Genomic DNA, 92,436 nt, shown 5'->3' on the forward strand with positions numbered 1-92,436 from the left:
ATTTGGTCCTACCGGTGTTCGACCTCTTGAGGGTTTTAGACCAAAAAGGCCACAATAAGCACCTGGAATTCTAATTGATCCTCCCCCATCATTTGCACCCGCTATTGCGACTACTCCGGTAGCAACAGAAACCGCTGAACCACCACTAGAACCTCCCGGAGTATATTCTGAGTCCCAGGGATTTCTAGTTGGACCATAAAACTCGGGTTCTGTTATTCCCATTAAAGCGAACTCAGGAACATTCGTTTGTCCTAAAAATAATACCCCTGTATCTCTCATTCTTTTAACAAACGCAGTATCTTTACTTGCTTTATAATTTATAAAAGCCTTGGATCCAGAAGTAATTGGTTCCCCCGCTATTTCTTGAGTAATATCCTTTAGAAATATAGGTACTCCCGGAAATTGTCTAGTGTAATCAATATCCTTTATAGAATGTATTGCCTGTTCGTACATAACATTGATAACGGCATTAAGTTTTGGATTTATTTCCTCTAGTTTTTTGATAGAATCATCAAGAAGTTCTTTTGGATGGATTTCTTTTGTTTTGATCAACTCAGCCAAGCCTAAACCATCTAATTCTTCTAACCCTGTTAATCTTACTATGGTCATCATCCACCTTCGATTTAGTGTATTTATATTATATTCAACATTTTTCCTTATTTTCCTTTGTAAGAAATAATTACCCTACTGCCAATTGAATTTTTCAATTAAAAGATTACTAGTTAATGCGACAATTAATTGTGTTACTATATTATTATCATTTCAGGGGAGTTGAGCTAATGGAGAACCTATTACAAGGAGAAAATGTTCATAGATTTGAAGCGGCATATAACAGAATTCATAATAAATTGATAGATTTAGTCTATCCGACCAGAAGACACATACCATATGGTGAAGCATTGCATTCTGCAAAAAAACTCCATAACATTGTGAAGTACAACTATGACATCCTCCGCCAATTTGGACAGTTGCGAAACGCATTAGTTCATCGAAAAATAAGGAATGATTTTTATATAGCGGAACCACATAATGAGATAGTAGAAGAGATTGAAAAAATTTGTGAGTTGTTATATATTCCACCCTTGGCGCTTTCAATTGCATCTCAGCCTGTTACAACATACACAACAACTACACCTTTAAAAATAATATTGAACAAAATTAAGGATAAAGGATTTTCACAATTCCCAATTTATGATGAAAATGAATTTCAAGGCCTTTTAACTGAGGGTGGGATCGCTAATTGGCTTGCATGCAATATAATTAATAATTCCGTTTCATTAGACAACGTGACTGCGATTGATATACTAAAAAATGAAAAAAAGCATAATGTTAGATTCCTTAGTAAAGACTGTTCCATCTATGATTTAGAAGGTACGTTTGAAAAAAGCTTTGAAGAAAATTTAAAGTTGGAAGCGATAATCATTACCCACTCTGGGTCTACAAAACAGAAACCAATTGGAATAGTTACTTCATGGGATTTAGTGAAAATTGACCATACAACGCTATCAATAGCGAGTCATGTATAAAATGTTGAAACTTCCATTATGGATTGCTAGAAAGGAAAGAAGATAGAATGAGAGAAGTAATTCAACTGATAGCCGATCTTGTAAATGCATGTCACGATATTCTTATCGTTGTTTTCCAAACACTTGGACTAGAATTAAACGATAAAAAACTTCACTTCTGGATAATGGGAGTCATTGGATTTATTACATTTTTCGTTGTTTACTCGTTTTTCAAACTAATAGAAAAGATAAAAGGAAGTACAATTATTTTTTCATTTATCTATACTTTTACCTTAATGGTTGTTTTTGTATTCGCCATTGAAATACAACAGGCTATTACCAATAGGGGAAATATGGAGTTTGCTGATGCTGCTATTGGTTTGTGGGGATTTATTGTGTTTTTTGCTATCTATGGACTTATAGCATTACTTTTACACTATCTGAAACGACTGAATAGTAAATCGTAATTTTTGCTCATCAACATAAGTGTTGAATGCAGTCCATGTTTTCGACAATAAATTAGAATTATTGTCTGCTTTGAAAATTCTGTAAAAAGGCTAATAAACTTTAATAGACCTGTAAATAAATAAATTTTATTACAATAAAAACCCCGATTCCTAAATATAAAGGAATCAGGGGTTTTTGACTTAAACAGCTTCATAAGTTGGAAGTGTTGAGGTTCCCATCAAATATTTATCAACAGCGTGTGCTACTTCACGACCTTCGTTAATAGCCCAAACTATTAAGCTTTGACCTCTTCTTGAATCTCCAGCAGCAAACACACCTTCTACATTTGTAGAGAAGTCACCATATTCAGCTTCTGCTCTACGATTGGCAATATTCACGCCAAATTGCTTTAAGACAGGCTGCTCTGGCCCTTCAAATCCAATAGCAATTAAAACAAGTTGAGCAGGCCAAGCTTTTTCTGTACCTGGAATTTCTTCATATACAAACATACCGTTTTCATCTCTAGTCTTTTTCATTTCAACAGTATGCAACTCTTTTAGATTTCCATTGTCATCCGCTACAAATTTCTTTGTTTGAATTGAATATTGACGTATATCTTCACCAAATTTTGCCTTCGCTTCTTTATGCGCATAATCAAGACTAAATACTTGCGGATACTCAGGCCAAGCATTTTCAGCTGAACGAGCTAACGGTAACTGAGGGTGCTTACCAAATTGAACGATACTATTCGCCTCTTGTCGTAATGCAGTAGCAATACAGTCCGCGCCAGTATCTCCACCACCAATGACGATAACATCTTTCCCTTTTGCATCAATGTAGTTGCCATCTTCGAAGTTAGAATCTAGCAAACTCTTGGTAGTCGATGCTAAATAATTCATCGCAAAATCAACACCTTTAGATTTGCGACCTTCAATTACTAAGTCTCTTTGTTTTTGAGCTCCTGTACATAAAATAACAGAATCATATTTTTGCTTTAATTCCTCAGGAGTTATATCTTTTCCTACCTCAGTGTTTACTATAAACTCAACACCTTCTTGTTCTAAAAGGCGAATACGACGTTCTACAACATCTTTTTCAAGCTTCATATTAGGAATACCATACATTAGTAATCCACCAGCGCGATCATCGCGTTCAAATACTGTTACTAAATGACCTGCTTGATTTAATTGATCAGCGCTTGCTAAACCAGCCGGTCCAGAACCGACAATTGCAACTTTCTTACCTGTTCTTTGCTCTGGTATTCGTGGTGATATCCAACCATTTTCAAAGCCTTTATCGATAATTGCTTGTTCAATATCCTTGATGGCAACCGAAGGATCTGAAATAGCCACTGTACAAGAGCCTTCACAAGGTGCTGGACAAACACGTCCAGTAAATTCAGGGAAGTTATTCGTTTTCGTTAATCGTTCTAGCGCTTCTTTCCACTGGCCACGATAAACTAAATCATTCCACTCTGGAATTAAATTATATACTGGACATCCTGATGTCGCCCCACTAATTTCCATACCAATATGACAGAAAGGGGTGCCACAATCCATGCAGCGCGCTCCTTGTCTACTCATCACTTCATCAGAGAAAGGAGCAGAATATTCTTTCCAGTCTTTTAAGCGTTCTACAGGATCACGTTGTTCTGCTTCCTCGCGCTTAATTTCCATAAAACCCGTTGCTTTTCCCATATTCCTCTCTCCTTTCTACTGTTTTACTACTACCTTTTCATTCTTCTGTTCTGTTTCTACTTTGCCTTCATTTTTGGCCAGAAATGCACTCATTTTGGCTTCGTCATCGGATTGTCCTAAGTTTTTGAATGATTGAATTTCATCAAGCATTAATTGATAGTCTTTTGGAACAACCTTAACAAAATTTTCAATAGAAACATCCCAGTTGTCCAATATGGCTGCAGCTTTACTACTATTCGTATATTCAAACTGTTTTTGAATCATTTGTTTTATATCATTTATTTCTTGTGAGTCTGTTAAACTTTCAAAATCGACCATTTCCTTATTAGTTAGATATTTAAATTTATCTTTATCTTCCGCATATACATAAGCAATACCACCAGACATACCCGCAGCAAAGTTTTTACCTACTTCACCAAGTACGACTACACGACCACCAGTCATATATTCACAACCATGGTCACCAATACCTTCAACAACTACATCAATACCACTATTTCTAACAGCAAATCGTTCTCCAGCACATCCATTGATGTATGCTTCTCCACTTGTAGCACCGTAAAAAGCTACGTTACCGATAATAACATTTTTACTAGGGTAAATAGTTGATTCTTTAGGAGATGAGACAACTATTTTACCACCTGATAATCCTTTACCCGTATAATCATTGGCATCACCAGTTAACACCATGGACATACCTTTTGGAATAAAGGCACCAAAGCTTTGGCCGGCTGAACCATTAAATCTCAAGGTTATCGTATCTTCAGGTAACCCTTCTTCACCATATTTTTTAGAAATTTCACTACCTACAATCGTTCCTGTTACACGATTAATATTTCTAATTGAGTAAGATAGGTCTACTTTTTCTTGTGTTTCGATGGCGGAAGCTACTGCTGGTAATATCTTTGTAATATCAAGTGACTGGTCAATCTTATGATCCTGTGGTGTTCTGAAGGTTCGTGGTCCTTCTTGTTGATACAATAAAGTAGATAGATCTAAATCTTTTGCTTTCCAATGCGCTTTTGCTCTATCGCTTATACCTAAGACATCCGTGCGACCTACCATCTCATCAACAGTCTTAAATCCAAGCTGTGCCATAATTTCTCTCAACTCTTCTGCAACAAAACGCATGTAGTTAACTACATGATCTGGGTCACCAGTGAATTTCTTCCGAAGTTCAGGGTTTTGGGTTGCAACCCCGACTGGACAAGTATCTAAGTGACATACTCTCATCATTACACAACCAAGTACAACTAACGGAGCTGTTGCAAAACCAAATTCTTCGGCTCCCAATAATGCAGCCATCGCAACGTCTTTTCCAGTTAACAATTTACCGTCAGTCTCTAAAACTACTCGTTCACGTAAACCGTTTAGCATCAGCGTCTGATGTGCCTCTGCCAAGCCTAATTCCCAAGGAAGTCCTGTATGCTTAATACTAGTTTTAGGTGACGCTCCTGTCCCACCATCATAGCCGACAACGGATATAACGTCTGCACTACCCTTAGCAACACCAGATGCAATCGTACCTACACCTGCTTTAGCAACTAATTTAACGCTTATACGAGCATCTCGATTAGCATTCTTCAAATCATGGATTAATTGTGCTAAGTCCTCAATAGAGTAAATATCATGGTGAGGTGGTGGTGAAATTAAGTCCACACCAGGAGTTGAACCACGAACATTAGCTACCCATGGATAAACTTTTTTACCAGGTAATTGTCCACCCTCACCGGGTTTAGCACCTTGAGCCATTTTAATTTGTAATTCATTTGCATTTACAAGGTAATGACTTTTCACCCCAAAACGACCTGAGGCAATTTGTTTAATTGCGCTATTTCGGCTATCGCCATTCTCATCAACGATATAACGGTTTGGATTTTCTCCACCTTCTCCGCTATTACTCTTACCACCTAAGCGATTCATAGCAATTGCCAATGACTCATGTGCCTCTTGACTTAAAGAACCAAATGACATGGCACCTGTTTTAAACCTCTTAACAATCGTATCAACAGATTCAACCTCGTCAATAGAAATAGATTTATTAGATTTAAAAGAAAATAAGTTACGTAAGAATCCTAACCTCTCTTGATCAGCTGATTTTGAGAAATCCTTGAAAAGGTTATAATCACCGCGACGACAAGCCCATTGTAGGGTATGAATTGTTTTAGGATTAAACGCGTGATGTTCCCCAGTTTTTCTCCATTGGAAGTCACTTCCTGCTTCGAGGGTCTGATCTATAGACTTTTCATAACCTGAGTGATGACGTAAAGTGGTTTCTTTAGCAATTGTATCTAAACCGATGCCGTCAATTTGAGAAGCCGTCCCAGTGAAATATTCATTTATTACTTCTTTACTAATACCAACCGCCTCAAAAATTTGAGCTCCGCGGTAACTCTGGACTGTTGAAATACCCATTTTTGACATTACTTTAACTACACCTTCAGTAACACCATCAATGTATTTATTTATTGCCTCATCATAAGAAACAGTTAGATTTCCTTGTTCAATTTCATGTCTATACGTTTCAAACGCAAGATATGGCGTGATTGCACATGCACCATAACCTAGTAATGCAGCGAAGTGGTGTACTTCTCTTGTCTCACCAGTTTCAACTAGGAGACTAATTTTTGTTCTTTTACCATTACGAACAAGGTGCTGATGTAAACCACTAACAGCTAACAATACTGGAATAGCTTTGTTTTCTTCATCCATATCTCTGTCCGAAAGAATAAGCAGGTTTGCACCCTCATTGATTGCCTGGTCTGCTTCCTTAAACACTTGGTCTAAACCAGCTTTTAAATCATTAGTAAATAACGACTTGATTGTCTTACTTGTAAATCCACTATATTTATTTTCTTTAATTGCTTTAAGTTGTCGATTTGATAAAACAGGTGTTTCTAATTGAATTCGTTGACAGTTTTCGTTATTCGGGTGAAGCATATTACCTTCTGGTCCTAATAGTGTCATTGTTGATGTCACTATCTGCTCACGATAAGCATCTATAGGCGGATTTGTTACTTGTGCAAACAACTGTTTGAAATAATTAAAAAGTGTTTGTGGAAGATCAGATAATACTGCTAATGGTACATCACTACCCATTGCGCCGATTGGATCTTTTCCTTCAGTAACAATTGGTAAAAGATACTTGTGGATATCCTCATACGTATAACCAAATGCTTTTTGTCTGGTAAAAAGATTAGTAACCTCTTCTTCCGCATCTTGAGAATGGTCTTCAAGCTTTACTAATTTATCATCTAACCACTCTTTGTATGGTTCTGCAGTTGCAATTTCCCGCTTTATTTCCTCGTCTGAAATGATGCGACCTTCTTCTAGATCAACAAGAAGCATTTTTCCAGGACTTAAGCGATCTTTATATAATATATTTTCTTCCTCTACATCAATTACGCCTACTTCAGAGGAATAAATAATATAATCATCCTTAGTTACATAATACCTGGCAGGACGAAGACCATTTCGATCTAATATCGCTCCAATTTGCTTACCGTCTGTAAAAGTAATTGAAGTTGGGCCATCCCACTGTTCCATTAAACAGCTATGGTATTCGTAAAAAGCTTTTTTCTCTTTAGAAATGTGTGGATTCTTCTTCCAAGGTTCAGGAATTAACATCATAGCAGCATGAGCTGGTTTACGACCTGCTAATGTAAAGAATTCCAATGCATTATCTAAAACGGAAGAATCACTTCCATCGGGATTTAGTATCGGAAGAACTTTCGGTAAATCCTCACCAAAAGCTTCTGAGGCAAATTGTTGTTCACGAGCCTTCATCCAATTAACATTACCTCTCATTGTGTTGATTTCACCATTGTGGATGAGATAACGATTGGGATGGGCTCTCTCCCAACTCGGGAATGTATTTGTACTAAAACGAGAGTGTACTAGTGAGAATGCAGAGACAAAATCTTCATCTTGAAGATCAGAATAGAATTCATCTACTTGTTTAGGAGTTAATAAACCCTTGTAAACTATTGTTCTATTAGAAAGACTTGAAAAATAGAAACGCATACCTCGCTCATTAGCCCAGTTCTCTCCTTGCTTACGAATTATATATAATTTTCTCTCAAAAGCTAATTCGTCCTTTAATTCTGAGTTAGCTCCAATGAAAACTTGACGAACGATCGGACAGCTTTCTTGTGCTTTAGTTCCCAATGTATCAGTATTAACAGGAACAGTTCTCCAGCCTAAAAGCTTCTGTCCTTCTTTTTCAATTAATGTATTTAAATGATTTTCAATCTCATCTCTTTCCTTATCATCTTGAGAAAAGAAAACCATTCCTACCCCATATTGCCCTTTTTCTGGTAAATTTAACTCAGGGCTCACTTTACGAAAATAGCTGTCTGGTATTTGAACCATTAAGCCTGCTCCGTCTCCTGTATTTGGATCACTACCTTGGCCACCCCGATGATCTAATTGGCAAAGCATTTCTAACCCTTTTTTGACAATGTCATGTGTAGCCAATCCTTTGATATGAGCATATAGACCAATTCCACATGCATCATGTTCAAATTCAGGGTTGTATAGACCTTGTGCCTTAGGCATTTGATTGTAACTCATATTATGCGCCCCCGTTTATCCGTTTATCTAATCCTTTTAAGGTGTCTTATTTCTATTGTAGGTTTTATTATTCATCCAAACAATATATAATATAGATTAAAACCATCTCATTGCGAGATTGATAGAAGGTTGTGACTATATGGAATTAAGACAATTACGTTATTTTATGGAAGTTGCCGAGCGAGAACACGTTTCTGAAGCTGCAGCTAATCTTCATGTTGCACAGTCTGCTATCAGCAGACAAATTGCAAACTTAGAAGCTGAGCTTGGTGTCTCTTTATTTGAAAGAGAAGGAAGAAATATAAAACTCACACAAATCGGTAAAGTGTTTCTTACTCATACAAAAACAGCAATGAAAGCAATAGATCATGCAAAAAAACAGATAGATGAGCACTTAGATCCTGAACAAGGCTCAATAAAAATTGGGTTTCCTACTAGTCTAGCTAGTCATTTACTACCAACTGTCATATCGGAGTTCAAAGGATTATACCCTAACATTGCTTTTCAATTACGTCAGGGGTCTTACAACTTTTTGATTGAATCAGTAAAAAATCGCGAGATCGACATTGCATTTCTTGGTCCAGTTCCAACAGATATATCTGATATTAACACTCACATTTTGTTCACTGAAAGTCTATATGCATTGTTACCAGCTTCACATCCATTGGCAAATCAAAGTAGTATAAATCTTAGTGATTTAAAAAATGATGCTTTTATTCTATTTCCAAAACAATATATTCTTCATAAACTAGTCGTTGATGGATGTAAACGAGCCGGATTTTCACCTATGGTCTCTTCAGAGGGAGAAGACTTAGATGCGATTAAAGGGCTAGTTTCTGCAGGAATTGGAGTCACACTTTTACCAGAGAGCACTTTTTATGATGCAACCCCACGTTTCACTAAGAAAATAGCAATCGATTTACCACAAATCAGAAGATCAGTTGGTATCATTACCCCTAAAAACCGAGAATTAGCACCATCTGAAAAAGTTTTTTATCAGTTTGTTAAGGACTTTTTCGCCAGACTTCAGCAATTCCAGTAACAGAAACATGTACTCAAATTATAAGCCATACCTAAATACGAATTACCCAATAAAGAAAGCCTGATACTGTTGTGAATTTAGCTACAGAATCAGGCTTTCACTTAATTATGCAATCATCTTTTGGTATTTGTTTTTTTTGCACGCTGTTCCAATTGAGATTTTGGTCGTTGGTCAGCGTCATCCTCTGTTAGACCTTGAGGGTTAACACTAGTATTAACTCTGTTTTGACTTCTGTTATTTTTTTTCTCACTCATCACAAACACCTCCGACTTCTAGTGTTTTCAAGCAAGAAAGTTCTTATCCATATGAGGATAAAAATAATCTCATTTAACCTACCTTATTCATCCATCGCGAAATATTTTTTAGCTCAAGTTCTTCTAATTTCCGAGAAACTTTTTCGTTATTTATCCTCCAAATGGCATCTTCTACTGAACAAGATACTGGGACCTCGCAATGGATTTCAGCCAATTTCCGGGATAAATGAAGCATATCAATATTATCTTCAATTTTCTTTTTAATGCCTTTAGATAGTAACTCGATATTGTTCAATATCTCTTCAATAGACCCATATTCCTGTAAAAGTTTTAATGCGGTTTTCTCGCCAATTCCTTTTACACCAGGATAATTATCAGAAGGGTCCCCCATCAACCCTTTTAAATCAATCATTTGATTCGGGGAAATACCTCTTTGTTCAAAAAAAGTATTTTCTTCGTAAACATCATAATTTCCTTGTCCTTTTTTCATAATTGCTACCGAAACTCCTGGCTTAACTAGCTGTAAAATATCTTGGTCACCTGTAACAATTAAGACGTTATTTTCCTTACTATATTCATTTGCTAATGTACCAATACAATCATCAGCTTCAAAACCCTTTATCCCTACATTTGGAACTTCAAACGCTTCAACTACTTCTTTAATTAAATCAAATTGAGGTATCAATTCAACCGGAGGTTCACCACGGTTAGACTTGTACTCTTTATATAATTCTGAACGAAAGGTTTTGCTCCCCATATCCCAACAACAAACTACATGGCTGGGGTTGAAAGTTTCAATCGAATTTATAAAGTAATTAAGAAATCCAAAGATGCCATTTGTGGGCACACCTTTACTATTTATCATAAAATTTCCGGAATATCCTGTGGCGTAGAATCCTCTAAATAATAATGCCATTCCATCTACAAGTAAAATTGTATTTTTATTATTCATAACAAAAACCTTTCTTTCATTTATATTTGGTATTCCTACATAATCTCACAAATTGTGAAATTAACCAATCTATTTCGACCAATCTAACTTGTTAAATAGTGACATAGAGCTTGTGCTAAAGATGAAAAAGACACTAATACTAGTATTTATTTTAGAAAGTGAAAATTATTGTATTAACTATTTGTAGAATCAATAAATTTAGTGTTATATTAAAATTTATTGATAGGATATGGAGTGATCTTGATGAGTAATGAAAAAGAAATTGCAACATTTGCCGGCGGATGTTTTTGGTGTATGGTAAAACCTTTTGACCAATGGGACGGCATTTATCAAGTAGTATCTGGATATACTGGAGGCCCTGAGGTTTCACCAAGTTATGAACAAGTAAAATCCGGTTCAACAGGACACTATGAAGCTGTTGAAATAAGTTATGATCCGGCAAAAATTACCTATGATCAAATTCTCAACTTATATTGGCCACAAATAGATCCTACTGATGATGGTGGACAATTTCATGATCGTGGTCCACAATATCGAACAGCTATTTTTTATCATACACAGGAACAAAAAGAGAAAGCAGAGGCATCTAGAAATCTCTTAGATGCGAGTACAAAATTCAAACAACCAATCGTTACTAAAATATTACCTGCTAAAGATTTTTATCCTGCTGAACAATATCATCAAGACTTTTATAAGAAAAACGAACAGGAATACTTGATTGATCGCGAAAAGTCTGGAAGAGATGATTTTATTAAGGATCATTGGAATTAAGGACTCAATTCTTTTTAGAATAAATTTGTCTTAAAGAAGAGAAATTCCTCTTCACGTGAACCAATGGCTCTATTACTCGGTTATATCCAAACACTGTTACTAGCTTAGACAGAATATAGACTCCCACACAGTTCGATTTCTTTGTGTGATGTATTGCTACGAAGTATTCTGCCTAAGCGGTTCGATAACTGTTGATTATAAAGAGTGAAAAAAAAGAACACAAAGGTACGTCACAATCTATAGATTTTGCATCAAAGACAACAATTAAAGTCTCTCTTAAGAGTTCAATAGTTAACATAATAATATTACGAGAAACTAAATTCACTTTTCCTACTTCAATAAAAAGAAGAGCGTCACCACTCTTCTATCTCGGGACGCTCACCTTTGTTATTTCCTTTTTTAGAGAAACGATTACTTAATTCTTTTTTTACATCATTTAATGTGACCCCTTGATCAGCCATAAGTACAAAGCTATGGTAAATCAAGTCACTTACTTCATTAATAATTTCTTGTTTGTCTTCATTTTTAGCTGCAATAACAACTTCCCCAGCTTCTTCTATTACTTTCTTACCTATTTTATCAATACCTTTTTCAAATAAGTAGTTGGTATAAGAGTTTTCAACCTTTACTTTTTTACGCTCTTCCACTTCGGACATAATAACTTCAAAAATATCCGAATCTATCTTATGATTAGCTTTATTATCACGAACAGTACCATTTGTTAAATCAATTGATTGATAGAAGCACGTTCTTTCACCAGTATGACAAGCTGGCCCTTTAGGAATAACACGAATTAAAAGAGTGTCATTATCACAATCCAGTTGAATAGATTGAATTGCTTGAGTATTACCAGAAGTTGCTCCTTTATTCCATAATTCTTGTCGTGATCGTGAATAAAACCATGTTTGTTTTGTTTCTATTGATTTTTCAAATGAAGCTTTGTTCATGTATGCTAACATTAATGTCTCATTTGTATTGTCATCAACAATGATTGCTGGTATTAATCCTTTAGAGAAGTCCGGCTTCACGAATGTTCACTCCTTGACTTTTACAGTTTTCTTTTACTTCTTCAATAGAAAACGTATTCTCATGAAAAATAGAGGCAGCTAAAGCCGCTGAGACATCTGTTTTCTTAAAAACTTCTGAGAAATGTTCTGGTTTTCCACAACCACCTGAAGCAATGACAGGAATTCGAACAGCATCAACAACTGCTTGTGTTAATTCTAAATCAAATCCATCTTTTACTCCATCGGTATCGACACTTGTTAAAAGTATTTCACCTGCACCTTTTTGCTCGGCCGTTTGAGCCCATTTTATTGCGTCGATACCAGTATCCTTACTTCCACCATAAGTCATCACATGCCATCCATCATCATAAAGCTTTGCATCAATCGCTACCACTATACATTGAGAACCGAAACGGGAAGCAGATTCAGTAATTAGTTCAGGATTTGTAACTGCAGCTGAGTTCATGCCTACCTTGTCTGCTCCAGCTTTTAATAACCGTGTCACATCGTCAATTGTTCTAACACCACCACCGACGGTAAATGGAACAAACACTTTTTCAGCAGTTTCTTTGACAATATCAACCATGGTCTGTCTGCCTTCATTTGTTGCAGAAATATCCAAAAATATGATTTCATCAGCTCCGTTTTTCGAGTAAGATGATGCCATATCGACAGGATCGCCAAGCTCACGTAAAGAAACAAAATTTGTACCTTTCACAACTTTACCTTCTTTAACATCTAAGCAGGGAATAATGCGTTTGACTATCACTTAGACGCCCCCTTTAATGTCACCTTGCCTTCGTAAATTGCTTTTCCAACAATAGCTTCCTTAATTCCTATTTCCTCAAGTGCCTGTAAATCGGAGTTATCTTTAATACCACCAGAAGCAACAATGTTACAGTTTACAGCATTTAATAAGTCCTTTAAAGCAGATAAGTTAGGACCAGTCATTGTTCCATCTCTAGAAATATCTGTGAAAACAATTGTTTTCACACCAAATTGTTCCATTTTTTTAGCAAACTCAATATAATTAATCTCTGAAACAGTTTCCCATCCACGTGTAGCTACCATTCCGTCCTTAACATCAATCCCTACAACAATATGGTTGGAATAAGCCTGTAAAGCCGCTTTAAGAAAATCCTCATCTTCTATCGCCGCTGTACCTAAAACAAGTCGACTAGCACCAGCTTCAACTAATTTCTCTACGGTCTCTAAATTTCGAATTCCACCACCAACTTGAATTGGGACTGTTGATTGTGAACATAACTTTTTAATCAAATCATATTGCCTTGCTTCCCCATTCCGCGCTCCATCAAGATCCACAATATGAACAATCTCTGCTCCATCTTCAATAAAGGTTGCTAGCTGAGTTTCTGGGTCACTTCCAACCTGTGTCGTTTTATTAAAGTCCCCCTGGTAAAGTCGGACGCACTTTCCATCAATTAAATCTATTGCAGGCAAAATCTTCATCTTTATTTCCTCCTAGAATCTAAAAAGCATTTCTTTGCTTAGTGTACAGTTTTTTGTTAGATACTCTATAGACTTCATTTTGGTCAACTATCCATTGAATAGATGATTGATCTGCTATCCGGCTTGAAGAAACGCTTTTAATATCTCTATCCCGACTTCCCCACTTTTTTCTGGATGGAACTGGATACCAAATACATTACCCTTTTGGACTATTGCTGGTACATCTGTTCCGTAATCAGTTGTGGCAACCAGAAAATTTGAATTGGTTTTAGCCTCAAATGAATGGACAAAATAAACATGTTTATCCTGAAAAGATTTAAATGGTTTATTATCAATTGTTATATTAAGCGCATTCCAGCCGATATGTGGGAGCAAATAGTCTGTTTTTATTTTTTCTACCGTACCAGGAATTATATCCAAACCACTTGAAATGCCACCCTCGTATCCTTCGGTAAATAGAAGCTGCATCCCAAGACAAATACCTAAAAATGGTTTTTCTTTTGCTAAACGCTGTAAAGGTTCCCTAAGGCCTCTATCATCAATTTCTTGGACAGCTGCTTGAAAAGATCCAACCCCTGGCAAAATTATATGTGTTGCTTGCTCTAAGTCATCGAGTTTATCAGTTAACAGAACATCATAACCTAATCGCCTAAAAGCAGTCGAAACACTTGCCACATTACCCATTCCATAATCAACAATGGCTATCATTCAATTAACCCCTTTGTTGAATTAACCCCTTTAATATCAGGATTAATACGAATAGCTTCAGACAAAGCACGACCAAGCGCTTTAAATATCGATTCAATTTTGTGATGTGTATTTTCACCATATAACACCCTAGCATGCAAGGTAATTCCGGCTTGAAAAGCAAAAGCTTGTAAGAATTCCCTAACAAGTTCTGTATCGAAATTTCCTAATTTGGGATTTGAAAAGGTTGCGTCAAAAGCTAAAAATGGTCGCCCACTAATATCAAGAGAAACAAATCCTAATGTTTCATCCATTGGTACATAAGCGGTACCGTATCTATTAATTTGACTTTTATCCCCTAAAGCTTCTTTTAAAAGTTGTCCCAAAACAATTCCAACATCCTCAACGGTGTGATGACTATCTATGTGCAAATCTCCATCCGCTTTTACTATTAAACCGATGCGGCCATGTCTAGCTAGTAGTTCTAGCATATGATCAAAAAAACCAACACCGGTGTTAATGCTAACCTGTTCTCCATTATCTAGATTACAGGACACTTCAATTGATGTTTCATTCGTTTTTCTCGCTTTACTTGCACTTCTCATTAGTTAATAACTCCTCTCAGCTACTTTCATCATTTTTGTTGATTCTTTTTTGAACTGCTCTTGCATGACCAGCAAGTTGTTCTTCCATTGCAATATTAACAACATGTGAAGAGGCCTGTTTTAAAGCATTCTCTGAATAGTATAAGAATGTTGTCTTTTTTAAAAAATCATCAACGGACAATCCTGATGAAAATCTTGCCGTTCCTGACGTAGGTAGTACATGGTTAGGACCAGCATAGTAATCTCCTAGTGCTTCTGGAGTATAATTCCCCAAAAATACTGACCCCGCATTTTTCACTTTACCTAAATAGCTGAGGGGATCGACTAATTGTATTTCCAAATGTTCAGGAGCAAGTAAATTCACAAGTTCAAAAGCTTTATCTATATCTTTTACAAGCACTACGGCGCTTTTCACTTTTAAAGCACTTTCCGCAATCTCTCTTCTTGGTAAAATAGCACACTGTTTTTCAACCTCAACAATTGTTTGTTTAATAAGCGCTTCTGAAGTTGAAAAAAGAAATGCCCGAGCGTTTTTGTCATGTTCTGCTTGTGCAATCAAATCTGATGCAATGTACTCAGGTCTAGCAGATCGATCCGCGATAATTGCTACTTCAGAAGGACCAGCAATCATATCAATTCCGACATCTCCAAAAACTAAAGATTTAGCCGCGGCCACATAAGCATTACCAGGACCAACAATTTTATCAACCGTAGGGATTGTTTCTGTACCATATGCAATAGAAGCTATTGCCTGAATCCCACCAATTTTATATATTGTTGTTACCCCTGCAATATCAGCAGCCACAGATAAAATTGGGGCAATGCTCTCTCCATTTCGGGCAGGTGTCACCATAATAACCTCTTCCACACCAGCTAATACAGCTGGGATAGCATTCATTAGTACAGAAGAAGGGTAACAAGCGGTGCCACCAGGTACATAGATACCAACACGTTCAATTGGGCGAAATAATTGTCCTGATATGATTTCATCATTTACATCCATAAAACGTGAGCTCTGCAATTGTTTACTATGAAAACTTCTTATATTATCTGCTGCTTTTTTTAATGAATCAATTGTTTCATTAGAGACCTGGTTCCAAGCATCCAAGCGTTCTTCTTTGGTAACTTCCCATCTTTTAGGAACACCACCGTCAAACTTCTTAACATATTTTTTTAATGCTTCGTCTCCATTAGCACGGATGTCATCAATGATTTTTCTAGCAATCTCGAGTACTTCTTTATCCGCTTGGTTACTTTTCTTTTTAGGAAGGAAAGTTTCAACAAAGGACTCCGATGAATAGTTTGGTATCATCTTACTACCTCCCCTTTTTGAAAGGACTTGATAACTGGAGCCAACAAATCCCTTTTAATTTTTAAAGAAGAACGATTCGCAATACATCTTGCACTAAATTCAAAAAACTCTTCTTTAACTACTAAACCATTTTCCTTCAAGGTATTTCCTGTTTCAACAATGTCTACAATACCATCAGCCAATCCTAGAATAGGAGCTAATTCTACGGAACCTTCTAGCTTAACAATATCTACGGATTCTCCTTTTTTACGGAAAAATTCTTTCGTAATATTAGGATATTTACTAGCAATTCTCCTTTTTCGAGCTGGCCAATCCTTACCCTTTTCCGTCGCAAGAGCCATTCGACAGTTACCAAAAGGTAAAGGAAGAAGGTTATATACATCTGGTTGAAACTCAGCAAGAATATCTTCTCCGACAATCCCTAAATCAGCTATTCCATGCTCAACATAAGTTGTAACATCAACACCTTTGGCAAAAACGAATTGAAATTCATCGGTCTCCACCCGGAGTTTTCTTCCTTTATTTATTAAAGGTTCAACATCATAAGATAGTGACTGAAAAAATTCTATGAATTGGTTTTCTAACCTTCCCTTTGTTAAAGCAATGCACGGTTTCATTTTTCAACCACCCTGTAATTGTTATCGTCTTTTACTATTTGGATTACCTTATCAAACTCATCACTGTTTACCAGTTCATACTTAATATCTACTATACAATTAGAATAGGATTGACGAATCGTTTCAGCATACACGTGAGATTCTTCAGAAGCTAAAATACATATTTTTTCGTATTGGTCAGTTATGTCAAGTTTTTCTGATAATACATCAACATCGAAAGCTAATCCAACTGCAGAAATTCTTTCATTGAATTGTTCATAGAGTTTGTCATACCTACCACCTGAGAAACAGGTAGCGCCATTGTCTTTTAAGAAGCCCCTAAACATCGTTCCACAATAATAGGGTAGATTTTTCACTCTGCCTAGGTCTACAAGAACATCTTCTACCCCAGATTCCTTTAACAGTGATGCCAATTGTTTAATGTGTTGGATTATTTCTAGCAGTCGATCATTATCTTTCCAATGTTTTTCATAATATTCGATTATATCGAATGAACCAAAAGCATCAACCAATTCGGTCAATTGTCCTGCAATCTCTTTATTATCCGAAGCAATCTGATACACTTCATCTTTTCGTTTATCATGCATGGCTATTCTTAATTTTTCTAACTCTATTTCGTCTAACTGTAAAGGCGCTGTCAACTCATCGAATATCCCTGTATGACCTAACTCGATTAAATAACTATCTATTTGTAGTTCCTTCAAATAGGAAACTGCTGTAAGAAGACATTCACTTTCGCCTAAAAAAGTCGGCGTATGAACTACTTCAATTCCAGCTTGCCTACTCTCAATTCCATCCTTATCACTACGAAACACAGAACCCTGATACGACCATTTTAATTGAGAGGGGTGTTGATTGACCAAAGCACGCGCAATGGCTGTAGTCCAATCAGGACGAAGTACTTCTATTTCTCCTTCCTTACTAAACCATTTCAACATGTTTCTTAAATCCATTCCTGCATGTTTATTTGTAAAGGTATTTGCATATTCAACTACTGGAGTTGATATTTGTTTATAATTTCTATTGAATGTAATTTTCCGAAATAACTCATATGCCCGTGATCGATTATTTAGTCTGTTACCAATTTCATCTTGACTACCTGCAGGTAAAAACATATTCCTTACACTTCCTGACATTTTAGATTCTTTAGCACACTACCACTTTACTTCGGTAAAGCATTTTATGTATGTATTGAATTTAACACAATTTAGACTTTTAAGTCAACATCCTTCTTTAATTTTTGTTCTATTAAGACTATTATAGTAAAGAGAAAGGAGAATATCTAATGAATACAATCGGTGATTTCCATGTACACACTAATTTCTGTCCTCACGGATCCGATGATTCGATGGAGTCTTATGTTCTTGCTGCTATAAAGAGTGGGTTAAAGCATTTAACATTTACTGAACATGCTCCTTTACCGAAAAACTTTATAGACCCAACGCCTGAGAAAGATAGTGCAATGCGCTGGGAAGATATTAATAAATACTTTGATGAGGCTAATCGGCTTAAGCATTTATACAAGGATGACTTAACCATAAATGTTGGGTTTGAAATAGATTATATTGAGGGATTTGAAAAAGAATCAATAGAGATCCTAAACAAATTTGGAAATCAAATTGATGATGCTATTCTGTCCGTACATATGTTGATAGCACCTAATGGAGAATTTGTGTGTATCGATTACAGCATGGGCGAATTTGAACGGATTGTTGATCTATTTGGTTCAGTTGATGCCGTATATAGCAAATATTATGAGACCTTAAAAAATGCTTTATATTCGGATTTAGGAGAATTTAAACCAATACGAATTGGACATATAACGCTAATTGAGAAATTTTCAAAAGTATTTAAATCAAGTACTAGCTTTGAAGATGAAATAATTTCAATATTAAGCATTATAAAAGAACTTGGGTACGAACTAGACGCAAATGCAGCAGGTTTTTTCAAAGAATATTACCAATCAAGTTATCCTAGCCCTGCAATTTTAGCAATCGCAGAAGAAATGGGTATTCCTCTCATTTTTGGCTCTGATAGTCATACTTCACACCATATAGCAAGAGGAATTGATCTTCTACCTATAACATTTAGTTCGCCTAAAAAACTGAAAAATGACTGAAAATGTTGCACACACAAAAATACTAGTAGTTTAACTACTAGTATTTTTGTATGCTTAGTATTGGTTAACTATTTACTCTTTCTAACTCTTGGGATGCATTTTCCAGTTCTTCAACATTGATGTCATTAGATAATAAATGCTTTAACCCATCGTAATATTGATTCACACTGCTCTTTGCTTTGTTCTTAATATCTTCAGTTAATTGTTCCCACTGACTTATATAATTAGTTATTACTAATTCCTTTTTCTCTTTTAAATATGCTTCAACGTACGGAGTAAGTATGTTAAATAGTTCTACTTTCATATCTTCTTTTTCATTTTTTTCAAAGAAAGATTTTGTGTTCTTAAACATTGATAGGGCTTTGTCAAAAACGGATAGGTCCATTTTTACTAGTGCATTTTTAAATGTAGGCGTATCAAATGTTATTTCCTCAACTTCCGATAACGATAAGTTTTTGTCTATTTCATTGCTTTTAGTTAATAGCGCTTGATTGAATTCCGTTGATTTTACATTCATAAATAATTCGATTCTTAATGATACTGCCCTTAATTCTTGAGCCAATTCAGAACCTATATTTTTTATTAATTCCTCAAGGCATTTTTCTAACTGTAATTTAGCTGAGCCATTGTTTGCTTTTATCGTAGATGGATTAAATGATTCCTTAAAATAATCTGAAAACTGAATAGACAATCGATGATTTACATAAAATAGTTGCTTGTCTATTTTTTGTTTAATTTCTTTTTCAAATGGATTCCGATCAACCTTGTTTATTTCATCTATTACTATAGACTCCTGTGCTTTATATTCCTCTATCATGACACTTTTTTCATCATTATTTAAATGCGCCGAGTTAATATAACTTTTAAGGAGCTTGTTTGCCTTTTTTATATCATTTAGTGTAGAAGTAATAAGTATTTCCATTAGTTCTTCTTGGATAAAGTGATAAAAATCGTCTTCAAATTTAGTAATACCTGAATTTATCTGTTTATCAACATTATTTTTTTCAAGTATTGCATTCTTGCTAGATATTGGATACATTCTCGGAAAGCGGATACCGAAATTAACCAACTGATTTGTTACATAGTCAGTAACAAGTTTTAATTCCTTATTGTCTTTAGCTAAATCAGCTGCATTTACAACGAAAAACATTTTATCAAGACTAAAGGCGTCTTTCACTCTACCTAATTGCACTAAAAAGTCTCTGTCTGCTTTAGAAAAGGCATGATTATAATAAGTAACGAATAAAATAGCATCCGCCTGTTTAATGTATTCAAATGAGACATCCGTATGTCTGGCATTTATTGAGTCCGCTCCAGGTGTATCTACTAAAGTAATTCCTTTTCTAGTTAATGGACAATCATAGAATAATTCCATCCATTCCACATAACAGGCAAGGTGCTCTTCAGTAACAAAATCAGGGAATTGCTCTAATTCAATCACGATTTGTTGTCCAATGTTCTTGGCCATTTGTTGATGACCATTAACTAATGCAATTAGAAATGACTGATGCTTGTGATCGAATTGTTTTAATTTTTCTTGATTATTAAGCGCTTGTAAATAATCATTTAAAGTCATGTCAGAAGCAATGGGCTCATTGGTTATTTCGGAGATATCCATTAGTATTCTTTCTTGACTTTTAACTTTTACAACCACAGTCCCATGCTTATAATCTTTATTAATTGGGCTTATTTTATTAATGGTTGCTGTCGTTGGATTTGGAGAAACTGGCAAGACTTTCTCACCGATTAATGCGTTAGCAAAGGAAGATTTCCCAGCACTAAATGCCCCAAACAGAGCTATCGTATAACGTCTATTTGTTAGTCTATCCTTCTTGTGGATTAGATCCTGTTCAATCACTTTAAAACCCGGTATATCCTTTATTATTTCTGTGGATTCTGTTATTTTTTTCAGGACTTTTTCTATCGGAATATGATTGTTCTTAGTCTTAACCTGATTGTTCTCACTTGATTTATCGCGTATTTCTTTCTTGCTATCAACTTTAAGAACCTTTTCTTGTTTTATTCCTTCTAATTGATTTAAACGTACGATTTCATCTCTCATAATTGCCACATTGTTGTTGGTTGAATTTACCTTACTCAAAAGAAGATTGTGAAGATGATTTCTTCTATCTTCAAGATCTTTGTCCATTTGATTAATCTGTTTTTCTATATTTTCAATTGCTTCACTATTATTCAACTCAGAATTTATTATGGAAATTTCTTTGTTTGCTTCTTTTTTAAGATAAACTTGTACAGATTCCCATATATTCACACACGCTTGTTTGAATTTACTTTTAATATCGTTAGCTAAGTCTTCAGTATAGACAAGAAGATACTCTCCAGTTAAAACGGCTCCAGGCTTAATAATCTCCTTTAAGCGTTCATCTGAATAATTGACTGACAATGAATGAATTCGACGGGAAATCTCTGAATCATTTATGTTGTACTTTTTTGTTAACTCCAATAATTTATCTCTAAGCTTCCACTCAATATTAGTTTTTACTACTTCCATAAACGAATGATAAAAACGGTCTAATCTTTGTTTTTTTTCAATATCTATTTTCTTTTTAGTTGAAAAAATGCCTAGCTTGAACCCAGGATGCTGGGATTGTAAAAACTGTTCTGCTAACTCTCGTAATTCAAAAGGCATAATATAAGCATTTTTTAATGTGGAATTTAGTCCACTGCGAAAATCTTGTGTGGCATTATGTTCAAGATTCTTTAAGCGTTCAAGCTCTTCTTTATGTTTTTCAACGGTCGTTCCATCCATTTGTTTATCTTTTAGGTCAACTAACTTTTTTCTTAGTTCATCTTTTTTAGTCTGGTTAAGGTCACGCAAACCATCGATATGTTCATCAATTAATGTGTACATCGATATTTCAACGGTTTGCTCAATTGCTTGTTGATTGTTTTTCATTAAATGTTGTAGATCGCTTTCAAGCTTTTCAAACTGATTCAGATAGTGTTGGTTATCCACCAGGCTTGTAAAATAGATTTTCTGTGGATTTATTCCCCATGCTTGAAACGTTTCCTCCACACTTTTTTTAAAATCTAAAAATGGGATTTCTTTTTCTTGGTGTTTATCGATTTGATTTATTACAATATAAATAGACTTTTCTTGCTGTTGCATTTTCCTCAGGAATCTTAAATTCACATCCGATTGAACATGGTTATAATCCATTACATAAAACAATGCATCAACCATATGTAAGGACGATTCAGTCATAATCCGATCAGCATCGTTAGAAGAATCAATCCCTGGTGTATCTAATATTGAAACATTGCTAGGAATAGCTGCGGTTCTTTTACTAATTTCGATTCTCTTAATTGAATCTCCGTCCTTACAATATTCTTTTATCGTTTCTAAATCATATGGTTCGACATATTCTGTAGGATCTTCCTTATCAAAATAAACTCTAACATATCCTTTTCCTGATGTTATTTTAACAACGTTAGCACTTGTCGGAATTGGACTCTGCGGAAGGATATCTTCCCCTAAAAGCCGATTAATTAATGACGACTTACCAGCAGAAAAATGCCCAGAAAAACAAATAACAAACTCATTATTTTCTATTTTTTTAAAGAGGTCTAAAGTTTTTTCTGCATTAATTTGATTATCTTCTTTTTTGAACTCCTGATATACTGCGGCGATATTGTCCACCGTAACTGCATTCGAAACAGATGTACCCATATAACTAAGTGACCCCTTTACCTTAATTTAGTTAGCATCTATTATACTTACTTCTCTAGGGATTGACTAGTTATTCTTATTTAATTATGATTGATTGTGAAGAATACACACCAAAAACAGATACTGAAGAGAAAATTTATAATTGTTCGCCAGAAAGAACATTGATAATGAGGATTCTGGTTCAAATATTTAAAAAAAGTGGAGGGGAGGTATTTTCCATGCTTTGGATAGTAATGGGGTTCATCTTTCTTGCGATTTTAATAATGTCTTTTTTCCAATTTCTATATTATTTATTACACAAAAAATACAAGCAGGTTTACATAGCATTTGGTAATGAAGATTATTATAGAGTGATAGATAAACTAAAGAACAATGGAATTGTTTATAAAGTAAAAATAATAACTAATCAAAGATCTAATGATCTAAATCCAGCTCATTCCTCTCAATATGAAATATATGTCAAGGATAGATTAGAACAAAAAGCATTGTCTACCATACATTCCGCAGTTTAATAAGAGTTTAATTGAAGAAGTTTTTTTAATCCAAATAGTGTTATCATCCTTCATAACAATTCCCCTTACTTTAAACAACACAACTATTCGCCTTGGAACCTTTCATAAAAAATTTCAAACATCATAAAGTTGTTTACAAAACTCCCGTGAAGATTACCAAATTGAATTTTAAGAGTTTTTAGGGATTCTGCTTTCTCTGTTTTTATATCAATGATTTCTTCTTCTAATGATAGTAAACTTTCTAAATTATTAATTAAATATTGCCTGTGTTCTTTTGTATAATCTTCTCTACCTAGAAGTTCCAGTAAAATCTTTCTATTGTTTTTTACCTCGAATAAAATTTCATCTAAATCTTCCATACTCATCTTTAGAGGTTCCGTACTGACTAACCAATCTTGTTCATACAGTGGAAGCAAATATTGTGTTCGGTCTGTTGTTAAATCTATATTTCTATCTGTTGTTAATTCCTCTAGGTCTTTTTCATATGTATTTTTAAACTCGTTTAAATCTTTAAGATATTCATCGGCTACAACTGAATCAGGTGTGAAAGAATAACTTTTAGAAATACTGAAGATAGAATAAGGATAGAACCAAGTCATTATCAGAATGACAATTACAAATAATCCTACCAAACCGATAACGATTTTTTTAACTGTATTAGTCACATAAGATCCCCCCTACTTATATAAAAACTAGTTGAAAGAATAAACTAAACCCATCACTTCAATAGCAAACTGAAGATTAATGCAGATCTTCCATTAAAATTCTTAGCTCATAGTTTAAGAGTTAAATAAAAGCTTTTCCCCTGGTGATCAGTCCTCAATTTAACTGTTTCCACCAACTCTAAACCTTTAGTGAGCCACGGAAACCCCTTGCAGCATAGTAGGATTCTGCCCCATTATGGTACACAAAGACAGTGTCGTACCGACGATCACAAAAGAGAGCCCCTCCAAGTTTTCTAATATTAGCAGGTGTTTGCACCCAGCTTGATGTTTTCCTATCGAAATTCCCAACTTTTTGCAACTCCCGGTATTGTTCTTCCGTTAAAAGCTCAATACCCATGGCACTTGCCATATCAATAACGTTATTTTCAGGTTTGTATTTTTTCCTTGACTCCAGTGCTTCGCGGTCAAAACAAACACTTCTCCGACCTTTAGGACTCTCCGCTGAACAATCAAAAAAAATGTATTCGCCCGTCTTTTTCTCATGGCCGACAACATCTGGTTCACCGTCAGTAGCTTCCATTTCATTGAGCGACCAAAGTTTTTCAGTGTTTGCTTCGAGCTTAGCTTGTACTTTACCCCATTCAAGACCTGTATGTCTGTTCATGTTTTTCTCAAAACGGGTTTTCAATTCATTTAGTAATTTTTCATGTTGTTCTGATGACAACTCCCTATTTGTCATATTATTTTCCTCCTTATTACTTTGCTCAAAAAGGTTCGGAATAAGCTTTATCTTTAGTGCAATAACTTCAACAAAAAGCGTTAATCCCTTCTTTGATTAACATACTAGTTTAGCAATAAATTTTTTCTTTTTCAGCTACTACAATTCATTTTCAATAATGCGCCTTCTAGAAAGGTATTACCTTTTCCATAATAAATCTACTCCTTTAAAAATATATTCTTTAAGAATACTCATAGCAACACATATATTTTCCCCAACTATCTTGTCTATAGTTAAAGCGAGATTCTTTAAGTATATATCAATTTTAACATAATTTAACAATTATCATCAGCAGAATAGCTTGTTGATAAAAATATGTAATTGGGAAGTGAATTCTTATGTGGATTCATAGTTAAAACACAATAATCACTTATCCATAAAAAATAAGGAGACCAAATCTATAGGATTTGATCTCCTTGTTAGTATTTATATTTTCTGTTTTTCCAGTGAAACGAAACTACTTAAACAGAGATATCTGATTCATCGTTACCAACTATAATAATTTCATTTTTATTTTGTTTCCCGGTATTGGCCACCATAATATAAAATTGGGTCACCAGAGTTCACTTTTACTTCAGAAACCTCAGCGATAAAGATTAAATGGTCTCCTGCTTTTGCCATATCTTGAACAGTGCAGGAAAGAGTCGCCAAAGAATCCTTTAACACGGGATTAGAGTCTTGGAACTCATATTCAATTTCTTGGTCAGCTTCTTTTTGCTTAGCAAAAATCATTGATAAATCTTTCTGCTGTTCAGTAAGAATACTCAGTCCGAATTTCTTTGTTTCTTGTAACTTATCATACATTGTCGCTTGTTCATCAATCGATATTGCAATTAACTTTGGATCTAAAGAAACTGACATGAAAGCATTAACAGTCATTCCATGAATTTCACCTTTATATTCAGTAGTTACAACTGTAATACCAGTTGCAAACCTCCCCATTGCATTTCGGAATAGTTGATTATCCATTTAGTAAATCCCCTTTTGAACTTATCTTTTCTTAAAGAGTATCACTTCTATCTGTGTTTTTGAACAAAATTGCCTCAGTAATGGTATCACCAAAAAATCTTATTCTAATAATCTCTAACTAAATATCAGTACTTCTAACAACAACTCTCACTTGCATTAGATTATTTCAATGTATTGTATGATTACAGAAAGCATTTATACCTACCTGAAAATTGTTCAGCAAGAATATTAAACTGGAAAACTAATTTAAATAATCACAATTGATTCCTTAACCACTATTTACCTCTAACAAAATACCCACTTAGTCATTATACTAGACTTCGGGAGAGGATATTATGATGATGACGATTTCAATACTACTATTCTTATTTTTAGTAAGCCTGAGTCTTTATAAAGCCTATACAAACACTAAAGATGTAATTATTAACGATATACAATATAAATCCATTGAACCAAATGAACCACATATTAACCTGCTACAAATCTCTGATATGCACCTTGAGAATATATCAATCTCACCTGAGCAATTATATAATCAATTAAAGGACAATAAAATTGATTTAATAACCATAACTGGTGACTTTCTCGATCGAAAAAGGAGTATTCCAAAGTTAATTCCATACCTCAAAGTTTTCAATAAGTTAAATACAAAGTATGGTATATACGTAGTATTTGGAAACCATGATTATATTCTAAAAAAACAGGATTTGAATTTGTTAAAAAGTACGTTAGAACAGTACAACTGCACTGTTATGCAAAATCAGCATCAAAAATTAGTAATAAATGGAGATGTACTAAACATTATTGGAATCGATGACTCTAGTACAAATCGAAGTGATTTATTTAAATCATACGATAATATTTCACCAGGCTACAACTTAGTTATCACACATGACCCAAACATAGTTCTAGAAATGAAAAATCACCATTTCGATTATCTTTTATCAGGACACTTTCACGGTGGTCAAATCCATTGGCCAAAACCCTATCATTTAGCTAAATTAGGGAGAAAATTGATGAAAATGAATATGGTTAAAGGATTGCATTTCTACGATAACAAGCCCTTCTATATTAGTGAAGGATTAGGACAGACCGTACTGAACATCCGAATCGGAAGTCGCCCAGAAATAACCTATCATAAATTATCTATCAAAAACATCACAGAAAAAGTCACTTCAAAAGCAATTTGAAGTGACTTTTTTCTTTGTTTATTAAGTTGAGCCTTCTTCATCGTTTGCAAATACTTTATCATAGTTTGCCTGTTCCCAAACCTCGATGATTTCTCCTTGTTCATCGGTGTCAATAACATATGAACCATTGCTGTATCGATCGCTTTTTGCTAGCTCGAGAGGGTAAACTGTGTGAATAGTGCCTAATGACGTTTTGAATTGAAGCGTATCTTTCTCATTAACAAGTGCGAACCCAACTATTCTATGTGGCTTACGCTTTAATTCTCGTAACATTACCAAACCACGCTTAGCGCGTGAAGATTTTTCAAACTCATTAAGTTTCATTCTCTTACAAGCACCACGCTGAGTAAGCAATACAAGGCTTGGATTCTCTATTAAATCATCAAATACAAGACCATTAATAACCTCTTCGTCATCTTTCAATTGGATAGCTTTTACCCCTGCTGCACGTTGTCCAACAGGACTAACCTCAGATTCATGGTACCACAAACCATACCCTTTATTGGATGCAATAAAGATATCAGAATGGCCTTCTGTCACATGAACGTTTTGAACTCGATCGTCATTCTTTAAATTAACTGCTACTAATGCTTTCGAATAACGTTGCGCATCATATAACTTTAGTTCACTTCGTTTCACCATTCCATTTTTCGTGATAAAAACGAGATAACTTTCAGTGTCGAAGTTCCTTACTGGGATAGCTTTGATGATTTTTTCATCTTTGTCTATCGGAACAATGTTCGATATATGTTGACCTAAATCCTTCCACTTAATATCAGGTAACTCATGAACTGGTGAGAACATGTAACGACCCTTATCTGTAAAAATTAACAATTTATCAGTCGTGTTAATCTCCTTCAATCCAATTAAGTGATCCTCTTTTTTAATAGCAAAGTCCTCTCCATTGGATGCAGCATACGACCTTAAACTGGTTCGTTTAATGTAACCTTCTTTTGTAACCGAAACTAGAACGTCCTCACTAGCTACCATTACTTCTAAGTTAATTTTCAATTCCTCTATTTCTTGTTCAATTATACTTCTTCGATTATCAGCATACTTCTTCTTTAAGCTTTTCAAATCATTTTTTATTACAGTTAACAGTTTCTTTTCATTATTTAAAATAGATTCTAGATAGTCAATTTTTTCTTGTAATTCTCTAGCTTCTTCCTGTAAAGAGGTGATATCCGTATTAGTTAAGCGATATAATTGTAAATTAACAATTGCTTCAGCCTGTTCTTCTGTAAAACCATAAGCCTCTTTTATTCTATGTTTCGCATCCTGTTTGTCATTAGATGCTCGTATTGTTGCGATAAGCTCGTCCAAAATTGAGATGGCTTTAATCAAACCCTCTACAATATGAGAACGTTCTTTGGCTTTCCTTAAATCAAAGCTTACTTGTCTTGTAACTATTTCTTTTTGATGGGATATATATGCCTCAAGCATAGATGATAAACCTAATAATTTCGGTGTCTTATCTTTAATTGCAACCATATTAAAATGATATAATACCTGCAAATCCGTATTTTTATAAAGGAAATTAAGAATACCTGAACTATCTGCATCTTTCTTTAACTCAATGACGATGCGTAGACCCGTTCGATCTGTTTCATCCCGAACTTCTGCAATTCCTTCAACTTTGCGATCAATCCTGAGTTCATCCATTCGCTTAACCAAATTAGCTTTATTTACCTCAAACGGAATCTCATCTATTACTATTTGTTCTCTATTGGTCCGAAGCTGCTCAACTTCAGCTCTACCTCTGATAACAATTTTTCCTTTACCTGTTTCATAAGCCTTTTTAATTCCATCGACACCTTGGATGATACCGCCTGTAGGAAAATCTGGGCCTTTCATTACTCCCATAAGTTCGTCAATAGTGACAGAAGGATTATCGATTTTCATTATTACAGCGTCAATAACTTCTGATAAATTATGTGGTGGTATCTCTGTTGCATAACCTGCTGATATCCCTGTTGAACCGTTTACAAGTAGGCTAGGAAATTTTGCAGGGAGTACTACCGGTTCATGATTTGTATCATCGAAGTTAGGTATGAAATCTACGGTCTCTTTATCAATATCTCGTAACAATTCTGATGAAATACTTGATAAACGAGCCTCTGTATAACGCATAGCAGCAGGTGGATCCCCGTCAACACTACCATTATTCCCATGCATTTCCACTAGAACATTTCTAACTTTCCAATCCTGGCTAAGTCGAACCATAGCTTCATACACTGAGGAATCACCATGTGGATGATAATTACCTATAACCGTACCTACTGTTTTAGCTGCTTTTCTAAACTGTTTATCATGAGTATTTCTTTCTTCGTGCATTGCAAAGAGAATCCGTCTTTGTACTGGTTTGAGTCCATCCCTTACATCTGGTAACGCACGATCCTGTATTATATATTTACTATACCTTCCAAAGCGATCCCCTATTACATCTTCTAAAGGTAAATCTAAGTATTTTTCAATTTTCGACAAGAATTCTCCCCCCCTTTAAGATTGAATATTTTCATTATCAATAATATTTGTTTCTTCTTCTAGCCCAAATTGTACATTCGTTTCAATCCACTTTCTCCGTGGTTCAACCTTATCACCCATTAAAGTGGTAACTCGACGCTCAGCTCTAGCAAGATCATCAATTTTGACCCGAATAAGTGTACGTGTTTCTGGATCCATTGTTGTTTCCCAAAGTTGATCAGCGTTCATCTCACCAAGACCCTTGTATCTCTGAAGGAGATAGCCACTTTTTAATTCTTGCGTAGCTTTTTTCATCTCTTCATCATTCCATGCATATTTAATCTTCTCTTTTTTTCCTTTTCCTTTAGAAATCTTATATAAAGGAGGTAGTGCTATGTAGATTTTTCCAGCTTCTATAAGTGGACGCATATATCGATAGAAAAAAGTTAATAGCAAAACCTGAATATGTGCTCCATCAGTATCAGCATCAGTCATTATGATTATTTTGTCATAGTTAACATCTTCAAGGGCAAAATCCCCTCCGACACCTGCTCCAATAGTATGGATGATGGTGGAAATTTCTTCATTTTTCAATATATCAGCGAGTTTAGCTTTTTCCGTATTAATTACTTTACCCCTCAAAGGTAGTATAGCTTGAAACTTTCTGTCTCTTCCTTGTTTGGCAGAACCCCCGGCTGAGTCACCCTCAACTAAATATAATTCATTTTTTTCAGCATTACGTGATTGAGCTGGGGTTAACTTACCGCTTAATAAGGCATCTTTACGTTTTTTCTTTTTTCCAGTTCTGGCTTCTTCTCTTGCTTTTCTTGCAGCTTCTCGTGCCTCTTTTGCTCTGACAGCTTTTTTAACTAGCATACTTGCTATATCAGCATTCTCTTCTAAAAAATAAGAGAGTTTCTCAGACACGATCGAATCAACTGCTGAACGTGCTTCCGATGTTCCGAGCTTACCTTTGGTCTGTCCTTCAAATTGAAGTGACTCCTCAGGTATTCGCACAGACACAATAGCAGTGAAGCCTTCTCGGATATCATTGCCTTCTAGATTCTTTTCTTTTTCCTTTAACATACCACTTTTACGTGCATAATCATTAAATGCTCGTGTAATAGCAGTTCTTGCACCGGATTCATGTGTGCCACCATCTTTTGTACGTACGTTATTTACGAAGGATAACATACTCTCTGCATAGCCATCATTAAACTGAAAGGCAAAATCAATCTCCATTTCCTGATGTACACCTTCAAAAGAAACAACTGGATGTAAGGTATCCTTTTCCTCATTCAAATAAGCAACAAATGATTCTAATCCGTCCGGATACTGAAAAGTTTCTTTATTATCATCTCGCTGATCAATTAAATCTATTTGCATACCCTTCAATAAAAATGCAGATTCCCTTAATCGTTCTGAAAGTATTTCAAATTGGTAATGTGTTATTGAAAATACTGTAGGATCTGGTTTGAAATGAATGGTAGTTCCAGTCTTCTTCGTAGTTCCCTTCTTTTCAAGTGAAGTTACTGGTACTCCGCCACCTTCGAATCTCTGATAGAAACAGTTTCCACCTCTGTAGATCGTTACTTCTAACCACTCCGATAAAGCATTAACAACAGAAGCACCTACACCGTGTAGTCCTCCACTCGTCTTGTAGCCACCTTGCCCAAACTTACCACCAGCATGTAATACAGTTAGGATAACTTCAGGAGTTGGACGGCCAGTACTATGCATACCTGTTGGCATACCTCTTCCCATGTCCTCTACTGAAATACTATTGTCTTTATGTATAATTACTTTAATAATATCGCCAAATCCAGCTAACGCTTCATCGACGGCGTTATCTACGATTTCAAAAACTAAATGATGAAGTCCCCTTGAGTCGGTACTTCCAATATACATTCCGGGTCTTTTTCTAACCGCTTCTAGTCCTTCTAATACCTGAATTGAATCATCTGAATAGTGCGTTGTTGTTTGTTTAGCCAAAATCCACACCTGCTCCTTTCACTCACTAACTATGCTATTAGAAAAACTTTATAGCTTAAAATGTTATAGGTATATTATATATTATATACTAGAACAGAGGTTTGCTCTTGTAAATGATAAATAGTTTAAACAGTACTTTTACTATTCTAGCTTGTTTCTAGTAAATCGCAACCTCTTATTTCATATTGATTTCTAGTGTTACATAATATAATTAGTGAAAAAAGAAAAAATCCCTTCTAAAATAGGGATTTTTTCAATATATCACTTATTTCTTATAATAATTGAATGAGCAACTTTAATGCACATATCCATTATAACTGTAAAATCATGTTCTGTTAAATAATCATAAGCATCATTATTCACGATACCTTGTTGTGCCCAAAACACTTTTGCGTCTGTCTTAACAGCATCTTTGGCAATTTGTGGAAGATATTCCGGTCTTCTAAATACGTTAATAATATCAAATGGTTCTTTAACATCTAAAATGGAGTCATAAGCTCGTTCACCAAGTGTTTCCTCTATCTCTGGATTTACTGGTATAATCCGATACCCTGCTTGTTGCATTACCTTTGCAATTTGATAGGACGTTCTTTGGGGCCGATCTGATAACCCTATGACTGCAATTGTTTTAGCATTTTCTAATATTTCTTTTATTTCTTGGTTAGGTGGGTGTTCATAAGACATAATTTTTCCTCCTTAACTAAAATCTAATAAATCAGCAATGAGACAATGGATTGGATCTTCGTTAAAAGCACTCTAATATTTCAAATACCCTTCTTTAGGATAAAGTAATCCAAATTATGCTTACATACTATATAAATATATATCTGATTAATAATAGTTGTAGTACAATCCAATTAAACTTCATGGTAGAATAATGTTACAAGTTCTTGCACTAAAAAAGGAGTTTTTTCATGGATTACATTTTATTAGTAATTATAGCTTATTTATTAGGTTCTATTCCTTTTGCACTTATTGTTGGAAAAGTCGGGTATAAAACCGACATTAGAGAACATGGTAGTGGAAATCTGGGTGGTACAAATACTTTTAGAGTTTTAGGTATTAAAGCTGGATTGATTGTTACAATTGCAGATATATTAAAAGGAACTTTGGCAACGCAATTGCCATTTTTGTTCGGTATGAATGACATAAATCCGCTTATTATTGGAATATTCGCTGTTGTAGGACATATGTATCCTCTATTTGCAAAATTCAAAGGTGGAAAGGCAGTTGCTACATCCGGTGGTATTATTCTAGGAGTTAGTCCCTTGCTATTTGCCATTATTCTTGCAACATTCTTTCTCATGCTTTACTTAACTAAGTATGTTTCGCTATCCTCAATGGTTACCGGTGTTGTGACAGTTATTGGAGCATTGCTTCTACAGGAAACGGGGCTAGTCATAGTTGGAGTAATCTTAACTGCCTTTGTATTTTATCGACACAGGGAAAATATTAAACGAATTATCAACAAAACCGAACCAAAAATTAAATGGATGTAATCCTTAGGGGCCTAACTTGTTAGGTCCCTATAATCTTCAAACATATTATTGGATTAAGAGTTCAATAAATTGAATAAAAGATTTTTTTTGAGTATACTTTGAAATAGTTTAAATGGTTAAAAGGAGTCGAGATGAACCATGGATCCAATCAAAATGACAAAAAAAACTTTACCGAATAAAGCTGACCGACATAAACTATTCGGATCTTCTGAACCAGGTCCAAGGACTAAGCCTGTAGATAAAAATGGCATGGCTGATTTACAAAACACGAGAAAAGATTTTATGTTTGATATAGATGCAGTCGGGATTTCAAATGTTAAACATCCAATTCTAATAGAAAGTACGATGAAACCTCATACACAGACAACTATTGGAACATTCAATTTAACATCTAGTATAGACAAGAATAGTAAAGGAACAAATATGAGTCGTTTTACTGAACAGCTTCATCAATATCACGAGTCTGGTCTAATATTAAACTTAAAAACAATCAAAAAGTTTACCAAGGAACTTGCAAGTCGATTGAAACAAAAAGATGCTGAAATTGAAGTATCATTTCCGTGGTTTTTTGAAAGAACAAGTCCAACTTCTGAGCTTACAGGAATGAATCATGCAAATGCATCAATTAAGGTTTCCTATGACAGCATAAATGAGTTTGACATAGAAGTATCTTTATCTGGAACAATTACAACTCTTTGCCCATGTTCAAAAGAAATTAGCGAGTATAGCGCCCATAACCAGCGTGGACAGGTGTCAATGACGGTTAAATTAGATGATAACTTTGATGAAAGTGAAATAGATTGGAAGGAAGCATTATTAGAGGCTGCCGAGAGTAACGCCAGTGCAAGAATCCATCCTATCCTCAAACGTCCAGATGAAAAAGTGGTAACAGAACAAGCTTTTGAAAATCCAAGATTTGTAGAAGACATTGTTCGGTTAGTAGCTGCTGACCTATATGAATTACGATATGTCACCAAATTCAGTGTGTTTTGCCGTAATGAGGAGTCAATCCACTTACACGATGCAGTTGCATCATTGACTTATGATAAATCAAAAGACTAGTTTGAAGTAGGGATGACCAATGAAGTATATTTTTATTGTTCTTATTAAATTTTACCAGAAAGTGATAAGTCCTATAAAACCACCTACATGTAGATTTCATCCTACTTGTTCCCAGTATGGATTGGAATCTTTTCAACGATTCGGCTTTTTTAAGGGATTCTTTTTAACTGTAAAAAGAATCGTGAAATGTCATCCTTTTCATCCTGGAGGATTTGATCCAGTTCCCAATAAAAAATCAAACAATACTTGATCTCCGTTTTTCTAAACGGGGATTTTTTTTTATGGATAAATCTTCGGTTATTATCCACAATATATAATAACCAAAGGAGGTAAACTATGTTTTTTCATACAAAAGAATTACAATACAATGCTAAACCAAGCAATCCGGATCCTGTTTACGCTAAAAAGCTTCAAGAAATACTAGGTGGCCAGTTTGGTGAAATGACAGTTATGATGCAATATTTATTTCAAGGTTGGAATTGCCGTGGGGACGAAAAATATAAAGATATGATAATGGACATCGGCACAGAAGAAATTGCCCACGTGGAGATGATTGCAACAATGATTGCGCAACTGTTGGATGGTGCACCAGTTCGTGAGCAAGAAGAAGCCGCTAAAGATCCAGCTATTGGTGCGGTCCTTGGTGGTATGAACCCTCAACATGCAATCGTATCAGGCCTTGGAGCAACACCTACAGATAGCGTTGGATATCCTTGGAATTCAAGATACACAATTGCAAGCGGTAATCTTTTAGCAGATTTCCGAGCGAATTTAAATGCAGAATCCCAAGGGCGATTACAAGTGGTTCGATTGTATGAATCTACTACAGATCCAGGTGTTAGAGATATGCTATCCTTCCTTATTGCTCGGGATACGATGCATCAAAATCAATGGATGGCAGCAATAGAGGAACTAGAACAAAATCAAAAAGCAATTGTACCAAGTACTTTCCCTCAAACACTTGAAAAACAAGAAGTTTCCTATTCCTTTATGAACTTCTCAAATGGTGAAGAAAGTTCCAAAGGCAGGTGGGCAAGCGGAAAAAGCATGGATGGAATCTCCAACTTTGAATATGTTGCTAATCCAAAAGCAATGGGACAAATACCTAAGTTAAAACCATCACCAGCCTATATTCATGGAAGTGTTATGCCTGGACAAGTGCCCCCTGGTATTGATAAAGCAAACTTTGATCAAGCCAATCAAGGAAATGAATTACACTAAAAACCATCATCAACTATTAATAGTTGATGATGGTTTTTAAAAGTTTATATTTAAAGACATGTCTATTGAATTATAAATTGAACCTTTTTATTTGGTCCCACTGCTTTTCTTCAGCCAAAATATATTTTTGCCTATCACCTAATAAATCAAAGTGAGGATAAGACTCATCTAAATGAATCCATTTTGGATTTAGATTATATTTTTTTCCCCATTCTATTAGCTTATCAATATCAGAACAACCAACTTTTGTTACCGTATTACATTCAGGGAATCTTATGTCAAACCAATAATGAGTTAAAAATACCACTTCTCCGTTTTCCACTTGTTGTTTCCAGGTTTTTAGTTCATTTTTCTTTATTCCAAAAGCCATATTAATTACTACCTACTGCATTAGAATACGCTTCATGCCAATCAGGAAATGATCTCCTCAAAGACACTGGACGAAAAGTATCTTTTTTGACGATAACGTGTTTAGTTGTTCCCGTAACTGCCACGTTTCCTTGTTCATCAGTTATTGTATATGCATATGTTGTTCTCAAACCATCATAACTATCTATCCAAGTCTCGACATAAGCATTTTGGCCATATCTTACAGGCTGTTTAAAATAAACATGAGCATCAACGACAGGGGCAACAATACCAGCACTCTCCATATCATGGTATTTAAAACCTAAATCTTCAATAAAAGATGTTCTCCCAATTTCAAACCAAACTAAGTAGTTAGCATGGTACACAACTCCCATTTGGTCTGTTTCCTGGTACCTTACCTTTATTTGTGTTTTGTTCTTTTTCACTTACTACTCCCCTTTACAGTTTCCCAAGCATTTTGAAAATCTATCTTCTCTAAAGTTTGATAAGAATCCAATGATTCTGCATCTTCCACTCGTAAGGCCTGATATTGTATCGCTTCATCAATTAAGTTTGCTACAAATCTCGCATTACCATCTATATTACTTTCTTTATACATTCTACTTAAAAATTCTATTGCATTATCTTCTAACTCATATTGATAATTCTCTGTATGCAATTTAGTAATATCTAACAGTTCCTTATCATTATAATCCGGGAACTTCAAATACTTTTTAAATCTTGATTCAAGTCCAGGATTGCTTAAAATAAACCGTTGCATTTCATTTCTGTAGCCTGCTAGTACTACTACAAGGTTTTCATTGTGTTTGGTCATTTCATCAACAAGTGTATCAATGGCCTCTTTGCCAAAGTCTTTCTCACCTCGGTAAAGTGAATATGCCTCATCGATAAACAGCACACCGCCAAGTGATTCTCTAACCTTCTGTTTTGTTTTAATAGCTGTCTGACCCACATATCCTGCAACAAGATCGCTACGAGATGCTATTACTAGGTGTCCTCTTTTAAGCAAGCCACATTCTTTAAGTATTTGGGAATAAATTTTTGCAATTGTAGTCTTTCCCGTTCCCGGATTCCCTGAAAAAACCGCATGGAGTTGAACTGGAACAACAGGTAAACCTTTTTGTTTTCTCTGTTGCTGAACACGAACAAAAGAAGAAAGTTTTTTTACTTCTTGCTTTACATTGGTAAGACCTATCAGCTGTTCTAATCGTTCTACAGGTTGTGTATCGGTACTATCATTATCCATAAAGTCTAAATCATTTTTATCGATTCTCATGTGCTCCAACCAATTTTCATTAGACGAAACTGTCTTGGAAGCACCTTTTTTGAAAATAGATTTTAACACCAAATCCCGTACTGTTCTAGCATTACCGAAAGTTTCATCTACTCTTGACTTTTCAATCAAACTTTCAAATTTATAAAGTGCCTCTTTGGTAAAGAAATAATCATTGCTTAAAGCAGTATTTTCAGCAATCTGTATGAGTTCTTTCGTTTCAAAGTCTGGTAAGGAGATGTGATTTTGTTCTGGAAATCGACTTCTTAAACCGGGGTTAGACCATAAAAACTGTCTCATTTCCTCGGGATAACCAGCTAAAATTACTGCAAACCGATTAGCATACTCTTTACTAGTCATACTGGACACAAGTGTATCGATAACTGCTTGCCCATAGTCATTACCACTTTGACCTTCTCGTTTTAGACTATAAGCTTCATCAATAAATAATATTCCACCAATAGAGTCTCTTACAAAATTTACAGTGTTCTCCTCACTTTGGCCCACATAAGATCCTACCAGGTGTGATCGATTCACTTCTGTAACATCACCAGTTTCTAATAAACCTAATTCATAATATATCGCCGCTAATAGTCTTGCAATAGTCGTTTTACCAGTACCAGGATTCCCAGTAATGATCATATGAAGACCAGGTTCATCAATCATATGAAAGCCAAGACTTTTTCTTTCTTTTTGATATTTTAAGTAATGATAATACTGGTGAATGTATTTCTTTATATCTTTTAAGCCAATCATTTCATCAAGTTCTATTAGTGGATCTTGTCTGAATGACTTTTTGAAAATGTCAGGAAATTGCTCATATAAATTTAGCTTTAAATGATTAATTTTCTTAACATGTTGATTAAGTTTTTGTACTGGGACCTCTGACCTTTTATTTTCGATTGAATTGATGGAGGTTTCTAAACTCTCATTTAGGCCTCGTAATTCATTATCAATTTCAGAAGTTAGATTGTTAAGCTCACTTTTGTCATCAATTTTTGTGTTTTTTAAGAAATCAATTTGATTGATGAGATTGTTCACTTGTTCTAATAATTCCTTCGCTTTCTTAAGCTTAGCTGGATCAAAATCAGTCTCTCGTATTGACCAATCCTTAAAATCACTTGTATTTAATTCAGAATAAAAGTTGAAATAAAACTTAAGATTTTTTATTTCTAAAAGTACTGGTTGCTTTTCATCCATTCTTTCAGCTTCTTCTAAAAGTAATTCTGTAATTTGATCGTCATTAAAGTTCCTCTTTAACCTATAAAAGGCAAGCATACAATATAAATTTGATAAGTTTGCTTTTGAAAAAGACTGTATTTGTTGGCCTTTTATCCAATCTATTATACGTAATACCTCTACTTCATAAAGAGGCGGTTTGTCATTAGTAGAAGACCATTGACTTATCTTCTTTTTTAAAATTTTAACGTCATGATTTTCCATTTTTACCGCTCCCTTTCCATCAACTCATATTTTATCACAGCAGGTTATTAATGTTTAACATACTGCTTATTAAGAAGACCCTCTTATTAAAACTAAGAGGGTCTGTAGAATGTACTATTGTTTTTGTTGGTATTGATATTCATCCTTAATTTCATTGCGAAGGTCACGTATCGACTCTTCTCTTCGTGCATTTTTTTCTTTGATTCTTTCCTTTTCTTGACCCGATGCAAATTTCATTGTCTCATGTGAAGCTTCTATATTTTGAATAGTATCTTGGACCATATGCTGTAATTTTTCAACATTATCTTCTCGATTATCTGGATTTGGCTTTGTATTATGATGGCTCATATGGCCGCCTCCTATTTCCCTTTAGTTTGAATTACTTGAGGTTTTTCGTCCCCTTGCATCTGCATCTTTTTACCTTTATTTCCACCGGCTTCAAGTGGTTGGGTTCCAAGATGACTTGGTCTAAAATGCTTTGAATCTTTTTTAGGATTTCCCATCTTGTAGCATCTCCCTTTCATTGAGTGTCAGTAATATTATTTACGTCCTAAGGTAAACTTACTCATGTATTTCAAATAGTAATACTTAACATTCTGATACAAAATGGGTACACAAAAAAGATGACTACTGTAATAATAGTCATCTTTTCCTCTAAGCATCTCTTTTAAATGAATCAGTTAATCTTTTTTCGATTTTTTCATCAATTGCATTTAATAAATTTCTATCCTCGAGTATTTGTTGCTTATTTTGTTGGACTAGCTCTTCAAAATTCGGCTTTTTTCTTAATGAAATGGTAACCCTCTCCTTTAGTTTAAGGATTACCATTTTTCAGAAAAATATAAGTCATCAATTAATTTTATTCATCATTTCTTCCATATACTTAAACGTCATTGGACCCATCATCTTTTCTGCCTGTATGATACCATCTGTACCTATAAAATATGTTGTCGGTATCGTTAAAACACTGTATTGATCAACGACAACAGCTAAATCCGGATCAATAAGAGTTAAAAAAGAAAAATTTCCTTCTTCAATAAAATTTCTAACAGCAGTTATATTTGTTTCTGTCCCGGTTGCATTAACTGCAATGATCTCAACTTCATCACCATATTCGTTATAAAACTCTTCCATATCCGGCATTTCTACTCGACATGGTCCACACCAAGTAGCCCAAAAATTCAAAAAAACTTTTTTGCCTTGATAATCAGATAGTGATACCTTTTCCCCATCTAAAGTCTCTAATGTAAAATCCGGTGCCTTATCACCAATTTTTAGACCTTGTGGTGCCTGCGGTGAAACCATTACTGTGCCATCGACTGAAGAATCGCCAGACACATCAATTTCATTGTTTGACGCACTTTGCTGCGGATTATTTTGAACCGAAATGTTATATATAAATATACCTATAAGAGTTAACAGTAATAGTGCAGCTGAAATTGTTTTAAACAAACCGTTCACTCCCTTAAATTGATGAATGACATTTGTTGTCTCTCTATTTACATCTTGATTTATTCCACTTCTAAATCATATGATTTTTTTTATGGATTGTAAAGAAATCCATAAAAAAAAGGTAGCTTGTTTTAAGCTACCTTTAGTGATCTAATTATGCTTCCATTTTGTTGCGTAGAACCATTTGAAGGATACCACCATGGCGGTAATAATCAATTTCCACGTCACTATCAAAACGAGCAGTTACTTTAAATTCTTTTTTGTTTCCTTCTTCATCAGTTGCAGTTACATTAACTAGGTCATGTGGTTTAACACTTTCGTCAATTTCTACATCAAATGTCTCTTTACCAGTTAACCCTAATGAATCTAAACTGTCACCATTTTGGAATTGTAGTGGAAGTACACCCATCATAACTAAGTTAGAACGATGAATTCTTTCAAAGCTTTCAGCAATAACAGTTTTAATACCCAAGAGTTTAGTACCTTTAGCAGCCCAGTCACGAGAACTTCCCATACCGTAATCTTTACCGGCTACAACCACTAAACCAGTACCATCTTCTTGATATTTCATCGCAGCGTCGTAAATTGGCATTACTTCTTCAGTAGGCCAGTACGTAGTATAGCCACCTTCTGTACCTGGTGCTAGTAAGTTTTTAATTCGAATATTAGCAAATGTACCACGCATCATCACTTCATGGTTACCACGACGTGAACCGTATGAATTAAAGTTGCGAGGTGATACATTTTTTTCTTGTAGATATTTACCAGCAGGCATATCCTTAGCAATTGCACCAGCTGGAGATATGTGGTCAGTTGTCACTGAGTCTCCAAATTTACCAACTGCACGAAGACTAGTTAGTGCTTCTACCTTCCCTTTTTCTTTGGATAAACCTTCGAAAAATGGTGGATTTTGAATATATGTTGATTCATTATCCCATTTAAATATCGGCTCATCTGTTGTTTCAATTTCATTCCATTTTTTGTTAGAATTGAAAACCTCTTCGTACTCCTTGCGGAAAATTTCCGGAGTAACTACTTTTGCAACTTCATCTCTAACTTCCTCCATTGTTGGCCAGAGATCTTTAAAGTAAACAGGTTTACCACCTTGATCTTTTCCAATTGGATCACTGTAAAGATCAACATCCACGCTACCTGCTAAAGCATAAGCAACAACCAATGGCGGTGATGCAAGATAATTCGCTTTTACAAGTGGATGAATTCTGCCTTCAAAGTTACGGTTACCAGATAAGACAGAGGAAACAGTTAAATCATTAGCCGCGATTGCTTCTTCAATTTCTTCTAACAATGGACCAGAGTTACCGATACATGTTGTGCAACCATAACCAACAAGGTCGAATCCTAGTTTACTTAAGTATGGCATTAATCCAGCGTCTTCAAGATATCTAGTTACTACTTTAGAACCCGGAGCTAATGAAGTTTTCACATAGGCAGGAACTTCTAACCCTTTTTCTACTGCTTTCTTAGCAAGTAACCCTGCTCCAAGCATTACGTATGGGTTTGATGTATTAGTACAAGAAGTAATAGCTGCAATAGCAAGTGCACCTGTTTTCATAACAGAAGTTTTACCATTTGGGTGTTCTATTTTTACTTCTTTATCAAATTCTTTTTTATCCAAGCCAAACCCTTGATTGCCTGCAGGAGCTGTGATTGCTTCATTAAATGATTCCTTCATTTTAGATAGAGGAATCAAGTCTTGTGGACGCTTAGGACCTGACAGGTTTGGTTCTAGTTCGGATAAATTAATTTCTACTAATTCTGTGAATTCAGGGTCTTCTTGATCTGGAGAATACCAAAGACTATTTTCTTTACAGTATTTCTCTACTATAGAAATTTGTTCCTCAGTCCGACCTGTTAATCTTAAGTAATTAATGGCTTCTTGATCTACTGGGAAGAAACCACATGTAGCTCCATATTCTGGTGCCATATTAGATATAGTCGCTCGATCAGCTAACGGCATATCTTGCAAACCGGGACCAAAGTATTCTACAAACTTACCAACAACTTTTTTCTCGCGTAGCACTTGTGTAACTTTTAAAGCTAAATCAGTAGCAGTTGTTCCTTCTGGATAGCTTCCAGTGAATTTAACACCGATTACGTCAGGTGCTGGGAAATAGGACGGTTGCCCCAACATTCCCGCTTCTGCTTCAATACCACCAACACCCCAGCCAAGAACACCTAGACCATTAATCATTGTTGTATGTGAATCTGTACCAACCAAAGTATCTGGATAAGCATCAAATTCGCCTTTGTCGTTTTCTAGTGCATGAACAACATTTGCAAGGTATTCTAAGTTTACCTGGTGAACAATTCCAGTAGCAGGCGGAACCGCACGGTAATTATCAAAAGCTTTTTGAGCCCAATTTAAAAATTGATATCGTTCAGCATTACGTTCAAATTCTAAATCCATATTAAATTTAAGTGCATCTGCATTACCATATCGATCAACTTGAACAGAGTGGTCTATTACTAAATCCACTGGGACTTCTGGATTAATCTTGTCTGGTGATCCTCCTAAATCAACCATTGCTTTTCTTAATGAAGCAAGGTCAACCACTGCGGGTACACCAGTGAAATCCTGTAATATAACTCTAGAAGGTTTAAATGGAACATCTTTTCCTTCTACTTGGCCCCACTTTGCAAGACTTTTTACGTGTTCATCTTTGATTACATGTCCATCATATTGACGTATAAGTGATTCAAGTAAGACACGAATTGAAAATGGTAAACGTGATATCTTGCCTAAACCTGCATCTTCTAATGCTTTTAGTTGATAATAATTGTACTTCTTACCATTCAATTCAAACTGTTTGTGTGCATTGAATGCATCGTTTTTTACCATATAAAATTACCCCCTTAGAATTCGGATTGGCTCCCCAATCTCTCCATTCCCTTGTTAAAACTTTAAGTTTTATATTTCTGCACTTACTTATTTTAAATGAAATCGGTTTATAAGTAAAACAATTAGCCGAAAATTCCAATCAAATATAGCCCTTTAACTTAAGTAAAGGGCATTGGTGGAATTAGTTTTGGTTTTTATTTATTTTTTCGATGATTTTTCCAATTGTCTGTTTATATTCAAATAACTGATTTGATTGAGATTCACTTGCACTTTCTAATGCATTATCGATTTGCATATACGTTTCATTAAACTCATTACTCAAATGTGATAGCTCAGAACCATATTCATTATTTCCGATTGAATTGCTCACAAAGTTTGTATCAATAGAATTGTCTCTGTTAGCAAGTCCCATATTTTTTTGATAATCCATGACTTCACCCCTTTCATGAATAGCTTCTGCCGTCTAGATATATCCATACTGTATAAAAGGATTCTTCATAGACATATTAAATGGTAAAGGAGGGTTATATTTGTCAGAAAATAAACAGAACAAAAATAAAAAACAACAACCGAATGAACCTTTGAGTGGATCTAAAAAAGTTAAAAACCACAACCACAGTAGACAGAAAAAAGGTGCTTCACACGATATGTAAAACAAAAAAGTACTTCCATTTAAATGGAAGTACTTTAGATGCTGTTTTGATGTAAGGGAAGGGTAATTTGGAAAGTGCTGCCTTTCTCTATGTTCTGGAAAATATCGATTGTTCCGTTATGATTTTCGATAATCTTTTCAGAAATCATTAATCCTAGACCGGTTCCATCTTTTTTAGTTGTAAAAAAAGGTTCCTTCAATTTATGTAATATATGTTGGGGAATTCCTGGTCCCTCATCAATGATAGAAATGGCACATTGATGTTTATTTGATTCTACAACAATATGTATTTCCCCACCTTCAGTCATTTCTTCCACTGCATTTTTAATTAGATTGATTAAAACTTGTTTTATTTGTGTTTTATCACAAAAAATAGATACATCTTCTTCTAACTCTAAAATGATTTTCACATCAAAAAGCTTGGCTTGGGAACTTAACAATGTAACAACATCACTCAGCATCTCAGATAATCTCTCAAAATTTCTATTATCGGTCATGGGTTTAGAAATAAAAAGTAATTCAGAAGTTATTGAATTGATCTTCTCTATTTCATCTATCATGATTTTGTAATATTCATCTTTCTTTTCGATACCAGCCTGTAATAGCTGAACAAAACCTTTTAATGATGTTAAAGGATTTCTTATTTCATGTGCTACCCCAGCAGCTAATTGCCCAGCTACAGACATTTTTTCGGATCGAATCATCATTTCCTCTGCTTCTTTCTTATCCGTAATATCTTTGGCAATAGCTATAATCTGTCGGTTACCATGTTTATCGTTTATGATTGAAAGTATAGATTCTACCCAAATATATCTTCCATCCTTATTTCTAATACTAATATTGAATTTTTGTGTGTTATTCAGATGCTTTTGAAATCTAGTAGACAAAAGCTTCTTATCATGGGGGGAAATATAGTCACTAGCTAATTTACCGACTATTTCATCCGGATAATAACCCAGTATCTTATCAACAGAACTCGAAATGTATAGAATTTTCCCTTTAAGGTCTGATAGTACAATTATGTCAAATGAATTATCTTCAATCCATTTAAGCATATGTGTAGGAAACGTTGCTAACTCTAACTCATTAGCTTGATTTTCCGTTGATATCTGTGTATGAATATCTTTAATTACTTCGTTATTTTTATCCTCTGAATCATTGTAACGAGAAATCAATCTATTCCCCCCCGAACTTTTGACCAATCAATAATCTATTCTTGTAATTTAAACTTCTTCCTTTTATAATATCAATGTTATTAAGATACTATTATAGCAAAACTACTTAAATACAATATAATGTGGAAATCATGGTGAATTGTAGAGAAAGTTTAAAATAGTAGCAATATTAGTAATGTTACTATAAAAACAACAAAAATAAAACTTTATTATTATTTAATTACAATATCAGACGAAAATAGGTGGTAAAATGTCAACAGGTTTTTCAATATTCATCGTCTCTTGGACTTTTATACTAGTCGGTTTGCTTTCAATTGGTGGTTTCTTTATGTTTCGGAAATTTTTAAAAAAATTACCGAAAGAGGACGGTAGATCAACCCTTGACTGGGAAGAATATTACGTTAATAAGACTAAACACATGTGGGGCGTTAATGAAAAAAAGTTGCTAGAAGAACTTATATCACCAGTTCCTGAACTTTTTAGAGATATCGCTAGGCAAAAGATTGCCAGTAAAATTGGTGAAATCGCGATCCAAAAGAATAGAAAGGCGATTTCACAAGACATATTAATTGAGGGTTACATAATAGCAACCCCTAAAAGAGACCATAAATTTCTAAGAAAAAAACTAGATGAGAAAAAGATTGATGTAACCCCATACCTAGCTCTGTTTAACGAAAATTAGGGCATGAAAAAAAAGTATGTTCAAAGTACTGTTTTTACAGGACTTTGTTCATGCTTTTTTTACTAGTGCATTTTTTATTTTATTAAATTTTAGTAGCATAGCAATCCTCCAAGAAACAATCATGCCAAGAGCTAGTAAAAAAAACATACCACTCGTTTCACCAAAAGAAATGGATTGGCTAACTACTAGTTTTATGATTATTCTTAAAGCTAGCAGTCCAAATAGAATAACTACAAAAAGTTTTGAAGGTATTAAGTAAATTTGGCCGCTTCTTGATTCAAAATTTGAAGTTTTTATCAAAAATAACGATAATATTACACCCACAACTAAAGCCTCTAATACTTGTTGAAAGGAAACCTGAAAAACAGGAAACATAAACATCAATGCCCCTGTACTCATGAACAACGGCGGTAATATTATTTTTGTTGCGGTTGCCGGTTTTTTAGATGCCTTTAAACGAATAAATACCATTATTACTGCCATTACTAATCCAACAACAGTAGTGGCTACTAGCCAGAACATAAGATCAACTCTTTCTATATTTACCGCTATTCAAGAATACGATTAATCGCATCAAGGACACGATTTTCCTCAAAAGGTTTGACTAAAAAATCCTTAGCGCCAATTTCAATTGCTTCGACTACTAGTTTTTGCTGACCCATAGCTGAACACATAATAATTTTTGCATTCGGGTCAATCGAGATTATCTCTTTCACCGCATCAATACCATTTAACTCTGGCATAGTGATATCCATTGTAACAAGATCAGGTTCTAAATTTTTATACATTTCAACTGCTCGCTTTCCATCTTCTGCTTCCCCCACAATTTTATGATTTCCTTTTAGTAACATATTAGATAAAGTTACCCTCATAAATTTTGCATCATCCACTATTAGTATATTAGCCAAATGTATTACCCCCTTGATATAAAAACCTATCGATCACTTGCAATAGACAAGATAATAGTCATAGTAACACCAATAACAGTTAAGTACACACCTAAATCAAATAGCAAAGCTGTGGCTAATTCTTTTTCACCTAGTACAGGTAAATGAAAATACTCAAAGGTTTGACTTAGAAATGGTTCTCCAAAAACAAATGAACCAATACTAGTCAATACTGCAATTGCAAGCCCAATAGTGATTAAATTTTGGTAGTTAACAGGAATAATTTTTTTCATTGCTTCGTACCCATATGCCATATACATTAATACAATAGCAGCAGCTGTCATTAAACCACCAATAAATCCGCCTCCTGGTGCACTATGACCTGCTAAAAATAAATAGATAGAAAACCCAAACAAAATAAATGCTATCAAAATGGTAGTAGTTCTTAAAATTAAATCATTTGCCCTAATCATTCGGTAAATCTCCTTTTTAATATATATATAACAATATTATCAATACTGTATTATAACCACAAGTTTTAAAATCCACTAAAACCAAACCAACTTGCAAGAAATGAGGTAAGCATAGTCATCCAATCAAAAAATAAAGCAATCCCCATAAATATCATGATATAACCACCGATTTTGGTTAGTCTCGGACCATTTTTCTTTATCCAATTTAGTTTCCCTACAAAGAAAGATAGGATTAAGAAAGGAAGAGAAAACCCTAAAGAATAAGCAATCATCATAATCATTCCAATATCAGGTGTATTCGCTGCTAATGAAAAAACTGCAGCCAATATTGGTCCGGTACAAGGGGTCCAGCCCATAGAAAAGGCCATACCGATAAGAAAAGATCCAAAGTAACCCGCAGGTCTGTTCTTAAATTTTAATTTGCGATCTTTCATTAAAAATTCGAATTGGAAAAAACCAATGATTATTAGACCAAAAAATACAATCAAAATTGCACCCAACTGTCTAATAACGTCTTGCCAGGTAAGTAAAAATTCTGAAATTAACGTTGTTGAGAATCCAAGTACCATAAATATGCTAGAAAAACCTAACAAAAAAGCAAGAGTATGAAAGACACTCTTTCTATTAAACATTGCGCCTTCTTCTTTTATATCATTAACACTCATCCCAGTAATATAAGAGAGAAATGCTGGATATAACGGTAACACACATGGGGAGATAAAAGACAAAAAACCAGCCCCAAATGCGATAAAGATGTTTATCTCAGACATGCTATATCTCCTTTATTTTCGAAGTAATTCTATTTTATCAAATAACAATCAACGAATCCTATTAAAAGATGACAACATAGTGAAATTTGTATAAACTGTGTTGTCCTGTTGTTTCCTTTATAACATATAAATCCCTTGAAACCGTAGGTTCAAGGGATTATATTGCAATGTTCAAAATAACTATTTAAATCAATGGTTGTCCACATTTTTAGATTACTTATTTTGGTTGTTCATTGCACGCATCATTTGATTGATCTTTTTCTGCGATGGTTTTTGTCCCATCTGCATCATTAGTGTTCGAAGCATTTGTTCATTAATTGGTGGGTTCTTTTTCAAATAGCTCATCATATATCTTCTTGCGATAAAGAATCCAAGTGCGACACCAGCAATTAAAGCTAAAATGGCAATTAATACAATCCAAATCGTGCCCATGTCAAGCCTTCCTCCTTCATGTTGTCTCTAATACAGTATAGTAAAACACAGAAAATATTACAATAGATTAAATCTAAAGTAATACTTCTTTTTTTACGGGAGTAATCCAACCAGAATTTGTTGTACCCAACTCAATGACAAAAAAACTTGAACTAATGTTTTTTAATGGTTGAAACACCAATGTATCAACTTCTTCTACTGAATTACTCTCAATAACTAAATTTCTCCGTTTTATGTAGATGTTCAATGATTTATCACCTATATTACAATCCATTCTATTACTAGATGCGTTTATATTAATTTGATAGTTATGATATTGCCGTAAATGCTCTAAAAGAGAATTGTATGAAATAGTATGAGTAATATAATTGAATTGAGAATCTAAATATTTACTAGGAATAGAGTTATTGACATATTCATTTAAAAACCTATATAGAATATCAGGTTTGTAGAAGTAATTATAATGAAACTCTTCTTTGATCCAAAAAACAGAATATTTATGCATTTATTTGCCCTCCCACTACTTTAGCAAACATTATACATAAATATTTATTATTTTCTTGTCAAAACCTGTTAAAAATAAGCTAAACTTTTGTCTTATAGTTTATTTTTAGAAAGATGTAACCCCTTGGCATTAAAAGCCAAGGGGTTAATAAAGATTAATTAAATAGTGACTCAACCTGTTTTACCACATTTTCAGTAGTAAATCCGTATTCAGCCATAACCTTTTCTCCATCGGCTGAAGCACCGAAAGTATCAATAGCTAAAATTTTACCTTCGTCACCAGTGAATCTTTCCCAACCAAATGGTGAAGCCATTTCGATTGCTAGGCGTTTCTTAACAGTAGGTGGTAATACTTCGTCTTTGTAAGCTTTATCTTGCGTATTAAAACGATCCCAAGACGGCATACTCACTACACTGACATCGTACCCTTTTCCTTTTAGTTCTTGTTGCGCTTTAACTGCTAATTGAACCTCTGAACCTGATGCTAGTAACAATGCGTCTGGAGTTTCTTTGTCAGATGGACTTACTACATAAGCACCTTTCTTGACTCCTTCATAAGCATTCTTATCTGTACCTTCTAGAGTTGGTAGGTTTTGTCTAGTTAAAACAAGCATAGTAGGAGTTGTTTTCGATTCTAAAGACAAACGCCATGCAGCCTGTGTTTCATTACCGTCTGCTGGTCTAATTACTGACAGGTTAGGCATTGCTCTGAATGCTGCTAGCTGCTCTACTGGTTCATGAGTAGGACCATCTTCACCTACAGCAATAGAATCATGTGTCAGAACGTAAGTTACAGGTAAATCCATAATCGCTGACAATCTGACCGCTGGACGGAGATAATCACTAAATACAAAGAACGTGCTTGCAAATGGTTTTATTCCTCCGTGTAATGCCATTCCGTTAATCCCTGCAGCCATCGCAAATTCACGTACACCAAACCAAACATTGCGGCCACTATAGTCATTTCTAGAGAAATCTCCACCGTCTTTTACTGTTGTCTTATTCGAACCGGCCAAGTCTGCACTTCCACCAAAGAAATACGGTACAGTCTTTGCAATTCCATTTAACACTTCGCCTGAAGAAGCACGAGTAGCTAGGGTATCTTTTCCAGCTTCATAAACGGGTAATTCACTATCCCAATTTTCTGGAAGGTCTCCCTTGATAGCTAATGTTAATTCTTTAGCTAATTCAGGGTGAGCTGATTGGTATTTATCAAACATTTGATTCCACTCGTCTTCAGACTTTTGTCCACGGTCTACGATTTTTTCTTTAAAATCATTGTAGACTTCTTCTGGTACATGGAATTCTTCATGCTCCCATTTGTAAAATTCTTTTGTAAGTTTAATTTCATCCGCACCTAATGGGGCACCATGAGAAGCTGCAGAAGCAGATTTATTTGGTGATCCGAATCCAATAATTGTTTTAACTTCAATCAAAGTTGGCTGATCGGTATTTGCTTTCGCTTCATCTAATGCATTCCGTAGTGCAGTAGTATCATTTCCATCCTCTACACGAATAACTTGCCAACCATATGCTTTAAAACGATCTTCTACATTCTCAGAAAAGGATTGGTTAAGATCGCCATCCAACGATATATCATTAGAGTCATACAATGCAATTAATTTGCCAAGACCTAAATGACCAGCCAAAGATGCTGATTCGTGTGAAACACCTTCCATCAAATCACCATCACTCACTAGAGCGTAAGTATAGTGATCAACGACTGAATATTGGTCCCTATTGTACTTTGCTCCAAGGTGTTCTTCAGCCATTGCCATACCTACTGACATAGCTAGTCCCTGTCCTAATGGTCCCGTAGTAGCTTCTACACCGTCAGTATGATGAACTTCTGGGTGACCAGGAGTCTTAGAGTCCCATTGACGAAATCCCTTTAAATCATCTATTGTGACATTGTAACCTGATAAATGTAACAGTCCATAGATCAACATAGAACCATGACCTGCGGATAAAACAAAACGATCACGGTTAAACCATTTTGAATTTTTAGGATTGTGGTTCATGAAATCCGTCCATAATGTGTAAGCCATTGGTGCTGCACCCATCGGTAATCCAGGGTGTCCTGAGTTAGCGTTTTCAATAGCGTCTATTGCTAATGTTCTTATTGTATTAATTGACTTTTGTTCTGTTTGATTCGACATCTGTTTTTTAAATCCCCTTTCGATTTGAGAAAAAAATATGTACACACAACTCTTATCGTATAATGAAATAGGATAAGAAACAAGTCTTATCCTATGCAATTATAAAATTTTTACACTATAATTTAACAAATTTGTACGAATTTAAATTTAGTTTAAATATTATCCAAACATAATCTATTCCATTGAATTGTTTGTAATAAACTTAATGATATTTATTTTTGTTTTCATCCCTCATTTTTTTTACTTTCTCAGGAGTTACGTCATTGCCTTCAGGATCAATAACTTTCATGCTCTTAAATTGGTTTTTAAATGATTTCCTAACATTACCGAGATATTCTTGTCGTAACTCCTGTTGCTCTTCTTTCTCCTTATTTGTTAACCCATCAATCTTATCCTTTTTAGCTAAAGCATTAATCCGACTAATTTTATCTTTAGATAGCATAAATCTTCTCCTTTACAATATCCTCACTTTTATCAATGTGTAATTATTTTAATACAACTGAGTATTATTTAAATTAAAGTGGTTACTAACTTATTTTTAACAAAAAAGACAAGAACACACTTTACAGTGATCCTTGTCTATCATTCTATATCATTTTTTTCATTATATTCAAGTAATAGGTGCTCTTTGTACCTGCGGTGGACTGTTGCTCTTGAAACGGTATATCCCATTCCATTAAGAGTACTTGCTATGTCAGCAAATGTTAAGTTATTTTCCTTTAATCGAATAACTTCGTTGATTGGAAACTTAATTCTTTCTCTGCCAGAAGCTTGCCGTTGATTAGATAAGTTTAAACTAGGATTAAATCCATTAGATATAGCTCTTTTCATACCTCTTTTAATTTTTGCATTGTGAATTTTACGTTGATATTCTTCAACAATACTTACAATTTGTAATACCATTGAATCTGACTCTGAAAGTTGTAGCTTGCCATTATGAGATAAAGTGTAAATAGTTATGTTTAATTTGTTTAATTGATGGAGTAACGCAATTCTAGTGTTACCTCTACCTAATCGTGTTTCATCTTGAATAAGTAAACAATTAGCTTTTTTTGTAGAATAGTAATCTAATAACTTGAAAATACCTTCTCGATCAAATTCATAACCACTAAACTTCTCTTCAATTATATCAATTACTTCCATGTTGACTTGCTTTGCTAACTCTAGTAACTCGGCCCTTTGCCGCTTTAGTGATGTTGTTTGCTCTTCTTTGTCTGTACTAACCCTGCAGTAAATTATTGCTTTCATCATCGTTTCCTTTCAAATTAAGACTAGTTATCTATCAGCTAGTAACCATTGAAAAATACATAAATCCTAACGTCAACGCAAATGCAACTAAATAGAAGACATCAACTTTTGTTAGATTATGAAACATATAAACCCCTCCACTTATATATTAGAACCTCTGTTCGCCTCTATGTATATATACTAAACGCGAACATAGGTTCTTGTCAAGTATTTATTCGAACGAATGTTTGTATATCTTTGGAAATCGTGGTACAATCTTGTTAATAAATATATGTACGAGGTGTTTAATAAATGACAAAACTATCAAAAAGACAAGAAGCCATCTTGCAATACATAAAAGACCAAGTACTAGATAAGGGATATCCACCTTCTGTAAGAGAGATAGGGGAAGCTGTTGGTCTTGCTTCAAGTTCAACTGTCCATGGTCATTTGTCTAGACTAGAAAAAAAAGGCTATATCCGACGTGATCCTACAAAACCAAGAGCAATTGAAATACTCCATTTACATGACGAAAACGCTATACCTAGAGGTGAAGCAACTTTTGCACCTGTAATAGGGAAGGTTACCGCTGGTCTACCAATAACGGCCGTAGAAAATATAGAAGAATACGTTCCATTACCAAATACGATCGCTAATCCGGGTGACAGTTTATTTGTCCTTATCATTGAAGGTGAGAGTATGATAGAAGCGGGGATTCTTGACGGCGATATGGTTATCGTTAAGCAACAACAAACCGCTCAAAACGGTGAAATAGTAGTTGCAATGACTGATGAAGACGAAGCTACTGTAAAACGATTCTTTAAAGAAAAAGATCATATAAGACTACAACCAGAAAATGCAACAATGGCTCCGCTTATCTATCAAAACGTGTCAATTTTAGGAAAAGTTGTTGGACTATATAGAACTATTCATTAAAAATAGCGACGGTCCTCAAATAGCGAGAACCGTCGCTATTTTTTTTTAAGCAATTAACACTTTGATTTATCTAAATCAAACATATTAAACATTTTCTATCAAATCCCAACTCATCACACTGATGTTGTTATAGCCACTTTTGTTTAAGTGCTGATAGATGTCCTTAACTTCTTTTTTAGGTACAATGATCGCTTCTACTTCATCTCGAGCAAATGAAAAGTTTTCTAAACACCTCCATTCCCTCTCGCCATAAAAAGAACCACCATAATCAGAAGCAAAATTAGTTATTTTAAGAAAGTTAATAAGAGGGTTTTCTTTTTTTATGCCTATTAAATCCCAAAGCTTGGCTTCAATAGGGTCTCTAATATTTATTCGACTAGGATTAATAATGATATTGTGGTGATTTATCCTTGCATAAAATGGATCCAAATACAATACAGGATGAAAGTTTTGATGAACTTTCTCAGAATTAAATCCTATTGCATACTCTCCATAATATCTACGGTGATATGTTAAATCGCTTAAAGGTATATCACAAACACAACAGAATTTTTCAGTCTCGACTTCTTCTGCTACTTTTTCAGTTGTGGTCGCTTTTAGTACTTGGGTTTCAATAATGTTTTTCAGATTACCCATAGCCTGCTTAGAACTTCTTAATTCTGTATGCTCTTCTACTTCTTTAAGAGCACGGTAATTATGCCATACGGTCCCACCATCACGAGAGACTGGTCCACCAGTAAAATGCCAATAAATATTTGAGTAGTATCTAGGCTTACTCAAAGTCGGTCCCCCCAATTCAAGACTAAAACTCCATTTAAATTATTATCTAATTGTTCCACAAATATGATGAAACAAACTATTTATAACATGATTTCAGTTTTACAGATTGAAAGTTTGTTAACTCTTCTAAATCATCTTGCTTAATACTTTCACATCTTTACTATTTTGTCCTTTGTACACGGGGTTATACAAAGGAATCTGGAAACTTCTTCTATAGCCTTTTCTCTTTAAAAATAAAAAGCGTACTATCATTTTTAAAATGATAGCACGCTTTGAAAATCTATTAATACGTTTGTAAGTATTGTTCTCTTTCCCATGGATGAACCTGAGTACGGAACATATCCCATTCAATTTCTTTTGCTTCTACAAAATGTTCAAATAGATGCTCACCTAACGCATTAACTATTATTTCATCGGATTTCAATAATTGAACTGCATCGTAAAGAGTTGCAGGTAAATCTTGCACACCATTTGCTTCTCTTTCTTCTTTATCCATAATATATATATTTCGATCAACAGCTTTAGGTGCAGCTAATTTGTTCTCAATACCATCTAATCCAGCTGCAAGTAATACTGCCATTGCTAAGTAAGGGTTTGCTGCAGGGTCTACACTACGAACTTCAATTCTAGTGCTCAATCCTCTTGAAGAAGGAACACGAATAAGTGGACTTCTGTTAGAACCTGACCAAGCTACATAACAAGGCGCCTCATAACCAGGTACTAGACGCTTATACGAGTTAACCGTTGGATTAGTAACAGCAGTGAAATTAAGAGCATGTTTAATGATACCAGCAATAAACTGATAAGCGGTTTCACTTAACTGTAGTTCTCCACTTTCATCAAGGAATGTGTTAGTTTTGCCTTTAAATAGAGACATATTACAGTGCATACCAGAACCATTAACACCAAACAAAGGCTTTGGCATAAATGTCGCATGTAAACCATGCTTTCTAGCGATAGTTTTAACTACTAGTTTGAACGTTTGAATATCATCAGCATGTTTTACTGCATCAGAATATTTAAAGTCAATCTCATGTTGACCAGGAGCAACTTCGTGGTGAGATGCTTCCACTTCGAAGCCCATTTCTTCTAGTTCTAATACAATATCACGACGGCAGTTTTCACCAAGATCTGTTGGAGCTAGATCAAAATAACCACCTTTGTCATTCAATTCAAGAGTCGGTTCACCCTGTTCATCAAGTTTGAAAAGGAAAAACTCTGGCTCTGTACCAAGATTAAAAGCACTAAATCCTAATTCTTCCATTTTCTTAAGATTACGCTTTAGATTGTAACGCGGGCAACCTTCAAACGGTGTACCATCCGGATTGTAAATATCGCAAATGAAACGAGCAACTTTCCCTTTATCTGAAGTCCAAGGGAAGACTAAGAAAGTATTAAGATCTGGATATAATTTCATGTCAGACTCTTCAATACGCACAAACCCTTCAATAGAAGAACCATCAAATGCCATTTCATTCGATAACGCTTTGTCTAGCTGACTAAGAGGAATTTCCACGTTTTTAATTGTTCCTAGTAGATCCGTAAACTGCAGACGAATAAACCTTACATTTTCCTCTTCAATTTGCTTCATAATTTCTTCTCTTGTTAAACCCATAGATCTCTCTCCTTTAATTCATTTAATGAAAGAATCTTGACATTTCGCCTTGTCGCATTGTAGCTTTACCAAGCCGTCCTGTATCAAATAATTCTTTTTGTAACATTTTTCTTAGTTCCTTATCCGTTAATTCTGGTGTTTTCTCATTTTCATCCATCTGTTTGGTTATCGGTAAATCTTTAATAGAAAGTACCTGCTTGATACCTGCTAGATTAATCCCCTTTTCAATCAACTCCTTAATTTCAAGTAGTCGATCAACATCATTAAAGGAAAATAATCGTTGATTACCGTCTGTTCGAGCTGGATGAATTAAATTATGTTCTTCATAATAACGGATTTGTCTTGCTGTTAAATTTGTTAAAGACTTTACTATACCTATGGAAAATAAGGGCATCGAACGTCTATCAATATCGCTCATACTGGGCCACCCCTTTCCTAACTTACCTTTTCCATAACTTTATTATACACGTGGAATTATAATTGTCAATACGTGTAAGCTTTCTTTACATAAAAATATTCAAAAAAATATAAACTTATAATCTATAAATTGAAATTTACGGGTTTCTGTAGATTTATAACTAAAAATTAAATCGACTTTATATTTCTATCTTTATGAATTCTTGCTTAATTAAATTAGAAACAGCAGCCATAATTGCTATTTTTACATGTGCGTAAGTTAAACCACCTTGTACAAAAGCAGTAAAAGGAGGACGGATTGGGCCATCGGCAGTTAACTCTAAACTAGCACCTTGGATAAATGTTCCAGCAGCCATTATTACATTGTCTTGATAACCTGGCATAGGTGATGGATATGGGGTAACATGAGAATTAATTGGTGATGCTTTCTGAATGGATTGACAAAAAGCGATCATTTGTTCAGCGCTATCAAAGTTAACTGATTGTATTAAATCAGTCCTTTTGTCAGTGTAAGCTGGTAAGGTTTTGAATCCAAGTAAAGACAGAAAGCGAGAAGTGAATATTGCTCCTTTTACCGCTTCCTCTACTATATGGGGAGCAAGAAAAAGCCCTTGATACATTTCCTGAAGCATTCCTATGCTTGCCCCTATTTCTTTTCCTAATCCTGGAGCCGTTAATCTATTTGCAGCCATATTTACAAGTTCTTTTTTACCAACGATATACCCACCAGTACGAACGATGCCACCACCAGGGTTTTTAATTAACGATCCTGCAATTAAATCGACACCTACATGAGGTGGTTCTGACGCTTCAACAAATTCCCCGTAACAATTATCCACAAAGATAACAATGTCCGAATTGATCCCCTTAACGAATTGGACCATTTCCTTTATTTGATCAATTGTAAAGGATGGTCTATCTGCATAACCTTTGGATCTCTGTATGGCAACGACTCTTGTGTTTACGTTGATTTTATTTCGTGTTTCACACCAATCAATTTCTCCAGATTCAGTCAGGGGAACAGACTGATATGTAATATTAAAATCTTTTAAAGTTCCCGTATCTTGCTCACCTTTATTATTAACCAAACCCTCTAAAGTATCATAAGGATCACCTGTAATATACAGAAGCTCATTCCCCGGTCTTAATACTCCAAATAAAGCAGTCGTTATTGCATGAGTTCCAGACACTAGTTGCGATCGCACAAGAGCATCTTCACTACCAAAAACTTCAGCGTAAACAGACTCTAGCACATCTCTCCCATAATCATCATAGCCGTATCCTGTCGTTGGATTGAAATGACTATCACTTACCTTATGGTTCCAAAAAGCCTCCAGTACCCTTCTCTGGTTAATTTCAGCTACATGCCTTGCTTGCTTTACTTGTTCTTCAATTTCACGTTCTGCTCTATCTGCTAATTGTTCTATCATTGTTTATTTTATTGCTCCTTCACTAAATATCTTAGGGGGTGTTCTGGATCGATGTGACCATGGATAACATAACCTTCTTGAGGTTCATCATAGAATCTTTCATTAATAATTGTACTACTATTTAACTGTTGCAACAGTTTTCCATCTGATGCCGGTATAAAAGTTTGATAAGATTCCCACTCGTCCTTAATCAACTCTTCCGTCTTGGTCAGGATCCGATTAAGATCTACCGACTGATAGGCACTGACAGTTAGAGATGGGTGTGCGCTAGGGATAAAGTCTTCAGTTAGTAAATCCTTTTTATTGTAAACAGTTAGCATTGGTATTTGATTGGCATCAAGACTATCAAGTAAACGATTTACTGTGTGCTGATGTTGAACCTGATCAGGGTGAGAAGCATCTACCATATGCAATATGAGGTCGGCTTCTGTCACTTCTTCCAATGTTGATCTAAAAGCAGCTACAAGGGCCGTAGGAAGATCCTGTATAAACCCTACGGTATCCGTAATTATCGCATCTAAACCACATGGAAGTTGAATTTGTCTTGTCATAGGATCTAGAGTTGCAAAAAGTTGATTTTCTTCAAGAGAATCACTTTTTGTTAACCGATTAAACAGCGTCGATTTTCCGGCATTCGTATATCCCACGATTGCGATTTGAAATGCTCTGTTTTCTCTCCTTCGCTTTCGGTATTGCTCTCGTTGATTTACTACAGTGGCTAACCTTCTTTTAATCTCATCGATTCTTCTTCGGATGTGTCTTCGATCAGTTTCAAGTTTCGTTTCACCAGGACCACGTGTTCCTATACCACCACCAAGACGAGACAATGCCACACCTTGTCCATGTAAACGCGGGAGCATATATTGATACTGGGCTAATTCGACCTGTAATTTACCTTCCTTAGTGTTTGCTCTCATAGCAAAAATGTCTAAAATTAGTTGACTTCGATCAATTACACGAATTTCAAGTCGATCTGTAAGGTTTCGTAATTGTCCTGCTGAAAGTTCATCGTTTGAGATGACCAAGTCAATCTCGAGTTCATCCACTAATTCTTTAATCTCCTCAACCTTACCTTCTCCCATATATAAAGCTGGATGAATGCGTTCACGCTTTTGAATAATAGTTTTAAGCACACTTCCCTTTGCGGTTTCGGTTAATGATTTAAGTTCATCTAGTGAATACTGGAGTCGGTCTTCATCCTGGTTTTGATGATGTACAGCTATCGTTAGTACTTTCTCCTCCATAGTTAACCCCTCTTCCATATATGTTAAAAAGATATCTATTCAAGTCTAATGTTTGTTCATTTCCTTATAGTTTATCAAAAATGAACAGAGAATGAAAAAATTGGATACCTTAACTTCTAAAAAAGGTGTAAAAAATACATGGTACTTACTTTTTTTCAAAGTCCCTTAAAATTTGTCTTTTAATAATTTTATCTCTTTCTCCTCCATCCGAAAGTTCTTCAGAAAACTCGTGAACCTTAATAGTGGAAAATTTTTGGTCTTTTTTCATGTTACCTTTATTCTTCATCATCATCATACTGATTCAAATAACTGTTTTCTCCTGGAGCATAACTTACATTCCTGAGATTAAACTCCGCTTGTCCCGGATAAGTTATTTGGTGTTCAATATCTCTTGTTTCTACTTTATCATTACTTGTTTTATTAAAGTAAGATCTGTTTTTTTTATCCATAAAAACCCTCCTAATTAACCTTTAGATCCAGGTCCTTCTTTTGGTCGGTTGTGTTTGCTTCGGTTATATAAACCTTCACCCTCTGGCAGGCTTTCTTTTGGTGTTTTATTATTTGTTAGTGCTGCATTTTTTTGTCCGCTTCTTTTCTTCATAAATTTCATCTCCTCAATTTTTATTAATTGTAGTTTGTGATTAAACTTTAACGATAGACAAGGAAATTAATGTATAACGATATTTTTCATAATAAGGAAAAGGAACGTTAATAATACACAAAACAGATTATATAGAGGGTAGTAACTTCTCTAGAAAAGGAGCAAGCTATGGAGTATATACCGAGACAACAGATTTTAGGAGAAATTCAAAATAACTTCCAAACAATACTTGAAACATATGATATCGATGAAGTAGGAATATTTGAAGAAGAAGGTCAAGATAACAATTATTACATGGGGTACACAATAACCAAGGATGACAAAGCTTTTTTGATACACCAAACGTTTAAGAAAAATGATGAAGGGAACATGGCTCCAGTATTACAGGAATGGACAGTTGAATCGGATGAGCCTAATGACGAAGATAGAAGTGGTTTTGGGAGTTTAGATGAAATTTTTAACAAAATATTTAATTAAAATATCCAAAGACCCTTACATTTTGATAAGGGTCTTTGTTGTTTCTAATCCAAAAATAGATCGTTTCTAGTAATTAGCATTAATTCTTCTGTTGTGTACTTATTTTGCTTTAATAATCTGACAGCATGCTTTCGAACGGACTTTTCAATTGTATTTCGAACGAAACGAGCATTTGAAAAATTTCTTAAATTGCTATTTTGTTTTTGTTTGATAAGATAGTCACGTAACTTCCATTCAGCTTCTTTTGTCAGTTGATATTCACGCTCTGAAGTCATCTGTCTAGCAATTTCTAAAAGTTGTTCAACTGAATAGTCATCGAAATTCATTACGATTGGAAACCTAGAAGCCAAACCCGGATTCAGTGATAAAAAATAATCCATTTCTTCAGGGTATCCTGCAAGAATCAATATGAATTTACTATGGTGATCCTCCATATGCTTCACTAACGTATCAATAGCTTCTTTCCCGAAATCCTTTTCTCCACCCCTTGCTAGTGAGTACGCTTCATCAATGAAGAGCACGCCACCCATTGCTTTTTCTACAAGGTCCCTTGTCTTTTGAGCTGTGTGTCCAATATACTCTCCGACGAGGTCAGCGCGCTCCGCCTCGATAAAATGACCCTTTGAAAGTACATTCATATCATAAAATGCTTTAGCGAGTTTTCTAGCAACAGTCGTTTTCCCGGTACCCGGATTCCCTTTAAAAAGCATGTGAAGTACTTGATTTTGAGTCTTTAACCCTACCTGTTCACGTTTTTGATTAATTTCTATGTTTGCATATATTTCCTTTATCGTTTCTTTTAGACGATTCATTCCAATAAAAGAGGAAAATTCCTGATCAATCCTATGAAAAGGGTCAATACTTTCGCTTTTTAAAAGATTATTTCTTTCAATAGAAAGATTCTCTCTCTCATGCAGTACAATATTAATTTGATTTTTGTTGAATGATACTTGAGAGTCCACGTTACCACCCCTTACTCTCCTCATTATACGTTTGAATAAGAAAGTTTGTGACATTTGCCCATTAAATCATCCAAATAATATTATTATTTAATTATCATAAAAAAAAGGACGCAAAATTGCGTCCTCTTTTCCATTATTCTTTCTCTAAATTAACATTCTTTGCAGGAGCGAATGTAGATATTGCATGTTTAAAAATTAATTGCTGCTTGCCATCAGTATCAAATAGAACTGTAAAATTATCAAAGGCTTTCACCGTTCCCCTTAACTGAAAACCGTTTGTTAGAAATACAGTCACCTGTATCCGGTCTTTTCGAAGCTGATTGAGATATTGATCTTGAATATTAACCGATTGAGACATCAAACTTTCCTCCCTTTTCTATCTGTAACTATTATTTCTATATTTTTTGTAGCTTTCCTGCAAGATCGTTTAAAATAATTTCAAACTTTTCCATTTTTGTCTCTAATGTAATAGTGTACCATTCAACATCCATTTTATTTTTGAACCAGGTGTACTGTCTTTTGGCATACCTTCTTGAGTTCCGCTTTAGTAATTCTACTGATTCTTCTAGCGATTTTTCCTCTTTAAAATAAGGAATAAATTCTTTATATCCAATTGCTTTCATTGACTGTGCATTTTCTAAACCTTTCTCATAGAAGAATTTAACTTCATCTAAAAGACCTTGTTCTAGCATCATATCGACACGCTTATCTATTCGTTTATATAGGAGCGATCTATCCATTTCAAGCCCAATAAGAATCGGACGATAAGGAGTCTCCAATTGTTGCTTTTTATGGTATTCGGTCATCGTCATGCCTGTTCTATCATAAACCTCTAGTGCTCTGACAACGCGCCTAGTATTATTCGGATGAATTTTTTCTGCTTGAACTGGATCGATTAGCATCAATCGATTGTAAACAACCTCAATTCCGTGAACTTTAATTTCATTTTCAATCTTATTTTGATAGATTTCATTTCTTTTTTCCTCTGCAAAATTGTAGCCAAATAATGCAGCCTGTATGTATAAACCAGTTCCGCCTGCGATGATGGGTAAACGTTTTTTTTCATTAATAAGGCTTAGATGCTGACGGACATTCGATTGAAATTCAGCAACTGAAAAAGATTCCTCAGGATCTTTGATGTCAATTAAATGATGGGGCACCTCTTTTTGTTCTTCTTCAGAAACTTTAGCTGTACCAATATCCATTCCCTTATAAATCTGCATAGAATCGCCACTTATTATCTCTCCATTAAAATGCTTGGCAATTTCTATACTTAAACTTGTTTTACCAACAGCAGTTGGTCCAACAACTCCGATTACTGTTTGTTTCATATAATAATATCCCCTACGAATTTCTTGTTTGTTTTCTAATTTAGATAGGTTAACATTTTCACCTTAATGTTTTTCCATTATACACCATTGACTATATTACGCAATTTAATAACAAAAAAAATGCTCATTGTTATTACACAAAAAGAGACTGAATTTTTCTTCAGCCTCTTTTATGTTTATTCATATGCTATATATGCTCGTAACATCCAGACGTGTTTTTCAAATCTTCCACGTATATCATTAAGTAAATCTGACGTTGGTTGATCATCAATCTCTTCAGCTAAAGGGATCCCTATCTCTTTTATTTCCTTAATCATGGTTCGATAGTCTTCAGATAATTGGTTTATTATTTCATTTTCCTTATCATCTGCCTGTGCCTCATGTAACGTTGTCTCCTTGATATACTTATGCATGGTTGCAAGAGGCTTTCCGTCAATTGCTAATATCCGTTCAGCTACCTCATCTAGGTCTTCTGCAGCCTCATTATATAGGTCTTCAAAAACTTCATGCAGTTTAAAAAAGTGTCTACCTTGAACAAACCAATGATAACGATGAAGTTTAATATACAATACGGCAAAATTAGACAATTCTTGATTTAAAAAGTTAATTAGTTTTTGATTTTCTGGCATAACCCTACACCTAACCTTCCTTGTTTTTCTTTACTATTTTGAGTCAGGTGGGTTGTTTTATGCACAAATAAAAAAACTTAAGGATTACATTACCCGCTTAAACATTTTTTCCATCTCATATTCTGAAAAATGAATAATAATAGGCCGACCATGAGGACAAGTGAATGGATCTGTAGAGTTTCTTAAATCCTCAAGTAATTGAAACATATCGTTATTATTAAGATAATGATTCGCCTTGATTGAACGTTTACAGGACATTAAAATAGCTGCTTCTTCTCTAATCTTATATATATCAATTTTCTCTTCCGCCATTACCTGTTCGACAATTTCTCGGATAACTTCTTCTTCAATATCCTTTGGAAACCATTGTGGATGTGATCGAATTACATAGCTTTGTTGTCCGAAAGCCTCAAAAAACAAACCTACTTTTTTAAACTCTTCTTGGTATTGTTCAATTAATAAGGCTTCCCTTTTCGAAAAATCAAATGTGATTGGTAGCAGTAACTCCTGCACTTCATTTGGAACTTCCCCAATTCTATCTCGGAAAAATTCATATTTAATACGTTCTTGTGCCGCATGTTGATCAATAATGTATAGCCCACTTTCATTTTGAGCAAGTATATACGTCCCGTGATGTTGACCAATAGGGTACATAACAGAAATGCGATTTGAAGAATCTTTATCATTGTTAACTAGTTCTTCTGTCTTTTCAGGATATGCCTTTTGATGAACTGATTCTCCACTTATTGACGTTTCGTTTTCTAATATAGCATTCTGAGTACTTATAAAAGCATCTTGTTCTATTTGGTTATCCAAATTAGTTTCTGATACCCGGTCCTGAAAAACGTAGCTTTTATTAAAGTTGTTTTCATTTTTAGGAGAGTTATAAAATTCAAAAGAATGCTGAGAAGTCTGTTCCTTTTGCCTTTTTGGTTGTTGAACTGATGGAATTAATGATTCTTTACGAAATGCTTGTTGGATTGTACTCACTACTGCCTCAAACAACTCTTTTTCCTTACTAAATCGGACTTCTAATTTGGCTGGATGCACATTGACATCCACCAGGATTGGGTCCATTTTAACTGTTAGAACAACTAGTGGGCTTCTTCCAATTGGTAACAAGGTGTGATAGCCATTTAGAATAGCCTTATTCAGAGGGATACTTCTAATAAACCTACCATTAATGATTGTTGATATATAGCTTCTAGATGCACGAGTTATTTCAGGTTTAGCAATATATCCGCTAATTGAAAAATCCAATGTACTATGTTCAACTGGAATCATTTTTTTAGCAACACTCATCCCGTAAACCTGTGCAATTATTTGAAGTAAATCACCCCGTCCTGATGATTTAAACAATTGCTTGCCGTTATGATTTAGTTCAAAAAGAATATTAGGATGTGATAGCGCCATACGGTTTATCACATCAGTAATATGACCTAGTTCTGTATGGATAGTCTTCATATACTTCAATCGGGCTGGAGTGTTAAAGAAAATATCATCAACTACAATCTCACTGCCTTGTCTTGCATCACTTTTAGACCTTCGGATAATCTTTCCACCTTCTAATTCTAAAAGGGTACCGGCTTCTTCTCCATCTGAGGTTTTTATTGTTAAACGACTAACAGCAGCAATACTTGCTAGAGCTTCCCCTCGAAAGCCTAGTGTCTTAACATGAAATAAATCATTTTCATTCTTAATTTTACTAGTGGCGTGGCGAAAAAAGGCCCGTTCGCAATCCTCTTCTGTCATTCCATCGCCATTGTCAACAATTTTTATTTGTTGTAGACCTGCTTCTAATACTTCCACCTTAATCCAAGTACTATTAGCATCAATACTGTTCTCGACTAATTCTTTTACAACAGATGCGGGACGTTCAACAACCTCACCTGCCGCAATTTTATTTGCTAGTGAATCAGGCATTTGAAATATTTTCAATTGTTAACTCCCTCCAAGCTTATCCTTCAACTTCTTCTGTAGTCTATACAATTCATTCATTGCTTCCATTGGCGTCATTTCCATGATATTTATGTCTCTTATTTCCTGAGCAAGCTTATTCTCAAACTTTGATAATTCCTTCTTTGAGCCTTTTTCCTGATTGACGAAAAATGACAGTTGACCTTGATCTTCTTCATCTTTCTTATCCAAATTTACCTGCTTTTTGGTTTGGTTGTTTTCAAACTGCTCCAGGATTTTTGAAGCACGATCTATCAATGGTAATGGTAGTTCAGCTAACTTGGCAACATGAATCCCATAACTTTTATCAGCAGCCCCATCCTGAATTTGGTGCAGAAATACGACACTACCTTCGTATTCTTCAGCACGAACATGAATGTTTTTCAATTGGTTCAGAGTTTTTTCTAGACTAGTTAGCTCATGATAATGGGTTGAGAATAAGGTTTTGGCTTGTACATTTTCATGTAAATACTCAATTATTGCTTGAGCTAACGCCATCCCGTCATACGTACTAGTCCCTCTACCTATTTCATCGAGCAAGATCAGACTATTCTCAGTTGCGTTTGTAATAGCATGGTTTGCTTCGAGCATTTCCACCATAAATGTACTTTGTCCAGAAACCAGGTCATCCGCTGCTCCTATTCGAGTAAATATTTGATCGAAAATTGGTAATACTGCTGATTCACATGGTACAAAGCAACCAATTTGAGCCATGATTGAGGTAAGTGCTAGTTGTCTCATATAGGTACTCTTACCAGACATATTTGGACCAGTTATTAATAAAATGTTCCTATCCTCAGGCATTTCTACATCATTTGGTACAAATGAGTCATTCTTCATTACTTTTTCAATAACCGGATGTCTTCCTTGTCTGATTAAGACTTCTCTATCGTCATTAAACTTTGGCCGATTGTATCTATTTAACTCACTAACAGTAGCAAAGCCTTGCAACACATCAATTTCACTAATCTTATCAGCAAGTGCTTGTAATTGTGGGATATAAGTTTTTACTTGTTCACGTAAATCAATGAATAATTGATATTCTAAATCAATGCTTTTTTCTTCAGCTTCAAGAATTAATGATTCTTTTTCTTTTAGTTCAGGTGTAATATACCTTTCAGCGTTTGTAAGAGTCTGTTTACGTTCATATTTTCCTTCTGGTAATAAGTGGAGGTTTGCCTTAGTAACCTCTATATAGTAGCCAAACACTCGATTATAGCCTATCTTTAGAGAACGAATATTTGTTTCTTGTTTTTCCTTCTTTTCCAACTCAGCAATCCACTTTTTACCGTTGCGTGATGCGTATCGATAATCATCCAATTGGGAGTTGAAGCCATCCTTTATAAGGCCGCCTTCTTTTATCGTTATTGGAGCATCTTCTATCAAACTATTATCAAGGAGGTCGAATAAATCATCTAAGGGATTGACACCCTCACTAAGCTCTTGAACTCTTTCACTAGCAAAATCTTTTAATTGCTTTTTAATATCTGGTATTTTGCTTAACGACAACTTTAATTGATTTAAATCCCTAGCATTGACATTTCCAAACGCCACTCGACCAGAAAGTCTTTCTAAATCATAAATCGACCGTAGTGAATCACGAATAGTTTCTCTTTCAAAAAACTGTTCCAAGAATCCATCTACTAAATTAAACCGTTGGTCTATAAGACGTTCACTCAGTAGTGGGCGCTCTAACCATTTTTTTAACATTCTTGAACCCATAGCAGTTACAGTTTGATCAATCACCCATAATAGACTACCTTGCTTTCCTTTACGCATAATCGTTTCCGTTAGCTCTAGATTACGTTTTGAATACATATCTAACGACATATATTTATTTAATTCAATCAATTGAGCAGGCTTCAGATGGTCAAGACTTCTTTTTTGAGTTTTTTGAATGTAATTGAACAGTCTACCAAAAGAATTAATTTCATTTTCTTTTTTCAAATTTGAAAGGAGATGCTCAAAATTGTTGGCGATTTCCGTTTCATCATGATAGGAAAGGGTGACCTGTAGTCTCTCTTTCAAATCTAATTGATGTTCCTCTAATAAACTCGATGAGATTACAATCTCTTTTACTGGCCGGTTAAATAGCTCACTTAGAACAGCTGTCCAGCCACTTTGGATAGTAGCTATACTATTTTCTCCTGTAGATAAGTCGTTATAAGAAATAATAAATGATCCATCTTCATAACCACTAATACTAGCAAGGTAATTGTTTTCTTTCTCATCTAACATTGTACCTTCCATAACAGTACCTGGTGTAATCAATTGAACAACTTCTCTTTTTACGACACCCTTTGCAGTCTTGGGATCCTCAACCTGTTCACAAATTGCTACTTTATAGCCTTTCTCTACTAAATTTCTTATGTAATTTGCAGCAGAGTGGTAAGGAATTCCGCACATAGGTATTTTATCTTTACTCCCACCATCTCTACTTGTAAGCGTAATTTCAAGTTCCCTTGACGCAGAAATTGCATCATCGAAAAACATTTCATAAAAGTCGCCCATTCGGAAAAACAAATAACAATCCTTATAGTCTGCTTTAATTTTCAAGTATTGTTGTATCATTGGTGTATATGTTGGTGTGTATGTTGACATAAATTATCCTCCAGAGCTTTCGACATTTCTTTCTATTATTATAGCATAATAACTTGATCATTTAGGTTGATAGGCTTATGGAAATTAAATCAAAAAAAGTTGAATTATTACTAACCCTGAGCTCTTTTTTCCAAATCATTCTGATATATCGGTTTCCTGTCATTCTACTAGCTTCATAATAATAGGGCTCGATATTTATTAAGCCAATAACAGAAAAAGAGTGCAAATTAGTTTTTACTAATTTGCACTCGAAACCTTATTAAAAAGATTTTGCAACTATTCTTCTTCTACTTTTGCTAAGAAATCAGGATCAACGTCCTCAAATTCATCATCAGATAACTCGAAGTCCCAATCGTCATCATCACTTACAACACCATTAGGATCGACTTTAACTGTAACTTTTGTTTCACCGATTACCTCAACAAGAAATTCTCTTTCAACTTCGACAACAATCTTATGATCGTGGTTGGCAATCTTACATTCTAAACAGTTCGGTTGTTGAATCACTTTAGCAAATACTTCTACCTCATCACCAAGTGTCTGTTCATCCTTGACAGAAAGCTTAATGTGGTCGCAGTAACTGATGCGTTCCGTGACGACCTCTGTTTTAGTATTATCGTTGTACGAATACCAAACGTTCACGTCGTAACTACCATTCACTTCTACAATGTCGTCTCCCTTTTTTTTCGCATTGTATAGGTGGTTAATGACCCAACAGCCAAGAATACTGGTAGGTCTATGTGATGGTGAGATCGTGTTTGTATCCTGAGTAAACTTGCGCCCTTTACCAATGACAGCTTTTGTTATTATTTCTCGATAATCTTGATCAAGAAAAGACATAAGAACTAAAACCTCCTCTTTATTTCATAGTCATTTTATGCATGACATCTACCTATAGTGCATACTACTTTTTAAATTTTCCTGGGTGTAGTCCAGCAAAGGTTCTAATCCATCCTATGCAAAAGCCTAACAAAATGTACGAATAACAGAAAAAATAATAATAAAAAAAGACTGACTATGGGATAACAATCCTTAAGTCAGTCTTTCTTGTATTTAACTAGTTAATCTAATGACCGCAAGAACTACCACCTGTTGCGGATCCAGTTGCTCCAGATAATAGATCCCCATTAGTAGAACGAATTACTTCATTCGTCACTTCTCTAGCTATGGTATTAGAAACTAATTGTAAAATGTCGTTAATTACAACCTGTGAATCTTTAAATTCCTGAACAATTGGGATTTCATCAATTTCAGCTTGTAACCGATCAATTTCAGTTTCTATTTTTTTCAAAGCTTCTTGTTTACCATAAGCTTGAAAATTTACTGCTTGCTTTTGAAGTGCTTTAATTTTTTTAATTGATGCTTGTATTTTTTGATTCTCGTTTAACTTAGCTTCTAACTGTTTGAAACGATCAATCTCATCGGTATTGGCCATCATATTTGCTAATTTATGTGCTTCCTCAATTACTTGTTTACGTGTATATTGTGCCATATTAATTCACCTCAACAGCTTTTTCAACCAATTCTCCGTCAAGAGACCAGGTTTTTGCTTTTATTATTTTTACCTCTATAATCTTACCAATTACTGAATTTGGTGCTTTAAAATTAACAAGTTTGTTTCTTTCTGTGTAACCAGAAAGAACATCAGGGTTCTTTTTACTTTCACCTTCGACAAGAACTTTAACAGTTTGTCCTTCATATTTCTTCATCGCCTCTGCAGATTGTTTGTTAACAAGTGCATTTAACCGTTGAAGACGCTCTTTCTTTACTTCCATCGGGATATTATCTTCCCATTTTGCTGATGGAGTTCCTTCTCTAGGAGAATAAATATATGTGTATGCACTTTCAAACCCAACCTCTTCCATTAATGTCATTGTATCCTCAAATTGTTCATCTGTCTCATTAGGAAAACCAACAATGATATCAGTTGTCAGGGTTGCATTCGGCATAGCTTTTCTAATTTTATCAACTAATACTAAATATTCTTCCCTCGTATATCGACGTGCCATCACTCGTAAAACCTCAGAGCTTCCAGATTGAACTGGTAGGTGAATATGGTCAAGTAAGTTACCACCCTGCGCTAGGACTTCGATTAATCGATCATCAAAATCTCTCGGGTGTGAGGTAGTAAAACGGACTCTGGGAATATCTATTTTACTAATTTCCTCCATCAATTGTCCTAATCCATATTCAAACTCTAAATCTTTTCCGTAGGCATTTACATTTTGACCAAGTAACGTTATTTCTTTATAACCAGCAGCAGCTAGCTGACGTACTTCCTGGATAATGTCCTCAGGCATACGACTACGTTCTTTACCACGGGTGTAAGGAACAATACAGTAGGTACAGAATTTGTCACAACCGTACATAATGTTAACCCAGCCCTTTATCTTTCCCTTACGAACCTTAGGTAGGTTTTCAATAATGTCGCCTTCCTTTGACCAAACTTCCATAACCATCGCTTTACTAAACATTGCTTCTTTTAGAAGACTTGGCAAACGGTGTATATTGTGTGTACCAAATATCATATCAATAAAATGATGCTTCTGGAGGATTCGATTAACAACAGATTCCTCTTGTGACATACAACCGCATACACCAATAATTAAATCTGGCTTTTCTAATTTTAAAGGCTTCAAATGCCCAATTTCACCAAAAACCTTATTTTCTGCATTTTCACGAATTGCACATGTATTTAATAAAATAACATCAGCCTCATTCGTGTCATCTGTCGACTGATATCCCATATCAGTTAATAAACCAGCCATTACTTCTGTATCATGTTCATTCATTTGACATCCGTATGTCCGGATTAGGAACTTTTTATCCTTACCAATGTTTTGCATTTCTTTCGGGATAGAAAAGTCATAATGAACATCAACATCTTTCTTTAATCTTTTTTTAGCTTTTTTCATATTTGGTGGTTCATATGTTGCTTGAAAATACTTACCAATTAATTCATCCGAGTCAATACTTTGAATTCGTTCAAGGTTTGAATCCTGATCAGATTTTATGTCTGTTGGATCCACCTGTTTAATTTGACTCGCTTGTTTCCGTTGTTGCTCGTTCATTTCACGGAATCTCCTTTCACTGATACTTCGATTATAAAGAAATGAATTACCTACTAATAGAAGTTCACTAGAAAAAAGAGCTTAAATATCAAATGATAATTAGAACTCTTCTCCAATTTTACTATTATATCAGTAATTTAATATAAAAATAAAGGTATTATTAAATAATTATATGGCAGATTACTTACAATTACAAAAATGTTTTTGCAATTGCAGTAAAGTAAGTCATTTCTACACTCGTGGAAATTTATTAATAAAATTTAGATAACTAAATTTCTGAATTTCTTCACTAGAAAAATAGTTACGACATTCGTTTATTAGTGAGTCATAATCTAACTGGTCATAAAGTCCCTCCACAAATCTAATTGTCCCGTCAAAGTCTGAGCCGAGACCTAGACAATCTTCAGCACCTTTTTTCAGGTAATAATCTAAATGATTAATGACGTCTTTCACAGAAGTACTGTCTTGGTCATTGAGGAAGGGGGGAACAAAAGTAACACCAATCCATCCATCCTTATCGATCATTGCTTGAATTTGTTTATCATCTAGATTTCTTTGATGTGACGAAAAAGCAATTGTATTCGAGTGTGAAGCGATAGGATATTTAGCTATTTTCATTACATCAAAAAAACCTTGGTAGGATAAATGAGAAACATCCGTCCAAATTTTTTCTTGATTTAGTAGGTCAATTACCTCTTCACCAAATGTGCTTAGTCCTGCCCCTCTTTTTTCTCCAATTCCATCACATACAGCATTTGCTTGATTCCAAGTAAGTCCTACGGATCGAACGCCTAAGCGAATGAGTGTTTTAAGTTTATATAAATCGCTGCCAATTGGATGACACCCTTCTAATGTGAGTATTGCACCTTTTTCATTTTCTTTTAAAGACAACATATCTTTTTTAGAAGAAATAAATTTAACATCTTCATAGGGTTCAACTATTTGCTTAAAAAAGATATCAACCATTTCTAATGCAACTTTAAACTGGGCTTCTTCTGGTACATCCTCAGGTACAAATATAGCAAAACACTGAATCTTCACAGAGCTTGCTTTCCATTTTTCATAGTTAACTTGTAATTCACTGCTAGATTGAAAAGATATATTTTTCGACCATAGTTTTAATAAAGCATCGCAATGTCCATCAATAATCATTATGTAAACGTTCCTCCTGATATTTTTCTTTTTCCAAAAAAAACCTGCTTGCTTTGAGCAAACAGGTGAATATTTGGGTTACCTTGGTTCAATAATAAATTTAATTGCAGTCCGTTCTTCATTATCAATCATTATATCTGTAAAAGCTGGGATACAAATTAGGTCAACTCCACTTGGGGCAACAAATCCTCGTGCGATAGCTACTGCTTTTACGGACTGGTTTATCGCACCAGCACCGATCGCTTGGATTTCCGCTGAGCCACGTTCTCTTAGTACATTCGCGAGTGCTCCTGCTACTGAATTAGGATTCGATTTGGCTGAAACTTTTAATATATCCAATACTAGTACCTCCTTAGTTTACTAAAGTTGTTCCACTTTTACTATATTCTAGGAGTTGATAGTTATTACCTTTTATTATGAACTAATTTTTCAAAAAATTCAATTATTCAGCCAAAAAATGGATGATCCTCATTAATTAATATTCGTTCGACTTTTTTCGTCTTTCCTGAACTGTTATCAATATCAACCAGAAAACCGTTCAATTGAGTTCTTCCTTCTTTCTTCACTTCAAATCTAACAGGTAGATTTGTAAGAAATCTCTTTATAACTGCTTCTCTGTCGGTACCAAGTATTCCATCATATGGTCCCGTCATACCAACATCTGTTATGTATCCTGTTCCCTTTGGTAGAATCCGCTCATCCGCTGTTTGCGTATGGGTGTGTGTTCCTACCACCGTACTCACTCTACCGTCAAGATACCACCCCATAGCTTGTTTTTCACTAGTAGCTTCTGCATGAAAATCTACAAAAATAAGGTTAGTACGTTTCCTAGCCTCATCTATTAATTCATCAACTTTACGAAATGGATCATCTGAGGGTGGTAAAAAGGTTCTGCCTTGTATATTTATAACTGCTAGTTCTAGACCATTGGACTTAATAAATACTAGTCCTTTACCCGGTGTACCTTCGGGAAAATTTGCCGGCCTAATCATATATGGGGCATGATCTATAAATTCAAATATTTCTTTTTTGTCCCATGTATGATTTCCCATGGTAACAGCCTGAGCACCCCACTCTAATAACTGTTTATAAATTTTTTCATTAATTCCCTTACCAGATGCAGCATTTTCTCCGTTTACAATCGTAATGTGCGGTTGGTATTTTTGTTTTAGTTTAGGTAAATATGTTTGTACCATATCTCTTCCAGGAGAACCTACAATATCTCCGATAAATAAAATCTTCATTGATTACATTCCCATCCATTAAATTAGCTTCAGTTTCACATATCTAATCTTAAAAGTCAAAATCGAATACTATTATAGTATTCCACTAGTCGTACACATCAATCTATCCTCGTAAAATCACTTTTTATTCGAAATAGATTATCCAAAAAAATAAAGCGACCGATTGGTCGCTTTATTTCGCATATTCTACTGCTCTTGTTTCACGAATTACGGTCACTTTAATATGACCTGGGTAATCCAATTCTTCTTCGATTCTTTTTCTAATATCTCTAGCAATTCTTACTGATTCAAGATCGTCAATTTCGTCTGGTTTTACCATAATTCTTACTTCACGACCCGCTTGAATTGCAAAAGATTTTTCTACGCCTTCGTAAGATTCAGAGATTTCCTCAAGTTTCTCAAGACGTTTGATATAATTTTCCAATGTCTCACTTCTAGCTCCAGGTCTTGCTGCGGATAATGCATCAGCAGCGGCAACAAGAACAGAAATTACTGAAGTAGGTTCTTCATCGCCGTGATGGGAAGCGATAGAATTAATTACTACTGCATTTTCTTTATACTTAGTCGCCAACTCTTTTCCTATTTCTACGTGACTGCCATCTACTTCGTGGTCAATTGCTTTTCCAATATCGTGAAGCAATCCAGCCCTCTTCGCCAAGGTAATATCTTCACCCAATTCGGCAGCAAGTAAACCGGAAAGATACGCTACTTCCGTAGAATGCTTTAATACATTCTGACCATAACTTGTACGATATTTTAATCTACCTAGTATTTTCACTAAGTCTGGATGTAGGCCATGCACGCCTACTTCAAACGTTGTTTCCTCTCCAACTTCACGAATGTACTCATCCACTTCACGTCTAGCTTTATCTACCATTTCTTCAATACGTGCTGGATGTATTCGTCCATCTTGAACTAGCTTCTCTAAGGCAATCCGAGCTGTTTCTCTTCTTATAGGATCAAATCCTGATAAGATTACAGCTTCTGGTGTGTCATCTATGATTAAATCAATGCCCGTTAACGTCTCTAGAGTTCGAATATTTCTACCCTCTCGACCAATAATTCGGCCTTTCATTTCATCATTTGGAAGATTTACAACAGATACCGTTGTTTCGGCAACGTGATCTGCGGCACAACGCTGTAAAGCAAGAGATAGAATGCTTTTGGCCTTCTTATCTGCTTCTTCTTTAGCACGATTTTCCGCTTCTTTTATCATAATAGCAGTTTCGTGTGTAACTTCTTTTTCAACACGCTCTAAAATTATCTGTTTTGCTTGGTCAGAAGTGTATCCGGAAATGCGCTCAAGCTCAGCTTGCTGCTCACTTAACATAGCGTCCACTTTGCTTTCCATTTCTTCAATTTGTTGTTGTTTGTCTGCTAGCGAACTTTCTTTCTTCTCTAACACGAGCTCACGCTTATCTAGCGTCTCATCTTTACGGTCCAGATTTTCTTCTTTTTGCATTAGACGGCTTTCTTGCTTCTGAATTTCTGCTCTTCTCTCTCGAAGTTCTTGATCTCCTTGTTGACGAAGTTTATGATTTTCATCTTTAGCTTCTAGAAGAGCTTCTTTTTTAGAAACTTCTGCATTGCGATGCCCTTCTTCGACTATTTGTTTCGCCAAGTCCTCTGCACTAGAAATTTTCTTTTCAGCAATAGATTTACGAATCAGATAACCAACAACAATACCGACGATAAGGGTAAGCAAAATGGAGATGATTAAGGTTACTAATTCCATAGTTTCACCTCCTCTTGCTATAAACTTGTACTTGTACAATCAATTTTTAGTCGGCATGTACAGTCCTGCACTTTATTAATCTTTTTTAAATAAAGAGAATGTATAATAAATTATAAAATTATACATGTTTAATTTTAATCTTGAGGGTATATAATGTCAAGGAAACGTCAAATTTATATATGAAATATATAAATTATTCCGAATTTTTTTGTAAAAGTAGCAAGAATAGCTGAAAATACTGTCGAAAACCCTCGAAGATTCTTTATATTTCATCTTACAATTAAGCTTGTCTTAGCATTTGTGTTTATTTAGTCTCACTATCTTTACAAAATAGCATTTAATTTAACTCCATACTTCATAGTTTCACTCGTAGGTATTGTAATCTATTCTTATATTATTCACATGACAGAAAAACTATTGTTAACCAAATCCAGGATTGCTACGATAACTTATGACAAATAAAAACGGCGTGAATTCACGCCGTTTTTGTAAAATCTATTATTTAATATCTAATGCTTCTTGATCTTCTTTTTCGCTATTAGCTTCTTTAGTAGCTACAACATCCATATTATAGTGAGTTCTTATCGCATCGTAAATTTTTTGAGCAACATCTACATTTTCTTTTAAGAATTGTTTTGAATTTTCTCTACCTTGGCCTAGACGTTCTTCGTTATATGAGTACCAAGCACCACTTTTCAGAACAATATCTAATTCTGATCCAATATCAAGTATCTCACCTTCTCTAGAGATACCTTCACCGTACATGATATCAACTTCTGCTAGTTTGAATGGTGGTGCAACTTTATTTTTCACTACTTTAATTCTAGTCTTATTCCCTACTATATCATTTCCTTGTTTTAAAGCTTCTGCGCGACGAATATCCAGTCTGACAGATGCATAAAACTTAAGAGCGCGTCCACCTGGAGTTGTTTCAGGGCTACCAAACATAACCCCTACTTTTTCACGGATTTGGTTAATAAAAATGGCAGTAGTACTAGATTTATATATCGCTCCTGAAAGCTTTCTAAGTGCTTGCGACATCAAACGAGCTTGCAAGCCAACATGCGAATCGCCCATTTCGCCTTCTATTTCTGCTTTTGGAACTAAAGCTGCCACAGAGTCGATGACAACTATATCAACAGCACCACTGCGGACAAGTGCCTCTGCAATCTCTAATGCTTGTTCTCCTGTATCGGGCTGAGACAGAAGTAGTTCATCAACATTTACACCTAAATTTTTAGCATAAACAGGATCTAGTGCGTGCTCAGCATCTATAAAAGCAGCTTGTCCACCTTGTCTTTGTGCCTCAGCAATTGCGTGGAGTGCAACAGTTGTTTTACCAGAAGATTCCGGACCGTATATCTCAACTACACGTCCTCTTGGATACCCACCAACACCTAAAGCAACATCTAGTGCAACTGATCCACTAGACACAGTTGCTACTCGTTGCTCTGCTCGATCTCCTAGTTTCATAATTGAACCTTTTCCAAATTGCTTTTCTATTTGTTTTAACGCCATGTCTAAGGCTTGTTTACGATTGCTCAATTTATATCCCCCTCGTATAGTAACTAAATCTATCATAACTTGTTTTTTGAGATTTAACAAGCTAAAAGCGAATAAATGTTCCCTTGTTTTTACATGTAATAATATTCCAAAAATGATGTTTTACTTAAATGCTTTTTAAATTTTAATTTGATAATAGAATCGCATTTTTCAATTATAGTTATTTCTATTTAAATTTAAATTTAAATTTCCAAATATAATTCTCAATTTCATAAGAATTGGATTGTTACAGTTGAATTAAATGATTTCTGAGTAATTCAAACCCTTTTTTGACAGATCTAATCCTAATCCCATCTCGATTACCTTGAAAATGAAACTCTTTTACCAATGATTGATTTGAAGGACCGTATATCCCAATAAACACTGTACCAGATGGTTTCCCCTCAACTGAATCAGGTCCGGCTATTCCCGTAAAGCTTATGCCAATATCTGCATCTAATTTTCGCTTTACATTTTGTGCCATTTCCTCCGCACAATTTGAACTGACAGTCCCATAAGTACTTAAAGTGTCTAATGATACACCTAACATAGTTTCCTTGGTCTTGGCAGAATAAGCGACAACCCCTCCCATAAATACGTCGGAAGCTCCACTTATTGAAACAATTGAATCTGCAAATCTACCACCTGTTAAGCTTTCAGCGGTGGCTATCGTTAGGTTGTTGTTCTTTAAAAGCTCATAAACCTTCTTTTCAATAGTTTCTTGATCGTACCCATAAAAATGACTACCAACAAGTTCGAAAATTTTGTTTGTCGTATTATTTATAAGTTCGTCAGCTTTTTGATTAGTTTCAGCCTTTGCAGTTACTCGAATCGCAACTTCGCCATCAAACGCTAATGGAGCAATGGTAGGATTTTCTTGAGCATCAATTAGTGATTTTAACTCATGTTCAAGTTGAGATTCTCCAATCCCAATAAACCGTAGCATTCGAGACTGAATGACTGTATTTAGTTGTAATGTTTTTTTCAGATACGGTATAACGTGTTCAGATGTTATTGCTTTCATTTCATTAGGGACTCCTGGCATAAACACCCAGATAGCATTGTTATGATCTACAATCATCCCAGGTGCCATACCTGCACTATTTGGTAATACTATAGCATCATCAAAAACTAATGCTTGTTTTCGATTATTTGGAGTCATTTGTCGTGAATTTTTTTCAAAGTAATTTGTAATCTTATTTATGGACGACTGATCCTCTTTCAATATCTTATTTGTTAATGCTTGAAATGCTTCACGCGTTAAATCATCATCTGTAGGACCTAAGCCACCGGTCACAAAAATAATATCAGAGCGTGCACTAGCGAGTTCAAAGCTAGATTTAACACGTTCCAAATTATCTCCAACAACCCCATGATAAAACACATTGATTCCGTAATTAGCAATTTGTTCTGAAAGCCATTGGGCATTGGTATTTGCAATTTGGCCTAATAATAATTCCGTACCAACAGCTACAATTTCCGCTTTGAGTTGGCTCATTATTTTGAATCCCTCATAACGTTCCAATTTTTAACAAAGTAATCATACCCTGATACTACAGTAATAACTAATGCACTATAAAGTGCTATACTAGCAAAAGGAATTCCTAGGTAAGAAAAAGGATAGTTGTGTAGCAGTAAAGCAGTAATCGCCACTATTTGTAAAACTGTTTTTAGTTTTCCCATCTGACCTGCCGCTAGGACAACACCTTCACCTGCCGCTACAAGCCTTAAACCGGTAACAGCGAATTCCCTACTTATAATTGTGATCACAACCCATGCAGGAGCTAGCCCCATTTCCACTAATAATATAAATGCAGCAGAAACTAAAAGTTTATCGGCCATTGGATCAAGAAATTTACCTAAGTTGGTTACAAGATTATATTTCCTCGCATAATAACCATCAACCCAATCGGTAGTTGAAGCAATAACAAACAATAATGCAGCAGCAAAGTGTGATATAGGCAACACTTGCTCACCTATATTCCATGATCCCCAGTCAAATGGAACTGTAAGTAAAATAATAAAAATTGGTATTAATAAAATACGTGAAATGGTAATTTTATTAGGTATATTCATATATAATTCCTCCAAATTTAATAGCATCTTTACGCAAGTGAAACCCTTCCCATCCTAAGATGAAAAGGGTCAATCTAAAGTTGTAATTCCTTCTTTTATTCTGCACTATTTTGAACATTAATCCAAACTTTTTGGACTTTGCTCGGTTCTATATCTTCTGGTAGTTCTAATGTTACACCATTTATTTTTATATCTAACGAGGTTGGATTACCAAACCTTAAATAAATTTGTTCTTCTCCTGTTAAATCTTGTTCATAAGGAGTCTGATTTGCGTAGAACATCTCGTTATAAAAAACATTTCCTTTTCCGTTTTCGATTTCAAGCCAATGTTCATTGTCGGTATTAAGTGTTACTACTAATTGATCTGTAGTATTAATAAATTCATACGTTTGTTCGGCATTTCCTTGATCGGTTAATGTCAGAGTTGGTTCAGGCTCTTCCTCTACGTCAGTTTCTTCCTCATCCTCAGCAGGAGCTTCTTCCTGTTCTTCTTCTCCATCACCTACATCAGCATTTTCTTGTTGATCACGGGGTAACTGTACTTCATCGTTCCCACCATTGTCTTCTTCAGTTTGGCGGGGTTCATTAGTATCATCCGCTTGTGATTTTTGGTAGAAATACCAAAAGGCAAATATGGTTCCCACTATCAAAATAATTACAATAGCAGTAGGTAGAAAAGAAAAAATAGCTGGACTCTTAGTCGAAGACGTATCTTTCCTACTACGTTGAACTCGTGTGTACTGAATTGAACTTTCATCACTTGAAGCAGGAAGTTCAGCTTTATGTTCTTCAATTAATAAATCAGGATCTAAATCAACGGCAGTAGCGTATTCTTTAATAAACGCTCGGACATAAAAATTTCCAGGCATTGCACTAAAATTCCCTTTTTCAATTGCTTGTAAGTATCTAGTCTGAATTTTAGTGATTTTTTGTACATCTTCTATAGACAACTGTTTTGTTTCTCTAGCTTCTTTTAGCCTTGCTCCTAGTTCCATCTATAACACCATCCATTTTTAAAAGTCAAACATAGAAAAACCATTATTTTGGTTAAATTCTGGTTTTTCAATTGGATCATATCTTATTTCTTCATCATCCTCGGTTCTGAGCTCAATTATATAATCGAAGTCATCCATTTTGTATTCCGTTTGTTGAACAAATATATCAGGATGTTCCACTACTTTTGTAGCTGGTAGGCGCATTATTTCTCTAACAAGCTCCCAGTGTTGTTCACTAGCTCGCTTTGTAGATACAATCCCATCAATTATATAAAGATTATCTGCATTATATTCGTCTTGAATTAATTTATTTCGAATGGTTTGCTTTAGCAAGGTGCTTGATACGAACAACCATCTTTTATTGGCACAGACACTAGCCGCAACAATGGACTCTGTTTTACCTACTCGTGGCATGCCTCTTATGCCTATAAGTTTATGTCCATCCTTCTTATATAATTCTGCCATAAAATCAACTAATAATCCCAACTCACTCCGAACAAATCGAAACGTCTTCTTATCGTCAACATCACTGTGTATGTATCGACCATGTCTTACAGCTAAACGATCTCTTAGTTTAGGTTTCCTTAATTTAGTTACATTAATCGTATCCATTGTATTTAAAATAGATTTCAATCTAAGTATTTGTTCATCTTTTCTAGAAAGGAGCAGCATACCTCTTCTAGAGTTTTCTACCCCATTTATCGTTATTATATTGATTGAAAGCATGCCTAATAAGGAAGAAATATCGCCTAATAGACCAGGTCTATTGTGTTGAATTTCATACTCAAGGTACCATTCAGTTTTTTCCATAAACCATAACCCCTTTTTAAACCAAATAAAAAAATTCCTAATAAATAACATACTTATATCTTATCATAAATGATTTTATGGTTTTAGAAAAGACAATATTCGTATTAAATAGAACAAATTATACAATTGTTCACTGAATAATTACAAAACCCTTGCTTAGTCAAGAAGCAAGGGTTTTGTAACAATACTATTTAAGGAGTAAAATTATTTACCTGTGCCTTCATCTTGCACAAGCTTGACCATCATGTTTGCGATTGTATGTTGCTCTTCCTTACTAGCAACATTCCACAATTCACGCAATACTGCCTCTTGTTCATTCTTAGCTTCCACTTGGTTGGAAAGGTAACCACCAATATCATAAGCTATTTCAGTAATAGCTTGTTGGCTCATTCCTTGACCTTGCGCTTGATGTAAACGGTCGCCAAGAAAGTCTTTCCAAGATTCGAAATTATCAAGAACAGACATTTAGATTCCTCCTTCATTCAGCTTACGTTACTAGCATTTGAAATTTGGAAAACTTTATACATGAATGAAGAAGGGTTTTTATTCTACCAAGCACCTGAAATAGTAATTATTTCCCCGTGTATATAACTAGACTTCTCATCAAGTAGAAAAGAAACAGTATGAGCAACTTCCTCAGGTCGTCCAGCTCGATTCATAGGAATTTGATCGATGATTTGCTTTTTATCTGCTTCTGTAAAAAGCTTATTCATTTTTGTATCAATAAAGCCAGGACTTACGCCATTAACAGAAATCCCAGACAATGCCAACTCTTTTGCCAATGCTTTAACAAAACTATTTTGTGCGCCTTTTACAGAAGAATAGACAACTTCACAGCTCGCACCTACATCTCCCCATATAGAAGAAATCACCACGATACTACCTTTATTTTTCTTAATCATATCAGGTATTAATTGTTTAGTTATTAACCAAGTAGCTTTTACATGCAAAGTTAACATTTCATCCATTGTATCTTCAGTGACGTCTTGAAATAGACCATATTCACTTTTACCACCTGCAAAAACTACATGGTCCACAGAATAGTGAATGTTACTTAAAAACAATTTAATCCCACTACTCGAAGTTAAATCTCCTTGAACGACATCCAACACAGATTCTTTCGGTAACCTTAGAATTAATCGTTCAATATTTTCTCGATTTATATTGTAATGTAAGATTAGTGTATAACCTTCCGAAGCAAGCCTCTCTGCAATAGCACTTCCTATTTCACCACTTGCTCCAGTAATCAAGCAATTTTTCCCCATATTATCACCCTTGTGATGGTATAACTTGGCACACAGCAATTCTATCTTCATCGATCCATTGATGAAGAAAATCATTGGCCTGTTGAACAGTCAACTTTTCAATCGTTGGTACCACCTCAAAAAGATCAATTCCAAGTAGATGATAGTGAACAAATTGAGTGGAGACAAATTCTAAGGAATTTAATGCTCGAAGTAAGTGACCAATTTTCTTTTTTTTCATTCTTTCAAATTGCTCCTCGGTTAATGAGAAGTCTTTTAATTTTACTAACATCTCTTTTATCTCATCTGCCAACTGATCTGGCTTTTGAGTATTACCACCAAGAATAGAAAAACCAAAATTTCTTTCAAGGTTTGACTCGAAACTAAAGCTATTATCAATTAAGTCATTATCATACAATTCCTGATAAAATTCCCCGCTTTTCGAGAAAAAGTGATCTAAAATCATATCAACAAGAAGGTCCTTTTGTAAAAATGCCTCTATACCTTCTTCCTTCATATCTTCTTTAATTCCTACTAAGCATTTAGAAGTGGATACCGGCATCTCAATTATATGTTTCTTTTTTGCTACTTCTACTGGTTCGTCAGGAAAGCTTCTTTTGATATCAGGTATAGCTGGGAATTCTTTCCTATCTTGGTTATCTTTTATTAATTGCATCATTGTATCAGGGTTGAAATTTCCTGCTACGAATAATGTCATATTAGAAGGGTGATAGAAAGTATTATAACAAGTGTATAAGTCATCCTTTGTGATTTCAGCTATTGAATCAATAGTGCCAGCTATATCAATCTGAACCGGATGATTTTGATACAAACTTTGAATTGTACCAAAGAATGAACGCCAATCTGGTTGATCGTCATACATTGTGATCTCTTGACCTATAATGCCTTTTTCCTTTTCAACTGATTTCTCTGAAAAATATGGTTCTTGGACGAAATCCATTAATGTTTCCATATTCTCATCAATGCTACTTGTAGCAGAAAAAAGATAAGCTGTTTTAGTAAAAGACGTAAATGCATTAGCTGATGCTCCACGTTTGGTGAAATCCTGAAAAACATCCCTATCCTCTTTTTCAAATAATTTATGCTCAAGAAAATGTGCAATCCCGTCAGGTACAGTAACATATTCTTCCTGACCGATTGGAATAAACTTCTGGTCAATCGATCCATAGTCAGTAGAAAAAATACCAAACGTTTTAGCCATTTCAGGTTTTGGCAAAAGAAATACACTCAATCCATTATCTAACTTTTCAGAGTAGACGGTTTCTTTTAATTGATCATAATTTGTTTTATTCATCTACATTTCCTCCTTTACTTGTTAAGAAATAGACTGTATCCAATTCCAACTTCTCACCAACTTTAAGAAGGTCATCCTTTTTAACATCCTTAATTTTTTCAATCATTTGATCTGGTTTAATTTGACTATCAGAAAGTATTTGATGGTACAATAATTCAATTAATCCCTGAGGATGATCCATCGTCTCCAATAATTGACTTATTACCATATTTTTAGTTTCCTCAACTTGATTGTCAGTAAAATCCCCTTGCTTCATAGACTCCATTTGTTCAAGGATGATATCTTTTGCTTTATTATAATCATTAGGGTCTATGCCACTAAATACAAATAACAGACCTTTATGACTTTCAATTCGAGAAGCAGCATAATACGCAAGGCTATGTTTCTCTCTCACATTCATAAAAAGTTTAGAGCTTGGAAACCCACCAAACAGTCCATTAAAAACTTGTAATGCAAAATACTCAGGATCATTGTATCCAATATTGGTACGGTAACCTAGGTGTAATTTACCCTGCTGAACAGATTGTTCCTCTTTAATCTCGTTTACCTTTTCTACAGATTTTGTAGTAACCTTCTGGTGTTGTTGAGTTTGTGAATGTTCTCGAGAGAATTTAGACTGTACCGTTTTATCTATCTCTTTGCCTTCTATGTCACCAAGAATATAGATATCCATTTGATCATTGACTAATAGCTCTTTATAGTAGTCAAATAGGGTGATTTCGTTAATTTCATCCAAATCATCTGGATAACCGTGAACATGAAGTTTATATGGCTCATCATTACACATTTCATCAATGAGACGCATATTAGCATAACTCATTTTGTCATCAATTACCGAATCCATTTTTTGTTTTAATGTTTGTTTTTCTCTTTTCACTATTTTTGAATCAAAATGTTCTCCCTCTAATTTAGGGTGGTAAATAATCTCATTTAACAGTTCCATAGCTTTCTCCATAACCTCTTCATTGGATGCAAGGTACTTTTCATTTGCAACTTCCAATCGAAGGCTCATGATATGACTCTCACCTTTTTTCCCACCGTCAATACTTAGAACTGCTCCATATAAGTCATCTAAAGCTGTCCGCAATTCCCTGGAGCTTGGATGACTTTGTGTTCCTTGTTGCAGGACGTATGCGAGCAATGCGCGTTTAGTAATTGTTTCTTTTACCAACGGGGCTTTAAACTTAACGACAATGTTTATAGTTTTGTATTTTTCACTTTGGATTAGATGCAAATTGTATCCATTTTCCTTATGCAATTTTTCTTTAATTGATGGCATTTGAGATCCTCCCTATTTTAATATATGTATAGCATTTCTTATTTAAATAGTATCTATCCTTACAATAACTCTAGACTTAATTGTAACCAAAAAGAAACCAGGTAACAATTACCAGGTTTCTTTTTCTTGATTTTTTCTTATCGGCTACCTTTTATATAAGGTTGACCATTAGCTTTGGGAGCTTCTGCTCTTCCTATAAATCCTGCTAACGCAAGAATGGTCAGCAGATAAGGGGCAATTGTTAAATAAATTTTAGGCACATCTGCCAAGAATGGGACTCCTGCGCCAATAACGCTCAAACTTTGAGCAAACCCAAAAAATAAAGCAGCTCCCATTGCGCCAAGTGGGTGCCATTTCCCAAATATTACTGCAGCTAGTGACATAAATCCTTGACCGACAATTGTTGACTGTGAAAAGTTTAGTGCAATTGTTAATGCGAATACTGAACCTCCAAGTCCACCTAGAGCTCCCGAAATTATAACCGCAATATAGCGCATCGTATATACATTTATCCCGTTTGTATCAGCAGCCATCGGATGTTCTCCAACCGATCTTAATCGCAAGCCAAAAGGTGTCTTATACAATACATACCATGCAACTATGGCAGCAATTATTGCTATATATGAAGTAAGATAGATTTTTTGAAATAACAATGGTCCAATGATTGGTATATCAGCTAGAAATGGAATATCAGTAGAATAAAAAGGTCTACTTACCATGTCTGTCTGCCCTTTTCCGTACCATTGCTTTGTTAAAAACACACCTAAACCTAGTGCTAGGAAGTTTATAGCAACACCACTAACTACTTGATCAGCACGAAATGATACCGAAGCAACAGCATGTATAGAAGAGAAAACAGCTGAGACTACCATTGCAACTAGCACCGACACCCAAGGAGTAGCAGCACCCAGGACGTCTACAAAAGCTAAATTAAATACAATACCAACAAATGCACCCATTACCATTAAACCTTCTAGACCTATGTTAACAACGCCAGATCGTTCACTAAACACTCCACCTAATGCGGTGAAAATTAGAGGGGCAGAATAGAATAACGCAATTGGTATAATAGACTGCAAAACATCTAACATATTATTTCCCCTCCTTTTTCAAGCGTAATAGCGCCCAGCGAATTATGTAACTAGAGGCTACAAAGAAAATAATTAATGCGATTACAATTTCAACTAATTCAGCCGGTACTCCAGCACCTGTAGGCATGTTCAACGCACCAATTTTTAAAGTTCCAAATAAAAATGCAGCAATAACAGTTCCAAGTGCAGCATTACCACCAAGTAGTGCAACTGCAATTCCATCAAAACCGATGTTGGTAAAGGCAGAATGGGTAGGCATATAACCAAATGTTCCTAGCCCTTCCATAGCGCCAGCTAGACCAGCAAACCCTCCGGAAATTACCATGGCCAATATTATATTTTTTCCTACTTTCATGCCGGCATATTCAGATGCATGTCGATTATACCCAACTGACCTTAACTCATATCCTGCCGTTGTCTTCTCTAGTAAAAACCACATAAATACGGCAGCAACTAATGCAACCAGAATTCCCCAATGGAGCCTGGAGTAACTAGTCAATGTCATTAACCACTCTGAGGAAAGTGCAGCACTTTCTACGACCCGATCCGTTGTATCTTTTGTATCTGTTAAAACATTTCTAATCAGATGGTTCGTAAGATATAGTGCGATATAATTCATCATTATTGTAATAATAACTTCATGTACACCTAACTTTGCTTTCAATAAGCCTGGGACAAATCCCCACATCCCTCCAGCTAAAGCGGCAGCGAAAAGAGCTAAAGGTAAATGAACAATCATAGGCGCTTCAATAGTTGTACCGATCCAAACAGCAGCCAACCAGCCAACGATAACTTGACCCTCCGCACCAATATTAAATAAACCAGCTCTAAAAGCAAATGCAACAGCTAATCCTGTTAGTATATATGGAGTAACCTGTCTAATAGTTTCACCAAAAAAATAAGCGTTACCAAATGCTCCATCTATAAGTGCTAGATAACCTTGAAAAGGATTATAACCAAAACCTAGCATGATAATTGCGCCAGCTATAAGTCCCAAGACTACCGAGATGATTGGAACTAATATATTAAACATCCGATTCGAAAACATTACTCTCCACCAACTTTCTCTTTCCTACTGCCAGCCATAAGAAGTCCCAATTCTTGCTCATTAGTCTCCTCAGGTTTTACATTTGCTACAATATTCCCGTCAAACATAACTGCAATTCTATCACTAACATTCATTATTTCATCCAGTTCAAATGAGATTAGTAAAACAGCTCGTCCTTTATCGCGTTCTTCTATTAATTTTTTGTGTATAAATTCAATTGCTCCTACGTCCAATCCACGTGTCGGCTGTGCAGCAATAATTAAATCAGGTGAACGATCTACTTCTCTTGCAATAATAGCCTTTTGTTGATTTCCACCAGACAATGCTCTCGCTTTAGTGAATACATTCGGGGTACGTACATCATATTCTTTAATCAGGTTCTTAGCATGATCGTAAATTTTATTAAAAGATAATATACCATTTTTAGCATAAGGCTTTTGATAATAAGTTTGTAGTACCATATTTTCTCCAATTGGAAAATCTAATACAAGGCCAAACTTATGCCTATCCTGTGGAATATGCGATACACCTGCTTCAGTAACCTTTCGAGGTGTTAAGTTAGTAATTTCTTTATCATTAAGTAATACCTTACCGGATTCAGTCTTTCTAAGACCGGTAATAGCTTCAATTAGTTCGGATTGACCATTACCATCTACTCCAGCAATACCAACTATTTCTCCCGCTTTTACTTCCAGGTTTAATCCCTTTACCATCTCTACTCCTCTAGCATCCAATACTTTTAATTCGTGGATGTTAAGGACACTTTGCTTTGGTTCTGCTGGCGTTTTCTCTGTCGTAAAGCTTATTTCTCTACCGACCATTAGTGAAGCCAAATCATCTACGTTTGTCTCTGAAACATTAACAGTGTCAATACCTTCACCTTTTCGAATAACAGTACACCGATCACAAACTTCCATTATTTCTTTTAATTTGTGAGTAATTAATATTATCGAAATTCCTTGTTTAACTAAAGACTTCATGATGCCGATTAATTCTTTTATTTCCTGTGGAGTTAGAACGGCAGTAGGCTCATCCAAGATTAGTACATCAGCACCTCGATACAACGTTTTCAGAATCTCCACTCGTTGCTGCATGCCAACAGATATATCACGGATTTTCGCCTTTGGATCAACCCTTAAGCCATATCGATCTGATAACTCCGATACATCTTTTTCAGCCTTTTTTATATCAATCGTGCCATACCTTCTTGGCTCACTACCTAGAATAATATTTTGGGTAACAGTAAAAGTATCAACTAGCATAAAATGTTGGTGCACCATCCCAATTCCTAACTCATTGGCTACGTTAGGATCGGTAATCTTTACCTTTTTCCCCTTAACACGGATTTCTCCTTTTTCCGGTTGATATAATCCAAATAAGACGTTCATCAGTGTTGATTTACCAGCACCATTTTCACCAAGAAGTGCGTGTATTTCTCCTTTTTTCACTTGTAAATTAATATTATCATTTGCTACAATACCTGGAAATTCCTTACGAATATCAAGCATTTCAACTACATAATTTTCCAAAAATCCCCACTCCTTATTTGGAACATTTATATTGGTGGTGTTAATTTTTAATGACGATAGCGATATAAAATCGTCAAATGAAAAGACCGGAATTAACCTTTCATTTGATGATTTTTTTAGAGAGCAATTCTTATAGTTTAAAAAAGGCTAGAAATAAAAATCTCTAGCCTTTTTCATTAGTGAACTTAAAGAGACTCAAGGTAAGCAGCTAATTCATCATCAGTAGCTGGAACTTCTACTTCACCACCAAGAATTTTTTGCTTCCATTCTTCTACTGCGTCGTTTATTTCAGCTGTATATGCTTCTTCGTTTGTTTGTGCAACTCCGACGCCGTCTTCAGCAATACCAAACGCCAAGACTTCCCCACCTGGGAATTCACCATCAAGAGCTTGTTGAGATACGCTTTGTACAGCTATATCAACTCGCTTAACCATTGATGTAAGAGTTACGTTTGTATCACCGATAACACCTTCTTCATGTTGGTCACGGTCAACACCGATTACCCATACATACGCATCAGGATCAGCATTTTTGATGTCTTTTGCTTGAGCAAAAACACCATTTCCAGTACCACCAGAAGCATGATAAATTACATCTACTCCACTGTTGTACATGCTAGCAGCAATTGCTTTACCTTTATCAGGTGCACCAAAAGAATCAGCATATTGAGATACTACTTCAATTGAAGGATCTACAGACTTAACACCTGCTTCAAATCCTGCTTCAAACTTTTTGATTAGGTCACCTTCAACACCACCAACAAAGCCAACTTTATTTGATTCTGTTTTAAGTGCTGCAGCAACACCAACAAGGAAAGAACCCTGATGTTCTTGGAAAGTAATACTTGCAACGTTGTCACCTTCAACTACTGAGTCAACAATTGCAAAGTTAGTATCCGGATTTTGTCCAGCAACTTCAGATACAGCTTCTGCAAGTAAATATCCAATACCAAATACAAGATTATAATCTTGTTGAACTAAACGGTTAAGGTTAGGTAGATAGTCAGCATCATTTGCAGACTGAACATAATCAATTCCTGAACCTTTTGACAGTCCGTTATCTTCACCAAATGCTACTAAACCTTCCCAAGCAGATTGGTTAAAAGATTTATCATCTACTCCACCAATATCAGTTACCATACCTGCTTTAAAGTCTGCTGCTTCAGTTTCAGTATCTGTACCTTCTTCTGTATCAGTTGTGTCAGTTGTATCCTCTGTACCCTCAGTTGTATCTTCTTCGTCAGTTCCACAAGCACCTAATACTAGACCTACCATTAAAAGTAAAGAAATTAAAAATAGTAAACGATTCTTTTTCAAAAATAAAACCCCCATTATATATAATTAAGATTTATACCTAAACTTCCTACGACTTTACCAGTATGATGGATGATCACCCCCTAAAATTAATTAAATATAGAGACTTATTACTTAAAAACTGCAGACAATTAATTACAATTTTCTAGCTGATTATAGTATTTATGTATATGGCTAAATAGATGGAAAGAGAAAACAGCATTATACACATGTAAATTATTTATTTAGTATGTAGTTTTTCCTGACTTCACGCTAGAAGTTAAGAGTAGGTAAATATGTTTTAATAAATTCCCTCGTTTACTTGTAATCATTTTCATTACATAATTTAAACTGTTAAATCTATCCTTTCACTATATCCGAGATAAATATAACACTTTTAATTATATAAATAAATAGAAATTTATATAATTAAAATCCAAAACGCGAATAACAAGTTTTTTTGTCGAATATTTTTTAATTACGAATGTCAAAGACCTTAACTCATTAACATTCGTTAAGTAAGAAAGGTCCTTTTTTAATTTGTCCATATTATTCTTTTTTTATGAAAGTTTTTCTTCGGTAGTTTGAGAAATTAAAACAGTCCGAGGTTTACTTCCCTCGTATGGTCCAACAATACCTCTAGCTTCCATCGCATCAATTAATCTAGCAGCCCTAGTGTAGCCAATACGGAACCTTCTTTGTAACATAGAAACACTTGCGGTTTGCATTTCGGTAATGAGTTGTACAGCGTCATCAAACAATTCGTCATCTACATCATTTTTAATTTCTGTTTCTTCCTCTGGTATCATTTCTACTTGATACTGGGCTTTCTGCTGTTCAATACAATGATCTACAATCCTCTCAACCTCTTCATCAGATAGGAACGCACCTTGAATTCTGGTGGGCTTAGAAGATCCAACAGGGATAAAAAGCATATCTCCACGACCCAAAAGCTTCTCAGCACCACCTGAGTCCAAGATTGTACGAGAATCGGTTTGTGACGAAACACTAAATGCTATTCGCGATGGTATGTTTGCTTTTATTACACCGGTAATAACATCAACAGACGGTCGCTGTGTTGCAATAATCAAATGTATTCCTGCCGCTCTTGCCATTTGAGCTAATCTAGTAATTGCATCCTCAACATCATTGGAAGCAACCATCATCAAGTCAGCTAGCTCGTCCACTAAAACAACAATATACGGTAACAGTGGCTGGTTTTCATTCTCTGCTTGATTGCACTTTTTAACATATTCGTTGTAGCCTTCGATATTTCTAGCACCAGTATCAGAGAAGAGTTCATAACGACGTTCCATTTCTGAAACAACTTTTTTTAATGCTCTAGATGCCTTTTTAGGGTCTGTCACAACCGGCGCTAACAAATGTGGAATACCGTTGTAAATATTCAATTCCACTTTTTTTGGGTCTATCATCATCATTTTCACTTCATGGGGTTTCGCTCGCATTAAGATACTAGTGATTATCCCATTTATACAAACACTCTTTCCACTTCCAGTTGCTCCTGCTACTAACAAGTGAGGCATTCGATTTAGTTCTGCTGTTACTGCATCGCCTGAGATATCTCGTCCTAAAACAAACGATAGGATAGAACCTTGCTTCGCTTGCTTTGTTTCTAGAACTTCTCTTAGAGAAACAGTAGCTATTTCTTTATTTGGAACTTCAATTCCAACTGCTGATTTGCCTGGGATTGGAGCCTCAATACGAATATCTTTTGCAGCTAAAGCCAAGGCAAGATCATCATGTAGTCCAACAATTTTACTCACTTTAACTCCAACATCAGGATATACTTCATATTTAGTTACAGCAGGACCAACATGAACTTTTGTAACCTTAGCCTTCACTCCAAAACTATTAAAAGTTTTTTCTAACTTTTTTACAATTGCTTGAATTTGTGATCTTTCTTGTTGTTGCCCATTTGGCTTCGGTTCTGTCAATAATTCAATCGGTGGCAGTTGATAGTCGAAGTTTTCAGTTTCTGTCATCGGTAATGATTCATCAATTACAATGTCATCCGTAGGATCCTTGGAAGTCTTGGTGGGTTTTCGGTCTTCCTGTTTAACCTGATCGGTGTCCTCCCTTATATTTTCCATAGAATAAGCAATATCGGTAAAGTCCTGTATGACTGGTTCATCCATACTAACATTAGTTGGTTGCTGTATTTCTGGTTCATTGTTAAATTCAGAAGTAGATAATTCATCTTTTTCCTGCTTTTTAATCTTTTTATTCTCTTTCATTTGTTTTAGTTGCTGTGTTGCGTAAATTCGGATTTTAATCCAATATTTTTCAATAAAATCACCAATCGAAAACTCAGTCAAAAATACCCCGCCAATAATGATGGAGAATATTGATACTATATGGGCACCTACTGATGAAAACAAATAATAACTAAAGGCAAATAAAAGTGCACCAATCATTCCTCCACCTAAGTTTCTCGAAGGAACATTTCCATTTACGTATTCAAAGAAATGGTTCATGGTAGTCTTTATTATAGACGGATTCAACGAACTGGAAATAATATCTTCAAAAGATTGAATATGAGTAAATAATAAAAGTCCTAATAGAATGATATAGAATCCTGTCATTTTTTTATGCAGCAGGTTGGGTATTTTTCGTTTTATCATTAGATACAAGCCAACACCGAGCAAAAATAATGAGGCAATAAAATACCATATCCCGAAACTAAAACGAAATATGTTTTCTAACCCGGCTGGAATTGCACCATCGCTTATTGCACTAGCACCACTGCCAAATACAGCTAAGAAAACAAACAATATGCCAAAAAGCTCATATTTCACTTGTTTCTTTAACTGATTCTGTTTCTTTTTGCTTTTTCTTTTCCTAGCCATTTTATCACCTCTGTGGTTTGTCAGAAGATGTCCATTTCCTTAGTTAAGGATTTTAACAACCTGTTAAATAAAGCAATTAACCAACTGATTAGAGAAACCCTTGTCAAAAGTTGACAAGGGTTAAATAATTTAGCTTAGTTGGCGAAATTAACCACTTTACCAAATCTATTATATCACAGAGAATAACTAATATTAACTATTCAATCAATTAAATTCGTTGAAATGATTTCTCCAGGATTTAAAGAATTATTTAAGTAATCCTGAGGATCCGTAGACAGTAACTGCAAAATTCGCAATGAACCGTCATCTTGCTGTTCAACTTCAAGCATACTTCCCTGGTACATTATCGTCTTACATTTATCGAATTGTTTTTGTTCTGTAGGAAATATATCGGATTCTGCCAACGGTGTATACAAAATCATTGGATCATTTTCCCTTCTTGTTTATAAATTCCAATAAGCTCGTTTAACTTTTTAATTGCTTCCTTTACCCCACCAATTCCATCAATTAATCCATAACTCACTGCATCAGTACCAATCACATTGGTTCCTATGTCTCTAGTTAAATTACCTTTTTCAAACATCAACTCTTTAAATTTAGCTTCTTCAATATTAGAGTGAGTTGTTACAAACTGGATTACTCTTTCCTGCATTTTATCTAAGTATTCAAATGTCTGTGGTACACCAATAACTAGGCCAGTTAAACGTATTGGATGAATGGTCATTGTTGCCGATGGTGTAATAAAGGAGTAGTTAGCAGAGACTGCAATCGGCACTCCAATCGAATGTCCTCCTCCTAGAACAATAGAAACTGTAGGCTTTGATAAAGAGGCAAGCATCTCTGATAAGGCCAGTCCAGCTTCCACATCTCCTCCAACAGTATTAAGTATAATAATTAAACCCTCAATTTTCGGATTTTGTTCTACGGCTACAATTTGAGGTATTAGATGTTCATATTTCGTCGTCTTGTTCTGCGGTGGCAATTGCACATGCCCTTCTACCTGGCCAATAATTGATAAAATGTGGATATTTGAGTCAGGCGCAGTTGGAACTGATGATTGTCCTAATTGCTGTATTTTCTGGACTAACGATGACTGCGTTGTTTGATCATCGTTCTGATCTTGTTTACCGGTATCTTTTTCTGCCATCAAAATGCTCCTTTCTTTTCATAGCATTAGTATGAGCAGTTGAATTATGATACATACAATTAAAAATAAAAGAATATATCCTATTTATTTAAAACAGTATTACAAAAAAAGGCTGTTTTCTAAAAGATTGTTGTTATTTACGGATAATCTATAGACTCCGACGTAACCATCTGACTTCCTTACGGTCTTTATTGGGAATAGTGCTATTTCGCCGCTGCGGAAAAACACTCCCTTTCCATGGGGAACGCCTCAGCCTCCTCGCTCGTAAAGAACACTCACTGCGGGGTCTTCAGACTGTTCCTTTCCCATAGGAGTGTCGTATTTTTCCTCCGCTTTGAGTAGCTCACTGTTCAAGGATGGATCCTTGAGACAATAAATTCATGGGTTTTTCTTTAATAAAAAAAACACTACTACTAGCGTAGGCGGAATCCATAGACATTTCGAAAATACCTGCGCTTACTCGTCGCATGAGACCTTTGTTACTTTTCACTCTAGAGTCGATTGTCTACACCACAATCAACCATTATAAGTATTTAACTCTGGTTGGTTTAATGTAGTAGTTA

91 protein-coding genes (1 of these 91 only partly in view) are annotated in these 92,436 nt (G+C 35.0%); 15 read left to right on the forward strand and 76 right to left on the reverse strand.

Annotation, left to right across the window (positions count from 1 at the left end):
* On the reverse strand, positions 1-612 hold the start of the coding sequence (locus tag GH741_RS07725; protein WP_240795435.1) for an amidase family protein. The gene continues 912 nt to the left of window position 1, outside the view; only the first 612 of its 1,524 coding nucleotides appear in the window; it begins with the start codon at positions 610-612; the stop codon falls past the left edge of the window.
* Positions 613-779: 167 nt separating this feature from the next.
* On the opposite strand from GH741_RS07725, the gene GH741_RS07730 reads away from it, so the two are divergent.
* Together GH741_RS07730 and GH741_RS07735 are read left to right on the forward strand one after the other, a co-directional pair.
* Complete coding sequence (locus GH741_RS07730; RefSeq protein ID WP_170287586.1) at positions 780-1,526, forward strand: CBS domain-containing protein; 747 nt, start codon at positions 780-782, stop codon at positions 1,524-1,526.
* Between the two features lie 47 nt (positions 1,527-1,573).
* On the forward strand, positions 1,574-1,972 hold the full coding sequence (locus GH741_RS07735; RefSeq protein WP_153736206.1) for a hypothetical protein: 399 nt from the start codon (positions 1,574-1,576) through the stop codon (positions 1,970-1,972).
* A 180-nt stretch (positions 1,973-2,152) separates the two neighbouring features.
* On the opposite strand, the gene gltD is transcribed toward GH741_RS07735, so the two are convergent.
* Both gltD and gltB read right to left on the reverse strand, forming a co-directional pair.
* The gene (gene gltD, locus GH741_RS07740) at positions 2,153-3,649 is read right to left on the reverse strand and encodes a glutamate synthase small subunit (RefSeq protein WP_153736207.1); all 1,497 of its coding nucleotides are present in this window, start codon (positions 3,647-3,649) and stop codon (positions 2,153-2,155) included.
* Between the two features lie 15 nt (positions 3,650-3,664).
* Positions 3,665-8,221: a glutamate synthase large subunit gene (gene gltB, locus GH741_RS07745; RefSeq protein ID WP_153736208.1), complete on the reverse strand. Its 4,557-nt coding sequence runs from the start codon at positions 8,219-8,221 to the stop codon at positions 3,665-3,667.
* 139 nt (positions 8,222-8,360) lie between these two features.
* On the opposite strand from gltB, the gene gltC reads away from it, so the two are divergent.
* The gene (gene gltC / locus GH741_RS07750) at positions 8,361-9,263 is read left to right on the forward strand and encodes a glutamate biosynthesis transcriptional regulator GltC (RefSeq protein WP_153736209.1); all 903 of its coding nucleotides are present in this window, start codon (positions 8,361-8,363) and stop codon (positions 9,261-9,263) included.
* Positions 9,264-9,376: 113 nt separating this feature from the next.
* Here the strand turns inward: gltC and sspL are convergent, their stop codons facing one another.
* Both sspL and GH741_RS07760 read right to left on the reverse strand, forming a co-directional pair.
* On the reverse strand, positions 9,377-9,517 hold the full coding sequence (sspL, locus tag GH741_RS07755; RefSeq protein ID WP_153736210.1) for a small, acid-soluble spore protein L: 141 nt from the start codon (positions 9,515-9,517) through the stop codon (positions 9,377-9,379).
* A 73-nt stretch (positions 9,518-9,590) separates the two neighbouring features.
* A complete protein-coding gene (locus GH741_RS07760) occupies positions 9,591-10,469 on the reverse strand; it encodes a 5'-3' exonuclease (RefSeq protein WP_153736211.1) in 879 nt (292 codons plus the stop codon).
* Between the two features lie 243 nt (positions 10,470-10,712).
* On the opposite strand from GH741_RS07760, the gene msrA reads away from it, so the two are divergent.
* On the forward strand, positions 10,713-11,240 hold the full coding sequence (gene msrA / locus GH741_RS07765) for a peptide-methionine (S)-S-oxide reductase MsrA (RefSeq protein ID WP_153736212.1): 528 nt from the start codon (positions 10,713-10,715) through the stop codon (positions 11,238-11,240).
* Positions 11,241-11,593: 353 nt separating this feature from the next.
* Here msrA and hisIE read toward each other — a convergent pair whose 3' ends face one another.
* The 8 genes from hisIE to GH741_RS07805 all read right to left on the reverse strand — a co-directional run bounded on the left by hisIE (position 11,594) and on the right by GH741_RS07805 (position 18,053).
* Positions 11,594-12,268, reverse strand: coding sequence for a bifunctional phosphoribosyl-AMP cyclohydrolase/phosphoribosyl-ATP diphosphatase HisIE (gene hisIE / locus GH741_RS07770; RefSeq protein ID WP_338079298.1), 675 nt, complete (start codon positions 12,266-12,268; stop codon positions 11,594-11,596).
* Positions 12,249-13,016: an imidazole glycerol phosphate synthase subunit HisF gene (hisF, locus tag GH741_RS07775; protein ID WP_338079299.1), complete on the reverse strand. Its 768-nt coding sequence runs from the start codon at positions 13,014-13,016 to the stop codon at positions 12,249-12,251. The genes hisIE and hisF overlap by 20 nt, the downstream gene beginning before the upstream one ends.
* Positions 13,013-13,717: a 1-(5-phosphoribosyl)-5-[(5-phosphoribosylamino)methylideneamino]imidazole-4-carboxamide isomerase gene (gene hisA, locus GH741_RS07780; protein ID WP_153736213.1), complete on the reverse strand. Its 705-nt coding sequence runs from the start codon at positions 13,715-13,717 to the stop codon at positions 13,013-13,015. Before hisA ends, hisF begins: the two co-directional genes overlap by 4 nt.
* Before the next feature lie 114 nt (positions 13,718-13,831).
* Complete coding sequence (hisH, locus tag GH741_RS07785) at positions 13,832-14,425, reverse strand: imidazole glycerol phosphate synthase subunit HisH (RefSeq protein WP_153736214.1); 594 nt, start codon at positions 14,423-14,425, stop codon at positions 13,832-13,834.
* Positions 14,422-15,009 carry an imidazoleglycerol-phosphate dehydratase HisB gene (hisB, locus tag GH741_RS07790; protein ID WP_153736215.1) on the reverse strand — a complete coding sequence of 196 codons (588 nt, stop codon included), beginning with the start codon at positions 15,007-15,009 and terminating at the stop codon, positions 14,422-14,424. The genes hisH and hisB overlap by 4 nt, the downstream gene beginning before the upstream one ends.
* 16 nt (positions 15,010-15,025) lie before the next feature.
* Positions 15,026-16,321, reverse strand: a complete 1,296-nt coding sequence (gene hisD / locus GH741_RS07795) for a histidinol dehydrogenase (RefSeq protein ID WP_153736216.1) — start codon at positions 16,319-16,321, stop codon at positions 15,026-15,028.
* Positions 16,318-16,938: an ATP phosphoribosyltransferase gene (hisG, locus tag GH741_RS07800; protein ID WP_153736217.1), complete on the reverse strand. Its 621-nt coding sequence runs from the start codon at positions 16,936-16,938 to the stop codon at positions 16,318-16,320. Before hisG ends, hisD begins: the two co-directional genes overlap by 4 nt.
* The gene (locus GH741_RS07805; protein ID WP_153736307.1) at positions 16,935-18,053 is read right to left on the reverse strand and encodes an ATP phosphoribosyltransferase regulatory subunit; all 1,119 of its coding nucleotides are present in this window, start codon (positions 18,051-18,053) and stop codon (positions 16,935-16,937) included. The genes hisG and GH741_RS07805 overlap by 4 nt, the downstream gene beginning before the upstream one ends.
* 170 nt (positions 18,054-18,223) lie before the next feature.
* Here GH741_RS07805 and hisJ point away from each other — a divergent pair, with 170 nt between their 5' ends.
* Positions 18,224-19,057, forward strand: a complete 834-nt coding sequence (gene hisJ, locus GH741_RS07810) for a histidinol-phosphatase HisJ (RefSeq protein WP_153736218.1) — start codon at positions 18,224-18,226, stop codon at positions 19,055-19,057.
* Positions 19,058-19,121: 64 nt separating this feature from the next.
* Here hisJ and GH741_RS07815 read toward each other — a convergent pair whose 3' ends face one another.
* Positions 19,122-22,748 carry a dynamin family protein gene (locus GH741_RS07815; RefSeq protein WP_153736219.1) on the reverse strand — a complete coding sequence of 1,209 codons (3,627 nt, stop codon included), beginning with the start codon at positions 22,746-22,748 and terminating at the stop codon, positions 19,122-19,124.
* A 218-nt stretch (positions 22,749-22,966) separates the two neighbouring features.
* Here GH741_RS07815 and GH741_RS07820 point away from each other — a divergent pair, with 218 nt between their 5' ends.
* Positions 22,967-23,260 (forward strand): hypothetical protein, encoded by a 294-nt coding sequence (locus GH741_RS07820; protein WP_153736220.1) that lies wholly within the window; start codon positions 22,967-22,969, stop codon positions 23,258-23,260.
* A gap of 83 nt (positions 23,261-23,343) precedes the next feature.
* On the opposite strand, the gene GH741_RS07825 is transcribed toward GH741_RS07820, so the two are convergent.
* From GH741_RS07825 to GH741_RS07835, 3 genes are all read right to left on the reverse strand, one after another.
* Positions 23,344-23,925 (reverse strand): hypothetical protein, encoded by a 582-nt coding sequence (locus GH741_RS07825; protein WP_153736221.1) that lies wholly within the window; start codon positions 23,923-23,925, stop codon positions 23,344-23,346.
* Between the two features lie 178 nt (positions 23,926-24,103).
* Entirely contained in the window at positions 24,104-24,664 is a 561-nt protein-coding gene (locus GH741_RS07830; protein ID WP_153736222.1) for a DUF4256 domain-containing protein, read from the reverse strand.
* 549 nt (positions 24,665-25,213) lie between these two features.
* Complete coding sequence (locus tag GH741_RS07835) at positions 25,214-25,672, reverse strand: flavin reductase family protein (protein WP_153736223.1); 459 nt, start codon at positions 25,670-25,672, stop codon at positions 25,214-25,216.
* Between the two features lie 341 nt (positions 25,673-26,013).
* Between GH741_RS07835 and GH741_RS07840 the strand changes: the two genes are divergently transcribed.
* On the forward strand, positions 26,014-26,862 hold the full coding sequence (locus tag GH741_RS07840) for a metallophosphoesterase (RefSeq protein ID WP_205677318.1): 849 nt from the start codon (positions 26,014-26,016) through the stop codon (positions 26,860-26,862).
* Between the two features lie 21 nt (positions 26,863-26,883).
* Here GH741_RS07840 and parC read toward each other — a convergent pair whose 3' ends face one another.
* The 3 genes from parC to GH741_RS07855 form a co-directional block, all read right to left on the reverse strand.
* Positions 26,884-29,346 (reverse strand): DNA topoisomerase IV subunit A, encoded by a 2,463-nt coding sequence (gene parC, locus GH741_RS07845; protein ID WP_153736225.1) that lies wholly within the window; start codon positions 29,344-29,346, stop codon positions 26,884-26,886.
* A gap of 15 nt (positions 29,347-29,361) precedes the next feature.
* Positions 29,362-31,320, reverse strand: a complete 1,959-nt coding sequence (parE, locus tag GH741_RS07850) for a DNA topoisomerase IV subunit B (RefSeq protein WP_420809391.1) — start codon at positions 31,318-31,320, stop codon at positions 29,362-29,364.
* 258 nt (positions 31,321-31,578) lie between these two features.
* Entirely contained in the window at positions 31,579-32,001 is a 423-nt protein-coding gene (locus GH741_RS07855; RefSeq protein ID WP_153736227.1) for a CoA-binding protein, read from the reverse strand.
* A 230-nt stretch (positions 32,002-32,231) separates the two neighbouring features.
* Between GH741_RS07855 and plsY the strand changes: the two genes are divergently transcribed.
* The 4 genes from plsY (at position 32,232) to GH741_RS07875 (ending at position 35,099) form a co-directional block, all read left to right on the forward strand.
* Positions 32,232-32,816 carry a glycerol-3-phosphate 1-O-acyltransferase PlsY gene (plsY, locus tag GH741_RS07860; protein ID WP_153736228.1) on the forward strand — a complete coding sequence of 195 codons (585 nt, stop codon included), beginning with the start codon at positions 32,232-32,234 and terminating at the stop codon, positions 32,814-32,816.
* A 138-nt stretch (positions 32,817-32,954) separates the two neighbouring features.
* The gene (gene folE2, locus GH741_RS07865) at positions 32,955-33,878 is read left to right on the forward strand and encodes a GTP cyclohydrolase FolE2 (protein WP_153736229.1); all 924 of its coding nucleotides are present in this window, start codon (positions 32,955-32,957) and stop codon (positions 33,876-33,878) included.
* Between the two features lie 19 nt (positions 33,879-33,897).
* On the forward strand, positions 33,898-34,128 hold the full coding sequence (yidD, locus tag GH741_RS07870; RefSeq protein ID WP_153736230.1) for a membrane protein insertion efficiency factor YidD: 231 nt from the start codon (positions 33,898-33,900) through the stop codon (positions 34,126-34,128).
* A gap of 86 nt (positions 34,129-34,214) precedes the next feature.
* Positions 34,215-35,099 carry a manganese catalase gene (locus GH741_RS07875; protein ID WP_153736231.1) on the forward strand — a complete coding sequence of 295 codons (885 nt, stop codon included), beginning with the start codon at positions 34,215-34,217 and terminating at the stop codon, positions 35,097-35,099.
* Positions 35,100-35,169: 70 nt separating this feature from the next.
* Here the strand turns inward: GH741_RS07875 and GH741_RS07880 are convergent, their stop codons facing one another.
* From GH741_RS07880 to GH741_RS07920, 9 genes are all read right to left on the reverse strand, one after another.
* On the reverse strand, positions 35,170-35,469 hold the full coding sequence (locus tag GH741_RS07880) for a hypothetical protein (RefSeq protein WP_153736232.1): 300 nt from the start codon (positions 35,467-35,469) through the stop codon (positions 35,170-35,172).
* Position 35,470: 1 nt separating this feature from the next.
* Positions 35,471-35,893: an acyl-CoA thioesterase gene (locus tag GH741_RS07885; protein WP_338079300.1), complete on the reverse strand. Its 423-nt coding sequence runs from the start codon at positions 35,891-35,893 to the stop codon at positions 35,471-35,473.
* On the reverse strand, positions 35,890-38,184 hold the full coding sequence (locus GH741_RS07890) for an AAA family ATPase (protein ID WP_153736233.1): 2,295 nt from the start codon (positions 38,182-38,184) through the stop codon (positions 35,890-35,892). The genes GH741_RS07885 and GH741_RS07890 overlap by 4 nt, the downstream gene beginning before the upstream one ends.
* Positions 38,185-38,298: 114 nt before the next feature.
* Positions 38,299-38,532, reverse strand: coding sequence for a small acid-soluble spore protein Tlp (tlp, locus tag GH741_RS07895; RefSeq protein WP_153736234.1), 234 nt, complete (start codon positions 38,530-38,532; stop codon positions 38,299-38,301).
* 11 nt (positions 38,533-38,543) lie between these two features.
* A complete protein-coding gene (locus GH741_RS07900) occupies positions 38,544-38,687 on the reverse strand; it encodes an acid-soluble spore protein N (RefSeq protein ID WP_153736235.1) in 144 nt (47 codons plus the stop codon).
* Between the two features lie 151 nt (positions 38,688-38,838).
* Positions 38,839-39,012, reverse strand: a complete 174-nt coding sequence (locus tag GH741_RS07905; protein WP_153736236.1) for an FbpB family small basic protein — start codon at positions 39,010-39,012, stop codon at positions 38,839-38,841.
* Positions 39,013-39,033: 21 nt separating this feature from the next.
* On the reverse strand, positions 39,034-39,636 hold the full coding sequence (locus GH741_RS07910) for a redoxin domain-containing protein (RefSeq protein ID WP_153736237.1): 603 nt from the start codon (positions 39,634-39,636) through the stop codon (positions 39,034-39,036).
* A gap of 154 nt (positions 39,637-39,790) precedes the next feature.
* A complete protein-coding gene (acnA, locus tag GH741_RS07915; RefSeq protein ID WP_153736238.1) occupies positions 39,791-42,496 on the reverse strand; it encodes an aconitate hydratase AcnA in 2,706 nt (901 codons plus the stop codon).
* Between the two features lie 181 nt (positions 42,497-42,677).
* Positions 42,678-42,908, reverse strand: a complete 231-nt coding sequence (locus tag GH741_RS07920; RefSeq protein WP_153736239.1) for a hypothetical protein — start codon at positions 42,906-42,908, stop codon at positions 42,678-42,680.
* Between the two features lie 118 nt (positions 42,909-43,026).
* On the opposite strand from GH741_RS07920, the gene GH741_RS07925 reads away from it, so the two are divergent.
* Positions 43,027-43,149 carry a small acid-soluble spore protein P gene (locus GH741_RS07925; RefSeq protein ID WP_153736240.1) on the forward strand — a complete coding sequence of 41 codons (123 nt, stop codon included), beginning with the start codon at positions 43,027-43,029 and terminating at the stop codon, positions 43,147-43,149.
* Between the two features lie 34 nt (positions 43,150-43,183).
* Here the strand turns inward: GH741_RS07925 and GH741_RS07930 are convergent, their stop codons facing one another.
* The gene (locus tag GH741_RS07930) at positions 43,184-44,323 is read right to left on the reverse strand and encodes an ATP-binding protein (protein ID WP_240795436.1); all 1,140 of its coding nucleotides are present in this window, start codon (positions 44,321-44,323) and stop codon (positions 43,184-43,186) included.
* 250 nt (positions 44,324-44,573) lie between these two features.
* On the opposite strand from GH741_RS07930, the gene GH741_RS07935 reads away from it, so the two are divergent.
* Positions 44,574-45,005, forward strand: coding sequence for a DUF2621 family protein (locus tag GH741_RS07935; RefSeq protein WP_153736241.1), 432 nt, complete (start codon positions 44,574-44,576; stop codon positions 45,003-45,005).
* A gap of 48 nt (positions 45,006-45,053) precedes the next feature.
* Here GH741_RS07935 and GH741_RS07940 read toward each other — a convergent pair whose 3' ends face one another.
* From GH741_RS07940 to GH741_RS07980, 9 genes are all read right to left on the reverse strand, one after another.
* Positions 45,054-45,527, reverse strand: a complete 474-nt coding sequence (locus GH741_RS07940) for a CcdC family protein (protein WP_153736242.1) — start codon at positions 45,525-45,527, stop codon at positions 45,054-45,056.
* Positions 45,528-45,553: 26 nt separating this feature from the next.
* Complete coding sequence (locus tag GH741_RS07945; protein WP_153736243.1) at positions 45,554-45,913, reverse strand: response regulator; 360 nt, start codon at positions 45,911-45,913, stop codon at positions 45,554-45,556.
* Positions 45,914-45,939: 26 nt separating this feature from the next.
* Entirely contained in the window at positions 45,940-46,365 is a 426-nt protein-coding gene (locus tag GH741_RS07950) for a Na(+)/H(+) antiporter subunit B (protein ID WP_153736244.1), read from the reverse strand.
* 65 nt (positions 46,366-46,430) lie between these two features.
* Positions 46,431-47,135 carry a cytochrome c biogenesis CcdA family protein gene (locus GH741_RS07955; protein WP_153736245.1) on the reverse strand — a complete coding sequence of 235 codons (705 nt, stop codon included), beginning with the start codon at positions 47,133-47,135 and terminating at the stop codon, positions 46,431-46,433.
* 213 nt (positions 47,136-47,348) lie between these two features.
* The gene (locus GH741_RS07960; RefSeq protein ID WP_153736246.1) at positions 47,349-47,567 is read right to left on the reverse strand and encodes a YneF family protein; all 219 of its coding nucleotides are present in this window, start codon (positions 47,565-47,567) and stop codon (positions 47,349-47,351) included.
* Positions 47,568-47,640: 73 nt separating this feature from the next.
* On the reverse strand, positions 47,641-48,072 hold the full coding sequence (gene sirA, locus GH741_RS07965) for a sporulation inhibitor of replication protein SirA (protein ID WP_153736247.1): 432 nt from the start codon (positions 48,070-48,072) through the stop codon (positions 47,641-47,643).
* Positions 48,073-48,226: 154 nt separating this feature from the next.
* Positions 48,227-50,230, reverse strand: coding sequence for a transketolase (gene tkt, locus GH741_RS07970; protein ID WP_153736248.1), 2,004 nt, complete (start codon positions 50,228-50,230; stop codon positions 48,227-48,229).
* A 202-nt stretch (positions 50,231-50,432) separates the two neighbouring features.
* Complete coding sequence (locus GH741_RS07975; protein WP_153736249.1) at positions 50,433-50,672, reverse strand: DUF896 domain-containing protein; 240 nt, start codon at positions 50,670-50,672, stop codon at positions 50,433-50,435.
* Positions 50,673-50,812: 140 nt separating this feature from the next.
* Complete coding sequence (locus tag GH741_RS07980; RefSeq protein ID WP_153736250.1) at positions 50,813-51,478, reverse strand: YneB family resolvase-like protein; 666 nt, start codon at positions 51,476-51,478, stop codon at positions 50,813-50,815.
* Between the two features lie 291 nt (positions 51,479-51,769).
* On the opposite strand from GH741_RS07980, the gene lexA reads away from it, so the two are divergent.
* Positions 51,770-52,393, forward strand: a complete 624-nt coding sequence (lexA, locus tag GH741_RS07985; protein WP_153736251.1) for a transcriptional repressor LexA — start codon at positions 51,770-51,772, stop codon at positions 52,391-52,393.
* Positions 52,394-52,477: 84 nt separating this feature from the next.
* On the opposite strand, the gene GH741_RS07990 is transcribed toward lexA, so the two are convergent.
* The 8 genes from GH741_RS07990 to GH741_RS08020 all read right to left on the reverse strand — a co-directional run bounded on the left by GH741_RS07990 (position 52,478) and on the right by GH741_RS08020 (position 58,480).
* A complete protein-coding gene (locus tag GH741_RS07990) occupies positions 52,478-53,173 on the reverse strand; it encodes an abortive infection system antitoxin AbiGi family protein (protein WP_153736252.1) in 696 nt (231 codons plus the stop codon).
* A 283-nt stretch (positions 53,174-53,456) separates the two neighbouring features.
* Positions 53,457-54,788: a type I glutamate--ammonia ligase gene (glnA, locus tag GH741_RS07995; RefSeq protein ID WP_153736253.1), complete on the reverse strand. Its 1,332-nt coding sequence runs from the start codon at positions 54,786-54,788 to the stop codon at positions 53,457-53,459.
* A 22-nt stretch (positions 54,789-54,810) separates the two neighbouring features.
* Positions 54,811-55,206 carry a MerR family transcriptional regulator gene (locus tag GH741_RS08000; protein ID WP_153736254.1) on the reverse strand — a complete coding sequence of 132 codons (396 nt, stop codon included), beginning with the start codon at positions 55,204-55,206 and terminating at the stop codon, positions 54,811-54,813.
* Positions 55,207-55,384: 178 nt separating this feature from the next.
* Positions 55,385-56,635, reverse strand: a complete 1,251-nt coding sequence (locus GH741_RS08005; protein WP_153736255.1) for a methionine gamma-lyase family protein — start codon at positions 56,633-56,635, stop codon at positions 55,385-55,387.
* A gap of 8 nt (positions 56,636-56,643) precedes the next feature.
* A complete protein-coding gene (hflX, locus tag GH741_RS08010) occupies positions 56,644-57,879 on the reverse strand; it encodes a GTPase HflX (RefSeq protein ID WP_153736256.1) in 1,236 nt (411 codons plus the stop codon).
* Between the two features lie 145 nt (positions 57,880-58,024).
* Positions 58,025-58,147, reverse strand: coding sequence for a hypothetical protein (locus GH741_RS22095; RefSeq protein ID WP_276608218.1), 123 nt, complete (start codon positions 58,145-58,147; stop codon positions 58,025-58,027).
* Between the two features lie 7 nt (positions 58,148-58,154).
* On the reverse strand, positions 58,155-58,328 hold the full coding sequence (locus GH741_RS08015; RefSeq protein WP_153736257.1) for a hypothetical protein: 174 nt from the start codon (positions 58,326-58,328) through the stop codon (positions 58,155-58,157).
* 14 nt (positions 58,329-58,342) lie between these two features.
* Positions 58,343-58,480 (reverse strand): hypothetical protein, encoded by a 138-nt coding sequence (locus tag GH741_RS08020; protein ID WP_153736258.1) that lies wholly within the window; start codon positions 58,478-58,480, stop codon positions 58,343-58,345.
* A 168-nt stretch (positions 58,481-58,648) separates the two neighbouring features.
* On the opposite strand from GH741_RS08020, the gene GH741_RS08025 reads away from it, so the two are divergent.
* A complete protein-coding gene (locus GH741_RS08025) occupies positions 58,649-58,957 on the forward strand; it encodes a DUF5634 family protein (RefSeq protein ID WP_153736259.1) in 309 nt (102 codons plus the stop codon).
* Positions 58,958-59,001: 44 nt separating this feature from the next.
* On the opposite strand, the gene spoVK is transcribed toward GH741_RS08025, so the two are convergent.
* The 29 genes from spoVK to GH741_RS08170 form a co-directional block, all read right to left on the reverse strand.
* Positions 59,002-59,943 carry a stage V sporulation protein K gene (spoVK, locus tag GH741_RS08030; RefSeq protein WP_153736260.1) on the reverse strand — a complete coding sequence of 314 codons (942 nt, stop codon included), beginning with the start codon at positions 59,941-59,943 and terminating at the stop codon, positions 59,002-59,004.
* Between the two features lie 109 nt (positions 59,944-60,052).
* Positions 60,053-60,277 (reverse strand): RNA chaperone Hfq, encoded by a 225-nt coding sequence (gene hfq / locus GH741_RS08035; RefSeq protein ID WP_153736261.1) that lies wholly within the window; start codon positions 60,275-60,277, stop codon positions 60,053-60,055.
* Between the two features lie 37 nt (positions 60,278-60,314).
* Entirely contained in the window at positions 60,315-61,250 is a 936-nt protein-coding gene (gene miaA, locus GH741_RS08040; RefSeq protein WP_153736262.1) for a tRNA (adenosine(37)-N6)-dimethylallyltransferase MiaA, read from the reverse strand.
* A gap of 176 nt (positions 61,251-61,426) precedes the next feature.
* On the reverse strand, positions 61,427-61,879 hold the full coding sequence (locus GH741_RS08045) for a Dps family protein (RefSeq protein ID WP_153736263.1): 453 nt from the start codon (positions 61,877-61,879) through the stop codon (positions 61,427-61,429).
* An 84-nt stretch (positions 61,880-61,963) separates the two neighbouring features.
* Complete coding sequence (gene mutL / locus GH741_RS08050; RefSeq protein WP_276608219.1) at positions 61,964-63,817, reverse strand: DNA mismatch repair endonuclease MutL; 1,854 nt, start codon at positions 63,815-63,817, stop codon at positions 61,964-61,966.
* 3 nt (positions 63,818-63,820) lie between these two features.
* The gene (mutS, locus tag GH741_RS08055) at positions 63,821-66,436 is read right to left on the reverse strand and encodes a DNA mismatch repair protein MutS (RefSeq protein WP_153736264.1); all 2,616 of its coding nucleotides are present in this window, start codon (positions 66,434-66,436) and stop codon (positions 63,821-63,823) included.
* A 276-nt stretch (positions 66,437-66,712) separates the two neighbouring features.
* Entirely contained in the window at positions 66,713-67,276 is a 564-nt protein-coding gene (gene cotE, locus GH741_RS08060) for an outer spore coat protein CotE (RefSeq protein ID WP_153736265.1), read from the reverse strand.
* A gap of 226 nt (positions 67,277-67,502) precedes the next feature.
* The gene (locus GH741_RS08065) at positions 67,503-67,928 is read right to left on the reverse strand and encodes a YlbF/YmcA family competence regulator (protein ID WP_153736266.1); all 426 of its coding nucleotides are present in this window, start codon (positions 67,926-67,928) and stop codon (positions 67,503-67,505) included.
* A gap of 1 nt (position 67,929) precedes the next feature.
* Positions 67,930-69,507: a tRNA (N6-isopentenyl adenosine(37)-C2)-methylthiotransferase MiaB gene (gene miaB / locus GH741_RS08070; protein WP_153736267.1), complete on the reverse strand. Its 1,578-nt coding sequence runs from the start codon at positions 69,505-69,507 to the stop codon at positions 67,930-67,932.
* 231 nt (positions 69,508-69,738) lie between these two features.
* On the reverse strand, positions 69,739-70,659 hold the full coding sequence (locus GH741_RS08075; protein WP_153736268.1) for a dipeptidase: 921 nt from the start codon (positions 70,657-70,659) through the stop codon (positions 69,739-69,741).
* A 78-nt stretch (positions 70,660-70,737) separates the two neighbouring features.
* Positions 70,738-70,998, reverse strand: coding sequence for a stage V sporulation protein S (locus GH741_RS08080; protein ID WP_153736269.1), 261 nt, complete (start codon positions 70,996-70,998; stop codon positions 70,738-70,740).
* A 107-nt stretch (positions 70,999-71,105) separates the two neighbouring features.
* Positions 71,106-71,903, reverse strand: coding sequence for a TIGR00282 family metallophosphoesterase (locus GH741_RS08085; RefSeq protein WP_153736270.1), 798 nt, complete (start codon positions 71,901-71,903; stop codon positions 71,106-71,108).
* 172 nt (positions 71,904-72,075) lie between these two features.
* Positions 72,076-73,638 (reverse strand): ribonuclease Y, encoded by a 1,563-nt coding sequence (gene rny / locus GH741_RS08090; RefSeq protein ID WP_153736271.1) that lies wholly within the window; start codon positions 73,636-73,638, stop codon positions 72,076-72,078.
* Positions 73,639-74,136: 498 nt separating this feature from the next.
* The gene (gene recA / locus GH741_RS08095; RefSeq protein WP_153736272.1) at positions 74,137-75,183 is read right to left on the reverse strand and encodes a recombinase RecA; all 1,047 of its coding nucleotides are present in this window, start codon (positions 75,181-75,183) and stop codon (positions 74,137-74,139) included.
* Positions 75,184-75,427: 244 nt separating this feature from the next.
* Positions 75,428-76,678: a competence/damage-inducible protein A gene (locus GH741_RS08100; protein ID WP_153736273.1), complete on the reverse strand. Its 1,251-nt coding sequence runs from the start codon at positions 76,676-76,678 to the stop codon at positions 75,428-75,430.
* The gene (gene pgsA, locus GH741_RS08105; RefSeq protein ID WP_153736274.1) at positions 76,678-77,256 is read right to left on the reverse strand and encodes a CDP-diacylglycerol--glycerol-3-phosphate 3-phosphatidyltransferase; all 579 of its coding nucleotides are present in this window, start codon (positions 77,254-77,256) and stop codon (positions 76,678-76,680) included. Before pgsA ends, GH741_RS08100 begins: the two co-directional genes overlap by 1 nt.
* 95 nt (positions 77,257-77,351) lie before the next feature.
* Entirely contained in the window at positions 77,352-78,251 is a 900-nt protein-coding gene (locus GH741_RS08110) for a helix-turn-helix domain-containing protein (protein WP_153736275.1), read from the reverse strand.
* An 18-nt stretch (positions 78,252-78,269) separates the two neighbouring features.
* The gene (locus GH741_RS08115) at positions 78,270-79,061 is read right to left on the reverse strand and encodes a DUF3388 domain-containing protein (RefSeq protein WP_153736276.1); all 792 of its coding nucleotides are present in this window, start codon (positions 79,059-79,061) and stop codon (positions 78,270-78,272) included.
* Positions 79,062-79,265: 204 nt separating this feature from the next.
* A complete protein-coding gene (locus GH741_RS08120) occupies positions 79,266-79,526 on the reverse strand; it encodes a DUF3243 domain-containing protein (RefSeq protein WP_153736277.1) in 261 nt (86 codons plus the stop codon).
* Positions 79,527-79,609: 83 nt separating this feature from the next.
* On the reverse strand, positions 79,610-80,326 hold the full coding sequence (gene ymfI / locus GH741_RS08125) for an elongation factor P 5-aminopentanone reductase (RefSeq protein ID WP_153736278.1): 717 nt from the start codon (positions 80,324-80,326) through the stop codon (positions 79,610-79,612).
* Between the two features lie 4 nt (positions 80,327-80,330).
* Positions 80,331-81,620, reverse strand: coding sequence for an EF-P 5-aminopentanol modification-associated protein YfmH (yfmH, locus tag GH741_RS08130; RefSeq protein WP_153736279.1), 1,290 nt, complete (start codon positions 81,618-81,620; stop codon positions 80,331-80,333).
* Positions 81,613-82,899 (reverse strand): EF-P 5-aminopentanol modification-associated protein YfmF, encoded by a 1,287-nt coding sequence (gene yfmF / locus GH741_RS08135; RefSeq protein WP_153736280.1) that lies wholly within the window; start codon positions 82,897-82,899, stop codon positions 81,613-81,615. The genes yfmH and yfmF overlap by 8 nt, the downstream gene beginning before the upstream one ends.
* 137 nt (positions 82,900-83,036) lie before the next feature.
* Positions 83,037-83,990, reverse strand: coding sequence for an ABC transporter permease (locus GH741_RS08140; RefSeq protein WP_153736281.1), 954 nt, complete (start codon positions 83,988-83,990; stop codon positions 83,037-83,039).
* Position 83,991: 1 nt separating this feature from the next.
* Positions 83,992-85,038, reverse strand: a complete 1,047-nt coding sequence (locus GH741_RS08145; RefSeq protein ID WP_153736282.1) for an ABC transporter permease — start codon at positions 85,036-85,038, stop codon at positions 83,992-83,994.
* A complete protein-coding gene (locus GH741_RS08150; RefSeq protein ID WP_153736311.1) occupies positions 85,038-86,546 on the reverse strand; it encodes an ABC transporter ATP-binding protein in 1,509 nt (502 codons plus the stop codon). The genes GH741_RS08145 and GH741_RS08150 overlap by 1 nt, the downstream gene beginning before the upstream one ends.
* A 206-nt stretch (positions 86,547-86,752) precedes the next feature.
* Positions 86,753-87,841 (reverse strand): BMP family lipoprotein, encoded by a 1,089-nt coding sequence (locus GH741_RS08155; RefSeq protein WP_240795444.1) that lies wholly within the window; start codon positions 87,839-87,841, stop codon positions 86,753-86,755.
* 578 nt (positions 87,842-88,419) lie between these two features.
* The gene (locus tag GH741_RS08160; protein WP_153736284.1) at positions 88,420-90,726 is read right to left on the reverse strand and encodes an FtsK/SpoIIIE family DNA translocase; all 2,307 of its coding nucleotides are present in this window, start codon (positions 90,724-90,726) and stop codon (positions 88,420-88,422) included.
* A gap of 200 nt (positions 90,727-90,926) precedes the next feature.
* Positions 90,927-91,148 carry a YlzJ-like family protein gene (locus tag GH741_RS08165; RefSeq protein WP_153736285.1) on the reverse strand — a complete coding sequence of 74 codons (222 nt, stop codon included), beginning with the start codon at positions 91,146-91,148 and terminating at the stop codon, positions 90,927-90,929.
* Positions 91,145-91,873 (reverse strand): ClpP family protease, encoded by a 729-nt coding sequence (locus GH741_RS08170; RefSeq protein WP_153736286.1) that lies wholly within the window; start codon positions 91,871-91,873, stop codon positions 91,145-91,147. Before GH741_RS08170 ends, GH741_RS08165 begins: the two co-directional genes overlap by 4 nt.
* Positions 91,874-92,436: the final 563 nt, after the last annotated feature.

It is taken from the genome of Aquibacillus halophilus, from assembly GCF_009649745.1.
In the GTDB taxonomy this organism is placed as follows: Bacteria; Bacillota; Bacilli; order Bacillales; family Amphibacillaceae; genus Aquibacillus; species Aquibacillus halophilus.

Excerpts from the sequence above, each read along its gene's own strand:
- GH741_RS07875 (WP_153736231.1), top strand. The coding sequence starts at position 34,215 with ATGTTTTTTCATACAAAAGAATTACAATACAATGCTAAACCAAGCAAT.
- GH741_RS22095 (WP_276608218.1), bottom strand. The coding sequence starts at position 58,147 with ATGAAAAAAGACCAAAAATTTTCCACTATTAAGGTTCACGAGTTTTCT.
- glnA (WP_153736253.1), bottom strand. The coding sequence starts at position 54,788 with ATGGGTTTAACAAGAGAAGAAATTATGAAGCAAATTGAAGAGGAAAAT.
- cotE (WP_153736265.1), bottom strand. The coding sequence starts at position 67,276 with ATGTCTTTTCTTGATCAAGATTATCGAGAAATAATAACAAAAGCTGTC.
- GH741_RS08085 (WP_153736270.1), bottom strand. The coding sequence starts at position 71,903 with ATGAAGATTTTATTTATCGGAGATATTGTAGGTTCTCCTGGAAGAGAT.
- GH741_RS07975 (WP_153736249.1), bottom strand. The coding sequence starts at position 50,672 with ATGCTATCTAAAGATAAAATTAGTCGGATTAATGCTTTAGCTAAAAAG.
- GH741_RS08140 (WP_153736281.1), bottom strand. The coding sequence starts at position 83,990 with ATGTTAGATGTTTTGCAGTCTATTATACCAATTGCGTTATTCTATTCT.
- GH741_RS07920 (WP_153736239.1), bottom strand. The coding sequence starts at position 42,908 with ATGGGACTTGCTAACAGAGACAATTCTATTGATACAAACTTTGTGAGC.
- GH741_RS08045 (WP_153736263.1), bottom strand. The coding sequence starts at position 61,879 with ATGCCAGAAAATCAAAAACTAATTAACTTTTTAAATCAAGAATTGTCT.
- hfq (WP_153736261.1), bottom strand. The coding sequence starts at position 60,277 with ATGTCTCAATCGGTTAATATTCAAGATCAATATCTCAATCAGCTTCGA.
- gltC (WP_153736209.1), top strand. The coding sequence starts at position 8,361 with ATGGAATTAAGACAATTACGTTATTTTATGGAAGTTGCCGAGCGAGAA.
- GH741_RS07935 (WP_153736241.1), top strand. The coding sequence starts at position 44,574 with ATGTCAACAGGTTTTTCAATATTCATCGTCTCTTGGACTTTTATACTA.
- GH741_RS08155 (WP_240795444.1), bottom strand. The coding sequence starts at position 87,841 with ATGGTAGGTCTAGTATTAGGTGCTTGTGGAACTGACGAAGAAGATACA.
- miaB (WP_153736267.1), bottom strand. The coding sequence starts at position 69,507 with ATGAACGAGCAACAACGGAAACAAGCGAGTCAAATTAAACAGGTGGAT.
- GH741_RS07955 (WP_153736245.1), bottom strand. The coding sequence starts at position 47,135 with ATGTCTGAGATAAACATCTTTATCGCATTTGGGGCTGGTTTTTTGTCT.
- hflX (WP_153736256.1), bottom strand. The coding sequence starts at position 57,879 with ATGGAGGAGAAAGTACTAACGATAGCTGTACATCATCAAAACCAGGAT.
- GH741_RS07905 (WP_153736236.1), bottom strand. The coding sequence starts at position 39,012 with ATGGTAATCCTTAAACTAAAGGAGAGGGTTACCATTTCATTAAGAAAA.
- GH741_RS08115 (WP_153736276.1), bottom strand. The coding sequence starts at position 79,061 with ATGGAAAAAACTGAATGGTACCTTGAGTATGAAATTCAACACAATAGA.
- hisH (WP_153736214.1), bottom strand. The coding sequence starts at position 14,425 with ATGATAGCCATTGTTGATTATGGAATGGGTAATGTGGCAAGTGTTTCG.
- GH741_RS08160 (WP_153736284.1), bottom strand. The coding sequence starts at position 90,726 with ATGGCTAGGAAAAGAAAAAGCAAAAAGAAACAGAATCAGTTAAAGAAA.
- GH741_RS07890 (WP_153736233.1), bottom strand. The coding sequence starts at position 38,184 with ATGGAAAATCATGACGTTAAAATTTTAAAAAAGAAGATAAGTCAATGG.
- GH741_RS07835 (WP_153736223.1), bottom strand. The coding sequence starts at position 25,672 with ATGGATAATCAACTATTCCGAAATGCAATGGGGAGGTTTGCAACTGGT.
- GH741_RS08075 (WP_153736268.1), bottom strand. The coding sequence starts at position 70,659 with ATGATTATTGATGGACATTGCGATGCTTTATTAAAACTATGGTCGAAA.
- GH741_RS08110 (WP_153736275.1), bottom strand. The coding sequence starts at position 78,251 with ATGGAACTAGGAGCAAGGCTAAAAGAAGCTAGAGAAACAAAACAGTTG.
- spoVK (WP_153736260.1), bottom strand. The coding sequence starts at position 59,943 with ATGAGGAGAGTAAGGGGTGGTAACGTGGACTCTCAAGTATCATTCAAC.
- GH741_RS07980 (WP_153736250.1), bottom strand. The coding sequence starts at position 51,478 with ATGAAAGCAATAATTTACTGCAGGGTTAGTACAGACAAAGAAGAGCAA.
- GH741_RS08100 (WP_153736273.1), bottom strand. The coding sequence starts at position 76,678 with ATGAGCCAACTCAAAGCGGAAATTGTAGCTGTTGGTACGGAATTATTA.
- sspL (WP_153736210.1), bottom strand. The coding sequence starts at position 9,517 with ATGAGTGAGAAAAAAAATAACAGAAGTCAAAACAGAGTTAATACTAGT.
- GH741_RS08120 (WP_153736277.1), bottom strand. The coding sequence starts at position 79,526 with ATGTCTGTTCTTGATAATTTCGAATCTTGGAAAGACTTTCTTGGCGAC.
- hisB (WP_153736215.1), bottom strand. The coding sequence starts at position 15,009 with ATGAGAAGTGCAAGTAAAGCGAGAAAAACGAATGAAACATCAATTGAA.
- GH741_RS07815 (WP_153736219.1), bottom strand. The coding sequence starts at position 22,748 with ATGGGTACATCTGTTTCGAATGCAGTTACGGTGGACAATATCGCCGCA.
- gltD (WP_153736207.1), bottom strand. The coding sequence starts at position 3,649 with ATGGGAAAAGCAACGGGTTTTATGGAAATTAAGCGCGAGGAAGCAGAA.
- GH741_RS07840 (WP_205677318.1), top strand. The coding sequence starts at position 26,014 with ATGACGATTTCAATACTACTATTCTTATTTTTAGTAAGCCTGAGTCTT.
- hisD (WP_153736216.1), bottom strand. The coding sequence starts at position 16,321 with ATGATACCAAACTATTCATCGGAGTCCTTTGTTGAAACTTTCCTTCCT.
- yidD (WP_153736230.1), top strand. The coding sequence starts at position 33,898 with ATGAAGTATATTTTTATTGTTCTTATTAAATTTTACCAGAAAGTGATA.
- GH741_RS08065 (WP_153736266.1), bottom strand. The coding sequence starts at position 67,928 with ATGGCACAATATACACGTAAACAAGTAATTGAGGAAGCACATAAATTA.
- GH741_RS08170 (WP_153736286.1), bottom strand. The coding sequence starts at position 91,873 with ATGGCAGAAAAAGATACCGGTAAACAAGATCAGAACGATGATCAAACA.
- pgsA (WP_153736274.1), bottom strand. The coding sequence starts at position 77,256 with ATGAATATACCTAATAAAATTACCATTTCACGTATTTTATTAATACCA.
- GH741_RS07735 (WP_153736206.1), top strand. The coding sequence starts at position 1,574 with ATGAGAGAAGTAATTCAACTGATAGCCGATCTTGTAAATGCATGTCAC.
- plsY (WP_153736228.1), top strand. The coding sequence starts at position 32,232 with ATGGATTACATTTTATTAGTAATTATAGCTTATTTATTAGGTTCTATT.
- GH741_RS07830 (WP_153736222.1), bottom strand. The coding sequence starts at position 24,664 with ATGACAAATAGGGAGTTGTCATCAGAACAACATGAAAAATTACTAAAT.
- acnA (WP_153736238.1), bottom strand. The coding sequence starts at position 42,496 with ATGGTAAAAAACGATGCATTCAATGCACACAAACAGTTTGAATTGAAT.
- GH741_RS08000 (WP_153736254.1), bottom strand. The coding sequence starts at position 55,206 with ATGAGCGATATTGATAGACGTTCGATGCCCTTATTTTCCATAGGTATA.
- miaA (WP_153736262.1), bottom strand. The coding sequence starts at position 61,250 with ATGAAACAAACAGTAATCGGAGTTGTTGGACCAACTGCTGTTGGTAAA.
- GH741_RS07950 (WP_153736244.1), bottom strand. The coding sequence starts at position 46,365 with ATGATTAGGGCAAATGATTTAATTTTAAGAACTACTACCATTTTGATA.
- GH741_RS07730 (WP_170287586.1), top strand. The coding sequence starts at position 780 with ATGGAGAACCTATTACAAGGAGAAAATGTTCATAGATTTGAAGCGGCA.
- hisG (WP_153736217.1), bottom strand. The coding sequence starts at position 16,938 with ATGAAACCGTGCATTGCTTTAACAAAGGGAAGGTTAGAAAACCAATTC.
- GH741_RS07880 (WP_153736232.1), bottom strand. The coding sequence starts at position 35,469 with ATGGCTTTTGGAATAAAGAAAAATGAACTAAAAACCTGGAAACAACAA.
- GH741_RS08150 (WP_153736311.1), bottom strand. The coding sequence starts at position 86,546 with ATGCTTGATATTCGTAAGGAATTTCCAGGTATTGTAGCAAATGATAAT.
- lexA (WP_153736251.1), top strand. The coding sequence starts at position 51,770 with ATGACAAAACTATCAAAAAGACAAGAAGCCATCTTGCAATACATAAAA.
- GH741_RS08025 (WP_153736259.1), top strand. The coding sequence starts at position 58,649 with ATGGAGTATATACCGAGACAACAGATTTTAGGAGAAATTCAAAATAAC.
- msrA (WP_153736212.1), top strand. The coding sequence starts at position 10,713 with ATGAGTAATGAAAAAGAAATTGCAACATTTGCCGGCGGATGTTTTTGG.
- GH741_RS07820 (WP_153736220.1), top strand. The coding sequence starts at position 22,967 with ATGCTTTGGATAGTAATGGGGTTCATCTTTCTTGCGATTTTAATAATG.
- GH741_RS08015 (WP_153736257.1), bottom strand. The coding sequence starts at position 58,328 with ATGGATAAAAAAAACAGATCTTACTTTAATAAAACAAGTAATGATAAA.
- GH741_RS08145 (WP_153736282.1), bottom strand. The coding sequence starts at position 85,038 with ATGTTTTCGAATCGGATGTTTAATATATTAGTTCCAATCATCTCGGTA.
- rny (WP_153736271.1), bottom strand. The coding sequence starts at position 73,638 with ATGGAATTAGTAACCTTAATCATCTCCATTTTGCTTACCCTTATCGTC.
- hisA (WP_153736213.1), bottom strand. The coding sequence starts at position 13,717 with ATGAAGATTTTGCCTGCAATAGATTTAATTGATGGAAAGTGCGTCCGA.
- ymfI (WP_153736278.1), bottom strand. The coding sequence starts at position 80,326 with ATGGGGAAAAATTGCTTGATTACTGGAGCAAGTGGTGAAATAGGAAGT.
- GH741_RS07940 (WP_153736242.1), bottom strand. The coding sequence starts at position 45,527 with ATGTTCTGGCTAGTAGCCACTACTGTTGTTGGATTAGTAATGGCAGTA.
- GH741_RS08005 (WP_153736255.1), bottom strand. The coding sequence starts at position 56,635 with ATGATAGAACAATTAGCAGATAGAGCAGAACGTGAAATTGAAGAACAA.
- GH741_RS08020 (WP_153736258.1), bottom strand. The coding sequence starts at position 58,480 with ATGAAGAAAAGAAGCGGACAAAAAAATGCAGCACTAACAAATAATAAA.
- GH741_RS07805 (WP_153736307.1), bottom strand. The coding sequence starts at position 18,053 with ATGTTTTTACCTGCAGGTAGTCAAGATGAAATTGGTAACAGACTAAAT.
- yfmH (WP_153736279.1), bottom strand. The coding sequence starts at position 81,620 with ATGAATAAAACAAATTATGATCAATTAAAAGAAACCGTCTACTCTGAA.
- hisJ (WP_153736218.1), top strand. The coding sequence starts at position 18,224 with ATGAATACAATCGGTGATTTCCATGTACACACTAATTTCTGTCCTCAC.
- tkt (WP_153736248.1), bottom strand. The coding sequence starts at position 50,230 with ATGTCGAATCAAACAGAACAAAAGTCAATTAATACAATAAGAACATTA.
- gltB (WP_153736208.1), bottom strand. The coding sequence starts at position 8,221 with ATGAGTTACAATCAAATGCCTAAGGCACAAGGTCTATACAACCCTGAA.
- GH741_RS08165 (WP_153736285.1), bottom strand. The coding sequence starts at position 91,148 with ATGATTTTGTATACACCGTTGGCAGAATCCGATATATTTCCTACAGAA.
- folE2 (WP_153736229.1), top strand. The coding sequence starts at position 32,955 with ATGGATCCAATCAAAATGACAAAAAAAACTTTACCGAATAAAGCTGAC.
- mutS (WP_153736264.1), bottom strand. The coding sequence starts at position 66,436 with ATGTCAACATACACACCAACATATACACCAATGATACAACAATACTTG.
- sirA (WP_153736247.1), bottom strand. The coding sequence starts at position 48,072 with ATGCATAAATATTCTGTTTTTTGGATCAAAGAAGAGTTTCATTATAAT.
- tlp (WP_153736234.1), bottom strand. The coding sequence starts at position 38,532 with ATGAGCCATCATAATACAAAGCCAAATCCAGATAATCGAGAAGATAAT.
- GH741_RS07855 (WP_153736227.1), bottom strand. The coding sequence starts at position 32,001 with ATGTCTTATGAACACCCACCTAACCAAGAAATAAAAGAAATATTAGAA.
- GH741_RS07760 (WP_153736211.1), bottom strand. The coding sequence starts at position 10,469 with ATGAATAATAAAAATACAATTTTACTTGTAGATGGAATGGCATTATTA.
- GH741_RS07900 (WP_153736235.1), bottom strand. The coding sequence starts at position 38,687 with ATGGGAAATCCTAAAAAAGATTCAAAGCATTTTAGACCAAGTCATCTT.
- yfmF (WP_153736280.1), bottom strand. The coding sequence starts at position 82,899 with ATGCCATCAATTAAAGAAAAATTGCATAAGGAAAATGGATACAATTTG.
- GH741_RS07960 (WP_153736246.1), bottom strand. The coding sequence starts at position 47,567 with ATGGGCACGATTTGGATTGTATTAATTGCCATTTTAGCTTTAATTGCT.